The organism is Streptomyces sp. NPDC053541, assembly GCF_044544705.1.
Classification (GTDB): Bacteria; Actinomycetota; Actinomycetes; order Streptomycetales; family Streptomycetaceae; genus Streptomyces.
Map to the genome: position 1 here is coordinate 112,635 of NZ_JBITXM010000008.1, position 112,783 is coordinate 225,417.

The window sequence follows — 112,783 nt, forward strand, 5'->3', positions numbered from 1 at the left end:
CCGGCGAGCGCCCTGCTCGGTCCCGAGGGCAAGGGCTTCTCCGTCGCCATGTCCGCCCTCGCCAAGGGCCGCATGTCGGTCGCCGCCGGCTGCGTCGGCATCGCCCAGGCCGCGCTCGACGCGGCCGTCCGCTACGCCGGGGAGCGCGAGCAGTTCGGCAAGCCCATCGCCTCGTACCAGCTCGTGCAGGAGATGATCAGCGACATCGCCGTCGACGTCGACGCCGCCCGGCTGCTGACCTGGCGGGTCGCCGATCTGATCGACCGCGGCCAGGACTTCGCCACCGCCGCCTCCAAGGCCAAGCTGTACGCCTCCGAGGCCGCCGTCCGCGCGGCGAACAACGCCCTCCAGGTCTTCGGCGGCTACGGCTACATCGACGAGTACCCGGTCGGCAAGCTGCTCCGGGACGCCCGCGTGATGACCCTCTACGAGGGCACCAGCCAGATCCAGAAGCTCATCATCGGCCGCGCGCTCACCGGCGTCTCCGCCTTCTGAGCGGGGACCGCGTACCGGCACCGAACCCGGGACTGAGTACCCGCACTGAGTACCCGCGTTGAGTATCCGGGCGGATGTGGCGCGGGCCACGTCCGCCCGATGCTGTCCGGCATGAGCGACTCACCGGTCAAGCAGCAGAACACCGCCGCCTACTACGCCCAGGCCGTCATCTCCTTCGGCCTCGCCCTCGCCGCCGTGGCCATCGGCGTCTACCAGCTGGACGCCAGCGCCTGGGTGCGGGCCTTCCTCGCCATCTCGGTCCTCTACCTCACCACCTCGGCCTTCACCCTCGCCAAGGTGGTCCGCGACCGCCAGGAGGCGGGCCAGATCGTCAGCCGGGTCGACCAGGCCCGCCTGGAGAAGCTGCTCGCCGAGCACGACCCCTTCCAGAAGCTCTGAGGCCGGGCGCCGGTCGATCCCTAAGCGCTTGCTCAGCTTCGTTGTATGGTGTTCGTCCCTGACGGCCCGAGGAGGAGTGTGCGATGAGCGCGGCGGAGGAGACCCCCGGCGGCGAGGACATGCCGTGGGGCGAGGTCACGCCCGAGGCCGCCCGGCGCCTGCTGGTCGCGGCCGTCGAGGCCTTCGCCGAGCGCGGCTACCACGCCACCACGACCCGGGACATCGCGGGCCGGGCCGGCATGAGCCCGGCCGCCCTCTACATCCACTACAAGACCAAGGAAGAGCTGCTCCACCGGATCAGCCGGATCGGCCACGACAAGGCCCTGGAGATCCTCCGGGCCTCCGCCGACGGCCCCGGCACCGCCGCCGAGCGGCTCGCCGACGCCGTGCGCTCCTTCGTGCGCTGGCACGCCGAGCGGCACACCACCGCGCGGGTCGTGCAGTACGAGCTCGACGCCCTCGGCCCCGAGCACCGCACCGAGATCGTGGCGCTGCGCCGCGAGTCGGACGCCACCGTGCGGCGGATCATCGACGAGGGCGTGGCGGCGGGGGAGTTCGACGTCTCCGACGTGGCCGGCACCGCGGTCGCGATCCTCTCGCTGTGCATCGACGTCTCGCGCTGGTTCAACACCCAGGGCCGGCACACGGCCGACCAGGTCGGCGCGCTCTACGCCGACCTGGTGCTCCGGATGGTCGGCGCTCAGAAGTAGTAGCGGGAGACCGACTCCGCGACGCAGACCGGCTTGTCGCCGCCCTCGCGCTCCACGGTCACCGTCGCCGTCACCTGCACGCCGCCGCCCGCCTCCGTCACCTCGGTGAGCACGGCGGTGGCCCGCAGCCGGGAGCCCACCGGCACCGGGGCGGGGAACCGCACCTTGTTGGTGCCGTAGTTGAGGCCCATCTTCATGCCCTCCACCCGCATGATCTGCGGCACCAGCGTGGGGAGCAGCGAGAGGGTGAGGTAGCCGTGGGCGATGGTCCTCCCGAACGGGCCGTCGGCCGCGCGCTCCGGATCGACGTGGATCCACTGGTGGTCACCGGTGGCCTCGGCGAACTGGTCGATCCGCTTCTGCTCGATCTCCAGCCAGTCGCTGTGCCCCAGCTGCTCGCCGACCCCGGCGCGCAGCTCCTCGGCGGAGGTGAAGATCCTCGGCTCGGCCATGTTCCGCTCCCTCTCCCGCAATGTCTGACCCGCATCATCTAAGCAACTGCTTAGCATGTTGCGGGCAGTCGGCGGCTCCTGTCAACGCACCCGTCTCACGTAGGCTCGGACGGGTGCCGCAGATTCCCGAGAAGATCCACGAACTCACCGTCGGCCAGCTGTCCGCGCGCAGCGGAGCGGCCGTCTCCGCCCTCCACTTCTACGAGGCGAAGGGCCTGATCAGCAGCCGTCGCACCAGCGGCAACCAGCGCCGCTACGGACGGGACATCCTGCGCCGGGTCGCCTTCATCCGGGCGGCCCAGCGGGTCGGCATCCCGCTCGCCACCGTCCGCGACGCACTCGCCCGGCTGCCCGAGGAACGCACCCCGACCCACGAGGACTGGGCCCGGCTCTCGGCGGACTGGCGGGCCGAGCTCGACGAGCGGATCCGCCAGCTCGGCCGGCTCCGCGACCACCTCAGCGACTGCATCGGCTGCGGCTGTCTCTCCCTGGAGAAGTGCGTCCTGTCCAACCCCGACGACGTCTTCGGCGAGCGCCTCACCGGCTCGCGTCTGATGCCGGAGCGCCGGAAGGACTGAGTGCCGGAAGGACTGAGTGCCGGAAGGACTGGCCCCGTGATCGAGACGGGACCGGCGGCATGAGAAGGGCGGGGCCCACCACCCCCGTGGGTGGGCCCCGCCCGGTTTGCGTGGCCGTGCGGCCGGTGTCACTCGTACTCGGTGCCGCCCTTGCGGGTCAGATACGCCGGGCTGACCGCCTTCGCGATGGCCCGCCCGCCGACGACCGGGCTGTGCCGCTCGGCCACCGGGCGGATCACCACCCCCTCGCGCAGGTGCAGTTCGCGCCCGGAGACCGTCTCCCGGCCGGTGGCCAGCGCGAGCACGGTGTCCAGGTCGTACGGGCCGGTGTACAGCCGCGGTACGAGGGGCAGCTCACCCGGCTCCAGGACCTCGGCCGGGTCCAGCCAGCGCACCCGCCCGTCGATCTCGGCGGCCAGGTCGAACAGCGCGAAGCCGACGCCGTCCCGGGCGCGGGCGTCGGCCCCGTACCCCAGGTCCTGCACCCCGGCCCCGTACACCTCGCCGAACAGCCCGACGCGGGACGCCCCGAGGCGCGCGGCGAGCCGGGCCGCGACGGCGGGCAGACCGTGGCCGTGGACCGCGCGCCAGTACAGGTTGCGCGGGTCCTCCTTCAGGGCCAGGCCCTTGGCCCCGAAGCCCTTGGACGAGACCAGGGTCCGGCCCTCCGCCGCGAGGTGGGTGACCAGGCAGGCCGTGCCGTGCAGCTTCTCGGTGAGGACCACCGGCTCGCCGGGCGCGAACACGTCGGGGAAGCGGTGCAGGTTCTCGATCTCCACCCAGGGCAGCAGGTCCGGGGCCGACTCCACCTCGCCGCTCATGGTCGGCGGGACCGGCGGCGACCACTTGACGATCCCGAGCAGCTCCGCGAAGTCCGTGCCCTCCTTCGCCGCCCGCTCCAGGTCCACCCCGTCGAGCGCCTTCGGCCGGCACACGATGCCCTGCGACAGCTCGCCGCGCAGCCGCACCGCCTTGACCCGGTCCGAGGCCTTGCCCGCGAGCCGCCCGGTCAGCCCCAGCTCCTCGACCAACGCGGCGGGCAGCACCGCCTGTTCGGGGATGTAGACCGCCACGTCGCCCGACCGGTAGCTGCCCTTGGCGACGACGGCCCGGTAGAGGCCGACCTGCGCGAGCTCCAGGGCGTCGGCGTCGGGGTGCTCGTGGACGGTCAGGGTCTCGGCGGTGACGCGCAGCGTCGACATGTCAGAACTCCGGTCGTTTCGGGTGATCGGGTGGCGTGGTCATCGCGCTCCACTGTGCCGGTCCGAATTCCCGTGGGCGAACGCTTTGTTGCCTGGTAGCGTCCCTCCCTTTCGCCGGGTGCCGCCCCGGGCGGGGCGTGCGACCGCCTACGCCGGCAGGGGCGCCGCGGCGGGTTCGGCGAGTGCCGCCGCGACGAGCCGGGCGTTCGAGGCGGCCGGGGTGCCGTCCGGGAGCAGCAGGGTGTCCTCCAGGCCGATCCGGGTGCCCAGGCCGAGACGCCGGGCGAGCCGCAGGACCGGCCAGGCCGAGCCGTCCACACCGTGCAGCAGCACCGGCCGGGCGTGCGGGGACCGGGCGAGCGCCGCGAGCAGGGCCCGCGCGGTCTCCTCGGCCCGCACCGGTGAGGGGTCCCGCACCGCGGCCACCACCCGCCGTACCCGGGGCGCCCACGCCGAGCGCAGGAAACGGGCCGGGCCGTCGGTGCCCGAGCACAGCACCGCCTCCACCGCCACGCCCCGGTCGAGCAGGGCCGCGGCGAGGGACTCGGCGCCCGGCTCGTGCCAGTTCACGGAGGCGTGGTCCGGCAGCACGGTCCAGGACCGTACCCGGGCCAGCCGGCGCACCGGGTCGGGCTCCGCCCAGGCCCCGGTCGTCACGCCCACCGGCACGTCCACCACCGCGCGGATCGCGGTCAGCGTCTCGGCGAGCACCCGCGGCGAGAGGGTGTCGCTCCCGCACGGCGTCCTCGGATGCACGTGCACGTCCCCGGCGCCCGCCGCGACGGCCGCCGCCGCGGCCTCGGCCAGCGCCTCCGGGACCGCCGGGACGGCCGCGGACTCCCCGGGTCCGCGGCGGCCGTTGAGGCACACCTGGAGCATCACGCCACCGACGCAAGCCGGGCCGTGCCGGCACCGCGGGTCCGGGCCAGCGCCCGGGGCGTCAGCACCGCCCGCGGTATCAGCACCCCGCAGTCCTCGCAGGCCGGACCGAGCCAGGGCTCGTCCGCCGGCCCGTCGCGCCACTCGATGCGCGGCCCCGCGCACACCGGGCAGTGCTCGCCCGGATCCCGCCGCAGCGCGGCCACCAGGCGCCCCACCACCTCCGGCAGCGGCTCGGCCGGGTGGTGGGCCGGGTCGTCGCAGCGGGCCACCCCGTTGCCGCCCCAGATCCCGCGGTGCCACTCGTCGAGCCCGTCCGGGCGGCGCAGTCCGTCGTGCTTCTCGCGCCGCCGCCGCTCGGCGAACTCCTCCTCGTACGCGAGCCAGATCCGCCGCGCCGCCTCCAGCTCGTCGAGCGCGGCCACCAGCCGGCTCGGATCGGCCTCCCGGTCCTCGGGACCGAAGCCGTGCCTGCGGCACAGATGGTCCCAGGTCGCCCGGTGACCGTACGGCGCGAACCGCTCCAGGCACTTGCGCAGCGAATAGCGGCGCAACGCCGTGTCGCACCCAGGGTCGCGGACCTGTCTCGCGAGACTCCGGAACCCGGCCATCGTCTCCACCTCCGTCGCTAGCACTCCGGTGCTAAGAGAGGGACGAACGAGAGCCGCGTCCTGTTCCATCACCGGCCCGGAACCCGGTCGCGGGCCGGCCGGGCCGGGGCCGCGCTCAGTCGAACCGGCCCGCTCGCGCCACCACCCGGGCCAGCTCGGCGTGGCAGATGTCGCTGTGCTCGGACACCACGGCCGCCGTGTCCACGCTCACGCAGCCGGTCCCGGGCAGCCCGTCGGCCAGGACGGCCGCGAGGGTGCGGGCCGCCGTGCCCGGGACGGCCTGCACGCCGTCGTAGCCGATCGCCCACCAGCGCCGCTCGTCGCCGAGCAGCGACTCGTCGTCCCGGGAGATCCGGGAGGCCAGCGGGTAGAAGACCCGCAGCGCCGTGTCGCGGTGAGAGTGGCAGGCCACCAGCGGCCCGTCGATCCGGTCCTGCAGTCCGGCCAGCGAGCCGCCGTGGCCGCGGTCGTGCGGCAGCCGGGCGGCGAAGGCGTAGTGCGAGAAGGCGCCCTGGAGCAGGGTCACCGACTTCACGTTCCGCGCCCCGGCCGGCAGTCCGCGCAGCGCGTGCGCGACCAGCCGGGCGCCGAAGCTGTGCCCGACCAGGTGCACCCGCAGCCCCGGCGCCGCCCGGCCGAGCTCGCCGAGCAGCGGGCCGAGGCCCCGCTCGCCGACCACGCCCGCCCGGCGCTTCATCGTGAAGTAGGTGGCCTGCCGCAGCGCCTCCCTGGCGCCCTTCCACCAGCGCACCGCCGGGTTCCCGCCGAACAGCGCCTCGGCCCCGGCGCCCTCCGCCCCCTCCAGGGCGTCGGCGAACATCCCGTACACCAGGGCCGGTTCGCCCACCAGGAACTGTGGCACCGAGGCCACGGTCCCGACCGCCGCCCGTCCCTCGGCGCTGGTCCCGGTCAGCTCCCGCAGCAGCCCGGCGAACTCCTCCAGGGCCGCCTCGTTCGCCGGTTCGGCGGCCAGCAGCCCCTCGATCCGGTCCACCGTCGCCGCCCGCTCCGGCAGGACGGCCCGCAGCGCCGGATAGTCCGGCACCCGCTCGTCGGAAAACATGATCGAGGGCCACACCAGCCCCGCGAACCCGAGCCTCCGGCCCGGTCCCGTGACCCCGGGGAAGGGCTCGAAGAAGCGGTCGAAGAGACCGCTCGCCACGGAGGGCGAGTTGTTCCAGCCGTGCGCGAAGAGCACCAGATCCGTGCACCCCTCGCGCGCGAGCCCCGCGAGCGCCGCCGCCTGCCCGCCCGGCCCGTCGCCGTCCTTGTCGAGCACCACCTCGCGGTACGGCTCGACACTCGTCACCGTCATGGGCCCGTCCCTCCGCGTCGAGGAGCGCCGGTCGGCACCGGCATTCTTCCCGCGCGCGGGGGCGGACACGCACGGCGCGCGTCACGGCTGGGGCGGTCTAGTGGTACAGCAGGTACTCCCCCCGCAGTTCCCGGAAGGCCGCCAGGTCCGACGACCAGGCGCCGACGACCTCGTCCGTGTCCGCTCCCGCGTCGATCAGGGTGCGGACGCGGGTCGAGCCGGTGAGCTTGTCGATCCAGTGGTCGGGGCGCCAGGCGAATCCGGGCCAGACGCGGCGGGCGGTGACGAGCAGGGCGACGGCCGTGCGGACCGGGTCGAAGGTCTCGCGGTCGTGGACCATGAGCTGGACGCCGCCGACCGTTTTGCCCTGGAACTTGGAGAAGGTGGGGGCGAAGTACGCCTCGCGGAAGCGCACGCCCGGCAGGCCGGCGGCGTTCGCGGCCTCCGCCCAGCGGCCGTCGATGCCCTCCGCGCCGAGGAGTTCGAAGGGGCGGGTGGTGCCGCGGCCCTCGGAGAGGTTGGTGCCCTCGAAGAGGCAGGTGCCGGAGTAGACGAGTGCCGTGTCGGGCGTCGGCATGTTGGGGCTGGGCGGCACCCAGGGCAGCCCGGTCGCGTCGAAGAAGTCCGCGCGCCGCCAGCCGGTCATGGCGACCGTCTCCAGCGGGACCGGCTTGGGCAGGAACTCCGCGTTGAACAGCCGGGCCAGCTCCGCCACCGTCATGCCGTGCGCCTGCGCGATCGGCTCGCGGCCCACGAAGGTGGCGAAGGCCCGGTCCAGGACCGGGCCGAGCGCGGCCCGCCCGGTCACCGGGTTCGGGCGGTCCAGGACCACGAAACGTTTCCCCGCGAGCGCGGCGGCCGCCATGCAGTCGTACAGCGTCCAGATGTACGTGTAGAAGCGGGCGCCGACGTCCTGGATGTCGAAGACCACCGTGTCCACGCCGGAGGCGGTGAAGATGTCGGCGAGCGGCTGACCGCTCTTCAGATACGTGTCGTAGACGGGCAGTCCGGTCGCCGGGTCCTCGTGGCGCCCCTCGGAGCCGCCGGCCTGGGCGGTGCCGCGGAAGCCGTGCTCGGGGCCGAAGACGGCGACCAGGTCGACGCGTTCGTCGGCGTGCATCACGTCCACCAGGTGCCGGGCCTCGGCGGTGATGCCGGTGGGGTTGGTGACCACGCCCACCCGCTGCCCGGCCAGCGGCGCGTAGCCGTCGTCGGCGAGGCGGTCGAATCCGGTGCGCACCCGGCGGCCCCGGCCGGGCGGCGCGTCGGCGGCGGCCGGGCCGGACCCGGCGAGGACGGCGCCGGTGGTCAGCGCGCCGGTGGCCAGCGCGGCGCCGCCGGCGGTCAGCAGCCCGCGTCGGGACAGGTCGGCACGGCTCATGGGGAAACCTCCTTGATCGCCTTCCCTGACATGGCCCCGCAGGCTAGCGCCGGCACGGCCCGCGCGGAACGAGGCGTACCGCGCCACTCTCTTCCCCCACTCCATACCGACCGGTTAGTCTGCCCGCACGGGGGCCCGGGAACGACGACGGAGAGGTGGGCCGGATGAGTACGGTGCGGGGCCAGGGAGTGGTCGTCACGGGCGCGGCGGGCGGCATCGGAGCCGCACTCGCCCGCCGGTTCGCCGCCGAGGGGGCGCGGGTCGTCGTCAACGACCTCGACCCGGACCGCACCAAGGCGGCGGCCGAGGAGATCGGCGCCCTCGCCGTCCCCGGCGACGCCTCCGCCGTCGTCGAGGAGGCCCGCGCCGCGCTCGGCGGCCGGATCGACGTGTGGTGCGCCAACGCCGGACTCGCCTCGCCCGGCGACGCCTTCGCCGACGAGCGGGTGTGGGCCGCCGCCTGGGACGTCAACGTGATGGCGCACGTCCGCGCCGCCCGCGCCCTGCTGCCCGACTGGCTGGAGCGCGGCCGGGGACGCTTCGTCTCCACCGTGTCCGCCGCCGGACTGCTCACCATGGTCGGCGCCGCCCCGTACAGCGTCTCCAAGCACGGCGCGTACGCCTTCGCCGAATGGCTCTCGCTCACCTACCGCCACCGCGGCCTCAAGGTGCACGCGATCTGCCCGCAGGGCGTGCGCACGGACATGCTGACCGCGGCCGGCTCGGCCGGCGAACTCGTGCTCGCCCCCACCGCCATCGAACCCGAGGACGTCGCCGACGCGCTCTTCGCGGCCATGGCCGAGGACCGCTTCCTGGTCCTCCCGCACCCCGAGGTCGGCGCCTACTACCGCGCCAGGGCCGGCGACCCCGAGCGCTGGCTCGGCAGCATGAACCACATCCAGCGGAAGTGGGAAGGGGAGGACGCATGACCGGCACCACCACCGACGGCACGTCGATCTACGCCGCCAAGCCCTGGCTCGGCCGGCTCAGCGAGGCCCAGCGGGCCCCGATCGACCCGCCGCCCACCCTCCTGCACGCCTTCCGGGCCGCCGCGGCCCGCACCCCGGACCACCCGGCGGTCGTCTACTTCGACGGGCGCCTCGGCTACGCCGAGACCGACGCCCTCTCCGACTCCGTCGCCGGCCACCTCGCCGCCCGCGGCGTCGAGCGCGGCGACCGGGTCGCGGTCATGCTGCAGAACAGCCCGCACTTCGTGCTCGCGCTGCTCGGCGCCTGGAAGGCCGGTGCCACGGTCGTCCCGCTCAACCCCATGTACAAGACGGCCGAGGTCGGCCACGCCCTGCGCGACTCCGGCGCCCGCGCCGTCGTCTGCGCCGACCGCGCCTGGGCCGGCTTCCTCCGCGAGACCGCCGCCGAGGCCGGCGTCACCGTCGCCCTCACCGCCGACGAGCGCCAGCTCCAGACCCGCGACGACCCCCGCGTCCTCGGCTTCGAACCGGTCCCCACCGAGGTCGACGACCTCCTCGCCGTCGCCCGCGCCGGCCACCCCGCGCCCGCCGGGCGCGAACTCACCACCGACGACATCGCCCTGATCAGCTACACCTCCGGCACCAGCGGCACCCCCAAGGGCGCCCTCAACCTGCACCGGGGCATCGTCCACAACGCCGAACGCCAGCGCACCGGCCACCCGGTCCCGCCCGGCGCCGGCTACTTCGCCCTCGCCCCGCTCTTCCACATCACCGGACTGGTCTGCGAGCTCGGCGCCTGCTTCGCCAACGGCGGCACCCTGGTCCTCGCCCACCGCTTCGAGCCCGGAGCGGTCCTCGACGCCTTCCTGGAGCACCGCCCCGCCTACACCGTCGGCCCCTCCACCGCCTTCATGGCGCTCGCCGCGCACCCGGCCGCCACCCCCGACCACTTCTCCTCCTTCCTCGTCATCTCCTCCGGCGGCGCGCCCGTGCCGCCCGCCCTGGTCGAGAAGTTCCGGGCCGGCTTCGGCCCCTACCTGCGCAACGGCTACGGCCTCACCGAGTGCACCGCCCCCTGCGCCTCCGTGCCGCCGGAGCACGAGGCGCCCGTCGACCCGGTCTCCGGCACCCTCTCGGTCGGCGTGCCGGGCCCCGACACGATCGTCCGCATCGTCGACGAGGACGGCGCCGACGTGCCCTTCGGCGAGCACGGCGAGATCGCCGTCCGCGGCCCGCAGGTCGTGCCCGGCTACTGGGGGCTGCCCGAGGCCACCGCCGCCGCCTTCCCCGACGGCGAGCTGCGCACCGGCGACATCGGCTTCATGGACGCCGACGGCTGGCTCTACGTCGTCGACCGCAAGAAGGACATGATCAACGCCTCCGGCTTCAAGGTCTGGCCGCGCGAGGTCGAGGACGTGCTCTACACCCACCCGGCGGTCCGCGAGGCGGCCGTCGTCGGCGTGCCGGACGCCTACCGGGGCGAGACGGTGAAGGCTTACGTGAGCCTGCGCCCGGGCGCCGCCGCCGCACCGGCGGAGCTGTCCGCGTACTGTGCCGAGCGGCTCGCCGCGTACAAGTACCCGCGCGAGGTCGAGATCCTGCCGGAGCTGCCCAAGACGACTAGTGGGAAGATCCTCAGGCGGGACCTGCGGTCCCGGAAGTGAGCACACGCGTGAACGAAAGGCGGCGCAGCATGGCCAGGACGACGGAGGGGAACGGGGCGCCCGTTCCCCAGCGGCTCCTCGCCGCCGCCACCCGGCTCTTCGCCGAGCAGGGCTACGACCGCACCTCCGTGCAGGAGATCGTCGAGGCGGCGGGCGTCACCAAGGGCGCCCTCTACCACTACTTCGGCTCCAAGGAGGACCTGCTCCAGGAGGTCTACGCGCGCGTGCTGCGCCTCCAGCAGGAGCGGCTCGACGCCTTCGCGGAGGCGGACGCGCCGGTGGAGCAGCGCCTGCGGGACGCCGCCGCGGACGTCGTCGTCACCACCATCGAGAACCTCGACGACGCCTCGATCTTCTTCCGCTCGATGCACCACCTGAGCCCGGAGAAGAACAAGCAGGTGCGGACCGAGCGGCGGCGCTACCACGAGCGCTTCCGCGCCCTGATCGAGGAGGGCCAGCGCACCGGGGTGTTCTCCGACGAGACGCCCGCCGACCTGGTGGTGGACTACCACTTCGGTTCGGTCCACCACCTGTCGACCTGGTACCGCCCGGACGGGCCGCTCAGCCCGCAGCAGGTCGCCGACCACCTGGCCGGCCTCCTGCTGCGGGCCCTGCGCCCGTAACGCCGAGGCCTTCGGCCCCGGAGGCTAGAGGTACCTCTTCAGCTCCCGGCGGGCCAGCGAGCGCTGGTGCACCTCGTCCGGCCCGTCGGCCAGCTTCAGCGTGCGGGCCGCGGCCCACAGCTCGGCCAGCGGGAAGTCCTGCGAGACGCCGCCGGCGCCGTGCAGCTGGACCGCCCTGTCGATGATGTCGACGACCGCCCGCGGGGTGGCGATCTTGATCGCCTGGATCTCGGTGTGGGCCCCGCGGTTGCCGACGGTGTCCATCAGCCAGGCCGTCTTCAGGACGAGCAGCCGCAGCTGCTCGATCGTCACCCGGGCGTCCGCGATCCAGTTCTGCACCACGCCCTGCTGCGCGAGGGCCTTGCCGAAGGCGGTACGGGAGACGGCGCGCCGGCACATCAGCTCCACGGCCCGCTCGGCCATGCCGATCAGCCGCATGCAGTGGTGGATGCGGCCCGGCCCGAGCCGGGCCTGCGCGATGGCGAAGCCGCCGCCCTCCTCGCCGATCAGGTTCGACGCCGGGACCCGGACCCCGTCGAAGACCACCTCGGCGTGCCCGCCGTGGTAGTGGTCCTCGTAGCCGTACACCCGCATCGCCCGGCGCACCTCGACGCCGGGGGTGTCGCGGGGGACCAGGACCATCGACTGCTGGCGCCGGATGTCCGGGCCGTCGGGGTCGGTCTTGCCCATCACGATGAAGATCCGGCAGTCGGGGTTCATCGCCCCGGAGATGTACCACTTGCGCCCGTCGATCACGTACGAGTCCCCGTCCCGCCGGATCCGGGTCTCGATGTTGGTCGCGTCGGAGGAGGCCACCTCGGGCTCGGTCATCGCGAAGGCCGAGCGGATCTCGCCGGCCAGCAGCGGCTCCAGCCACTGCTTCTTCTGCGCCTCGTCGCCGAACTGGGCGAGCACCTCCATGTTCCCGGTGTCCGGGGCCGCGCAGTTGAGGGCGGTGGGCGCGAGGTGCGGGCTGCGGCCGGTGATCTCGGCGAGCGGCGCGTACTGGAGGTTGGTCAGCCCGGCACCGTGCTCCGCGTCGGGCAGGAAGAGGTTCCACAGGCCCCGGCGGCGCGCCTCGGCCTTCAGCTCCTCGACGATCGCGGGGGTGTCCCACGGGGAGGCGAGCGCGGCCCGCTGCTCCTCGGCGACCGGCTCGGCGGGGTACACGTGCTCGTCCATGAAGGCGAGGAGGGCCGCCCGCAGCTCCTCGGTGCGGGCGTCGAACGCGAAGTCCATGGCGGATCAGCCTTCCTGGAGGGTGGTGAGGCCGTGCTCGATGAAGACCGGGACCAGCTCGCCGATCCGGTCGAAGCCGGCGCCGACGGTCTGCCCGAGGGTGTAGCGGTAGTGGATGCCCTCCAGGATCACGGCGAGCTTGAACCAGGCGAAGGCCGTGTACCAGGACAGGGCGGAGACGTCGCGGCCCGAGCGGGCGGCGTAGCGCTCGATCAGCTCGGCGGCGGCCGGGTGACCGGCGGCCGTCGCGGTGGTGGACACCGGCGAGTCGGGGACGTCGAGCGGCGTGCTGTACATGACGAGGAGGCCGAGGTCGGTGAGCGGGTCGCCGAGGGTGGACATCTCCCAGTCGAGCACCGCCCTGATCCGGTCGTCGTCCCCGATGAGGACGTTGTCCAGGCGGTAGTCGCCGTGGATCACGGTCGGCGCGGGCGAGGACGGCAGTCCGCGCCCGAGCGCGGCGTGCAGCTCCTCGATGCCGTCCAGCTCGCGGCCCCGCGAGGCGTCCAGCTGCTTGCCCCAGCGGCGCAGCTGCCGGTCGAGGAAGCTCTCCGGGCGCCCGAAGTCGCCGAGCCCGACGGCCGCCGGGTCCACCGCGTGCAGGTCGACCAGGGTGTCGACCAGCCCGAGGACGGCCGAGCGGGTGCGCTCCGGGCCCAGCGGCGCGAGCTGGGCGGCCGAGCGGTACGGCGTGCCCGCCACGTACTCCATCACGTAGAACGGCGCGCCCAGCACCGCGTCGTCCTCGCACAGCAGCACCGTCCCCGGCACCGGCACGGCGGTGGCGGCGAGGGCGCTGATCACCCGGTGCTCGCGCGTCATGTCGTGCGCGGTGGCCAGGACGTGGCCGAGGGGCGGGCGGCGCACGACCCAGCGGGTGGTGCCGTCGGTCACCAGGTACGTGAGGTTGGAGCGCCCGCCCTCGATCAGCCGGGCGGTGAGCGGACCGGCGAGGAGACCGGGCCGCTCCCGGTCGAGGTGGCGGCGCAGCGCCTCGGGGTCGAGGCCGGGTGGGGGAGTGGGACTCATGCGGGGCGTACCTCCGGGATCGGCGTCGGTTCATGATGACCGACCAGTCGGTATGTCGTCCAGGGTCCCCCGGGAAAGGCGCTGCGCGACTCTGGCGTCCGGTCCGCCACCCTGAATAGGGTTCACATATGGATTCCGAGGACTCAGCGCTGCGCATCGACCGTGTCCACCTGACTCCCGTGCTCGTCGCCGACCCGCCGCTCCTCAACACCCAGGGCGTCCACCAGCCCTTCACTCCCCGCCTCGTGGTGGAGGTGGTCACGCGGGGCGGCGTCACCGGCCTCGGCGAGACCTACGGCGACACCCGGTACCTCGACCTGGCCCGCCCGCTCGCCGACGCCCTGCCCGGGCATCCGGTCACGCATGTGAACGAGCTGTTCGTGCTCGCCGCCCGGGTCTGCGACCCGCACCGGTCCGGCGGAGTGGACGCCCGGGCCGACGCCGGCGGACTGCGTGGCGCCCAGAGCGCCGACAAACTGCGCCTCTCCGTCGTCTCCGCCGTCGAGACCGCGTGCCTGGACGCCCTCGGCAGGACCCTCGGCCTGCCCGTGCACGCGCTGCTCGGCGGCCGGGTCCGCGACGAGGTCGAGTACAGCGCGTACCTCTTCCACAAGTGGGCCGGACACCCCGGCCAGGCCCCCGACGCGTGGGGCGAGGCGCTCGACCCGGCCGGCGTCGTCGAGCAGGCCCGCCGCTTCGAGCGCCTCCACGGCTTCCGCTCCTTCAAGCTCAAGGGCGGCGTCCTCCCGCCGGACCAGGAGGTCGCCGGCGTCCGCGCCCTCGCGAAGGAGTTCCCCGGCCGGCCGTTGCGCCTGGACCCCAACGGCGCCTGGACGGTGCGGACCTCGCTCGGCGTCGCCCGCGAACTCGCCGAGGTCCTGGAGTACCTGGAGGACCCGGCGACGGGCGTGGCGGCGATGGCGGAGGTGGCGGCGGCCACGGAGCTGCCGCTCGCCACCAACATGTGCGTGACCTCCCTCGACGAGGTCCCCGAGGCCTTCGCGCGCGGCGCCGTCCGCATCGTGCTCTGCGACCACCACTACTGGGGCGGACTGCACCGCACCCGTGAACTCGCCGCGCTCTGCGGCGCGTACGGCATCGGGCTCTCCATGCACTCCAACACCCACCTGGGCATCAGCCTCGCCGCCATGACCCAGGTCGCCGCGACCCTCCCGGCGCTCCGGCACGCCTGCGACACCCACTACCCGTGGCTCACCGAGGACGTCCTCACCACCACCCCCGTCTTCCGGGACGGCCGGCTCGCCGTCTCCGACGCGCCGGGCCTCGGCGTGGAGCTCGACCGCGACCGGCTCGCCGACCTGCACCGCCGCTGGCTGCGGGACGACGGGCGGTACCGCGACCGCGACGACGCGGCCGCCATGCGCGCGGCGGACCCGGACTGGCGGCCCACCCGCTGGTGAGCCGCCGCCTCCCGGGCCCCGGGGCCCGGACCCCGGGAGGCGTGACGTTTTACGCGTGGCAGGCGACCGGCACGCCGCCGTTCATCGCCGCCATGTCCCCGAACACCGCGGCCGGGTCCAGCGGATGGCCCTCGGGCAGGCCCTCCAGCTCCGCGTAGGCGCGGTGCAGATTGGCGACCAGCCGCTCGCTCTCCTGCCACGCGGCGAACTCGCCCAGGTCCGCCGCCCGGGCCGTCTCCAGCGGCGGGTCCCCCTTCGCGTACCCCTCGGCGGCCAGCTCCCGCACCCAGCGCAGATAGCGCTCGGTCGCGTCGTACGCCGAGGGGTCGGTCACCCGCCCGTGCCCGGGCACCACGGTGGGCGCGTCCAGCGAGCGCAGCAGGTCGAGCGCGCGCAGCGAACCGGCCAGCGACCCCATCGGCAGGAACGGCGTGCCGCCGTGGAACACCAGGTCGCCGGTGAACACCACGCCCTGCGCCGGGAGATGGACGATCGAGTCGCCGGTGGTGTGCGCCGGGCCCGGGTGCAGCACCCGCACCTCGGTCTCCCCGACGTACAGCGTCAGCGCGTCCGTGTACGTGAGGTCCGGCGGCAGGATCTCCACCGCGCCGAAGTCGGTCTGCGGCCACAGCAGGTGCAGCTGCCGCCCCGCGGCCAGCTGCTCGGCCCGGCAGTTGGCGTGCCCGACGATCCGGGCCTCCGGCCGGAACACCCCGTTGCCGTAGGTGTGGTCGCCGTGGTGGTGGGTGGAGACGATGGTGCGCGGCAGCGCGAGCCCGGCATCGAGGACGGCCGCGCGCAGCAGCCGCGCCCGGCGCTCGGTCGCGGCGGTGTCGACGAGCAGCGTCTCGCCGCCGTGGGGATCGCCGACGAAGCCGGCGTTGTTCAGGCACCAGCCCCCGTCGGGCTGGACGAAGGCGTGGACGTGCGGCGCGAGCGCGACGACGTACGGATCGGTGGCAGGCAAAGGGATTCCCCCGGATGAGAGCCCGAATCGGACAGGGGAAGAGTGCCAGCAGCGGTCGGCCCGGGGGAAGTCGGGGGTGCCCCGGCCAGGGGGCGGGTGTGCCGACAGGACGCGGCGCCCGACGCGCGCGGTGCGCGAGCCGGCACCGCGGGCGCCACCGCACCACTGCCCGTGACGTGGCGGGGCCGGTCAGAGCAGCACGGCGACCGCGAACGCGGCGAACGCGACCGTGCACATCGCGGCGAGCAGCGCGCCCCGGTGCGAGAGCGCGCGCGGGCGGCCCACGTCCAGGGACTGGATCCGGCGGTGCGCCACCGCGAGGAAGGCGATCCACACCAGGGCCGAGAGCCCGGCCGCGACCAGGCCGTCGGCCGTCACGTCGTCGTGGATCGCCTGCTTGCCCGCCAGGACGGCCACCACGGTGGCCGACAGGGTGGTCCGCCGCCAGGCGAGCCGGGTGCGCTCGGGCTGCAGCCCGGGGTCGCGGTCCGCGGCGGCGGGCCGGGTCACCGGCCGGCCCAGCCGAAGACCACGACCACCACCATGGCGACGGCGACCACCGCCACCGTGAGGCTCAGCACCGTCGGGAAGCGGGAGGCGGGCAGGTCGGCGCCGCGCCGCATGGCGCGCTCGCAGCGCACCCAGTGGTTCACGGCCCGCAGCGCGCACAGCACGCCCGCGCCGAGCAGCGCGAGCGCGAGCCCGACCCGGACGCCCCAGCGCAGGTCCGGCAGGAACTGGTCCACGGCGAAGCCCCCGCCGATGAGCGCCAGGGCGGTCCGGATCCAGGCGAGGAAGGTCCGCTCGTTGGCCAGGGAGAAGCGGTAGTCCGGGGTCTCGCCCTCCTCCCGGAGGCGCTGCGGCGCGAACCACAGCCGCAGGCTCTGTACGAAGTCGCTCACCCGGGCACCTTACCGATCCGGAGGGCCACCTTCCCGAACGCGCCTGCCGCCGTGGCCGGGCGGGCGCCCCTCCCGGACGCGGCTCCCGCCCTGGCCGGGCCGCGCCCTCAGCCCCGGTGCGCGAGCAGCCGTTCGTAGGCCATCCGCCCGTCGGGCACCCACTCCCAGGTGTCGAGCCGCTGCGCGAGCTCCTCGTCGGTGAGGAAGGCGTGCCAGGCGACCTCCTCCGCCTGCGGGTTCACCGGCAGGTCGCAGCGCACCTCGTAGACCGCCGACCACCAGCGCCCGCCGCCGCCCTCGGAGTCGTAGAGGAAGGTCAGGACGGGCTCGGGACGGGCCAGCCCGCTGACGCCGAGCTCCTCCTCGGCCTCGCGCAGCGCGGCGTCGTCGTACGACTCGCCGGCGCCGACCACCCCGCCCACGAACATGTCGTACAGGGACGGGAAGACCAGCTTGGTCGGGGTCCTGCGGTGGACGAAGGTGCGGCCCCGGGAGTCCCGCACCCGGACGAAGACGCAGCGGTGGATCAGCCCCCGCGCGTAGACCTCGCCGCGCGGGGCCTGCCCGATCACCCGGTCCTGCTCGTCGACGACGTCGAGTACCTCATCAGCGCTCATGCGCCCATGAAAGCACCGGCCCGGGCCGGTGCACCGGGCCCCGCACCGGCCCGTGGTCACTGGCCCATGACGTACTTCACGGTCGGGCCGGTGGTCCAGCCGCCGTCCACCGCGAGCTCCGCGCCCGTCACGTACGAGGCGGCGTCCGAGAGCAGGAAGACCACCGCGCCCGCGATCTCGTGCGGCTCGCCGACCCGGCCCATCGGGGTGTTGGGGTACTTGCCCTCGCCCTTCTCGATGCCGACGGAGGCGGTCATCGGGGTGTACGTCATGCCCGGGTGCACCGAGTTGACGCGGATGCGGGAGGTGCCGAGCTCCACCGCGCCGATCTTGGTGAGCCCGCGCACGCCCCACTTGGAGGCGCCGTAGCCGGCGGTGAGGGCGAGGCCCATCAGTCCGGCGGCCGAGGAGATGTTGACGATCGAGCCGCCGCCGGCCTCCTTCATGGCCGGTATCGCGGCCTTCATGCCGATGAAGACGCCGGTCAGGTTGACGTCGAGCACCTTGCGGAAGTGCTCCACGGACTCGGTCTCCAGGAACGCGCCGGTGGAGATGCCCGCGTTGTTCACCAGGCCGTGCAGCCCGCCGAACTCGGTCACGGCGTGGGCGACGGCCGCCGCCCAGTCCTCCTCGGAGGTCACGTCGTGGTGGCGGAAGCGGGCCCGCTCGCCGAGCTCGGCGGCGGTCGCCCTGCCCTCCCCGTCCAGGACGTCGGTGATCACCACGTTGGCTCCGGCGGCCACCGCCTGGCGGGCCGCCTCGGCGCCCAGGCCGCGGGCGCCGCCGGTGATGAGGACGGTCTTGCCGGTGAGGTCGTGCGGGTGGTTCAGGGGCTGGTTCACGGGGGGTCCCTTCAGGGTTGTCTCAGGGGGCTCAAGGGGCTCAGGGGGCTCAAGGGGGCCAGGGGTCCCAGGGGGTTCAGGTGATCCGGGGCGGTGCCGCCAGGAGCAGAGCGGTGGTCGTCCCGACCAGATCGGCGAGGAACAGCGGCTCGGGGGTGAGCGGATCGCTGCCGTCCAGGTACTGCCGGGCCCGGTCCGCCATCGCCGCGCCCACCACGGTGAGCGCCAGGTCGAGCCGCTCCAGGCGGAGCGGCTCGGGCAGCCCCTCCGTCGTGAGACAGGCCTCGACGCGCTCGATCAGGCGCCAGTAGCAAGTGCCGGCGAGCGTCGGGTGCGGGACCCGGGAGCGGACCCCGCTCTCGTGGCTGAGCTGGGCGGAGATCCGCAGGCAGCGGCGGCCCCGGTCGGTGCGCAGCTCGCTCGCCTCGGCGGTGACGAGCGCCTCGACGAGGGCGCGGGTGGTGTCGGCAGCGGCGTCGAGCAGCGGGGCGAGCACCTGCTCGGTGCGCCGCTGCCGGCCGGCCATGACGGCGTCGAGGAGCCCCGCGCGGGAGCCGAAGTGGTACTGCACGGCGGAGGGGTTGCCCTGCCCGGCCAGCGCCACGACGTCCCGCAGCTGGGCGCCGTCGACGCCCTGGGCGGCGAAGATCTCCTCGGCCGCGCGGATCAGTTTGTCCCGGGTCTCGGGGCCCGACGTTCGTGCCATGCCCCCATGTTAATGCTCGACATTAGAAAACGGGAGGGCCGGAAGCGGGGCCGCGAGCGGGCCCGCGGCGGCGGCGCGAGGGGCCCGCGGCCGGCCCGGAGCCGAGTCCGTGGCCGGGCGCGGCGCCGGGCCGGAATCCTCCCGGGCGTTGACTCGATACACCGGTGTATCGAAGATGCGGTGCATGCCTCATGAGTCGTACGACGCCGACGTGATCGTCATCGGGGCCGGCCTCGCCGGTCTCGTCGCCACCGCCGAACTGGTCGACGCCGGCCGCACGGTGCTGCTGCTCGACCAGGAACCCGAACAGTCCCTCGGCGGCCAGGCGCACTGGTCCTTCGGCGGCCTCTTCCTCGTCGACTCGCCCGAGCAGCGCCGGCTGCGCATCCGCGACAGCCACGCCCTCGCCCTCCAGGACTGGATGGGCACCGCCGGCTTCGACCGGCCCGAGGACGACGCCTGGGGACGACGCTGGGCCGAGGCGTACGTGGACTTCGCGGCCGGCGAGAAGCGCGCCTGGCTGCACGGGCTCGGGGTGCGCTTCTTCCCGGTGGTCGGCTGGGCCGAGCGCGGCGGCTACGACGCCACCGGCCACGGCAACTCCGTACCCCGCTTCCACATCACCTGGGGCACCGGCCCCGGCCTGGTGGCCCCCTTCGAGCGCCGGGTCCGCGAGGGCGTCGCCCGCGGCCTGGTCCGCTTCCGCTTCCGGCACCGGGTGACCGGCCTGGCCCGCACCGCGGGCGCCGTCGACACGGTCACCGGAGAGGTGCTCGCCCCCTCCGGCGCACCGCGCGGCACGGCCAGCGACCGCGAGGTCACGGGCGCCTTCTCGTACCGCGCGCAGGCGGTGATCGTCACCACCGGCGGCATCGGCGGCAACCACGACCTGGTGCGCGCGCAGTGGCCCGAGCGGCTCGGCACCCCGCCCGCCCGGATGCTCTCCGGCGTCCCCGCGCACGTCGACGGCCTCATGCTGGGCATCGCCGAGAAGGCCGGCGCCCACCACGTCAACCGCGACCGGATGTGGCACTACACCGAGGGCATCGAGAACTGGAACCCGATCTGGGCCCGGCACGGCATCCGGATCCTGCCCGGGCCGTCCTCGCTCTGGCTGGACGCCACCGGCAAGCGGCTGCCCGTCCCGCTCTTCCCAGGCTTCGACACCCTCGGCACCCTCGAACACATCATGCGCACCGGCCACGACCACACCTGGTTCGTGCTCGACCGGAAGATCATCGGCAAGGAGTTCGCCCTCTCCGGCTCCGAGCAGAACCCGGACCTGACCGGCAAGTCCGTCCGCGACGTCCTCGGCCGCGCCCGCGCCGACGTCCCCGGACCGGTCCGGGCCTTCATGGACAAGGGCGCGGACTTCGTCGTCGAGGACGACCTCGGCGCCCTCGTCCGCGGCATGAACCGGATCACCGGGCAGGACCTGATCGACGAGACCGCGCTGCGCCGCGAGATCACCGCCCGCGACCGCGAGATCGCCCATCCCTTCACCAAGGACCTCCAGGTCATGGCGATCCGCGGGGCCCGCCGCTATCTGGGCGACAAGCTGATCCGGACGGCACCCCCGCACCGCATCCTGGACCCGAAGGCCGGCCCACTGATCGCCGTGCGCCTCAACATCCTGACCCGCAAGTCCCTCGGCGGCCTCCAGACCGACCTGTCCTCGCGGGTGCTCACCGCGAGCGGCGAGCCGCTGCCCGGCGTGTACGCGGCGGGCGAGGCGGCCGGCTTCGGCGGCGGCGGTGTGCACGGCTACCGCTCCCTGGAGGGCACCTTCCTCGGCGGCTGCCTCTTCTCCGGACGCGCGGCGGGCCGTGCGGCGGCGCGGGCGGTGGGGTAGCCGGCCCACGGCCCGGGGCCGGACAGCACGACGCGGGCCGGTCGTCCGAGGGGACGACCGGCCCGCGTACGGGGGAGGGACTGCGCTAGATCACCAAGGACAGCAGCAGCACGAACCCGATGCCAACCACCGAGATGATGGTCTCCATCACCGACCAGGTCTTGATCGTCTGGCCGACGTTCATGCCGAAGTACTCCTTCACCAGCCAGAAGCCGGCGTCGTTGACGTGGCTGAAGAAGAGCGAACCGGCACCGATCGCCAGGACCAGCAGGGAGACCTCACCGGTCGACATGCCCGCGGCGAGCGGGGCCACCAGGCCGGCGGCCGAGATCGTCGCCACCGTCGCCGAACCGGTCGCGAGCCGGATCGCGACCGCGATCAGCCAGGCGAGCAGCAGGGCCGGGACGGACCAGTCCTTGGAGAAGTCCAGGATCATCTGGCCGACGCCGATGTCGATCAGGGTCTGCTTGAAGCCGCCGCCGGCGCCGACGATCAGCAGGATGCCCGCGATCGGGGCGAGCGACTTGTCGACGGTGGAGGACAGGCGCTCCCGGGTGAAGCCGGCCGCGCGGCCCATCGTGAACATGGCCACGATGACGGCGGCGAGCAGGGCGATCAGCGGCGAGCCGATGACGTCGGTGACCTTCTGCAGGCCGTTCTCCGGGTTGTCGACGACGATGTCGACGAGCGCCTTGACCAGCATCAGGACGACCGGCAGCAGGATGGTCGCGACCGTGACGCCGAAGCCCGGACGCTTGTCCAGGTCCTCGGAGGGACGGCTCGGGATCATCTTCTCGGGCGCCTGGATGTCCACCCAGCGGGCGGCGTAGCGGGAGAAGAGCGGACCGGCGATGATCACGGTCGGGATCGCGACGACCAGGCCGAGGGCGAGCGTGATGCCCAGGTTGGCGCCGACCGCGTCGATCGCGACGAGCGGGCCGGGGTGCGGCGGGATCAGGCCGTGCATCACGGACAGGCCGGCCAGGGCCGGGATGCCGATCCGCATCAGCGAGTAGTTGCCGCGCTTGGCCACCATCAGGACCACCGGGATCAGCAGCACGATGCCGACCTCGAAGAACAGCGGCAGACCGATCACGGAGGCGATCAGGACCATCGCCCACGGCATGGCCCGGCCACTGGCCTTGGCCAGGATCGTGTCGACGATCTGGTCGGCGCCGCCCGAGTCGGCGAGCAGCTTGCCGAGGATCGCGCCGAGCGCGATGAGCACGCCGACACCGGCGACGGTGCTGCCGAGTCCGGTGGTGAAGGACTTGATGGCGTCCGCGAGCGGGGCGCCGGCGAACGCGCCCAGCGCCAGCGACCCGATGGTCAGCGCGAGGAACGCGTGCAGCTTGAACTTGGTGATGAGCAGGACGATGACGGCGATACCGGCGAGCACGGCGATGCCGAGCTGGGCGTTGCCCGCCGAGGTGATCGGCTCGGCGGCGTCCGCTGCCAGGATCTCGACGCTGAGACTGGTCACGGTGGGTCCCTTGGGTCAGGGGGTCGGGGGACAGCGGCCCGGGAGCCCGGGGGGAGGGCTCTGCGGGGCCGGTGGTGGCCGGGGCCGGCGGGCCGGCGGCGGCCGTGGCGGTGCGGGGCGGTGCGGGGGCTCCGCCCGACCGGGAAGGGGGTCCGGTCAGGCGGGAGCGGGGCAGTCGGTGAGCCGGCGCAGCGCGGCGACGGCCCGGGCGGTGATCTCCTCGGGCGTGCCCGAGACGTCGACGGCGACGCCGGCCTCGTCCTCCTGCAGCGGCTGCAGCGTGGCGAACTGGGAGTCGAGGAGCGCGGTCGGCATGAAGTGCCCCTTGCGGGCCCTCATCCGCTGCTCGATCAGCTCCCGGTCCCCGGTCAGGTGCAGGAAGACCACGCCGGGGGCGGCCGCGCGCAGCCGGTCGCGGTAGACCCGCTTGAGCGCGGAGCTGCTCACGACCCCGCCGAGGCCCGCCCGGTCGTGCGCCCACGCGCCGATCGCGTCGAGCCAGGGCTCGCGGTCGCGGTCGTCGAGCGGAACGCCGGCCGACATCTTGGCCACGTTGGCCGCCGGGTGGAAGTCGTCGCCCTCCGCGTACGGGAGGCCGAGCGCCTCGGCGACCAGCGGACCGATCGTCGTCTTGCCGGTTCCTGCGACGCCCATCACGACGACGACCGGGGGACGGCCGGTCGCCGTGCCGGCGTGGGGGGTGGTGCTCATGGGGGGTGCCTCGCTGTCTTCTTCGACATCTTCGACATCGATCCGTCGCGCTCATGAAACCCATTGAGTACGACGTATTCAAGAGTCTGTGACATAAAAGTCGTACTTTTTGTTCCCGGGCTCTGCCCCGGGCTCTGCCCCGGGCTCTGCCCCGGGCTCTGCCCCGGGGTCTGCCCGGGATCCATGCGGGACCGGCGCGGGGTCTGCCCGGGACCCATCCGGGACCCGCCCGGGGGTCGGCCCGGGACCTCTTCGGGGCGCTCCCCACGGCGCCGCGACGGGCTCTCGGGTGTGATCATCGGGCCCCGCCCGCATAGGCTTGCCGCCATGACGACACCGGCCGCTCAGGGGCTCCATCCGCAGGTTCTGTCCACCCTGGGCCTGGCCATCACCGCCGGCGAGTACCCGCCCGGCACCGTGCTGCGCTCCGACGAGCTCGCCGAGCGCTTCGACGTCTCCCGGACCGTGGTGCGCGAGGTCGTCCGCGTCCTCGAGTCCATGCACCTGGTCGAGTCCCGGCGGCGGGTCGGCGTGACCGTGCTGCCCACCGAGCGCTGGAACGTCTACGACCCCCAGGTGATCCGCTGGCGTCTGGCCGGCGCCGACCGGCCCCGCCAGCTGCGCTCGCTCACCGTGCTGCGCTCCGCCGTCGAGCCGGTCGCCGCCGGCCTCGCCGCCCTGAACGCCAGCCCCGAGCAGTGCCGCGAGCTCACCGAGCAGGCCCTCGGCATGGTCGCCACCTCGCGCGGCCGGCAGCTGGAGGCGTACCTGGTGCACGACATCGCGTTCCACCGGGTCGTGCTCAACGCCTCCGGCAACGAGATGTTCGCCCGGCTCGGCGACGTGGTCGCCGAGGTGCTCACCGGCCGCACCCAGCACCAGGTGATGTTCGAGGACCCCGACCCGGCCGCCGTGACCCTGCACGTCCAGGTCGCCGAGGCGGTACGGGAGAAGGACGCGGCCCGCGCCGAGGAGCTGACCCGGCAGATCGCGGTCGGCGCCCTGAAGGAGCTGGACGTCCTCGCCCCGTGAGCGCCCCATGATCGCCCACTGATCGCCCCGTGAGCGCCCCGTGCGGACCGGTCCGGGCGTCGATCGGTGAACCTTCGTTAACTCGTGCGTAACCTCTGAACTACCTCAAATCCGGCTCTTCCGTGATTTCGGCCACAGTCAGTGACCGGGTGTTGCCGTGAGGATGTGCGCTGGCCGTGCCGAGAAGCCCCACAAGGGCACGGCCGGGTACCGCACAGACCCTCCCCCTCACGAAGGCGAACAACTCCATGAGTGACCGCATCACTGCGGCCGACCCGCTGTCCGCCACCCCGGCGGCCTCAGGCACGGCGTCCCCCCACGTCGACGCCGGCGACGCCGGATACCGCAAGGACCTCAAGTCCCGGCACATCAACATGATCGCCATCGGCGGCGCCATCGGCACCGGGCTCTTCCTCGGCGCCGGCGGCCGGATGGCCAACGCCGGACCCTCCCTCTTCATCGCGTACGCGGTGTGCGGCGTCTTCGCCTTCTTCGTGGTCCGTGCCCTCGGCGAGCTCGTGCTCTACCGCCCCTCCTCCGGCGCCTTCGTCTCCTACGCCCGTGAGTTCATGGGCGAGAAGGGCGCCTACACGGCCGGCTGGCTCTACTTCCTCAACTGGTCGACCACCGCCGTCGCCGACATCACCGCCGCCGCGACCTACGCCCACTTCTGGTCGATGTTCAGCGACGTCCCGCAGTGGATCCTCGCGCTGATCGCCCTCGCGGTCGTCCTCGCCGCCAACCTCATCTCCGTGAAGTACTTCGGCGAGATGGAGTTCTGGTTCGCGATCATCAAGGTCGCCGCCCTGGTCGCCTTCATGCTCGTCGGCATCTTCCTCGTCGTCACCCAGCACGACGTCGGCGGCCACACCCCGGGCCTCGCCAACATCACCGACAACGGCGGCATCTTCCCCAACGGCGTCATGCCGATGCTGCTGCTCATCCAGGGCGTCGTCTTCGCCTACGCCTCCGTCGAGCTGTGCGGCGTCGCCGCCGGCGAGACCGAGAACCCCGAGAAGATCATGCCGAAGGCGATCAACTCGATCATGTGGCGGGTCGGCCTCTTCTACGTCGGCTCCGTCGTCCTGCTCGCGCTGATCCTCCCCTTCACCGCGTACTCCGGCGACCAGAGCCCCTTCGTCACCGTCTTCGACAAGCTCGGCATCCCGGGCGCCGCCGGCGTGATGAACCTGGTCGTGCTCACCGCCGCCCTCTCCAGCCTCAACTCGGGCCTCTACTCCACCGGCCGCATCCTGCGCTCCATGTCGCTGGCCGGCTCCGCGCCCAAGTTCACCGGCGTCATGAACAAGGGCGGCGTGCCCTACGGCGGCATCCTGCTCACCGCGGGCTTCGGCGTCGCCGGTGTCGTCCTCAACTACGTCATGCCCGGCGAGGCCTTCGAGCTGGTGCTCAACTTCGCCTCCATCGGCATCATCGGCACCTGGGCCATGATCATGGTGTGCTCGCTGCTCTTCGTCCGCCGCGCCAAGGAGGGCAAGCTCGTCCGGCCGTCCTACCAGCTGCCCTGGGCCCCGTACACCCAGATCGTGACGCTGCTCTTCCTCGGCTCCGTCCTCGTCCTCATGTGGATGGACGGCGGCGTCGGCCGCACCACCGTGGCCTGTCTGCCGCTCATCGCGGCCGCCCTGGTCGGCGGCTGGTTCCTGGTCCGCGGCCGGGTCCGCGCCACCGCGGCCGGCGCCGGGCGCGACTGACCGCCACCCCTCACACCCCCCCACGGGACAAGAGACCCCCGCAGGCACGAACTGCGGGGGTCTCGCGTTGGGCAGGAGAGGGTGGTACGCAAGATCCACACAGCGCACACGAGCTGTCGGAGAAGGGAAGTCCACGATGCCGCAGCAGGTCCAGGGGGTCATCGCCCCCGGAAGGAACGAACCCGTCCGGGTCGAGACGATCGTGATCCCCGATCCCGGCCCCGGCGAGGCCGTGGTGAAGATCCAGGCCTGCGGGGTCTGTCACACCGACCTCCACTACAAGCAGGGCGGGATCAACGACGACTTCCCCTTCCTCCTCGGCCACGAGGCCGCGGGCGTCGTCGAGTCCGTCGGGGCCGGCGTCACCGACGTCGCCCCCGGCGACTTCGTGATCCTCAACTGGCGCGCGGTCTGCGGCCAGTGCCGCGCCTGCCGCCGCGGCCGCCCGTGGTACTGCTTCGCCACCCACAACGCGTCGCAGAGGATGACACTCACCGACGGCACGGAGCTCTCGCCCGCCCTCGGCATCGGCGCCTTCGCCGAGAAGACCCTCGTCCACGCCGGCCAGTGCACCAAGGTCGACCCGGCCGTCGCCCCCGAGATCGCCGGCCTCCTCGGCTGCGGCGTCATGGCCGGCATCGGCGCCGCGATCAACACCGGAAACGTCGGCCGCGGCGACACCGTCGCCGTCATCGGCTGCGGCGGCGTCGGCGACGCGGCCGTCGTCGGCTCCCGGCTCGCCGGAGCCGCCCGGATCATCGCCGTCGACATCGACGACCGCAAGCTCGCCAAGGCCAGGGAGATGGGCGCCACCCACACCGTCAACTCCCGCTCCACCGACCCCGTCGAGGCGGTCCGCGAGCTCACCGGCGGCTTCGGGGCCGACGTCGTCATCGAGGCCGTCGGCCGCCCCGAGACGTACGAGCAGGCCTTCTACGCCCGCGACCTGGCCGGCACCGTCGTCCTCGTCGGCGTCCCCACCCCCGAGATGAGGCTCGAACTGCCCCTGCTCGACGTCTTCGGCCGCGGTGGTGCGCTCAAGTCCTCCTGGTACGGCGACTGCCTGCCCTCCCGCGACTTCCCGATGCTCATCGACCTGCACCAGCAGGGCCGCATCGACCTCGGCGCCTTCGTCACCGAGACCATCGGCCTCGGCGACGTCGAGAAGGCCTTCGCCCGCATGCACGAGGGCGACGTGCTGCGCTCGGTGGTGGTGTTCTGATGGGCGCCCGCATCGACCACCTGGTCACCTCCGGCACCTTCAGCCTCGACGGCGGCACCTGGGAGGTCGACAACAACGTCTGGATCGTCGGCGACGACACCGAGGCGCTCGTCATCGACGCCGCCCACGACGCCGACGCGATCCTCGCCGCCCTGGACGGGCGCGCGCTGCGCGCCATCGTCTGCACCCACGCCCACGACGACCACATCGACGCCGCCCCGGCCCTGGCCGCCGCCACCGGCGCCCGGATCCTGCTCCACCCCGCCGACCAGCCGCTGTGGAAGCTCACCCACCCCGACCACAGCCCGGACGGCGAGCTCGCCGACGGCCAGGTCCTCACCATCGCCGGCACCGACCTGCGGGTCCTGCACACCCCGGGCCACGCCCCCGGCGCGATCAGCCTGCACGCCCCCGAACTGGGCACCGTCTTCACCGGCGACACCCTCTTCCGGGGCGGCCCGGGCGCCACCGGCCGGTCCTACTCGGACTTCCCGACGATCATCGACTCGATCCGTACGAAACTGCTCACCCTGCCGCCGGACACGGTGGTCCGCACCGGCCACGGCGACGCCACCACCATCGGCGAGGAGACCCCGCACCTCGACGAGTGGATCAGCCGAGGCCACTGAGCGCGAGCCGGCTCGTGAAGCTCCGCTCCGCGCCCGTGAGCGGATCGGTGAACTCCAGCCGCCGCGCGAGCAGCTGCAACGGGCGCCCGAAGTCCTCCGGCCCGTCCTCCCGCACCACCGGATAGAACGGGTCGTGCAGGATCGGAAGGCCGAGGGCGTCCATGTGCACCCGCAGCTGATGGGTCCGCCCGGTCACCGGCACCAGCCGGTACCGGGCGAGCCCGCCCCGCCGCTCCACCAGCTCGATCCGGCTCTCGGCGTTCGGCTCGCCCGGCACCTCCCGGGCGGCCATCACCCCGTGCTCCTTCTCGATCCGGCTCCGCGCCGTCACCGGCAGCGCCACCGCCGGGTCGTACGGCGCCACCGCCTCGTACTCCTTGCGCACCCCGCGGTCCCGGAACAGCGTCTGGTACGCCCCCCGGTCCTCCGGCCGCACGACACACAGCACCAGGCCCGCCGTCAGGCGGTCCAGCCGGTGCGCCGGCTGGAGATCCGGCAGGCCGAGCTCCCGCCGCAGCCGTGCGAGCAGCGTCTCGGTCACGTGCCGGCCCCGTGGCATCGTCGCCAGGAAGTGCGGCTTGTCGGCCACCACGATCCGCTCGTCCCGGTGGACCACACCGATCTCGAACGGCACCCGCTCCTCGGCCGGGAAGTCCCGGTGGAACCACAGGTGGCGCCCCGGCTCGCAGGCCTCGCCCCCGTCGACGGCCCGCCCGTCGGCCCCGACGAACCGCCCCTCGCGCAGCATCTCCTCGACCCGCGCGACGCCGACGGCCGCCCCGTACCGCCCGACGAGATACTCGCGCACCGTCTCCGGGAGGGGCTCGGGCCCGTCCGGCAGCCGCACGCGCACGGGGTCGATGCCCTCGCGCTGGGGGAGCGGCGCCGCGGGCGCCTTCGTTCTGCGTCTCACCGGTCCTGCCGCCGTCAACAGAAAAGGCCCCACAGGATGTGGGACCTTTCGTGTGGTGTCCGAGGGGGGACTTGAACCCCCACGCCCGATAAAGGGCACTAGCACCTCAAGCTAGCGCGTCTGCCATTCCGCCACCCGGACGGGGTGCGTCTCCGGGCCGCTGGGCCCTTCCGACGAGGAAAACCATAGCAAACATCTGGGGTGGTCGATCACCACCCCCCGGCCGTCTCGGCATGTGACAGCAGCATGTCGGCCCGTGGTCACCCTTGGGCGCGGGAGGGGGCACGCGGGAGGATGGGGCGATCACACCGGACAGCACGTGGGGCACGTAGTGGGAGGAAGCAGCGTGAGCGAGTCGAACACCGGCCGTGGCGTGACGGGCGAGGACGAGGTCGTCGACCTGTGCCGGGACCTCATCCGCATCGACACCAGCAACTACGGCGACCACTCCGGACCGGGCGAGCGGGCGGCCGCCGAGTACGTCGCGGAGAAGCTCGCCGAGGTCGGGCTCGAACCGAAGATCATCGAGTCGCACCGGGGCCGGGCCTCCACCGTGGCCCGGATCGAGGGCGAGGACCCCTCGCGGCCCGCCCTGCTCATCCACGGGCACACCGACGTCGTGCCGGCCAACGCCGAGGACTGGACCCACCACCCCTTCTCCGGCGAGGTCGCCGACGGCTGCGTGTGGGGCCGCGGCGCGGTCGACATGAAGGACATGGACGCGATGACCCTCGCGGTCGTCCGCGACCGGATGCGCAGCGGCCGCAAGCCCCCGCGCGACGTCGTGCTCGCCTTCCTCGCCGACGAGGAGGCCGGCGGCACCTACGGCGCCCGCCACCTGGTCGACCACCACCGCGACCTGTTCGAGGGCGTGACCGAGGCCATCGGCGAGGTCGGCGGCTTCTCCTTCACGGTCAACGAGAACCTGCGGCTCTACCTGGTGGAGACGGCCCAGAAGGGCATGCACTGGATGCGCCTGACCGTCGAGGGCACCGCCGGGCACGGCTCCATGACCAACGACGACAACGCGATCACCGAGCTGTGCGAGGCCGTCGGCCGGCTCGGCCGCCACCAGTGGCCGGTGCGGGTCACCAAGACCGTGCGGTCCTTCCTGGACGAGCTCTCGGACGCCCTCGGCACCCCGCTGGACCCCGAGGACATGGACGCCACCCTCGCCAAGCTCGGCGGCATCGCCAAGATGGTCGGCGCGACCCTGCGCAACTCCGCCGCCCCGACCATGCTCGGCGCCGGCTACAAGGTCAACGTCATCCCCGGCCAGGCCACCGCGCACGTCGACGGGCGCTTCCTGCCCGGTTACGAGGAGGAGTTCCTGGCCGACCTCGACCGCATCCTCGGCCCGCGCGTGAAGCGCGAGGACGTGCACGGCGACAAGGCCCTGGAGACCAGCTTCGACGGCGCCCTGGTCGACGCCATGCAGCTCGCGCTGCGGGCCGAGGACCCGATCGCGCGCGCCGTGCCGTACATGCTCTCCGGCGGCACCGACGCCAAGTCCTTCGACGACCTCGGCATTCGCTGCTTCGGCTTCGCGCCGCTCCAGCTGCCGCCGGAGCTGGACTTCGCCGGCATGTTCCACGGCGTGGACGAGCGGGTCCCGGTGGACGGCCTCAAGTTCGGCGTGCGCGTCCTGGACCGCTTCCTCGACGCCAGCTGACGGGGCTGCCGGCGAGCACCTGCGGAGACCGGTGAGCTCGGGCGGGCGGCCGGGAAATCGACCGCCCGTCCACGCTCCACCGGAAAGAGTGAATGCCCGAGGAGGCTCGTAGCCCCCCTGAATCCCCCTCGTTACAGGTGGTGCGGTCCGCGGCTGGGACCGCATTGCCAACAAGGAGGAATAATGATCAAGAAGGTCGTCGCTGCTGCGGCTGCCACCGGCGGTCTCGTTCTCGCGGGCGCGGGCATGGCCGTTGCCGACGCGGGTGCCCAGGGTGCGGCCATCGGTTCCCCCGGTGTCCTCTCGGGCAACGTCGTCCAGGTGCCGATCCACGTCCCCGTGAACGTGTGCGGCAACACGGTGTCCATCATCGGGCTGCTGAACCCCGCCTTCGGCAACACCTGCGTCAACGCCTGACGTTCTGTCTCGACCCCTTGAGGGTCCGAGCCCGGACCGGCCCCGGAGTGCGTGCCATGCACTCCGGGGCCGGTGGCCATTTCGTCACGAGCCGAGAAGCAGAGGAACCAGCAATGCGACAGGTCACACGCGTCATCACGCGCAAGAGCATCATCACGGTCGCCGCCGCCGGCGGCATGATCGCCCTCGGCGGGGGGTACGCCCACGCCTCGTCCGGCGCCGCCGGTGCCGCGTCCGACTCGCCGGGCGTCGCGTCCGGCAACACCGTGCAGGCCCCGGTCCACGCGCCGGTCAACGTCTGCGGCAACACGGTCTCCGTCATCGGTCTGCTCAACCCGGTGTCCGGCAACAGCTGCGCCAACCGGAGCGGTTCGAGCACCCCCGGCGGCTACGGGGACGAGGGCTCCCAGGCCGGCGGCCACACCTCCGACTCCCCGGGCGTCGGCTCCGGCAACACCGTCGAGGTGCCGATCGAGGCCCCGGTCAACGTCTGCGGCAACAGCGTCGACGGCGTCGGCGCCGGGAACGCCGCCTACGGCAACGACTGCGGCTACGGCGTCGAGCCGACCACCCCGGGACACCCCGGCACGCCGGAGCAGCCGACCACCCCGGAGACCCCCGGCACCCCGAGCACGCCGCCCGCCGGCGAGAACGAGCACCCCGGCACGCCGACCACCCCCACGACGCCCGAGGGCTCGCACGGGCCGAACACGCCCAGTACCCGCGCGATCACGCCGAACCGGCCCACCGAGGAGCTGGCCAGCACCGGCGCCGGCCCGCTCGGCGTGGCCGTGCCCGCCGCCGCGGGCCTGCTGCTCGCCGGCTCCGTGATCTACCGCCGGGCGAAGCGCGCCGCCTGACCGGCACGCCGCAGGCAGCACGAAGGGGCCCCGCGCTCGCGGGGCCCCTTCCTCGTGCGTCCGGTCCCGGATCCCCGGGACCTCACCAGGTGGCGCGGATCTGACGGATGATGCGGCGCTTCAGGCGCACCCTGCGACTGCCGTCCAGGCGCAGGGTCAGGCGGTCCAACTCCCAGTGTCCGTACTCGGCATGGTCGGTCAGGAGCCGCGTCGTCTCCTTGCGGGAGACACCACGCGGCACGTACACGTCGACAAATTCGTATTCCGGCATCGCATCTATTGTGCGGCCAAGGGCCCGGTACGGATAGCGTCTGTCCTATGTCTGATGCTGCGCAGCCCACCGCTGCCGAGGTACGCGCCGCCGCCGAGGCGGTCAAAGCCGCACTGGACCGTCACCTCGCGGCGGTCGAACGCCGCACCGGGGACGACGACCCGGCCGTCTACGAGGCCTTCAACGCGCTCGCCGCGGCGGCGGAGGCGTACGACGAGGCCCTCTACGACCGGTACGACGAGGTCACGCCCTTCGAGATCCCGGGCGCCGACGACTCCCTGCCGCCCTACGCGGGCCCGGAGGAGCCGCACGCGCTGAGCGTGCTGATCCGCCGCGACTACGCCGTGGTGGAGCCGCAGCGCCTGATCGCCCAGGCCCGCCGGGTCACCGACCTGGACCGGGAGGACGGCGCGGCGACCACGCACGCGGCGCTCGGGATCGTCTTCGGCGAGTACGAACCTGACGAAATCGCGTCCCGGCACAAGGAATTCGGCCTGGAGGAGGGCGACTCCACGCTCTGGGTCGAGGCCGCGGAGGAGCTGCCCGAACCGGGGGACTGGCTGAACGCGCCCTTCGACCACGCCGACCCGGAACGCCTGGTCTGCCGCTTCGACATCAGCGCCGTCTTCGACGACGAGACCGACGAGGACGAGCCGGAGCTCCGGGCCCGCCGGGCCTGAGCCCCCGGCCCGGCCGGGCCGCCGTCACGCGCCGAGGGCGCCCTTCCCGCTCGGCCGCGGGGAGGGCGCCCTCGCGCACGTGCCGGTCAGACCTGCGGCTCGTCCTCGTGCAGCAGCGCCTCCAGGAGGGGGCGCAGCCGGGTGGTGCGCTCCGGGTCGCGGCCCTCGGCCACCGCCCTCGGCAGCTCCTGCTCGACGCCGTGGACGACGGAGAGGTGGTGCTCGGCGCGGCCGAAGGCCGTGTAGACCCAGGCGCGGGTGAGGCCGCCGGCCGCGTCCCCGGGCAGCACCACGACGGCGGCGGGCCAGCGGGCCCCGACGGCCTGGTGGGCGGTGAGCGCCCAGCCGTGCCGCAGTGCGGACTCGACCCGCTCCTTGGGCACCACGACCCGCTCGCCCGCGCAGTCCAGGTGCAGGCCCTCGGCGTCGGCCGAGACGACCGTGCCGGTGACCGTACGTCCCGGGGCGGGGGAGTGGGCGACCCGGTCGCCCGGGTCGAAGCCGCCGAACCGGCCGGGGCCGGGGTTGAGGCGCTGCTTCAGCGCCGCGTTGAGCGCGCGGGTGCCGGCCGAGCCGCCGTGGCCCACCGTGATCACCTGGGTCTGCTCGGCCGGGACGCCGATGGCCCGCGGGATCGAGTCGGCGACCAGCTGCACCGTGCGGTGCACCGCCTCGCCGGCGTCCCGCACCGGGACGATCACGACCTCCTTGCCGGGCGCGTCCACCTGGTTCAGCTCGCCGACGCCGATGCCCGAGACCAGCTCGCCGACCGGGCCGGGGTCGGGCAGGCGCGAGGCGACCCGCGGGACGGCCTTCGTCGCCAGCAGGTCGGCGAAGACCCGGCCGGGGCCCGCCGCCCCCAGCACGTGCGGATCGCCGCTCAGCACCAGACGGCAGCCGTCGGGCAGCGCCTCCACCAGGGTGGCCGCGGTCTCCACGTCCAGCTGCGGCGCGTCCAGGACCACGAGCAGGTCCAGGGCGAGGGCGCCCTCGGCGTCCCGGCCCGGCCCGGCGGCGCCGGAGAGCAGCGCGGCGAGCGGCAGGGCGCCGTCCCTCGCGGTGTGCGCCGCGAGTGCGACCCGCAGCCCGCGCGCCCGGGCGGCCTCGGCCAGGGCGGCCGGCTCGGCGCGGGCGGCCTCGCCGCCGGTGTGCAGCACGAGCCCGTGGGCGCCCGCTGCCCGGGCCGGCTCCGGGCCGTCCCACTCGGCGGGCGTGACGGTACGGATCAGCCGGGCCAGGCCGTCGGCGAGGCTCTCCTCCGCCAGCGCGTACCGCTCCAGGCCCAGCAGCACCGGCACGGCGGCGTCGGCGGCGGGGGCCGGGGCGGCCGCCCCGGCCTCGTCCTCGGCGCCGTCCCCGGGCTCCTCCGGCTCGTCCTCCTCTTCCTGGAAGACCAGGACCGCGGCCTCGGACACCGCGAGGTCGACGGCCTTGTCCGGCTCCGGCACGGACAGCCGGGCGAGGGCGTCCCGCACGGCGCCGATCTCCAGGGCGGTGTGGCCCTTGAGGGCGGCCTGATCGAGCAACCAGGCGGTGAGGGCCACGGCGCGGCGCGGGTCGGCGGGGCCGCACTCCGCGCCGAGCAGTGCCCGGGCGAAGCCGTCGGCCTGCTCGGGGCGCACGCCCGGCACCGCGAGCAGCTGCCAGGGGTCGTCGGCGAGGGCCCGGGCGGCGCCCTCGCCGAGGGCGGCGGCCACCGGGGCGGCCAGCGTGTCGGGGGCCCCGCCGCGCTGGAGCACCTGCCGGACGGCGGCCGTGGTCTCCTCGGTCACCACGGGGGCCTCGGCGGCCCGCGGGCGCACCGTGGTCTCCGGCGCCGCCGGGGCGGTGCGCTCCGGGGCGGGCGCGGGGACCGGCGCCGCCGCGCGGGGCACCGAGACCGGCCGCTCGCCGCTCTCCACCGCCCGGACCGCGGCGAGCAGGTCGGCGGCGGTGCCGGTCAGCTTGCCGCCCGCCTCGACGGGGGCGCCCCGCTCGGCCTTGCGGCGCTCGATCTTCTCCCGCAGCTCCCGCTGCGCGGCCAGCTCGGCCTGGGCCTCGGTCAGCTCGGGCGCGGCCTCCTCGGTGCCGGGCTCCGCCGCGGCCGTCCCGGGCTGCTCCGCCGCGCCCGGCTCCTCGTCGGCCGCGGGCGGCGCGACGGGCGCCTCCGGGGCCTCGGCGGTGGGCTCGGCGGCCTCGGGCGGCGCGGTGTCGCCGGAAGGCTCGGTCACAAGGTGCTCCAGTCGTGATCCGGGTAGCGGTGCACGGGCGCCGACACGTCGTCGAGGGCCCGGCAGATCTCGTCAGGAAGACTAAGGCTCTCCACTGACAGAGCGGCCGCGAGCTGCCGCGCGTTGCGCGCGCCGACGATCGGCGCGGTGACCCCGGGGCGGTCGCGGACCCAGGCGAGGGCGACGTGCAGCGGGGTGGTGGCGAGGCCGTCGGCGGCCGTGCGCACCGCGTCGACGATCCGGCTCGCGGTCTCGTCGAGATAGGGCTCGACGAAGGGTGCCAGGGCCTCCGAGCCGCCGCGCGAGTCGGCCGGGGTGCCGTTCCGGTACTTGCCCGTGAGGACCCCGCGGCCCAGCGGCGAGGAGGGCAGCAGGCCGATGCCGAGGTCCAGGGCGGCGGGCAGGACCTCGCGCTCGACGCCGCGCTGGAGCAGCGAGTACTCCATCTGCGTCCCGGCCAGGCGGGTGCGGTCCCCGGCGAGCTGCCAGGTGCCGGCCTTGGCCAGCTGCCAGCCGCAGAAGCCCGCCACGCCCACATAGCGCGCCCGGCCGGTGCGCACGGCGATGTCCAGGGCCTGGAGGGACTCCTCCAGCGGGGTGTGCGGGTCGTGGGCGTGCAGCTGCCAGAGGTCCACGTGGTCGGTGCCGAGCCGGGCCAGGGAGGCGTCGAGCGCGGCCAGCAGGTGGCCGCGCGAGCCGTCCGTGCGCCGGTCGGGGTCGGGCACGCTGCCCGCCTTGGTGGAGATCACGAGCTCCTGGCGCGGCACCAGGCCGGACCGCTCGTCGATCAGCCGCCCCAGCAGATACTCGGCCTCGCCGCCCCCGTAGACGTCGGCGGTGTCCACGAGCGTGCCGCCCGCGTCCCAGAACGCCTTCAACTGCTCGGCCGCGTCGTGCTCGTCGGTGTCCCGGCCCCAGGTGAGGGTGCCGAGCCCGAGCCGGGACACGCGCAGGCCGGTACGTCCGAGATGCCTCTGCTCCATGGGCGCGAGATTACTGGCCACGGCACCACGCGGAGAGACCCTGTGGACAACCTGTCCACAGCCCACCCGTTCGAGGCGCCACCACCCCGCCGCGCCGGGGCGGCGCCCGGCCCCGGCGGGCTCCTGACGAACGCCCCGGGTGCGCGCTAGAGTCCCCGCACAGGGACGTTACCGATGGGTAAGGGGTACGTGGCATGCGGCTCGGCATCAACCTCGGCTACTGGGGCGCGGGCATGGACGGCGACAACCTGGCCGTGGCCCAGGAGGCGGACCGCCTCGGCTACGACGTGTGCTGGGCGGCGGAGGCCTACGGCTCCGACGCCCCCACCGTGCTGTCCTGGGTCGCCGCCAAGACGGAGCGGATCGACGTCGGCTCGGCGATCATGCAGATCCCGGCCCGCCAGCCCGCCATGACGGCGATGACCGCCGCCACGCTCGACTCGCTCTCCGGCGGCCGCTTCCGGCTCGGCCTCGGCGTCTCGGGCCCGCAGGTCTCCGAGGGCTGGTACGGCGTCAAGTTCGACAAGCCGCTCGCCCGCACGCGCGAGTACGTGGAGATCGTCCGCAAGGCGATGAGCCGCGAGCGCCTCACCCACCAGGGCGAGCACTGGACGCTGCCGCTGCCGGACGGCCCCGGCAAGCCGATCAAGCTCACCGTCCACCCGACCCGCCCGCACATCCCGCTCTACATCGCGGCGATCGGCCCGAAGAACCTGGAGCAGACCGGCGAGATCGCCGACGGCGCGCTGCTCATCTTCCCGGCCGCCGAGCACCTGGAGGAGACCACCCTGCGGCACCTGCGCGCGGGGCGCGAGAAGGCCGGCCTGACCATGGACGGCTTCGACGTCCACCCCACCCTGCCGATCGCCCTCGGCGAGGACGTCGACGCGCTCGCCGACATGTTCCGCCCCTACACCGCGCTGTACGTCGGCGGCATGGGCAGCCGCAAGCAGAACTTCTACAACCAGCTCGCCCAGCGGATGGGGTACGAGAAGGAGGCCGCCGAGATCCAGGACAAGTACCTGGCCGGCGACAAGGACGGCGCCGCGGCGGCCGTGCCGCGCTCGCTGATCGACCAGACCGCGCTGCTCGGCGGCGTCGACCGGATCGCCGACCGGATGCGGGCCTACGCCTCCGCCGGGGTCACCACGCTGACGCTCGCCCCGGCCGGCTTCACGCTCGACGAGCGGATCGCGGCGCTCCGGGCGGGCGTGGAGGCCCTGGAGCGGGCCGGCCTCGCCTCGTAACCCCCGGCCCGCCCCCGTACGGAAGGACCCCGCGGCCGTGGTGGGGGCTCGGGGGTCTTCCCCGCCACGGCCGTCACGCAGCACAACGCGCGAGGGCGCCGGGAGTTACGCGCCCCGCGCGCCCCGGCGGCCCCTCCCGCTTCCCTCGTTCGGCGCAGCCCCCGCCGCCCTCGTGTTGCCCGACCCCGCGCGGCGCACTTGACTCGTACTCCACGGGCGTGCGGCGTGCGGACGTCCGCATGGAGGTGGCAGCCATGCTCACGGCCAAAGGCCTGTTCCAGGAAATCATCGACAACGACGACTCCTTCCGGCTCTTCTGCTCCATCGCCGCCAGCGGCGAGGCCCAGGGCGGCTGGGAGAACGGCCGGATCGCGGCCCTCGTCGCCCCCGGCATGCGCGACCTGGCGCCCAAGATCACCCGGCACGGCGCCGACGAGGACAAGCACGGCCGGATCTTCAACGCCCTGCTCAGGAAGCGCGGCCTCGAACCGGTGCCGGTGCCGCCGGAGACCGACTACACGATGCTCCTGGAGCGGCGCGGCATCGGCCTCGCCCACGACAAGCTGCGCCGCGACGAGCCGCTGACCGAGGAGGACATCGTCGTCTACCTCGCGCACAGCCGGGTCACCGAGCAGCGCGCGGCCGAGCAGATGATCATGCTCGTGCGCTACTTCGGGGACGACCCCGTGCTCGGCAAGGCCATCCGCATGATCGACAACGACGAGACCAACCACCTCTCGTACTGCCACGAGGAGCTGCTCCGCCTCAACTACGAGGGCCACGGGCGGCTCATCCAGCGCACCCTCCGGGAGTCCGCGCTGGCCGAGATCCAGGTCTACCGAGACGTCAGCCTCGCCGTGATGAGCCACATGGGCCGCATCCTGCGCTGGCCGAAGGCCAAGGCGGCCGCGCTCGCCGCCGGCATCCACGGGATGTACGCCTGGGAGCGGGCGGCCGGCTGGCACCGCGCCGTCTCCCTGAGGATGCCCGAGCGCCGCGACGCCCTCGGCGGCCCCGCCGCGCCCATCCCGGCCTTCTGACCCGGACGGGCCGGCCGGGTCCCGCGGCTCACATCCAGCCGCGCCGCTTGAACAGCCGGTACAGACCCGCCACGACCCCCGCCATCAGCAGGATCACCACCGGATAGGACCACACCCAGCGCAGCTCCGGCATGTGCTCGAAGTTCATGCCGTAGATCCCGGCGACCATGGTGGGGACCGCCGCCATGGCGGCCCAGGCCGAGATCTTGCGCATGTCGTCGTTCTGCCGCACGCCCATCTGCGCCAGGTGCGCCGACAGCACGTCCGAGAGCAGCCGGTCCAGACCCTCGACCTGCTCGTTGGCCCGCAGCAGATGGTCCTGCACGTCCCGGAAGAACGGCATCGCCTCCGCGTGCACGAAGGGCACCGAGCCCGTCACGAGCCGGGCCACCGGACCGGCCAGCGGGCCGCTCGCCCGGCGGAACTCCAGGACCTGCCGCTTGGCCGTGTAGATCCGCTCCGCGGTCCGCGCCGGATGGCCGCCGGCCGGCGCGAAGACGTCGGCCTCCAGCTCCTCCAGGTCGACCTGGAGCTCCCCGGCCACCTCTATGTAGTGGTCCACCACCGCGTCGCCGATCGCGTACAGCACCGCGGTCGGCCCGTGCCGCAGCACCTCGGGCTCGGCCTCCAGACGCCTGCGCACCGCCGCCAGCGGCGAGCCCACGCCGTGCCGCACGGTCACGACGAAGGAGTCGCCGATGAACAGCATCAGCTCGCCCGACGAGACCCGGTCGCTCTCCGGCTCGTACACCACCGGCTTCAGCACCACGAACAGCGAGTCGTCGTACACCTCCAGCTTGGGCCGCTGATGCGCCTTCAAGGCGTCCTCCACGGCCAGCGGGTGCAGCGCGAACTCCGCCGACACGTGCTCGAACTCCTCCTCCGTCGGCTCGTGCAGCCCCACCCACAGGAAGGCGTCGCCCGTCGCCCGCGCCTCCGCCAGCGCGTCGGACAGGTCGGCCGGGCCCTTCGTCCTGCGGCCGGCACGGTAAATGGCAGAGTCCACGATCACGCGCCGTATTGTCCCCCGGCCGCCGCCGCCGCGCACCCTCCGCGTGGCCCGGAAGCGCGCCCCGCCGTACCGCACCGCGCCCGCCGGCGGTCCCCACGCGCGCGTGCGGACGCCTACGCTGGCCCCCATGGCCACCCTGATCCTCGTACGGCACGGACGCTCCACCGCCAACACCTCCGGTGTGCTCGCCGGGCGGACGCCCGGGATCGCACTCGACGAGCGGGGCGCCGCCCAGGCCGCCGCCCTGCCCGCCCGGCTCGCCGGAGTGCCGCTCGCCGCCGTCGTCTCCAGCCCGCTCCAGCGCTGCCACGAGACCGTCCGGCCGCTGCTCGACGCCCGCCCCGGACTCCCGCTGCACACCGAGGAGCGGATCAGCGAGTGCGACTACGGCGACTGGTCGGGCCGCAAGCTCGCCGAGCTGATGGACGAGCCGCTGATGGAGGTGGTGCAGGGGCACGCCTCGGCCGCCGCCTTCCCCGGCGGCGAGTCGATGCGCGCCATGCAGGCCCGCGCCGTGGACGCGGTGCGCGACTGGAACGCCCGGATCGAGGCGGAGCACGGCGAGGACGCCGTCTACGCGATGTGCTCCCACGGCGACATCATCAAGGCGCTCGTCGCCGACGCCCTCGGCCTCCACCTCGACCTCTTCCAGCGCATCCAGGTCGACCCCTGCTCGGTCACCGCGATCCGCTACACCCGGCTCCGGCCCTTCCTGCTGCGGCTCGGCGACACCGGCGAACTGTCCGGCCTGGCCCCCCGCGAGACCCCGGGCGACCAGGGGGCGGCGGAGGTCGGGGGCGGTGCGGGCGCACCGTGATCCATCCGCGCAGTAGGGTGGACGCGCCGCGGTAGACCGCTGCGCGCGACCGCCGACGGCAGCGGCACCCGCCCACGGCCGCGGCACCACAGTCGAGACAGTCGAGACCCGAGGGAGTCAGGAACGTGTCCCGTCAGGTGTTCCTCTACGACCCACCGGAGCGTTTCGTGGCCGGCACGGTCGGGCTGCCTGGCCGCCGGACGTTCTTCCTGCAGGCGTCCGCGGCCGGCCGCGTCACCAGCGTCGCCCTGGAGAAGACGCAGGTCGCGGCCCTGGCCGAGCGGATCGACGAGCTGCTCGACGAGGTCGTCCGGCGCACCGGGGGCAACGCCCCGGTGCCCGCCGTCGCCCCCGCCGAGATCGCGGACACCGCGCCCCTGGACACCCCCGTCGAGGAGGAGTTCCGGGTCGGCACCATGGCGCTCGCCTGGGACGGCGAGGAGCAGCGCATGATCGTCGAGGCGCAGGCGCTCGTCGAGCTCGACGCGGACTCCGAGGAGGACCTCGCCGAGGCCGAGGAGCGGCTGCTCCAGGACGAGGAGAACGGCCCGCCGATGCTGCGGGTGCGGCTCACCGGCGCCCAGGCCAGGGCCTTCGCCAAGCGCGCCCTCGACGTGGTCAACGCCGGCCGCCCGCCGTGCCCGCTGTGCAGCCTCCCGCTCGACCCCGAGGGGCACGTCTGCCCCCGCCAGAACGGATACCGTCGCGGCGCATGAGCGGCCACCAGGGGACCCTGAGCACCCTCGACCTGCTCGCCGCGGGGGAGCTGACCGTCGTCGGACAGGTCCGCGAGGCGTCCAACGCGGTGCTGTTCTGCTCCGTCGCCCACGAGGGCGAGCGGGTGGACTGCGTCTACAAGCCGGTGGCCGGTGAGCAACCGCTCTGGGACTTCCCCGACGGCACCCTCGCCCAGCGCGAGGTGGCCGCCTTCGAGCTGTCCGAGGCGACCGGCTGGGGCCTGGTCCCACCGACCGTGCTGCGCGACGGGCCGTACGGCGAGGGCATGGTGCAGCTCTGGGTCGAGCCCGACCCCGCGGCGCGGCTGCTCGCCCTGGTCGAGGACGACGAGGCGGGGGAGGGCTGGAAGGCCGTGGGGCCCGCCCGGATCGCCGAGGACCGCACCGCGCTGCTCGTCCACGCCGACACCCCCGAGCTGCGCCGACTCGCCGTCCTGGACGCCGTCATCAACAACGGCGACCGCAAGGGCGGGCACCTGCTGCCCGCGCCGGACGGGCGCCTGTACGGGATCGACCACGGCGTCTCCTTCCACGTCGAGGACAAGCTGCGCACCCTGCTGTGGGGCTGGGCGGGCGAGGACCTGACGGACGAGGCCGTGACGGTCCTCACCCGTCTGGACGCGCTGCTGGCCCCCGGCACTCCCCTGGCGGAACGGCTCGGGAAGCTGCTGACCGTCGCCGAGGTCGTCGCCCTGCGGAAGCGGGTCGCCGCGCTGCGCGGGACCGGGCGCCATCCCGTACCGTCGGGGCGGTGGCCGGCCATCCCCTGGCCGCCGGTCTGAGGGCCTCTCCGCGCCGCGGCCGATGCTTTTCGGTCAACCTTCCCAGGGCATGGGACACCCCCCGGGGGTATGCGTACCCATGCACGTCCGCCGTGGTCCGCGCAAGACCGCCTCCTCGGCCAAGATCCTGGACGCGGTTCGTATCCGGAACACCTGTCCGGTTACGCTCAGGACATGCATGCCTGGCCCGCTTCTGAGGTCCCCGCCCTGCCCGGCAAGGGCCGCGACCTCCGGATTCACGACACCGCGACCGGTGGACGAGTGACCCTCGCCCCCGGCCCCGTCGCCCGTCTCTACGTCTGCGGCATCACGCCCTACGACGCGACCCACATGGGTCACGCGGCGACCTACAACGCGTTCGACCTCGTGCAGCGCGTGTGGCTCGACACCAAGCGGCAGGTCCAGTACGTCCAGAACGTCACCGACGTCGACGACCCCCTGCTGGAGCGGGCCCAGCGCGACGGCATCGACTGGGTCGGCCTCGCCGAGCGCGAGACCGCCCTCTTCCGTGAGGACATGACCGCCCTGCGGATGCTGCCCCCGCAGCACTACATCGGCGCGGTCGAGGCGATACCCGGCATCGTCCCGCTCGTCGAGCGGCTCCGGGACTCCGGCGCGGCCTACGAGCTCGACGGCGACATCTACTTCTCCGTCGAGGCCGACCCGCACTTCGGCCGGGTGTCGAACTACGACACCGAGCTCATGCGGCACCTGTCCGCCGAGCGCGGCGGCGACCCGGACCGCCCGGGCAAGAAGAACCCGCTCGACCCGATGCTGTGGATGGCCGCCCGCGAGGGCGAGCCCAGCTGGGACGGCGCCAGCCTCGGCCCCGGCCGGCCCGGCTGGCACATCGAGTGCGTCGCCATCGCCCTCGACCACCTCGGCATGGGCTTCGACGTCCAGGGCGGCGGCTCCGACCTGATCTTCCCGCACCACGAGATGGGCGCCTCCCACGCCCAGACCCTCACGGGCGAGTTCCCCATGGCCAAGGCGTACGTGCACGCCGGCATGGTCGCCCTGCACGGCGAGAAGATGTCCAAGTCCAAGGGCAACCTGGTCTTCGTCTCCACCCTCCGCAGGGAGGGCGTCGACCCGGCCGCCATCCGGCTCGCCCTGCTCGCGCACCACTACCGGGCCGACTGGGAGTGGACCGACCAGGTGCTCCAGGACGCCGTGGCCCGCCTGGGCCGCTGGCGCGCCGCCGTCTCGCGCCCCGACGGCCCGTCCGCCGACGCGCTCGTCGAGGAGCTCCGCGAGGCGCTCGCCGACGACCTGGACGCCCCGGCCGCGCTCGCCGCGGTCGACCGCTGGGCCGCCGCCCAGGAGGCGGAGGGCGGCACCGACGAGTCCGCCCCCGGCCTCGTCTCCCGCGCCGTCGACGCCCTCCTCGGCGTCGCGCTGTAGCGATTCCGGCCCGCGCGGGCCGCTCCCGGGAACCCATAAGTCCAGGAGCGGCCCGCGCGAGTCCATGGCCGGGCCCGCCGCCCCGGCGCTACACAGGCCGCATGAGATCACCAACGCGACTGACAACAGCGGCGGTTGGCGCACTCCTCGGCCTGCTCGCCGTCTTCGCCGGACCCGGCGGCAGCACGGCGGCCGGTGCCGCCGCCCTCACGGACACCACCGAAAGCTCCGGCACCACCGGGAACTCCGGGACGCCCGACACCACCGTGGGCGACCTCACCGGGTTCGCCGCCGACGGGGCCGTCTACCGGCTCACCGCCGGCCGCGCAGAGGCCCGGGTCAGCTTCGTCACCGACGAGACCTTCCGCCTCGAACTCGCCCCCGACGGGAAGTTCACCGACCCCACCGGACAGGACATCGTCCGGCCCCAGGGCCCGCCGCCCGTCACCCACTGGACCGACCGCGGCGACCGCTACGAACTCGGCACCGCACGGGTCACCCTGCGCGTCCACAAGTCCCCGCTGCGCTTCTCCGCCCTGCGCGCCGACGGCACCCCGCTGTGGACCGAGACCCGCGGCCTCACCTGGAACCAGGACCGCACCGTCCAGACCCTCGCCCGCGGCGCCGACGAGCAGTTCTACGGCGCCGGCATGCAGAACGGACGCGGCAACACCTCGCACCGCGGAAAGACCGTCGAGGTCGGCGTCGACTACAACTGGAACGACGGCGGCCACCCCAACTCCGTCCCCTTCTACCTCTCCTCCGCCGGCTACGGCGTCTACCGCAACACCTACGCCCCGAACACCTACTCCTTCGGCGAGCCCGTCACCACCAGCGCCCGCGAACAGCGCTTCGACGCCTACTACTTCACCGGCAGCGGCCCGGACGCCGCCAAGGACGTCATCGGCCAGTACACCGCCCTCACCGGCAAGCCCTTCCTGCCGCCGGTCTACGGCCTGGAGATCGGCGACGCCGACTGCTACCTGCACAACGCCAACCGCGGCGAGCGCCACACCCTCGACGCCCTGAAGATCGCCGACGGCTACGTCGACAACGACATGCCCAACGGCTGGATGCTCGTCAACGACGGCTACGGCTGCGGCTACGAGGACCTCGCCGAGACCGCCCAGGGCCTGCGGCAGCGCGGCACCCAGCTCGGCCTGTGGACCGAGGACGGCATCGCGAAGCTGGCCGACCAGGTCAAGGCCGGCCAGCGCGTCGCCAAGCTCGACGTGGCCTGGGTCGGCTCGGGCTACAAGTTCGCCCTCGACGGCTGCAAGGACGCCTACGCCGGCATCGAGGCCCACAGCGACGCCCGCGGCTTCACCTGGGCCCCCGAGAGCTGGTCCGGCGCCCAGGCCTGCGGCGTCCAGTGGTCCGGCGACCAGTCCGGCAGCTGGGAGTACATCCGCTGGCAGATCCCCACCTACGCCGGCGCCTCCATGTCCGGCCTCGCCTACACCACCGGCGACGTCGACGGCATCTTCGGCGGCAGCCCCAAGACGTACGTCCGCGACCTGCAGTGGAAGACCTTCCTGCCGGTCACCATGACCATGGACGGCTGGGCCGCCCAGGACAAGCAGCCCTTCCGCCAGGGCGAGCCCTACGTGTCGATCAACCGGGCCTCCCTCAAGCTCCACGAGGCCCTGCTGCCGTACATCTACTCCCACGCCCACCGCGCCACCCGGACCGGCGTCGGCCTCGCCCGGCCGCTCGCCCTCGAATACCCCGGCGACCCGGTGGCCGCCTCCGACGCCGCGAAGTACGAGTTCCTCAGCGGCGAGGACTTCCTCGTCGCGCCCGTCTACCAGGACGCCACCGAACGCGACGGCATCTACCTGCCCAAGGGCACCTGGATCGACTACTGGAACGGGCGCACCTACGAGGGCCCCGTCACCCTGAACGACTACAGCGCCCCGCTCGACACCCTGCCCCTGTTCGTCCGGGCCGGAGCCGTCGTCCCCATGTGGCCCGGGGACATCCGCTCGTACACCGACCGCGCGCCCGGCGACCCGATCGCCTGGGACGTCTACCCCCAGGGCACCTCCTCCTTCGAGCTGTACGAGGACGACGGCGTCACCCGCGAGCACCGCACCGGCCGCTACGCCCTCCAGCGCGCCGAGGTCACGGCGCCCGAGCGCGGCTCCGGCGACGTCACCGTGCGGATCGGCGCCGGCACCGGCACGTACACCGGCAAGCCGGCCGCCCGGCCGTACCACCTCACCGTGCACACCGGCGACGCCCCCGGCGCCGTGACCCTCGGCGGGCGGGCCCTGCCCCGGTACACCGGCAAGGCCGCCTTCGAGGCCGCCGAGCAGGGCTGGTGGTACGACCGGGACGACCGAGGCGGAGTCGTCCGGATCAAGACCGCGGCCCAGCGCACCGACCGGGCCGTCACCCTGGTCCTCGCCGGCACCAGCGCCGTCGGCGGGGCCGTGCCCGGCGCCACCGCCACCGTCGCCGCACCGGCCGCCCAGGAGCTGGGCGCGGGCGTGCCCGGCACGGTCGCCGTGGACGTCACCGCCGGGACGAAGGACGCCACCGACGTCCAGGTCGGCCTGACCGTCCCGGCCGGCTGGCAGGTCGCCCCGGCCGCGCCGCTCGCCCGTGTCCCGGCCGGCACCACCCGGCGCGTGGAGCTCACCGTGACGCCCGCCGCGGACGCCCGGCCCGGGGAGGCCACGCTCACCGCGAGCGTCCGGCACCGGGCCGCCGGAGCGGACCGCACCGCACAACAGCGGTTCGCGGTCGGCGTGATGCCCCCGCCGCCCACGGCCCCGGCCTGGGCGAGCGACCTGGTCTGGCTGAAGTCGACGAACGGCTGGGGCCCGCCCGAACGCGACCGCTCCAACGGCGAGTCCGGCGCTGCCGACGGTCACACCCTCACCCTGGCCGGCACCACCTACGCGAAGGGCATCGGCGCCCACGCCGACTCCGACATCGAGGTCTACCTCGGCGGTCGCTGCACCCGCTTCACCGCCGACGTCGGCATCGACGACGAGATCAACGGCTACGGCGAGGTCGCCTTCTCCCTGGAGGCGGACGGCAGGGTGCTGTGGACCTCGCCGAAGCTGACCGGTGCCTCGGCCACCGTCCCGGTGGACGTCGACGTGACCGGCGCCCGGCACGCGCACCTGAGGATCACCGACACCAACGGCTCCAAGAGCGGTGACCACGGCGACTGGGCGGGCGCGCGGTTCGACTGCGCCTGAGCCCGGACACGCGTACGGGAGGGGCGGCCCGGCCACCCCTCCCGTACGTGCGCTCAGTCCTCCCCGGACCCCTCACCGGCGTCGCCGGCGTCACCGGACTCGCCCTCCCGGCCGTCCCGGTCGTCCTGGCCGGACGGCGGCTCCGGCGGCTCGGCGCCGGGGATCGCCTCCGGGCCGGGCTGCTGGGGCTTCGGCGGGCGGGTCCGCTCGCTCGGCGTGTCCCGGAGGTACGAGGCGTCCCCGCCCTCCGTCGCCACGCCCGGGCCCTGCCCCGGCTCGCGGCGGCGCAGATAGCGCTCGAACTCACGGGCGATGGCCTCGCCGGAGGCCTCCGGCAGCTCCGCCGTGTCCCGCGCCTCCTCCAGGGTCTGCACGTACTCGGCGACCTCGCTGTCCTCGGCCGCCAGCTGGTCCACGCCCACCTGCCAGGCCCGCGCGTCCTCGGGCAGCTCGCCCAGCGGGATGCGCAGCCCGAGCAGGTCCTCCAGGCGGTTGAGGAGCGCCAGGGTCGCCTTCGGGTTCGGCGGCTGCGACACGTAGTGCGGCACCGCGGCCCACAGGCTCACCGCCGGGACCCCGGCGTGCGTGCAGGCCTCCTGGAGGATGCCGACGATGCCCGTCGGGCCCTCGTAGCGGGTCTCCTCCAGGTCCATGGTGCGCGCCAGGTCCGGGTCGGAGGTGACGCCGCTGACCGGCACCGGCCGGGTGTGCGGGGTGTCGCCGAGCAGCGCGCCCAGGATCACCACCATCTCCACGCCCAGTTCGTGCGCGAAGCCGAGCAGCTCGTTGCAGAACGACCGCCAGCGCATCGACGGCTCGATCCCGCGCACCAGGACCAGGTCGCGGGGACGGTCGCCGCCGATCCGCACCACGGAGAGCCGGGTCGTCGGCCAGGTGATCTTCCGGACCCCGCCGTCCAGCCACACCGTGGGGCGGTTGACCTGGAAGTCGTAGTAGTCCTCGGCGTCGAGCGCCGCGAACACCTCGCCCTTCCACTCCCGGTCCAGATGGGCGACCGCGGCGGAGGCGGCGTCACCGGCGTCGTTCCAGCCCTCGAACGCGGCCACCATGACCGGGTCGATCAGCTCGGGAACCCCCTCGAGCTCGATCACCCAGCGCCTCCTTCGTTGAGTTCCTGTCGTACGGACCAACCTTATGCCTTTCCGGCGGTCCGCCCGCAGTCGTGGGACGGGCCCGAAGGCCCCCGCGGGTCTCGATCGACTACCCAGGAACTCCCGTCGGCACACGGCCGGAACCGGTCCTCCCGATCAGTCCTCCCACAGGGTGCTCGGCGCCTCCCGGCGCACCACGGGCGCGATCTCCTCGGCGAACCGCTCCAGGGTCTCGATCTGCTCGGCCGTGGACTGCCCGAACGCGTCCACGGTGATCGACTGGAGGTCGTGGCCGTAGGCCTCCCGCCAGCCGAGGATCTTCTCGATGATCCGTTCCGGGGAGCCGATCAGCTGCGGCCCGTCCGCGACCGCGTCCTCGATGGTACGGAACGGGGTGTTGTAGCCGGTCTTCCCGGCCAGCTCGGGCCGGAAGGTCTGGCGCACCTTCGCCTCGTACAGCTCCTTGTACCGGGTGATCGCCTGCTCGGTGGTGTCCGCGACGAGCAGCCCGCCCGAGCCGGCCGCCACGCGCGCGTGGCGCGGGTCGTGCCCGTACTCCTCGAACTTCTCCCGGTAGTGGGCGATCAGGCGCGCGTACGCGGCCCGCGGCTGGATGGCGTTGGCGGTGAACAGCGGGTCGCCGTGCCGGGCGGCGAGCTCGGGGGAGTCCAGGCTGGTGGCCGAGCCGTGCCAGATCCGCGGCGGACCGGCGTACGGGCGGGGGAGCGTGGTCACCCCGGTCAGCGGCGGCCGGAACTCGCCCGCCCAGTCCACCCCCTCCTCGGTCCACAGCCGGCGCAGCAGCTCGTACTTCTCCCGCTGGAGGTCCCACTGGCGCTTCTCGTCCAGGCCGAACAGGTCGAAGTGGCCGGCCTCCGCGCCCTTGCCGACGACGAGTTCGATCCGGCCGCCGGAGAGCTGGTCGAGGGTGGCGTAGTCCTCGGCGACCCGGACCGGGTCGAGGATCGCGACCACGGTGACCCCGGTGAGCAGCCGGATCCGCGAGGTGCGGGCGGCCAGCGCGCCGAGCACCACGGAGGGGCTGGAGGAGAGGAAGGGACCGGCGTGCCGCTCGCCGATCGCGTACGCGTCGAAGCCGAGCCGCTCCGCGGCCTCGCCGACCGCGAGGACCTGCTCGAACCGGGCGGCGGCGGTGGGGAGTTCGCCGGTCAGCGGGTGCGGGGCGTGGCCGATGAGGGAGAGCACCTGAAACTTCATGCCTCCACTCTGCGCGCCGAGTGTTGCGGCGGTGTGGCGGCCGTGTGTGCGCTCACGCGCCGGGGGCGGCCGCCACCGAAGGTGGCGACCGCCCCCGACAACCCCCTTGGGGGGCGGGCTACTTGCGCAGCATGTCCTCGACCTTGCGGCGGATCTCGTCGGTGGCGAGACCGCGGATGGTCAGGGTGGTGCGGCGGCGCAGCACGTCGTCCGCCGTCTCGGCCCACTCGTGGTCGCGGGCGTAGGCGACCTGGGCCCAGATCTCCGGGGCGTCGGGGTGGACGCGCTCGGCGAGTTCCGGGTTCTCGTTCGCCATGCGGGCGATGTCGAAGGCGAGCGAGCCGTAGTGGGTGGCCAGGTGCCTGGCGGTGTCGGCGGCCATCCGCGGGCCGGGGGCCGGGCCGTCGACGAGGAGACGGTGGGCGACCGCGTTCGGGTTCGCGATGCCGGGCAGCGGCAGCCGCTTCGGCAGCGTGGCGACCGACTCGTAGTCGTCACCGAGCGGGTGGCCCGGCAGCGACTCCAGCTTCTTCATGATCGTGCGGCCGATGTGCCGGAAGGTGGTCCACTTGCCGCCGGCCACCGACAGCATGCCGCCGCGGCCCTCGGTGACGACCGTCTCGCGCTTGGCCTTGGAGGTGTCGCCGGGACCGCCCGGGAGCACCCGCAGTCCGGCGAAGGCGTAGGTGATCAGGGAGCGGTCGAGCTGCTGGTCGCGGATGGAGAAGGCGGCCTCGTCCAGGATCTGGGCGATGTCCTTGTCGTTGACCGCGACCTCGCCCGGGTCGCCCTCGTACTCCTCGTCGGTGGTGCCGAGCAGGAGCATGTCCTCCCAGGGGAGGGCGAAGGTGATCCGGTACTTGTCGATCGGGGTGGCCAGCGCCGCCTTCCAGGGGGAGGTGCGCTTGAGGACCAGGTGGGCGCCCTTGGAGAGGCGGATGGAGGGGGCCGCGTTCGGGTCCTCCATCTTCCGCAGGTGGTCCACCCAGGGGCCGGTGGCGTTGAGCACCAGGCGGGCGTTCGCGCCGAACTCGTCGCCGGACAGGCGGTCGCGGAGCTCGGCGCCGGTGACCCGGCCGTTGGTGAAGCGGAGCCCGGTGACCTCGGCGTGGTTGAGGACGACCGCGCCGGCGTCGACGGCGGCGCGGACCGTCATCAGCGCCATGCGCGAGTCGTTCATCTGGTCGTCGCCGTAGACGGCGACGGCCTTGAGGTTGTCGGTGCGCAGCTCCGGCACGTCCTGGGCGGCCTTGGCGGGGCTCAGCAGGTGGCCGACGCCGTCGCCGAACGCGGACAGCGCGCTGTAGGCGAAGACGCCGGCGCCCAGCTTGGCCGCGCCGTGCGGGCCGCCCTTGTAGACGGGCAGGTAGAAGGTGAGCGGGTTGGACAGGTGGGGGGCCACCTGGCGGGAGACCGCGCGCCGCTCGAAGTGGTTCTCCGCGACGAGCTTGACCGCGCCGGTCTGCAGGTAGCGCAGACCGCCGTGGAGGAGCTTGGAGGAGGCGGAGGAGGTGGCGCCGGCGAAGTCGCCGGCGTCCACCAGGGCCACCCGCAGTCCGGACTGCGCGGCGTGCCAGGCGGTGGAGATGCCCAGGATGCCGCCGCCGATCACCAGGAGGTCGTACGTCGCCTTGGACAGCTGCTCCCTGGTCTCGGCGCGGGTCGGAAGGGAACCGGCAGCCGGGTGCATCCCCAGGGAGGGGAGGCTCTGCAGGGTGGTCATCGCGAATTGCTCCTCGTCAGTTCTCTTCTTCTTCGATCCAGCCCATGGAGCGCTCTACGGCCTTGAGCCAGTTCTTGTACTCGCTGTCGCGCTTGTCGGCGTCCATGCGAGGGGTCCATTCGGCGGCCCGGCGCCAGTTGGCGCGCAGGGCGTCGGTGTCCGGCCAGAAGCCGACGGCCAGGCCGGCGGCGTAGGCGGCGCCGAGGCAGGTGGTCTCGGCGACCATCGGGCGCACCACGGGCGCGTCCAGGAAGTCCGAGAGGGTCTGCATCAGCAGGTTGTTGGAGGTCATGCCGCCGTCGACCTTGAGGGCGGTCAGCTCGACGCCCGAGTCCTTGGTCATGGCGTCGGTGATCTCGCGGGTCTGCCAGGCGGTGGCCTCCAGGACGGCACGGGCGATGTGCGCCTTGGTGACGTAACGGGTCAGGCCGGCGATCACACCGCGGGCGTCGGAGCGCCAGTACGGGGCGAAGAGGCCGGAGAAGGCCGGCACGAAGTAGGCGCCGCCGTTGTCCTCGACGGAGGAGGCGAGGGTCTCGATCTCGGCCGCGGACTTGATCAGGCCCATCTGGTCGCGCATCCACTGCACCAGGGAGCCGGTGACGGCGATCGAGCCCTCCAGGGCGTAGACCGGCTTCTGGTCGCCGATCTGGTAGCCGACGGTGGTCAGCAGGCCGCTGTAGGAGTTGATGATCTTGTCGCCGGTGTTCATCAGCATGAACGTTCCGGTGCCGTACGTGGACTTGGCCTCGCCCTCGGCGAAACAGGTCTGGCCGAACAGGGCGGCCTGCTGGTCGCCGAGCGCGGAGGCCACCGGGACGCCGTCGAGGACGCCGCCCTTGACCGTGCCGTACACCTCGGCGGAGGAGCGGATCTCGGGGAGCACCGCGGCCGGGATGTCCATCGACTGCAGGATGCGCTCGTCCCAGGCCATCTCGTGCAGGTTCATCAGGAGGGTGCGCGAGGCGTTGGTGACGTCGGTGACGTGGACGCCGCCCTGCGGGCCGCCGGTGAGGTTCCAGATGACCCAGGAGTCCATGGTGCCGAAGAGGATGTCGCCGCGCTCGGCGCGCTCGCGCAGGCCCTCGACGTTGTCGAGCAGCCAGCGGACCTTGGGGCCGGAGAAGTACGAGGCGAGGGGCAGGCCGGTCTCGCGGCGGAAGCGGTCCTGGCCGACGTTGCGGCCGAGCTCCTTGCACAGGGCGTCGGTGCGGGTGTCCTGCCACACGAGCGCGTTGTGCACCGGCTCGCCGGTGGTCCTGTCCCACATCAGGGTGGTCTCGCGCTGGTTGGTGATGCCGATCGCCTTGACGTCGGCGGCGGTGATCCCGGCCTTGGCGATGGCGCCGGCGACGACCTCCTGGACGTTGGTCCAGATCTCGGTGGCGTCGTGCTCGACCCAGCCCGGCTTCGGGAAGATCTGCTCGTGCTCCTTCTGGTCGACGGAGACGATGCGTCCGTCCTTGTCGAAGACGATGCAGCGGGACGAGGTGGTGCCCTGGTCGATGGCGGCGATGAACGGGCCGGCGGTGTGGGCGTCGGTCACGGTGTACTCCAAGGGGGAAGTCTGGAAGAAGGACTGCTCAGGCGAACGCGATGTTGTAGATACCCGCGGCGATGGCGCCACCGATCAGCGGACCGGCGACCGGGATCCACGCGTAGCTCCAGTCGGAGCCGCCCTTGTTCGGCAGCGGGAGCAGCGCGTGCACGATGCGCGGGCCGAGGTCACGGGCCGGGTTGATGGCGTAGCCGGTGGGGCCGCCGAGCGAGAGGCCGATGGAGACCACGACGAACGCGGTGATCAGGGCGCCGATGACGCCGAGGCCCTTGCCGCTGTCGTTGAGGCCCTGGGTGAGCACGGCGAGCACGAGCACCACGGTGCCGATGATCTCGGTGGCCAGGTTCTGCCAGGTGTTCCGGATCTCCGGACCGGTGGAGAAGATGCCGAGCACCGGGCCGGGGCCCTCGACCGGCTTCTCGCCGACCGTCTCGGGGTCGGTGAGGTGCGACCGGAACTGCCCGTAGTAGGCGATCCAGACCAGCGCCGCGCCGATCATGGCACCGAGCATCTGACCGGCGACGTACACCGGCACGTTGCTCCAGTCGCCGTCCTTGATCGCTATGCCGATCGTGACGGCGGGGTTCAGATGGGCGCCGGAGAGGGAAGCGGTCATGTAGACCGCCGTCATGACGGCGAAGCCCCACCCGAAGGTGATCGCGAGCCAGCCCGCGTTGCGGGCCTTCGAGTTCTTGAGCGTCACGGCGGCGCAGACACCGCCGCCGAGCAGGATGAGTACGGCGGTACCGATGGTCTCGCCGATGAAGATGTCGGAGCTGGACACCCGCGACTCCTTTGTCCTTCGTCCAGGGGAAGGCGAACCACGGGTCCTCCGGTGGTTCGCGCCCTCAGGTGAGGGCGTTGCCGGCCCTTGGCACTGTCACACCTTAGCGCGTATTGCCGGTAGCTGTTCGACAATGCCGACCGATGAACGGAAGTTTTGCGCCACGGTTAACAGCGCGTCAAGGGTCGCGGGAACGAAAAACCCGCCGATAACGCGATCGTTACCGACGGGTTCAGCGGGCGGTCCCGGGTGCTCAGAAGCGGCCCGCCCCCAGGTCGCGGGAGACCGCGCGGGCGCAGTCCCGCACGGCGGCCACCAGCTCCGAGCGCAGCTCGCCGTCCGCGCAGACCCGCTCCACGGCCCCGGTGATGGCCACCGCGCCCACCGGCATCCGGCGCCGGTCGTGGATCGGCGCGGCCACCGAGGCCACGCCCTCCCAGGTCTCCTCCACGTCCGCGGCCCAGCCGCGCGCCCGGGTGGTGTCGAGCAGCGTCTCGAAGTCCGCGAGGTCCGTGACCGTACGGGGCGTGAAGGGCTCCCGCTCGACCTCCACCGCCTCGCTGTGCGCCACCGGGTCGTAGGCCGACAGCACCTTGCCCAGGGCCGTGGAGTGCAGCGGCTGCATCGCGCCCACCTCCAGGACCTGCCGGCTGTCGTCGGGGCGGAAGACGTGGTGCACGATGAGGACGCCGCTCTGGTGCAGCACGCCCAGGTGGACGCTCTCGCCGCTGGACCGGGCCAGGTCGTCCGTCCACACCAGGGCGCGGGCGCGCAGCTCGTGCACGTCCAGATAGCTGTTGCCCAGGCGCAGCAGCTCCGCGCCCAGCTGGTAGCGCCCGGAGGCCGGGTCCTGCTCCACGAAGCCCTCGGCCTGGAGGGTGCGCAGGATGCCGTGCGCGGTGCCCTTGGCGAGCCCGAGGGAGGAGGCGATGTCGGACAGGCCCAGCCGGCGCTCGCCGCCCGCGAGCAGTCGCAGCATCGCCGCCGCCCGTTCAAGCGACTGGATGTTCTTCGCCATCGCCCGGCCCTTCTCCTCACATGCTGTTCGACAATGCTGAACACTATCGGTCGATGCCGACCTTGTGTCACACCTGACAGTGTCGGACAAGAACGGGCCGGACCGGGAGTCCCCGGACACAGGATGCCGTCCACCTGCTGGAACCCCATGTCCACCCCGGCCCCCGCACGGTTAGTCTGGGCCCGTGCACCCTCCCCCGAGGGTGCAAAGCCGACAGCCGTCGCATCCCAGGGAGCCTCATCCATGGCCTCGTCGCCGACCCCTTCCACCGCATCCGCGACCGCCGCCCGCCGGGCCGACGCCCTCCGTGAGGCCCTCGCCTCCCGGGTCGTCGTCTCCGACGGCGCGATGGGCACCATGCTCCAGGCCCAGGAGCCCTCCCTGGAGGACTTCCAGCAGCTCGAGGGCTGCAACGAGATCCTGAACGTCTCCCGCCCGGACATCGTCCGCGCGGTCCACGACGCCTATCTCGAGGTCGGCACCGACTGCGTCGGCACCAACACCTTCAACTGCAACTTCTCCGCGCTCGGCGAGTACGACATCGCCCACCGCATCCACGAGCTCTCCGAGGCCGGCGCCCGGATCGCCCGCGAGGCCGCCGACGAGTTCACGGAGCGGACGGGACAGCAGCGGTGGGTGCTCGGCTCCATGGGCCCCGGCACCAAGCTGCCGACCCTCGGCCACGTCGAGTACCGCACCATCCGCGACGCCTACCAGCAGAACGCGGAGGGCCTCCTCGCGGGCGGCGCCGACGCCCTGCTCGTCGAGACCACGCAGGACCTGCTCCAGACCAAGGCCGCGATCATCGCCGCCCACCGCGCCATGGAGATCGCCGGCTACACCGTGCCGCTGATCACCTCCGTCACCGTCGAGACGACCGGCACCATGCTGCTCGGCTCCGAGATCGGCGCCGCACTGACGGCCCTGGAGCCGCTCGGCATCGACATGATCGGCATGAACTGCGCCACCGGCCCGGCCGAGATGAGCGAGCACCTGCGCTACCTCGCCCGCCACGCCGGCATCGCGCTCTCCTGCATGCCGAACGCGGGTCTGCCGGTGCTGACCAAGGACGGCGCGCACTACCCGCTGTCCGCGGAGGAACTCGCGGACGCGCACGAGACCTTCGTGGCGGAGTACGGGCTGTCGCTCGTCGGCGGCTGCTGCGGTACGACCCCGGAGCACCTGCGCCAGGTCGTGGAGCGGGTCCGGGGCGTGGTCCCGCCGGTGCGCGAGCCGCAGCCGGAGCCCGGTGCGGCCTCGCTCTACCAGTCGGTGCCGTTCCGCCAGGACACCTCGTACCTGGCGATCGGTGAGCGGACGAACGCGAACGGGTCGAAGAAGTTCCGTGAGGCCATGCTGGAGGGCCGCTGGGACGACTGCGTGGAGATGGCGCGGGACCAGATCCGCGAGGGCGCGCACATGCTCGACCTGTGCGTGGACTACGTCGGCCGGGACGGCGTCGCGGACATGCGGGAGCTGGCCGGGCGCTTCGCGACCGCGTCCACGCTGCCGATCGTGCTGGACTCCACCGAGGTCGACGTGATCGAGGCGGGTCTGGAGAAGCTGGGCGGCCGGGCCGTCATCAACTCCGTGAACTACGAGGACGGCGACGGCCCCGAGTCGCGGTTCGTGAAGGTGACGCGGCTGGCCAAGCAGCACGGTGCCGCGCTGATCGCGCTGACGATCGACGAGAAGGGCCAGGCCCGGACGGTCGAGGACAAGGTCGCGATCGCCGAGCGGATCATCGCCGATCTGACCGGCAACTGGGGGATCCGCGAGTCGGACATCCTCATCGACACCCTCACCTTCACGATCTGCACCGGCCAGGAAGAGTCCCGCAAGGACGGCGTGGCCACGATCGAGGCGATCCGCGAGCTCAAGCGGCGCCACCCGGACGTGCAGACCACGCTCGGCCTGTCCAACATCTCCTTCGGCCTGAACCCGGCCGCGCGCATCCTGCTGAACTCCGTCTTCCTGGACGAGTGCGTGAAGGCGGGCCTGGACTCGGCGATCGTGCACGCCTCGAAGATCCTGCCGATCGCGCGGTTCGACGAGGAGCAGGTCACCACTGCCCTCGACCTCATCTACGACCGGCGCAGCGAGGGCTACGACCCGCTGCAGAAGCTGATGGCGCTGTTCGAGGGCGCGACGGCGAAGTCGCTGAAGGCCGGCAAGGCCGAGGAGCTGGCCGCGCTGCCGCTGGAGGAGCGCCTGAAGCGGCGGATCATCGACGGCGAGAAGAACGGCCTGGAGGCCGACCTCGACGAGGCCCTGACCACCACGCCGGCCCTCGACATCGTGAACAACACGCTGCTCGACGGGATGAAGGTCGTCGGCGAGCTGTTCGGCTCGGGGCAGATGCAGCTGCCGTTCGTGCTCCAGTCGGCCGAGGTCATGAAGACCGCGGTGGCCTACCTGGAGCCCCACATGGAGAAGGTGGAGGGCGCCGAGGGCAAGGGCACGATCGTGCTCGCCACCGTGCGCGGCGATGTCCACGACATCGGCAAGAACCTCGTCGACATCATCCTGTCCAACAACGGCTACAACGTGGTCAACCTCGGCATCAAGCAGCCGGTCTCCGCGATCCTGGAAGCCGCCGAGGAACACTCCGCCGACGTCATCGGCATGTCCGGTCTGCTCGTCAAGTCGACCGTGATCATGAAGGAGAACCTGGAGGAGCTCAACCAGCGCGAGCTGGCGGCCAAGTACCCGGTGATCCTCGGCGGCGCCGCCCTCACCCGCGCCTACGTCGAGCAGGACCTCCACGAGATCTACCAGGGCGAGGTCCGCTACGCCCGCGACGCCTTCGAGGGCCTGCGCCTGATGGACGCCCTGATCGCCGTCAAGCGCGGGGTGCCGGGCGCGAGCCTGCCCGAGCTGAAGCAGCGGCGCGTCGCCAAGGGCGCCGCCGCCCTCCAGATCGACGAGCCGGAGCCCGGCGGCCGCTCGGACGTCGCCACCGACAACCCCGTGCCCACCCCGCCGTTCTGGGGCACCCGCGTCGTCAAGGGCATCCCGCTGAAGGACTACGCCTCCTGGCTCGACGAGGGCGCGCTCTTCAAGGGCCAGTGGGGCCTGAAGCAGAACCGGGCCGGCGACGGCCCCTCGTACGAGGAGCTCGTCGAGACCGAGGGCCGGCCGCGGCTGCGCGGCTGGCTGGACCGGCTGCACACGGAGAACCTGCTCGAAGCCGCCGTGGTCCACGGCTACTTCCCGTGCGTGTCCAAGGGCGACGACCTGATCATCCTCGACGAGGACGGCAACGAGCGCACCCGCTTCACCTTCCCCCGCCAGCGGCGCGGCCGGCGCCTGTGCCTCGCGGACTTCTTCCGCCCGGAGGAGTCCGGCGAGACCGACGTCGTCGGCCTCCAGGTCGTCACCGTCGGCTCGAAGATCGGCGAGGCCACCGCCAAGCTGTTCGCCTCCGACTCGTACCGCGACTACCTGGAGCTGCACGGCCTGTCCGTGCAGCTGGCGGAGGCCCTGGCCGAGTACTGGCACGCGCGCGTGCGCGCCGAGCTCGGCTTCGGCGGGGAGGACCCGGCGGACGTGGAGGACATGTTCGCGCTCAAGTACCGCGGCGCGCGCTTCTCGCTCGGCTACGGGGCCTGCCCCGACCTGGAGGACCGGGCCAAGATCGCCGAGCTGCTCCAGCCCGAGCGCATCGGCGTCCACCTCTCCGAGGAGTTCCAGCTCCACCCCGAGCAGTCCACCGACGCCATCGTCATCCATCACCCGGAGGCGAAGTACTTCAACGCTCGGTAGTCGGTGCGGGGGTAAATCCCTGCGTCCCATGGGAACCGGACGTACACTGGTCGGTCCAGTGCAGGCCGGTCGCCACCCCCGTACCGGGGAGGGTGACCGGCCTCTTCGTCCCTCCATGGAGGTGTGCCGGATGACCAGTACGGTCCCCGCGTCCCTGATCCGAGCCAACGGCAGCTCCGCGCTGCAGGCGGTCTTCCTCGACATGGACGGCACCCTCGTCGACACCGAGGGCTTCTGGTGGGACGCGGAGGTCGAGGTCTTCGCGGACCTCGGGCACCGGCTGGACGAGGCCTGGCGGGACATCGTGGTCGGCGGCCCCATGACCCGCAGCGCCGGATACCTCATCGAGGCCACCGGGGCCGACATCACCCTGGAGGAGCTCACCGTGCTCCTCAACGAGAAGTTCGAGCAGCGCATCGACCGCGGCGTGCCGCTGATGCCCGGCGCCGACCGGCTGCTCGGCGAGCTGGCCCGGCACAACATCCCCACCGCCCTGGTCTCCGCCTCGCACCGCCGGATCATCGACCGGGTGCTCGGCTCGCTCGGCCGCGACCGCTTCGCGCTGACCGTCGCCGGCGACGAGGTGAGCCAGACCAAGCCGCACCCCGAGCCCTATCTGACCGCCGCCCGCGGCGTGGGCGCCGACCCCGCTCTGTGCGCCGTCGTCGAGGACACCGCGACCGGTGTCGCCGCCGCCGAGGCGGCCGGCTGCCGGGTCGTCGCCGTGCCCTCCGTGGCCCCGATCCCGCCCTCCCAGGGCCGTGTCGTCGTGCGCTCCCTGGAGGAGGTCGACGTGCCCTTCCTGCGCACCCTGATCGCCTCGCCGAGCGCCGCGCCCCGCGGGATCTGAGCCGGCCGGCTTCGCGTCCGGAAACGAACGGGCCATCCGCCGAAAAGAACCCTGCGTGAGCTTGGTCACGCAGAGTGCCGAACGGTGGGTGGCCCATCTGCGTGCGGTGTCCCGAAACCGGCGGTTACACCCTGCCTTTGTGTCCCGATTCGATCGCCCGCGTACGAATCATTCCCCTGCATGGGTATCGAACGCACCGTATTCCTGCGCGCCCCGGGGGTCTTCCCTCCGATTGCTCCCGTCCAGCGGCACCAGCACCGCCGACTACGCTTTCGCGAGTACTCCGCCGCACCCCACCGCGTGCCCCGGCGCCCACCCAAGTCGCCGTGTACACAGGACCGATCGCACCCCCATCCCGGCCCGATCGCCACCGCCCCGACCGGGCGGCCGACGGAGTGACCGAAGCCGCTGTACCAGTGCCGGCCGTCACCCCGTGCCGGATGAGGAGAACGTCCCTGATGAACCGCAAGACCCTGGTGCTGCCCGCCCTGGCCGCACTGCTCACCCCGCTGCTCGCCGGCTGCGGGGGAGGGGACGAGAACCGAGCGATCGTCGTCGGCACCACGGACCGGTTCGTCGCCACGGAGGACGCCCCCGCGCCGCTCGACCCGGCGTTCGCCTACGACACCGGCGCCTGGAACATCCTGCGGCAGACCCTCCAGACCCTGATGCACGTCCCGCGCGGCGGCGGCGCCCCGGTCCCCGAGGCCGCCCGCAGCTGCGGCTTCTCCGACAAGGAGAGCGAGAGCTACCGCTGCACGCTCCGCGAGGGCCTCACCTTCGCCGACGGCACCCCGCTCACCGCCGCCGACGTGAAGTTCTCCGTCGAGCGCGTGCTCGCCATCAAGTCCGACAACGGCACCGCCGCCCTGCTCTCCAACATCGACACCGTCGAGACCCGCGGCGAGCTCGAGGTGGTCTTCCACCTCAAGACGCCCGACGCCACCTTCCCGTACAAGCTCTCCACGCCCGTCGCCGGCATCCTCAGCAAGGCCAAGTACGACGCCAAGGCGCTGCGCGAGGGCTTCGAGGTCGACGGCTCCGGCCCGTACACCATGAAGGCCGAGGTCTCCGGCTCCGCGGTCACCCGCTTCGTCTTCACCAAGAACCCGAAGTACCAGGGCGACGTCAGCATGCGCAACGACAAGGTCGAACTGCGCACCTTCGACGACGCCGCCGGCATGGACAAGGCCCTGCGCGCCGACGACATCGACATGGCCGCCCGCGCCATGTCGCAGCCGCAGATCAAGGAACTCACCGAGAAGCCCCAGGAGGGCATCAACCTCACCGAGGTCCCCGGCCTGGAGATCCGCTACCTCGGCTTCAACACCAAGGCCCCCGCCGTCAAGGAGAAGGCCGTCCGGCAGGCCATGGCCTCCGTGATCGACCGCGGCCGCCTCATCGAGCAGGTCTACGGCCCCACCGCCCAGCCGCTCTACTCCCTGATCCCCTCCAGCATCACCGGCCACGCCACCTCGTTCATCGACACCTACGGCGAGCCCGACCCGACGAAGGCCGCCAAGCTGCTGCGCGAGGCCGGCGTCAAGACCCCCGTCCCGGTCACCCTGCACTACACCACCGACCACTACGGCGCCGAGACGGCCGAGGAGTTCGAGGCGCTGCGCGCCCAGCTCAACGCCTCCAAGCTCTTCGACGCCAAGGTCCAGGGCACCGAGTGGTCCCAGTTCCGACCGGCCCAGAAGCGCGGCGACTACGCCGTCTACGGCCTCGGCTGGTTCCCCGACTACCCGGACCCGGACAACTACGTCGCCCCCTTCCTGGACAGCGACAACTTCCTCAACACCCCGTACGTCAACCAGTCCGTCCGTGACCGGTTGATCCCGCAGTCGCGCCGCGAGGCCGACCGCACCGCCGCGGCCCCGGTCTTCGAGCAGATCCAGAAGATCGTCGCCAAGGACGTTCCGGTGCTGCCGCTGTGGCAGGGCAAGCAGTACGTCGCCGCCCGGAACGACATCACCGGCGTCGAGTGGGCGCTGAACACCTCCTCCGACCTGCTCCTGTGGGAGCTGGGCCGCGGCACCGCCTGACCCCTTCGTTGTACCGGCCGCGCACTGTCCGCGCGGCCGGCCTGGCAAGAGATCACGAGGCAAGTTCTGTGAAGGCACACAACAAGTGGCTGACCGCTCCGCTCGCCGCGGGCCTGGCCGCGACCCTGCTGTCCGGCTGCGGCACCGAAAAGGGCGGCACCGGTGACGCCGGAACCACCGTCCGCGTCGGCATGTCGGACGAGATCGTCGCGACCGACCCGGCCGCCGGCTACGACCCCGGCTCCTGGGTGCTGTTCAACAACGTCTTCCAGTCCCTGCTCGCCTTCCCCAAGGGCGGCTCCGAGCCCGAGCCCGACGCCGCCGACGAGTGCGCCTTCTCCGGCGGCAGCAAGGTCTACACCTGCACCCTGCGCGAGGGCCTGAAGTTCTCCAACGGCAACCCGCTCACCTCCGAGGACGTCAAGTTCTCCTTCGAGCGCGCCCTGAAGATCGCCGACCCCAACGGCCCGGCCCCGCTGCTCTCCTCGATCGCCTCCATCGAGACCCCCGACGAGAAGACCGTCGTCTTCCGGCTCAAGGTCGCCGACGCCACCTTCCCCAGCAAGATCGCCTCCGGCGCCGGCTCCATCGTCGACCACCGCTCCTACCCCGCCGACGCGCTGCGCACCGACGGCAAGGCGGTCGGCTCCGGCCCGTACAAGCTCGACTCCTTCGGCGAGACCGAGGCCGTCTTCTCCGCCAACAGCGGCTACCAGGGCAACGCCAAGCGCAAGAACGGCGGCGTCACCCTCAAGCTCTACGGCGGCGACCGCGAGGCCCTCGCCAAGGCCCTCGCCGGCGGCGAGGTCGACGTCGCCTACCGAGGCCTCTCCGCCGACGACATCGCCGCCCTGGAGAACTCCCAGGACGACGCCAAGGGCATCCAGGTCGTCCAGGGCTCCAGCGCCGAGGTCCAGCACCTGGTCTTCAACGTCAAGGACCCGGTCGTCGGCAAGCTCGGCGTCCGCAAGGCCATCGCCCACCTCGTCGACCGCGAGGCGCTCGTCCAGAACGTCTACAAGTCGACCGCGACGCCGCTGTACTCCATCGTCCCGGCCGGCATCGCCGGCCACGCCACCTCGTTCTTCGACACCTACGGCGCGCCCGACAAGGCCAAGGCCGAGCAGGCGCTGCGCAAGGACGGGATCACCGGCAAGGTCAAGCTCACCCTCTGGTCCACCCCCAGCCGCTTCGGACCCTCCACCGACCAGATGATGGAGGCGATAGCCGGCCAGCTCAACGCCAGCGGCCTGTTCGACGCCAAGGTCCAGTCGGTCGCCGACTACGAGCAGTACGAGAAGGACGTCGACGCCGGCAAGTACGGCGTGTACGTCCGCGGCTGGGTCCCCGACTACCCGGACGCCGACAACTTCACCTCGCCCTTCTTCGGCGACGACAACGTCCTCGGCAACCGCTACAAGAACGCCCTGATCACCGGCGAGCTGCTGCCCGCCGTCGCCGCCTCGCCCGACCGGTCCGCGACCGGCTCCACGTACACCAAGGTCCAGGACCTCGTCGCCGACGAGCTCCCGCTGCTGCCGCTGTGGCAGGGCAAGCAGTACGCCGTCGCCCGCGAGGACGTCACCGGCCTCGAATGGACCCTGGACGCCTCCACCGTCTTCCGCTTCTGGGAGATCAAGAAGGGCTGACCCGCCCCCCGGCACGACGAAGGGCCCGCCGCGCCACCCGCGCGCCGGGCCCTTCCCCGTACCGCCTCCGTACGCAACGGCACCGTCACTGCGCCCCGGGGCGCACCAGACCGCTCTCGTACGCGTACACCGCGGCCTGCACCCGGTCCCGCAGGCCCAGCTTCGTCAGCACGTGCCCGACATGGGTCTTCACCGTCGTCTCGCTGACGAACAGATCCGCCGCGATCTCCGCGTTCGACAGGCCACGGGCCACCAGCTTCAGCACCTCGACCTCGCGGTCCGTCAGCGTGTTCAGCGTGTCCGGCACCTGCTCCTCGCCCGACGGCAGGTGCGCCGAGTACTTGTCGAGCAACCGCCGCGTGATCGACGGGGCCAGCATCGCCTCGCCGGCCGCCACCACCCGGATCGCCTGCACCAGCTCGGTCGCCGGGGCGTCCTTCAGGAGGAAGCCGCTCGCCCCCGCCCGCAGCGCCTCCACCACGTACTCGTCGAGGTCGAAGGTGGTCAGCACCAGCACCTTCGCCGGACCGTCCCGGCCCGGCCCGGTGATCTGCCGGGTCGCCTCCACCCCGTCCATCCGCGGCATCCGGATGTCCATCAGCACCACGTCGGGCTGCAGGGCCCGCACCTGGTCCAGGGCCTGGAGACCGTCACCGGCCTCACCCACCACCGCGATGTCCTGCTCGGCCTCCAGGATCATCCGGAAACCGGTGCGCAGCAGCGGCTGGTCGTCGACCAGTAGGACGCGGATAGCCACGGACAACTCCTTCACGGCACGGGCGGGACGTGATCCATTCTGCCCTGGGGCTACGCGCCGGACTCCGCCGGGCGCGCGGGCACCACCGGCAGCGGATACACCGGGGGAGTGCCGCCGAACTCCGGGCACACCGCCCGGTGGTCGCACCAGCCGCACAGCTTCGTCGGCCGGGGCCGCCAGTCACCCGTCTCCGTCGCCAGCCGGATCGCCTCCCACAGCGCGTGCAGCTTGCGCTCCACCCGCAGCAGATCGGCCTCCACCGGGTCGTACGTCAGCACGTCACCGCTGCCCAGATACACCAGCTGGAGCCGGCGCGGCACCACCTGCCGCAGGCGCCACACCACCAGCGCGTAGAACTTCATCTGGAACAGCGCGCCCTCGCTGTACTCCGGGCGGGGCGCCTTGCCCGTCTTGTAGTCCACGATCCGGACCTCGCCCGTCGGCGCCACGTCCACCCGGTCGATCACCCCGCGCAGCCGCAGCCCCGAAGCCAGCTCCGTCTCCACGAACAGCTCACGCTCGGCCGGCTCCAGACGCGTCGGGTCCTCCAGCGTGAACCACCGCTCGACCAGCGCCTCCGCCTCCGACAGCCACCGCGCGAGGCGCTCCCCCTCGGCGTCCCCCTCGAACAGCTCGCCCAGCTCCGGCCGCGAGGCCAACAGCCGGTCCCACTGCCCCGGCACCAGCGCCTTCGCCCGCGGCGCCGTCCGCTCCACCGCCGGCGCGTCGAACAGGCGCTCAAGCACCGCGTGCACCAGCGTCCCGCGGGTCGCCGCCGCACTCGGCTTCTCCGGCAGCCGGTCGATCACCCGGAACCGGTAGAGCAGGGGGCACTGCATGAAGTCGCTCGCCCGCGACGGCGACAACGACATCGGTGCCCGGGGCTCCACCGCCGCCACCGGCGGCTGCTCGCTCGTACTCATGACACAGACCCTACGGCCCGCCACCGACAGCGAGCACCGCCCCGACCCAGATCCCGCCCGGGGGCACACGCGGAATACCATCGACGCAGGACCCGTCGCACTGCATGATCGAACCGTGACCCAGTGCGCGGGCCCCGCCCGGCGACGAAAGGAACCCGTGAACCAGGACGAGTCCAAGCCGCAGCGGACCGAGGAGCCGGGCGGCGGCATCCTGATGGGCCGCCCCTTCGGCGTGCCCGTCTACGTCGCGCCCAGCTGGTTCCTGGTCGCCGCCCTCATCACCTGGGTCTTCGGCGACCAGATCGAACGCGTCCTGCCCGACCTCGGCGCGGCCCGCTACCTGGTCTCCCTGTTCTTCGCCATCGCCTTCTACGCCTCCGTGCTCGTCCACGAACTGGCCCACACCCTCGCCGCGCTCCGCTTCAAGCTCCCCGTGCGCCGCATCCAGCTCCAGTTCTTCGGCGGCGTCTCCGAGATCGACAAGGAGACCGAGACCCCCGGCCGCGAGTTCGTCCTCGCCTTCGTCGGCCCGCTGCTCTCCCTCGTCCTCGCCGGCGTCTTCTACCTCGCCATGTACGCCGTCGAACCCGGCACCGTCCCCGGCGTGCTGCTCGGCGGGCTGATGATCTCCAACCTCATCGTCGCGATCTTCAACCTGCTCCCCGGCCTGCCCCTCGACGGCGGCCGGATGCTCCGCGCCGTCGTCTGGAAGCTCACCGGCAACGCGATGACCGGCACCGTCGCCGCCGCCTGGGTCGGCCGCGCGCTCGCCGTCACCGTCCTCATCGGACTGCCGCTGCTCACCCGCACCGGCCTGCTCGGCAACTCCACCGAGGACATCAGCGGCTTCACCACCGTCACCGACGCCCTGCTCGCCGCCATCCTCGCCGCGATCATCTGGACCGGCGCCGGCAACAGCCTCCGCATGGCCCGCCTGCGCGAGCACCTCCCCGAACTGCGCGCCCGCACCCTCACCCGCCGCGCCATCCCCGTGGAGACCGCCACCCCGCTCTCCGAGGCGCTGCGCCGCGCCAACGAGGCGGGCGCCCGCGCCCTCGTCGTCGTCGACGGCCAGGGCGCCCCCACCGGCATCGTCCGCGAGACCGCCATCGCCTCCGTCCCCCAGCACCGCCGCCCCTGGGTCGCCGTCAGCGCCCTCTCCCAGGACCTCGCCGACGGCATGCGCGTCCCCGCCGACCTCGCCGGCCAGCCCCTCCTCGACCACCTCCGCGCCAGCCCGGCCACCGAATACCTGGTGATCGAGGAAGGCGGCGAGATCTACGGAGTCCTCTCCACCGCGGACGTGGAGCGCGCCTTCGTGAAGGCCATGGCACGACCCTCGTCGTAACACCGGTACCCTGTTCACATGTCCGAACCGACCGGTGCCGCCCGCCGTCGCGGGCCCTTCAAGGTCGGGGACCAGGTCCAGCTCACCGACCCCAAGGGACGCCACTACACGTTCACGCTCGAGGCCGGGAAGAACTTCCACACCCACAAGGGTTCCTTCCCGCACGACGAGCTGATCGGTGCTCCCGAGGGCAGCGTTGTCCGTACCACGGGAAACGTCGCCTACCTGGCGCTGCGCCCCCTGCTCCCCGACTACGTCCTGTCCATGCCCCGCGGCGCCGCCGTGGTCTACCCCAAGGACGCGGGGCAGATCCTGGCCTTCGCCGACATCTTCCCCGGCGCCCGCGTCGTCGAGGCCGGCGTGGGCTCCGGCTCGCTCAGCTCCTTCCTGCTGCGCGCCATCGGCGACAGCGGCATGCTGCACTCCTACGAGCGCCGCGAGGACTTCGCCGAGATCGCCAAGGGCAACGTCGAGCGCTACTTCGGCGGCCCGCACCCCGCGTGGCAGCTGACCGTCGGCGACCTCCAGGACAACCTCTCCGACACCGACGTCGACCGTGTCATCCTCGACATGCTCGCCCCCTGGGAGTGCCTGGAGGCCGTCTCCAAGGCGCTCGTCCCCGGCGGCATCCTGTGCTGCTACGTGGCCACCACCACGCAGCTCGCGCGCACCGTGGAGTCCATCCGCGAGTTCGGCTGCTACGCCGAGCCGCAGCCCTGGGAGTCCATGATCCGCAACTGGCACGTCGAGGGCCTGGCCGTCCGTCCGGACCACCGCATGATCGGCCACACCGGCTTCCTCGTCACCGCCCGCCGGCTCGCCGACGGCGTGGAGCCCCCGATGCGCCGCCGCCGCCCCGCCAAGGGCGCCTACGGCGAGGACTACGAGGGTCCCAACAAGGGCTGACGCCCACAGGGGGGCTGACGCCCCGACAACGCGCGCGTGCCGCCGCCGAGTTCCCGCCCCCGGGCGGGGAACCGGCGGCGGCACCCTCATGTCCGGCCCCCGGCCGACCCCGAGCCCCGCCCCGTACGGCCCGTCCGCACCCCGCCTGTTCCGCCCTCCTGTGACGTGTGGCACGATGCCCGTTCACCGTACGAACTCCTTCCGCACCACTCACAGGAGACGCCCCGCGTGCAGACCTCCGCCGTCCCGGACCTCGCGCACACCCACGCCCGGCCGGTGCACTGGCTGGCCACCGCGGCCGCCATGGCCGGAGTCGTCGCCCTCGCCGGACTGCTGCAGCCCGACCCGGCCGGCGCCACCGCCGCACCCCCGGTCCCGCTGCCCGCGCCCGACGCCGCCACCGCCCACTACCCGCTGGAGTGCGGGGGAGCCCCCAGCACCGTCGCCCGCAAGGCCGGCGGGGACCTCGACGGGGACGGGAACCCGGAGACCGTCGCAGTCGTGCACTGCGAAGCCGGCTCCGGCACGCCGCCCAGCGGCGTCTACGTGCTCACCCGCGGCAAGGGCGCCGGCACCCCGGCCGCGCGCGTGGTGGCCACGCTGGTCGAACCCTCGCAGCTGAAGAACATCGGCGACCTCGCCGTCCGCGACGGCGCCGTCCACGCCACCCTGCTCGGCTACTCCTCCGCGGACGTCCCCAGCTGCTGCCCCGACCTGCGCGAGCAGGTCACCTGGCGCTGGCGGGGCGGCGCCTTCGTCCGCACCGGCCAGGACCCGGCCCGCGCCGTCTGACCAGGGGGCAACGCTCCCCCGGGACCGGCCCGGCCCCGGGGCGCCCCACCCCCCGGTCACCGCACGGTCACTCCGCGTCCGGGCCGTACACCTCGACACCGTCGCCGACCCGCCGCACGTGGATGCAGTCGCCCGGGCACTCCTTCGCCGAGTCCACCACGTCCCGCAGCAACGGCAGCGGCACCGGCGTCGTCGCGCCCGGCTCCTGGAGCAGCTCGTCGTCCGCGCTCTTCACATATGCGAGCCCGTCGATGTCGAGCTCGAAGACCTCCGGAGCGTACTGCGCGCAGATACCGTCCCCGGTGCACAGGTCCTGGTCGATCCAGACCTCCAGCGCCTCCTCGGCGCCCGTGGCCGGGGTCTCCTGCTGCACGGTCATGTCGCCTGCCGTTTCTGCGTCGATTCTCTAAGTCCGGTCACGCCTGACGGGTGTTGACCACCCACGACGATACAACCGGGCGCTTTTGCAATGACCGCCGGTGGGTATTCCCCTGGCGTGAGGGGAAGCGCAAGGGTGAAGATCGGACACACCCCGCAGTCTTTTTGATCTAGGGGTTTCAATCATCACCCACCCAGGTAGGGTCAGGAAGCGTCCAGCTCCCCTTGGAGGAGGTGAGGACCGTGGCAGCCCACGACGACGACATCAACCGCGGCATCCGGCCCGGTCGGGGGTCTGACGACCCCGCCGGTCAGGTTGCCTATCTCGAGCAGGAAATCGCCGTCCTGCGCCGCAAGCTCGCCGACTCTCCGCGTCACACGAGGATTCTCGAGGAGCGGATCGTCGAGCTGCAGACGAACCTGGCCGGCGTGTCCGCACAGAACGAGCGGCTCGCCAATACCCTCCGTGAGGCCCGCGACCAGATCGTGGCCCTCAAGGAGGAGGTCGACCGGCTCGCCCAGCCGCCGGCCGGCTTCGGTGTCTTCCTGCAGGCCAACGAGGACGACACCTGCGACATCTTCACCGGGGGCCGCAAGCTCCGGGTGAACGTGAGCCCCGGAGTCGAGCTCGACCAGCTCAAGCGGGGCCAGGAAGTCATGCTCAACGAGGCGCTCAACGTGGTCCAGGCCATGGAATTCGAGCGCGCCGGGGACATCGTCACCCTCAAGGAGATCCTCGAGGACGGCGAGCGCGCCCTGGTCATCGGGCACACCGACGAGGAGCGGGTGGTGCGGCTCGCCGAGCCGCTGCTCGACATCACCATCCGCCCCGGCGACGCCCTGCTCCTGGAACCCCGGTCGGGATACGTCTACGAGGTCGTCCCGAAGAGCGAGGTCGAGGAACTCGTCCTCGAAGAGGTCCCGGACGTCGACTACGACAAGATCGGCGGTCTGGGCAACCAGATCGAACTGATCCGCGACGCGGTCGAGCTCCCGTACCTCTACCCGGACCTCTTCAAGGAGCACGAACTGCGGCCGCCGAAGGGCATCCTGCTCTACGGCCCGCCCGGCTGCGGCAAGACGCTCATCGCGAAGGCCGTCGCCAACTCCCTTGCCAAGAAGGTCGCCGAGGTGACCGGCCAGCCCGCGGGGAAGTCCTACTTCCTCAACATCAAGGGCCCCGAGCTCCTCAACAAGTACGTCGGCGAGACCGAGCGGCACATCCGCCTCGTCTTCCAGCGTGCCCGGGAGAAGGCGAGCGAGGGCACCCCCGTCATCGTCTTCTTCGACGAGATGGAATCCCTCTTCCGCACCCGCGGATCCGGAGTCAGCTCGGACGTGGAGAACACCATCGTCCCGCAGCTGCTCGCCGAGATCGACGGCGTGGAAGGCCTGGAGAACGTCATCGTCATCGGCGCCTCCAACCGCGAGGACATGATCGACCCCGCGATCCTGCGGCCCGGCCGGCTCGACGTCAAGATCAAGATCGAGCGCCCGGACGCGGAAGCGGCCAAGGACATCTTCGCCAAGTACCTCACCCCCTCGCTCCCGCTGCACGCCGACGACCTCGCCGAGCACAGCGGATCGAAGGAGGCCGCCGCCCACGCGATGATCCAGTCCGTGGTCGAGCAGATGTACGCGGAATCCGAGGAGAACCGCTTCCTCGAGGTCACGTACGCCAACGGCGACAAGGAAGTCCTCTACTTCAAGGACTTCAACTCCGGCGCGATGATCCAGAACATCGTCGACCGGGCCAAGAAGATGGCCATCAAGGCATTCCTCGACCACGACCAGAAGGGCATCCGCGTCTCCCACCTCCTCCAGGCATGCGTGGACGAGTTCAAGGAGAACGAGGACCTGCCCAACACCACCAACCCGGACGACTGGGCCCGCATCTCCGGAAAGAAGGGCGAGCGGATCGTCTTCATCCGCACCCTCGTCACCGGAAAGCAGGGCGCGGACACCGGACGCTCCATCGACACGGTGGCGAACACCGGTCAGTACCTGTAGGGACGCGCACCGGCTGCGGATGTCCGGAATTCGGGCATCCGCAGCCGTCGTATTCCACTCACCGAACCGCATTCGATCTCCCCGACGACGCGCGGCCGCTCTAGGCTCGTGGGTACCGCCGAATCACGCACCGTGCGGGGAGCGGCGCCGGGCAAGGAGGGCCGCATGACCGTACGGCGAGTAATGGGCATCGAGACGGAGTACGGGATCTCCGTCCCGGGACACCCCAACGCCAATGCCATGCTCACCTCGTCCCAGATCGTCAACGCCTACGCGGCGGCGATGCACCGGGCGCGCCGCGCCCGCTGGGACTTCGAGGAGGAGAACCCGCTGCGGGACGCCCGCGGCTTCGACCTCGCCCGCGAGGCCGCCGACTCCAGCCAGCTCACCGACGAGGACATCGGCCTCGCCAACGTCATCCTGACCAACGGCGCCCGGCTCTACGTGGACCACGCCCACCCCGAGTACAGCGCCCCCGAGGTCACCAACCCGCGCGACGCCGTGCTCTGGGACAAGGCCGGCGAGCGGATCATGGCCGAGGCGGCCGAGCGGGCCGCCCAGCTCCCCGGCGCCCAGCCGATCCACCTCTACAAGAACAACACCGACAACAAGGGCGCCTCCTACGGCACGCACGAGAACTACCTGATGAAGCGGGAGACCCCCTTCTCGGACATCGTGCGCCACCTGACGCCCTTCTTCGTCTCCCGGCAGGTCGTCACCGGCGCCGGCCGCGTCGGCATCGGCCAGGACGGGCGCGAGAACGGCTTCCAGATCAGCCAGCGCGCCGACTACTTCGAGGTCGAGGTCGGCCTGGAGACCACCCTCAAGCGCCCCATCATCAACACCCGCGACGAACCGCACGCGGACGCCGAGAAGTACCGGCGGCTGCACGTGATCATCGGCGACGCCAACCTCTCCGAGATCTCCACCTACCTCAAGCTGGGCACCACCGCCCTGGTGCTGTCCATGATCGAGGACTCCTTCATCACCGTCGACCTCGCCGTCGACCAGCCGGTGCGCACCCTGCACCAGGTCTCCCACGACCCCTCGCTCCAGTACCTGATCACGCTGCGCAGCGGCCGGACGCTCACCGCGGTGCAGCTCCAGATGGAGTACTTCGAGCTGGCCAGGAAGTACGTGGACGAGCGCTACGGCTCCGACGCCGACGAGCAGACCAAGGACGTCCTGGCCCGCTGGGAGGACACCCTCGGGCGCCTGGAGAACGACCCGATGAGCCTGGCCGGCGAGCTGGACTGGGTCGCCAAGCGGGAGCTCATGGAGGGCTACCGCCGCCGCGACGGCCTGGACTGGGACGCCGCCCGGCTGCACCTGGTGGACCTCCAGTACGCGGACGTGCGCCCCGAGAAGGGCCTCTACAACCGCCTGGCGGCCCGCGGGCGCATGAAGCGCCTCCTGGACGAGGACGAGGTCGTACGGGCCGAGACGAGCCCTCCGGAGGACACCAGGGCCTACTTCCGCGGCCGCTGCCTGGAGCAGTACGCGGACGACGTGGCCGCGGCCTCCTGGGACTCGGTCATCTTCGACCTCCCGGGCCGCGACTCGCTCCAGCGGGTGCCGACCCTGGAACCCCTGCGGGGTACCCGGAACCACGTGAAGGAGCTCCTGGACCGCTGCCGCACGGCCGAGGAACTGGTCCGCGTGCTTTCCGGCGGCTCGGGCGGCTGAAATGCCCGGGCGCTGGGAATCATGAGACCAGTGCCCGGTCGTTGTGGAAACTGCGGGCCGATGTCAGTCCCGGCTTGTAGGGTCTGATCTTGTACAGACCCACACGAGCGGGCCGATTCGAGCGGGGTGAGGTTTATGGCGACCAAGGACACCGGCGGCGGACAGCAGAAGGCGACGCGTTCCACCGAGGAGGTCGAGGAGACCACGGCGGAGGCGAGCTCCGACCTCAAGGAACGCCAGGAGAAGCTTTCGGACGACGTGGATTCCGTCCTGGACGAAATCGACGACGTGCTCGAGGAGAACGCAGAGGATTTCGTTCGAAGCTTCGTGCAAAAAGGCGGCGAGTAGCCTTCGAATCGAAGGTGAAGTCGCAGGGGCGGGGAAATGTCAGAGGCTGTCAAGTTGTGCCGCGGTTGCGGGCGGGACGTCCCGCTGACCGGATTCGCGCGGGACTGTAATCGCGGGGACGGACTGCAATCGAGGTGCCGGGAATGCGTTGCCGCGTACGGGGCGACGCGCTACCGGGTCAGACAGGCAGCCAAGGGCAAGGTCGTCCGAAGCAGGGCGGACGTGCCGGTCGGGCACAAGCTGTGCCGGCAGTGCGGTGAGGTCAAGCCGCACAGCGACTGGCATCGCAACGCCACCGCGTCGGACGGCCTTGCCACTCTCTGCAAGGCCTGCAAGAAGGCGCAGGGTCGAGCAGGGCATCTCAAGCGCAAGTACGGCATCACCGAAGCCGAGCGTGATCGGATGATCGCCGCCCAGGGCGGGGTCTGCCTGCTCTGCCAGGAGGGCCCCGCGGAGCATGTGGATCACGATCACCGGACGGGTAAGGTCCGAGGCGTACTGTGCTTCAGCTGCAACGCGGCTCTGGGGCAACTCAAGGATCGGCCGGACGTCATAAGGCGTGCAGCCGCTTACGTGGAAGGAAACCTGTGGAACCCAACACTCGTAGCACAGGGCGTCTACCGGCAGCCTTCCTGACGCCGGGTTCGTCCTCCTTCATCGACTTCCTCGCCGAGCACTCGCCGGAGCTGCTCCCGGGCAACCGGAAGCTCCCCGAGGGCATCGTCGAGGCGCCGCACGGCACGACGATCGTGGCGGCCACGTTCCCCGGCGGCGTGGTGCTCGCCGGTGACCGGCGGGCGACCATGGGGAACATGATCGCGCAGCGGGACATCGAGAAGGTGTTCCCGGCCGACGAGTACTCCGCGGTCGGCATCGCCGGCACCGCCGGCCTGGCCGTGGAGATGGTGAAGCTGTTCCAGCTGGAGCTGGAGCACTTCGAGAAGGTGGAGGGCGCGACGCTCTCCCTGGAGGGCAAGGCGAACCGCCTGTCCACGATGATCCGCAGCAATCTGGGCATGGCCATGCAGGGCCTGGCCGTCGTCCCGCTGTTCGCCGGCTGGGACGAGGGCCGCGAGAAGGGCCGGATCTTCTCCTACGACGTCACCGGCGGCCGCTCCGAGGAGCACGGCTACGCCGCCACCGGCTCGGGCTCGATCTTCGCGCGCGGGTCGATGAAGAAGCTCTACCGGGACGACCTGACCGAGCAGCAGGCCACCACCCTCGTCGTCCAGGCGCTGTACGACGCCGCCGACGACGACTCGGCGACCGGCGGCCCGGACCTGGCCCGCCGGATCTTCCCGATCGTCACCGTCATCACCGAGGAGGGATTCCGCAGGCTCAGCGAGGCGGAGTCCTCGGAGCTGGCCCGCTCGGTCACGGAGCGGCGTCTGGAGCAGCCCGACGGACCGCGCGCGGCCCTGCTCTGAGCACTCCCCGACCGATGCAGCCCTCCAGCGCCCTTCAGACCGGAAGAAAGGGACGGTAGCCGGTGTCCACGCCGTTCTATGTCTCACCCCAGCAGGCCATGGCCGACCGGGCGGAGTACGCCCGCAAGGGCATCGCCCGAGGCCGCAGCCTTGTCGTCCTCCAGTACGCCGACGGCATCGTCTTCGTCGGCGAGAACCCGTCCCGCGCCCTGCACAAGTTCAGCGAGATCTACGACCGGATCGGCTTCGCCGCGGCCGGCAAGTACAACGAGTACGAGAACCTGCGGATCGGCGGCGTGCGCTACGCCGATCTGCGCGGTTACACCTACGACCGGGACGACGTCACGGCCCGTGGGCTGGCCAACGTCTACGCCCAGACCCTGGGCACGATCTTCTCCAGCGCGGGGGAGAAGCCCTACGAGGTGGAGCTGGTCGTCGCCGAGGTGGGCACGGAGCCCGAGGGCGACCAGATCTACCGGCTCCCGCACGACGGCTCGATCGTCGACGAGCACGGCTCGGTCGCGGTCGGGGGCAACGCGGAGCAGATCAGCTCCTTCCTGGACCAGCGGCACCGGGACGGGATGTCGCTCGCCGAGGCCCTGAAGCTGGCCGTGCAGGCGCTGTCCCGGGACACCAACGGCAGTGAGCGGGAGATCCCGGCCGAGCGCTTGGAGGTGGCCGTCCTGGACCGCACGCGTCCGCAGCAGCGCAAGTTCAAGCGGATCGTCGGCCGGCAGTTGAAGCGGCTGCTGGAGGCGGACGACGCGGCCGTGACGAAGACGGACGACCCGTCCGACGAGGCCGCCGAGGAGTAGGCCGCCCGGCCAGGGCGACCGCGGGGCCCCGGAGCCGTACGTACGCGTACGGTGCCGGGGCCTTCGTCATGCCGCGCGCGTGTGCGGAGGCGTACGGGAAGGGGCTCAGGCGGCCGGTGCGGGGCCCGAGGAGCCGCGTACGGTCAGCGTGACCGGCAGGTCGCCGCGCTCGGGCTCGCGGCCGTCCAGGACGGCGAGGAGGGCTGCCATGCCCCGCTCGCCGATGCGCTCGGCGGGCAGGGCGACGGTGGTCAGCTCGGGCTCGACGGCGGTGGCGAGCGCGAGGTCGTCGAAGCCGGTGACGGAGAGGTCCTCGGGGACCCGCAGGCCGAGCCGGCGGGCCGCCTTGCAGGCGCCGGCCGCGAGGATGTCGTCGTCGCAGACGATCGCGGTGGGCCGGGGCCTGGGCCCGGCGAGGGCGCGTTCGACGGCCCCGCGGGCCCCCTGGACGTCCAGGGGTGCCCGTACGGTCGTCACCGAGGCTCCGGCGAGGGCCTCGGCGAGGGCGGCGGCGCGCACGTCGAAGGTCCAGGAGGGCACGGCGGAGGCGAGGTGGAGGAAGCGCCGGTGGCCGAGGGCGAGCAGGTGGCCGGTGACCTGGCGCATGCCGTCGGCGATGTCGAGGTTGACGTGGGCCGCGGCGCCGCCGCCGGCGGGGTCGCTGTCCAGCATGACGAGCGGCAGGTCGGTGCCGCCGAAGGCCTTGAGGGCGTCGGTGGCCATGGAGGAGGCGATGACGCCGTCGAGGGCGGCGCGGGCCGAGGCGAAGGGGTCGCGGGCGGGGCCGACGCCGTCGGGGGAGGGGTAGAGCACCACGCCGAAGCCGTGTCGGGCGGCGACCGTGGCGGCGCCGGTGTAGACGCGGGCGAAGAACTCGTTGGTGAGCGCGGGGACGACCAGGAGCGCGGTGCGGGTGTGGCCGAGGCGGAGGTTGCGGGCGGCGAGGTTGGGGCGGTAGCCGAGGGCGGTGGCGGCTTCGCGGACGGCGCCGGCGGTGCGCTCGGAGACCCGGCCGCGCCACTTGTCGCCGAGCACCAGGGAGACGGTGGCCTGGGAGACGCCGGCGGCCCGGGCGACGTCCCGGCTGGTGGGCCGAGTGGCGGCGGGCTGTTCCGGCGTGTGCACTGGAGCCTCCGGGTCGGGGACGGTCCGGCACGCGGGGTGGACCGGCGTGCTCCCGACATGGTACGTATGACGGACGGAGTTATACGTAAAACCTCGGGTGGATGCCCCGGGAGGGGAGACCAACATGGCCGGCGCTGCCCCGGCGAACGGCGGCTATCTCGACATCCTGCGCGCGCCGCACGCGGCGCGGCTGCTCGTCGGCACGCTCGTCGGACGCCTCCCCAACGGCACCGGGCCGGTCGCCATCACCGTCTTCACCCGCGCCGAGGGCGGCAGCTACAGCCTGGCCGGCGGCCTCATCGCCGCCTACGGCCTCGCCACCGCCGTCGGGCAGCCGCTGCTCGGGCGGGCCGTCGACCTCAAGGGCCAGCCCCGGGTCCAGTTGCCCGCCGCCGTGATCTCCGCCCTCGGCATGGCCGCCCTGGCGGTCACCGGCATCGGCAACCTGCTCCTCGCCTACGCCGCCGTCCTGGTCGCCGGGCTCTTCACCCCGCCCCTGGAGGGCGGGCTGCGCGCCCTGTGGCCGAGCGTCCTGGGCCGCGAGGACCGGGTGCACCGCGCCTACGCCCTGGACGCCGTCGCCCAGGAGGTGATGTTCACCGTCGGCCCGCTGCTGCTGACCCTGCTGGTCGCGCTGTGGTCGCCCGCCGGCGCGCTGCTCGTCATCAACCTGCTCGGCGTCCTCGGCGCCCTGTCCGTGGTGCTCTCGGGGCCCTCCCGGGCCTGGCGCTCCGCGCCCCGCGAGGCGCACTGGCTGGGCGCCCTGCGCTCCCGGGGGCTGCTCGCGCTGCTCGCCTCGTTCTTCTTCGTCGGCCTCGCCCTCGGCTCCATCACGGTCGCCGCCGTCGCCTACGCCGACGACCGCGGCAACGAGGCCGTGTACGGCTGGCTGATGGCCGCCCTCGGCCTCGGTGCCCTCGTCGGCGGCGTCGCCTACGGCGCCCGCCACTGGGCCGGCGCCCCCGAACGGCGGCTTCGGGTCCTGGTCCTGCTGCTCGCGCTCGGCTACCTCCCGCTGGTCCTGGTGCCCGGCCCGGGCGCGATGACCGCCCTCGCCGCCCTGGCCGGCGTCTTCCTGGCCCCCGCCATCGCCTGCGCCTTCATCGTGGTCGACCGGCACGCCCCGGCCGGCACCGTCACCGAGGCCTTCTCCTGGCTCGTCACCACTTTCGGCGTGGGCGCCGCCCTCGGCTCGGCCGTCTCCGGGCCGGCCGTCGAACTGGCCGGGACCCCGGCCGGATTCGCGGTCGCCGGGATCGGCGGACTGGTGGCCTTCCTGGTCCTCCTCGCCACCGGCCGGGTGCTCGGCACCGAGCCCGCCCCGCGCCCGCGACACGCCGTCAGCGGGGGAGTCCCGGACGCCGGCCCCGACGGTGCCCGGGCCGAAAACACCGCGCACTCATCGGAAAATGATCGAAACGGGGCGGCCGAACCCGGTTTCAGCCCAGGGCTTCAGGCGTAATGTTCAGACATGGACCGCCGCATTTTCGGGCTGGAGAACGAGTACGGCGTCACGTGCACGTTCAGGGGACAGCGCCGACTGTCTCCTGACGAAGTGGCGCGCTACCTCTTCCGCCGTGTCGTGTCATGGGGCCGCAGCAGCAATGTCTTCCTGCGGAACGGCGCCCGTCTGTACCTTGACGTGGGTTCGCATCCGGAATACGCAACTCCCGAATGCGACAACGTGGTCGAACTGGTCACCCACGACAAGGCCGGCGAGCGCATTCTCGAAGGACTCCTCGTCGACGCGGAACGCCGCCTGCACGAGGAGGGAATCGCGGGCGACGTCTATCTCTTCAAGAACAACACCGACTCCGCCGGAAACTCCTACGGCTGCCACGAGAACTATCTGGTGGCCCGCCACGGCGAGTTCTCCCGGCTCGCGGACATCCTCATTCCGTTCCTCGTCACCCGCCAGCTGATCTGCGGCGCGGGAAAGGTGCTGCAGACCCCGCGCGGCGCCGTCTACTGCGTCTCCCAGCGCGCCGAGCACATCTGGGAGGGCGTCAGCTCCGCCACCACCCGCTCGCGCCCCATCATCAACACCCGCGACGAGCCGCACGCGGACGCCGAGCGCTACCGCCGGCTCCATGTCATCGTCGGCGACTCCAACATGTCCGAGACGACCATGCTGCTCAAGGTCGGCGCCACCGACCTCGTGCTGCGCATGATCGAGGCGGGCACCGTCATGCGCGACCTCACCCTGGAGAACCCGATCCGGGCCATCCGCGAGGTCAGCCACGACATCACCGGCCAGCGCAAGGTGCGGCTCGCCAGCGGCCGCGAGGCCTCCGCCCTGGAGGTGCAGCGGGAGTACTACGAGAAGGCCGCCGACTTCGTCGACCGCCGCGGCATCCGCACCGGCACCGTCGCCCAGGTCCTGGAGCTCTGGGGCCGTACCCTCGACGCCATCGAGCAGGAGCAGCTCGACCGCATCGAGACCGAGATCGACTGGGTCATGAAGTACAAGCTCATCGAGCGCTACCGGGCCAAGCACAACATGACCATGTCGCACCCGCGGGTCGCCCAGATAGACCTCGCGTACCACGACATCCACCGCCGCCGCGGCCTGTACTACCTGCTCCAGAAGAACGGCCAGGCGGCCCGGGTGTGCAACGACGTGAAGATCTTCGAGGGCAAGTCGGTGCCCCCGCAGACCACCCGCGCCCGGCTCCGCGGCGACTTCATCCGGCGCGCCCAGGAGCAGCGCCGGGACTTCACCGTCGACTGGGTCCACCTCAAGCTCAACGACCAGGCGCAGCGCACCGTGTTGTGCAAGGACCCGTTCCGCTCGGTCGACGACCGCGTGGAAAAGCTGATCGCCGGAATGTAGGACCTCCGGCGCTCGGTGCACCCGGCCCCGCACGCCCCGCGTGCGGGGCCGGGTGCCGCACAGGGCGGTCCCCTAGAGTGTCGGGACAACTACTGTGCCGTCTGAGATCTGAGGAACTAGTGCGCCGACTTGCCGGCCTGCTCGTCGTCCCGCTTCTGCTGCTCACCACAGCGGCCTGCGGCAGCGACGACAAGGGCTCCGATTCCGGTTCGATGAAGAACGGGCTTCCCGCCATCACCGCGGGGGAGAAGTTCGGCGAGAAGCCGACCCTCTCGAAGGGCGTGGGCGACCCGCCCAAGTCCCTCAAGGTCAACGTGATCAGCGAGGGCACCGGCCCGGTCACCAAGAAGGGCGACGCCCTCTCGGTGAACTACCTGGGCCAGGAGTGGGACGAGACCACCCCCTTCGACAACAGCTTCGACCGGAAGCAGCCGTTCCAGCTGACCCTCGGCGCCGGCCAGGTCATCCAGGGCTGGGACCAGGGCCTGGAGGGCCAGAAGGTCGGCAGCCGGGTCGAGATCGGCATCCCGCCACAGCTCGGTTACGGTCCGCAGGGCCAGGGCGACATCAAGCCGAACGCCACGCTCGTCTTCGTGGTCGACATCCTGAAGGCGGTCACCATCCCGAAGTCCGCCACCGGCACCGAGGTGGCCCAGGACAACAAGGACCTGCCGAAGGTCGGCGTCAACACCGACGGCAAGCAGCCCTCGCTGACCGTCCCCAAGACCGACCCGCCGACCAAGCTGGTCTCCAACTACGTCCTGGAGTCCAAGGGCGAGGTCGTCAAGGCCACCGACACGGTGGTCGTGAACTACGTCGCCGCCCTGTGGAAGGACGGCAAGGTCTTCGACTCGACCTACACCACGGGCAAGCCGGCCAACTTCCCGCTCGGCCAGCTGACCCTGAAGGGCCTGAAGGACGGCATCACCGGCAAGAAGGTCGGCAGCCGCGTCCTGATCGTGGCCCCGCCGTCGGAGGCCTTCGGCGACCAGGAGAAGCAGGGCATCCCGAAGAACTCCACGCTGGTCTTCGTCGTCGACATCCTGGCGAAGGTGTGAGCCGGGCGGGGATGTAAGACTGTTCCGTTCGCGCGGGCCATCGTCCGCGTGGTTCATCGGTATGAGGAGCACACTGCAGTGAGCATCGAGAAGCCCGAGGTCGACTTCCCGGGCGGCGAGCCGCCGGCCGATCTGGAGATCAAGGACATCTGGGAGGGCGACGGCGCCGTCGCCGAGGCCGGGGACGACGTCCTGGTCCACTACGTGGGTGTCCTCTTCGAGTCCGGCGAGGAGTTCGACGCGTCCTGGAACCGCGGCGCCCCGCTGCCGTTCACGCTCGGCATCGGCCAGGTCATCGCGGGCTGGGACCGGGGCGTCCAGGGCATGAAGGTCGGCGGCCGCCGCCAGCTGGTCATCCCCGCCCACCTCGCCTACGGCGACCGCGGCGCCGGCGCCAAGATCGGCCCCGGCGACACGCTGATCTTCGTCTGCGACCTCATGGGCGTGAAGAAGAAGGGCTGACCCGGATCCCGGTCACCCCGAGGGCCCCCGCCACCACGGCGGGGGCCCTCCGCGTTCCCCGCTCCCGGCCCGGCTTTCTTCCGGGTGCCGCGGAGCGGTACGGTCGGACGTCCGAGAAGTCAATCCGGCAGAAGAGGGTGCGGGGCGTCGATGGCGATTGCCAAGGCCGAGCGGCTGATGAATCTTGCGCTGTGCCTGCTCGGAACGCGCCGTCCGCTGAGCAAGCGCGAGCTCCGCGGCTCCATCGAGGCGTACGTCGAGGCCTTCGGCCCGGGCTACGGCACCCCCGGCCCGGGCAACGGCGCCGCGACGAGCGGCGAGGACGCCTTCAACCGCATGTTCGAGCGCGACAAGGACGACCTGCGCGAGCTCGGCCTGGTCATCGAGACCGTGGAGAACCTGGACGGCGAGACCGGCTACCTGGCCCGCCGCGACTCCAACCGCCTCCCGCCCATCACCCTGGACGCCGAGGAGGCCGCCGCGCTCGGCCTGGCCGCCAAGGTGTGGCAGCAGGCCCGGCTGGCCGGGGCGGCGAGCGGCGCCCTGCAGAAGCTGCGCGCCGCCGGGATGCCCGAGGCGGAGGACGCGTACGACGCCCACGCCAGCGCCCTGGAGCCGCGCATCCCGGTCCACGAGGCCGCCTTCGAGCCGCTGATGCTGGCCTGCCGCGACCGCCGCCCGGTCGTCTTCGACTACCGCAAGGCCACCGCCGCCCGCCCCGAGACCCGGCACGTCGAGCCGTGGACCCTGGAGTGCTGGCGCGGCCACTGGTACCTGGCGGGCTGGGACCGGGACCGCGGCGCCGAGCGGGTCTTCCGGCTCTCCCGCATCACCGGCAAGGTGCGCTCCCGGGCCGGCGCCTTCACCGCGCCCGTACCGGACGTGGTCACGGTCCGCGAGACCGTGGAGAGCTGGGCCGGGGAGACCGCCACCCGCTCGGCCCGGATCCGGCTGCGGGCCGGCTGCGGCTATCCGCTGCGCTCCCGCGCGCTGTCCGTGACGGAGGGCGCCGACGGCTGGGACGAGCTGGAGATCCCGTACGGGCACGGCCTGGACGCCTGGCTCGTGGAGTTCGGCCCCGACGTGGTGGTGCTGGAGCCCGCCGACCTGCGGGCCGACGTGGTGGACCGGCTGCGCGCCGTGGCCAAGGGCTGAGGGGGAGAGGACGACCGTGGCTGCCAACGCCATCGACCAGACGAGGCGGATGCTCTCCCTCGTCACCTACCTCCGGGAGCGTCCCGGCGCGCACGTCGCCGACGTGGCCCGGGCCTTCGGGATCACCGAGGACGAGCTGATCTCGGACCTCGACGTGCTGCCCATGTGCGGCACCAGCTTCCGGGGCGGCGACCTCCTCGACATCGACACCGACGGCGACCGCATCTGGTGGCACAACCCGGACGACGTGGCCGCGCCGCTGCGGCTCGCCGCCGACGAGGCCACCGCCCTGCTGGTGGCCGCCCGCGCGGTGGCCACCCTGCCCGGGCTCCGCGAGAGCGACCGCGAGGCCCTGCTGCGCGCCACCGCCAAGCTGGAGGCGGCGGCCGGCGAGGCGGCCGGGGCCAGCTCGCGCCTCTCGGTCACCTTCGAGTCCGAGGGCGGGGTCTTCGCCGAGGTCGACCGGGCCATCTCGGAGCGCCGGCGGCTGTGGCTGCGCTACTACTCGCCCGCCCGTGACGAGCTCACCGAGCGCGAGGTGGACCCGATCCGGCTCTTCGCCGTCGGCCACACGTACATGGAGGCGTGGTGCCGGCTCTCCGAGGCGCGCCGCACCTTCCGCCTCGACCGGGTCGCGGAGATCCGGATCCTGGACGACCACGCCGCGCCGCCGGAGATCGAGCTGCGGGACCTCTCGGAGGGGCTGGTGCAGCCCTCCGCCGAGGACCCCGAGGTCGTGGTCGAGGTCGGGCCCGGCGGCCGCTGGGTCGCCGAGTACTACCCGCACGACCGGGCCGAGGAACTCCCCGACGGCGGGCTGCGGATCACGCTGCGCACCCCGGCGCCGGCCTCGCTGCGCCGGCTCGCGCTGCGGCTCGGCAGCGACGGCCGGATCGTCGCCCCGCAGGAGCTCGCGGACAGCGCCCGGCAGGCCGCCGCGGCCGCCCTCGCCGCCTACGGGGAGTGAGGGCGGGCGCCGGGGAGCGCCGCCCAAGGGGGGGGGAACGTGACGTTCCGGGGTCGCGGGACGCAGTTCCTTGTGAGAGTCGTCGAAACCGGTGCGGCCCGCAGGGGCCGCCCAGGGCCGTACCCGTACCGCAGTGGGGAGTATTGAGGCACATGTCCGCGATGCCCGATCTTTCGGCGCCGGCCGCCCCGGTCCTCTTCAAGGCCGCCTGCCCCGACTGCCGTTCCCGCTTCGAACTCTCCCCCGGCGCCCTGCGGCTCGCCATCGGCGCCAGCCGCCGCACCACCTTCTACTCCTTCACCTGCCCTGAGTGCGGCAGCGCCGTCCGCAAGCCGGCCGGCGAGCGCATCGTCGAGCTCCTCACCGGCGGCGGCGTCAACACCCTGCGCCTGCACACCACCGGCTGAGGGCCCGGCCGGGGAGCGCCCGGGGCACGGTCTAGGCTCGGCACATGTTCTGGCCCATGCTCGCCGTCGCCCTCGGCTTCCTCGGCATCGCCGTCCTCGGCGTCCTCGGCATCAAGGTGTTCCTGGAGGCCCAGCGCCTCGGCCGCCACGTGGCCCGCGCCACAGACCGGATCCAGCAGGTCTCCGAGGACCTCGAACGGGCCGCGCTCGATCTCGCGCGAACCGGCGAGACCCTGCGCTGACTTCGCGCCGGGACCGCCCCCGGACGCCCGCGAGCGGCGGTCCTGCGCGCAAGCGGGAGTATGCACGGCCATTGCCGCCCGTTTACTCCTGCGGGTTACGATCGCTAGCAGCGCGGAGGCCGGACGCACGTCCGACCGGCCGGGCACGCACTCCAATGTCGCCTCGGTGAAGAAGGTAGACCACAGCCATGTTCCGTCAGATCGGTCCCCTTGAGATCAGCCTCATCCTTCTGGTCATCGTGCTTCTCTTCGGGGCCAAGAAGCTCCCGGAGATGGCGCGGTCGCTGGGCAAGTCCGCCCGCATCCTGAAGAGCGAGGCGAAGGCTATGAAGTCGGAGGGCGGCGAGGCCGCCGCTCCCGCCGGTCCGCCGGCTGACCAGGAGGTTTCCGCTCAGCGCACGATCAAGGCCGCTCCCGGTGACGTCACCTCGGCCCGGCCGGTCACCGAGACCACGGATACGACTCAGCGCTGATCCGGCTCCACCTGCTCACCCCAAGGCCGCAGCGGAGCGGCCTGCTCGCATGAGATGAGGACGTGGGTTGCCCAAGTCTGCCCGCACACAGAAGAAGAAGGATCCCGAGGGGCGGATGCCGCTCGTGGACCATCTCCGTGAACTGCGCAACCGCGTGGCCAAGGCGATGCTGGCGATCATCGTCGCGTCTGTCGTGGCCGCGTTCTTCAGCCAGCAGTTGATGGACCTTCTGTCCTCACCCGTGCCGAAGTGTCCGCCGAACACATCGGTGTCAGACAACACCGGCGGGCGCTGCGTCATCATCGCTTACCAGACCATGCTCTCGCCCTTCACTTCGACAGTGAAGGTGGTCATGTTGGCAGGTGTCGTCGCCTCCACGCCGATCTGGCTGTACCAACTTTGGGCGTTCGTGGCGCCCGGTCTCCACAAGAGCGAGAAGAAGTACACGTACTATTTCGCCGCCGTGGCCGTGCCTCTCTTCGCCGCAGGCACCTACACCGCGTACCTGATCATGCCGGTCAGCGTAAAGGTCCTCATCAGCATCACGCCTGACGTGGCGTCCAATTTCCTTTCGCTTGATGACCTCCTGGACTTCACCACCCGCATGGTGCTTGTCTTCGGTCTCGCCTTCGAGCTGCCACTTCTGCTGATCATGTTGAACTTCACGGGCGTGGTCACCGGCAAGCGGATGGCCAGCTGGTGGCGGGCCATGATCATGTGCACCCTAGTCTTCGGCGCTGTGGCGACCCCGTCGACCGACCCGCTCGGCATGATGGCCCTCGCCGGGCCGATCATCGTTCTCTACTTCATCGCCGTCGGCGTCGCGCTCCTCAACGACAAGCGGCGGCGGCGCAACAACCCGGACGCCGAGCTCTCCGACGACGAGGCCTCCAGCCTCGACCTGCGGCCCGAGGCGGTCGGCGAGGTCGAGCCGGTCGGCGCCGCCCGGGCCCTGCCCGAGCAGGCCACCGGCGAGTCGGACGGCGCCCGGTCGCACCGCGTGAACGGCTACGACGACATCACGTGACCGCCCCTGTCCGTCCCGTGAGGGTCCCCCCGGGCGCAACCCGGCGGGACCCTCCTGCGTGGGGCCCCTGACCAGCGCAAACGAAGCGCCGCGATAAAGATCGCGTCACTGTCGGAGGGGGCGGGTACGCTCGACAACAAGATGACAGAGGACCTCACACCAGCCGAGGCGTACGCCGCCGCCCGCGCGCGCAACGCGGACCAGGCGACCGCACTGGCCCCCTTCCGCGAGATGTACGACTTCGGTCTGGACCCCTTCCAGATCGAGGCCTGCCAGGCCCTCGAGGCGGGCAAGGGCGTGCTCGTCGCCGCCCCCACCGGCTCCGGCAAGACCATCGTCGGCGAGTTCGCCGTGCACCTCGCGCTGCGCCAGGGCCGCAAGTGCTTCTACACCACGCCGATCAAGGCGCTCTCCAACCAGAAGTACGCCGACCTCGTGAAGCGGTACGGCCACGACAAGGTCGGCCTGCTCACCGGTGACAACAGCGTCAACGGAGACGCGCCCATCGTGGTCATGACCACCGAGGTCCTCCGCAACATGCTCTACGCGGGGTCCCAGGCGCTCTCCGGCCTCGGCTACGTGGTCATGGACGAGGTGCACTACCTCTCCGACCGCTTCCGCGGCGCCGTCTGGGAGGAAGTGATCATCCACCTCCCCGAGTCCGTCACCCTCGTGTCGCTCTCCGCGACCGTGTCGAACGCCGAGGAGTTCGGCGACTGGCTCGACACCGTCCGCGGCGACACCGAGGTCATCGTCTCGGAGAGCCGCCCCGTGCCGCTGTGGCAGCACGTCCTCGCCGGCCGCCGGATGTACGACCTCTTCGAGGAGGAGACCGACCACGGCGGCCGCGGCTCCGCCCGCCGCGAGGTCAACCCCGACCTGCTCCGCCTCGCCCGCACCGAGAACTCGCGCACGTACAACCCGCGCGACCGGCGCCGCGGCAAGATGGTCCGCGAGGCCGACCGCGAGCGCGAGCGGCGCCAGCGCTCCCGCATCTGGACGCCGGGCCGGCCCGAGGTCATCGAGCGCCTGGACGCCGAGGGCCTGCTGCCCGCGATCACCTTCATCTTCAGCCGGGCCGGCTGCGAGTCCGCCGTCCAGCAGTGCCTCTACGCCGGCCTCCGGCTCAACGACGACGAGGGTCGCCGCCGGGTCCGCGAGATCGTCGAGGAGCGCACCGCCGCCATCCCGGACGAGGACCTGCACGTCCTCGGCTACTACGAGTGGCTGGAGGCCCTGGAGCGGGGCATCGCCGCGCACCACGCCGGCATGCTCCCGACCTTCAAGGAGGTCGTCGAGGAGCTCTTCGTCCGCGGCCTGGTCAAGGCCGTCTTCGCCACCGAGACCCTGGCGCTCGGCATCAACATGCCGGCCCGCTCCGTGGTCCTGGAGAAGCTGGTCAAGTGGAACGGCGAGCAGCACGCCGACATCACGCCCGGCGAGTACACCCAGCTCACCGGCCGGGCCGGCCGCCGCGGCATCGACGTCGAGGGCCACGCCGTGGTGCTCTGGCAGCGCGGCATGGACCCCGGCCACCTCGCCGGACTCGCCGGCACCCGCACGTATCCGCTCCGCTCCAGCTTCAAGCCCTCGTACAACATGGCGGTCAACCTGGTCGACCAGTTCGGCCGGCACCGCTCGCGCGAGCTCCTGGAGACCTCCTTCGCGCAGTTCCAGGCCGACCGCTCGGTCGTCGGGATCTCCCGGCAGGTCCAGAAGAACGAGGAGGGACTCCAGGGCTACCGGGAGGGCATGACCTGCCACCTCGGCGACTTCGAGGAGTACGCGCGGCTGCGCCGCGAGCTCAAGGACCGCGAGACCGAACTGGCCCGGCAGGGCGCCGCGCAACGGCGCGCCCAGGCCGCGGCCTCCCTGGAGCGGCTCAAGCCCGGCGACGTCATCCACGTGCCGACCGGCAAGTTCGCGGGCCTCGCCCTCGTCCTCGACCCGGGCGTCCCGGCCGGCCGGACCAACGGACACCGCGGCTTCGAGCACCACGACGGGCCGCGCCCGCTGGTGCTCACCGCCGAGCGGCAGGTCAAGCGGCTCGCCTCGATCGACTTCCCGGTGCCCGTGGAGCCGCTGGAGCGCATGCGCATCCCGCGCTCCTTCAACCCGCGCTCCCCGCAGTCCCGCCGCGACCTCGCCTCGGCGCTGCGCAGCAAGGCCGGGCACATCAACCCGGAGCGGCACCGCAAGCAGCGCTCGGCCGCGGCCGACGACCGCGAGATCAGCCGGCTGCGCACCGCGATCCGGGCCCATCCCTGCCACGGCTGCGACGAGCGCGAGGACCACGCCCGCTGGGCCGAGCGCTACTACCGGCTGCAGCGCGACACCAAGCAGCTGGAGCGGCGCATCGAGGGCCGCACCAACACCATCGCGCGCACCTTCGACCGGATCGTCGCGCTGCTGACCGAGATGGACTACCTGCGGGGCGACGAGGTCACCGAGCACGGCAAGCGGCTGGCCCGGCTCTACGGCGAGCTGGACCTGCTGGCCAGCGAGTGCCTGCGCGAGCGGGTCTGGGAGGGGCTGAGCCCCGCCGAGCTGGCCGCCTGCGTCTCGGCGCTGGTCTTCGAGGCCCGGCAGTCCGACGACGCCGTCGCGCCCAAGGTGCCCGGCGGCCGGGCCAAGGCCGCGCTCGGCGAGATGGTGCGGATCTGGGGCCGGCTGGACGCGCTGGAGGAGGAGTTCAAGCTCCACCAGGCGGAGGGCGTCGGCCAGCGCGAGCCGGACCTCGGCTTCGCCTGGGCCGCCTACCAGTGGGCCTCCGACAAGGGGCTCGACGAGGTGCTCCGGGAGGCGGAGATGCCGGCCGGCGACTTCGTCCGCTGGTGCAAGCAGGTCATCGACGTGCTCGGGCAGATCGCGGCGGCCGCGCCGCGGGAGGACAGCACGGTCGCGAAGAACGCCCGCAAGGCGGTGGATTCCCTGCTGAGGGGCGTCGTGGCCTACAGCTCGGTGGGCTGAACGGCGACGGCCCCACGGCCCCGCCATCGGGCCCCGATGACGGGGCCCGATGGCGAGACGCGGCGGTGGCGACCCGCCGGCCTGACGGTGAACTGACAAGGGTTTTCCACAGGGCTGGCGGAGTGTCACATCCTTCCGATTCCATGGTCTGGCAGCACCGACCCAGACCACTCCTGCGGAAGGAAACGCACGTGACCACGCAAGCCGGTCCGTCCGCCGTCGTGCCCGGCACGACGGCGGACGGACGGAAGACCGTCCCGGGACCCCGCGGCGTCCCGGGGCTGGGCAACCTGCCGGAGTTCGGCAAGGACCCGCTCGCCTTCTTCGAACGGCTGCGTGAGCGGGGCGACTTCGTCCGCTGGCGCTTCGGCCGCACCCCCGCGCTCTTCATCGCCCACCCCGAGGCCATCGGCGAACTCCTCACCGAGGTCGAGCGGACCTTCGACCAGACCGACCTCGGCATCGCCTTCCGCACCCTGCTCGGCGAGGGCGTCGTCGTCTCGAAGGGAGCCGACTGGCGGCGCCGGCGCTCCCTCGTCCAGCCCTCGGTGCGCCCCAAGCAGGTGAAGTCGTACGCGGCGACCATGGCCGAGTGCGCGGTCGACCTCGCGGAGCGCTGGTCCGACGGGCAGCGGATCGACGTCAAGCAGGAGATGGCCGCGCTCACCCAGCTCATCGCGGTCCGCACCATCTTCGGCGTCGACACCGCGGCCGACGCCCGGGCCATCAGCCGCGCCATGGACGTGGCGCAGCGGGAGATCGGCGCCGAGTTCAGCGGCATCGGCGCGATCCTGCCCGACTGGGTGCCCACCCCGGGACGGGCCCGGATCAAGCGCGCCACCGCCGTCATCGACGCCGAGGTCGCCCGGGTCGTCGCCCGGCACCGCGACGGCGATTCGGAGCGCCCGGACCTGCTCAGCCGGCTGCTCGCGGCCCGGGACGAGACCGGCGCGCCGCTCTCCGACAAGGAGATCCGCGACGAGACCGTCACCCTCTACATCGGCGGGCACGAGACCACCAGCTCCACCCTCGTCTGGGCCTGGTATCTCCTCTCCCGCAACGGGCGGGTGGCCGACGCCCTGGCCGCCGAGCTCGACCGGGTGCTCGGCGACCGCGACCCCGGCTTCGAGGACTACGCGGAACTGGCCTACACCCAGGCCGTGGTGAAGGAGACGCTCCGTCTCTACCCCACGGTCTGGCTGATCACCGGCATCGCCAAGGAGGGCGCCACCCTCGGCGGAGCCCCGGTCGCGCCCGGCACCCGCGTCTGGAGCAGCCAGTGGACCACCCACCGGGACTCCCGCTGGTTCCGGGACCCGCTGGAGTTCCGTCCCGAGCGCTGGCTGGACCCCCAGGAGGCCGAGGACATACCGGAGTACGCCTGGTATCCCTTCGGCGGCGGCCCCCGGGTCTGCCTGGGCACCCGCTTCGCCATGGTGGAGGCGGTCCTGATCCTCGCGGTCGTCGCCCGCCGCTTCCGCCTCGCCGTGGACCCCGAGGAGATCCGCCCGGTCCCGAGCCTCACCCTCCAGCCCGACCACGAGGTCCTGGCGACGGTGCGGGCCCGTTAAGGGGCGCGTTCCTTGGCCCCCTCGGCCGCCAGGGCCAGGGCGAGGGCGGTCAGTTCGGGGGCCCGGAGCACCCGGGTGCCGAAGCCCGGGAGCGGGACGTGGAGGGGAGCGGTCCAGCGGGGCGGGATCGCGGCAGGGCCGTGGACGGCGCCGGCGAGCATGCCGGTGACGGCGGCGACGGTGTCGGTGTCTCCGCCGAGGTCGATCGCGGCGGCGAGGGCCTCCTCGAAGCCGGTGGTGGTGCGCAGCGCCCAGAGCGCGGAGCCGAGGCAGGGCCAGACGGCGCCGTTGAACTCGGTGGCGTCCTCGGGCCGCCAGCCGGGCGCCAGGACCGTGGCCCAGCGGTCGCGGTGCGCGGGGGAGACCTCGGCGGGGACGGCGGCGAGCGGGTCCTGGCCGAGCAGGGCGACCCGGACCAGTTCGTGCAGGACCGCGGTGCCCTCCCAGGCGGCGGCGTCGCCGTGGGTGAGGGCGGCGATGCGCCGGCCCGCCGCCATGGTCGCGGCCCGGCCGGCGGCGGCGAAGCGCACGGCCGGGGTGGCGGCCCGCATCAGCGAACCGTTGCCCGCGCCGCGGCCGTTGACCTGGAAGTGCAGCGCGGCGGCGACGTCCCAGGGTTCGCCGCCGAGCAGCACCGCCTCGGTGAGCAGCCCGATGTCCTTGGGTTCGGCGGCCGCCCAGCGCCGGAAGCGGTCGAACACATCGAGCAGGTCGAGCCCGCCGCGCTCCAGCAGCGACTCCCCGACGAGCACGGCCATCTGGGTGTCGTCCGTGGCCTCCCCGGCCTCCCAGCCGCCCCCTCCGCACATCTCGCCGCGCCCGTCGGGAAACCGCTCGCGGAACACCCCGGGCAGCCCGAACTCGAAGGGCGCCCCGAGCGCGTCCCCGACGGCGGAGCCCAGCACGGCGCCGACGGCGCGGTCCTCGTATCGCATGGGGTGAGGCTAACGCCGGGCCGGCTGGGGAGCCCGGGCGTTTCGGGCGGCGCGGAGCGGGAGGAAGAGGAGCAGCGCGAAGGGGGAGAGGAGGATCGTCAGGACGAGGAGGGGGCCGGTGAGGAAGGGGGAGAGGGACAGGCGGCGGGACTCGCGGTAGATCCACTGGCCGAGGAGCAGGTCCCAGGCGATGATCTGGGCCCAGACGGCGCCGGCGCCGTTGGCGAGGGCGGTGAGCTCGCGGAAGGTGTCGATGTCCGGGGAGCTGACCGCGGTCCAGAGTTCCGGGAGCACCGGAGCCACCAGGACCAGGTAGACGGCGAGGACCGGGAGGACGGTCAAGGGCGAGGCGGCCACGCGCTCGGTGAGCCGGTGGCCCGGGGCGAAGATCATCAGCAGCCAGACGGGGGCCGCGAGGAAGAAGGTGAGTTCGAAGAGGAAGCCGGTCATGCCGCGAGCTCCTGGCGGTCGGTGTGGAGGGTGCCGACAGGGGGTGCCGGGGTGCGCAGCGCCCAGACGGTGCCCGCGAGGGTGAGGGCCGCGACGGCGCCGGCCGCGGCGAGGGTGAGGGCGTCGGGGGAGAGCAGCGGCTGGCCGCACAGGGCCTGCCAGGTGACCAGGGCGAAGACGGCGGCGTAGGAGCCGGAGGCGACGAGGACGAGCCGCAGCCGGACCCGGTCGTCCGCGAGCCGGGCGGCGCGCGGGGTGAGCGCGGCGAGCAACAGCAGGACCAGCGGGACGAGTTGCAGCGCGTGCATGCCGAAGAAGTGTGCGATGCGCAGGTCCCCGCCGGTGGTGGACCAGCCGAGCAGCGGGACGCCGGGGCCGCCGTCGGGCACGCCCACGCTGTGCGCGCCGGTGACCGGCGGGTTCTCCTGGGCGAGCTGCTCCGGGGTGGGCCGGACCATCACGAAGCCGACGGCCGCGCCGGCCAGGGCGATGAGGGAGGAGAGCCGGACGGCCCAGGCGGTGGCGCGGTCCAGGATGCGGGCGCGCAGCAGCAGGACCGCGATCACCAGGGCGGCCAGCCAGAGGATGACGACGGTGCCGCCCATGAGCTGGAAGACGGCCGCGTCGAACGGCGTCGCGGCGTTGAAGTGGCTCCGGGTGCCCCGTACCACCTGCATCGTGATCAGAACCATTTCGATCAGGCTGGCGACGGTGAGCACGGTCCCCGCCCACCAGCCGATCCGGCGGGCCCGGGCGCCCGGCAGCAGCGAGAGCATCCAGGCGAGCGTGAGCGCGTAGGCGATGAACGAGAGGGAGAACTTGAAGGGCTTGGCCCAGATCGGCGCGCCGACCAGGACTCGGCCGTCGAGGAGCAGCCCGCCGGCCGAGACCAGGGCGAGCAGGACCATCGAGCCGGCGAACCAGACCAGGGGCCGGTGCAGGGTGCGGAGCTGAGGTGCCGCGGCCGGCGGAGCGGCCGAGGGCGTCGGGGTCACTGAGGACATGGCGAGGAATCCCCCGTGGGACGGATGCGGACGGGCGCGAGCAGCGAATGGATAGTGGCACTCGCCGCTATCTGATAGTGTCACTATCTATGATGGAGGGGCGGTCGGCAAGACCGGAGCGCGACCGGAAAGGTGAACACGCGGTGCGTATCGGAGAGTTGAGTCGCAGGACCGGGGTGTCCGTGGCGACGATCAAGTACTACGTACGGGAGGGGCTGCTGCCCGCCGGGCAGCTGACCAGCCCCAACCAGGCCTCGTACGGGGAGGCGCACGTACGGCGGCTCCGGCTGATCCGCGCCATGATCGATGTCGGCGGGCTGTCCGTCGCCGCCGTCCGCGAGGTCGTCGCCGCCGTCGACGACCCCGAGCAGCCGTTGCACACGATGCTCGGCGCCGCCGCCGACAACGTGGTGCCGCGCTACGAGGGCGCCGGCGACGAGCCGGGTGACGCCCTGGTCGCCGCCCGCGACACCGTCACCGACCTGCTCGCCCGCCGGGGCTGGCTCTCCCACGACGACGCCCCGGCCCGCGAGGCCCTCGCGGTCGCCGTCGCCGCCCTGGAGAACGTCGGCCACGGCGGATTCGCCGAGGCGGTCCTCGACGCCTACGCCGACGCGGCGGAGCGGGTGGCCCAGGTGGACGTCGAGTACGTGGCCAAGAACGTGGCCCGCGAGGAACTCGTCGAGAGCGTGGTCGTCGGCACCGTCCTCGGCGACGCCGTCTTCGCGGCCCTGCGCCGCCTCGCCCACATCGAGGCCTCGCGCCGCGTCTTCGGCATCGAGCGCTGACGGGGCCGTCTCCGGGCCTGACACCAGGCCGGCGGTCCCGACACCGGCCCGCCCGGCCCCGCCGCCAGCCCGGCAGGCGCCCCGCCTCGCCAGGGCGGTGCAACGCCGGAGGGGCGGGAGCCTGTTGGCTCCCGCCCCTCCGGGGGATGACGCGGTGCGGCGCGTCAGTTCTCCTGTTCGCGTTCCGCCTGCTCGTTCCACTCGCGCTTGATCGCGCGCCAGGCCTCGTCCGTCTTGCCCAGGCGCCAGTAGCCCGAGATCGACAGGCGATCGCGCGGGATCTCGCGCTCCAGACGGAGGTGGCGGCGCAGGTCCTTCACGAAGCCGGCCTCGCCGTGGACGAAGGCGTGCACGTCCCCGGCCGGGAAGTCGAGGCCGCGGACCGCCTCGATCAGCGCCTCGCCCACCGGGCGGTCGCCGCGGTGCAGCCAGACCACGTCGATGCCGTCGGCCGTCGCGAACTTCTGCTCCTCGGCGCGGTCGGCCACCTCCAGGAAGGCGTGCACCCGGGCGCCGGCGGGCAGCCGCTCCAAGGCGACGGCGACGGCCGGCAGGGCGCTCTCGTCGCCGACGAGCAGGTGCCAGTCGGCGGCCGCGTCCGGGGCGTAGCCGCCGCCGGGGCCGAGGAAGCGGATCGTGTCGCCCTCGCGTGCCCGCGCCGCCCACGGGCCGGCCAGGCCCTCGTCGCCGTGCACCACGAAGTCCACGGTCAGCTCGCGGTGCACCGGGTCCCAGGCCCGCACCGTGTACGTCCGGGTGGTCGGCCACTGCTCGCGCGGGAACTCCGCCCGGATCCGCTCCATGTCGAACGGCTCCGGATAGCTCACGCCCTCGGGCGCGAACAACAGCTTCACGTAGTGGTCGGTGTACTCGCCGATCTCGAAGGCGTCCAGGCCGGGACCGCCGAGCACCAGGCGCACCATGTGCGGGGTGATGCGCTCCGTGCGCACCACCCGGGCCTCGTGCGCCCTCGGTGCCTTGCGTGCGGGCTGTTCTGCCACGGCGGTCTCCCCGTTTTCCCGGCCGGATTACTTAGGTCTGCCTAAGTTAACACCTCGGGTGGGTGAGGCCCACACCTTCCGGCCCCGGGCCGGCCTCAGCGCGCCAGTACCGGCAGCAGCCGGCCCACCGCTCCGCCGAGCCCCCAGCGCTCCACCAAAGCCGCCAGCGCCTCCGGGTCCCGGGGCGCCGAGGGCAGCTCCGCCGAGAACTCCGGCAGCGGCACGTCCCGCGCGACCCGCACCACCTCCGGGGCCACGTCCAGATAGGCGGCCGCCTCCACGATGCCGCGGCGCTTCGCCGGGGTCAGCCTGGACGTGCGGTCGGCCGCCGCCGCCCGGACGCCCGCCAGGTCCCCGTACTCCGCGATCAGCTGCGCCGCCGTCTTGTCGCCGATGCCCTTCACGCCGGGCAGCCCGTCGCTGGCGTCCCCGCGCAGCGCCGCCATGTCCGCGTACTGGTCGGGGCGCACCCCGTACTTCGCGCGGATCAGCTCGTCGTCCACCAGGTCGCAGTCGCCGACGCCCTTGCGCGGGTACAGCACCCGCACCCCGCGCGCGTCGTCCACCAGCTGGAACAGGTCCCGGTCGCCCGTGACGATGTCCACCGGGCCCGTGGCCCGCGCCGTCAGGGTGCCGATCACGTCGTCCGCCTCGAAGCCCGGCGCGCCGACGCGGGCGATGCCGAGCGCCGCCAGCACGTCCACGATCACCGGCACCTGCGGCGACAGCGTGTCCGGCACCTCCTCCACGTCCGGACGGTCGGACGGGGTCTCCTCGGCCACCCGGTGCGCCTTGTACGAGGGGATCAGGTCCACCCGCCACTGCGGGCGCCAGTCGTCGTCCCAGCAGGCCACCAGCTCGTCCGGCCGGTGGTCCTGGACGAGCCGGGCGATGAAGTCGAGCAGGCCCCGCACGGCGTTCACCGGCGTGCCATCCGGCGCCCGGACCGTGTCCGGCACGCCGAAGTACGCGCGGAAGTAGAGGCTGGCGGTGTCGAGGAGCATCAGGCGTCGCGTCACACCCCGATCATGCCGCACCGCACCGACAACACCGCCCCGTCCGCGTGACACGGGTCACCTTCGCGTTTGCCCCGGAGAACCGGGGGCAGGCGCGAGCCCGGAGCGGACCCGGTACGGGATTCAACGATTCGAAACGAACGCATTCGAAGCGAACGAGTTCGAAGCCCATGGCTTCGAAAGACGTCGAGTGATGTCGAGGGACGTCGAGTGACGTCCAGTGACTTCGAGTGGGTTCGCGGAGAGCGCGGATCTCCGTACGCGACGGGCACGCGGGCAGATCCCGCCCCGCTCCACGGCCCGGCTGCGCGGGGGTGGCGGGCCGTTTTCGTTGCTACCCGTGAGGTGTATGTGTCCAGGCTCCAGGCCGACCACCTGTTCAAGGTGTTCGGCAGACGACCCGACGAAGCCGTCCGCAAACTCGCCGAAGCCGGCGCCGACCGTGACGCCCTGCGCGCCGACGGCACCACGGCGGCCGTGATCGACGCCTCGTTCACGGTCGAATCCGGCCAGATCTTCGTCGTCATGGGTCTCTCGGGGTCCGGCAAGTCCACCCTCCTGCGGATGCTGAACGGCCTGCTCGCCCCCACCGCGGGCCGCGTCCTCTTCGACGGCCGCGACCTCACCGCGCTCTCCCCCCGCGAGCTGCGCGAGGTCCGCTCGAAGAAGATCAGCATGGTCTTCCAGCACTTCGCCCTCTTCCCGCACCGCAGCGTCCTCGAGAACGCCGCCTACGGCCTGGAGGTCCAGGGCGTGCCGCGCGCCGAGCGCGAGAAGCGCGCCGCCGAGGCGCTGGAGCTGTGCGGCCTCGCCGGCTGGGAGAAGTCCTGGCCCGACGAGCTGTCCGGCGGCATGCAGCAGCGCGTCGGCCTCGCCCGCGCGCTCGCCACCGACGCCGACCTGCTCCTCATGGACGAGTCGTTCAGCGCGCTCGACCCGCTGATCCGCCGTGACATGCAGGACCAGTTGCTCGTGCTCCAGCGGAAGCTGAAGAAGACCATCGTCTTCATCACCCACGACCTCAACGAGGCCATGCGCCTCGGCGACCGCATCGCCGTCATGCGCGACGGCCGGATCGTCCAGCTCGGCACCGCCGAGGACATCCTGGTGCGCCCCGCCAACGACTACGTGGCCTCCTTCATCCAGGACGTCGACCGCACCCGGGTGCTCACCGCCGCCGCCGTCATGACCGACGACGCCCTCGCGCCCGGCGACTGCCCGGCCGGCTGCCCCTGCGAGCCCGTCGCCGCCGACACCCCGCTCGCCGAGCTGTGCGCGGTCTCCGCGCGCGCCCCGCACCCGGTGGCCGTCACCGGCGCGGACGGCGCCGTGCTCGGCGTCGTACCGCAGGACAAGCTGCTCGCCGCCATGAGCGGGCTGACCGCCCAGGAGGTGACCGCCGGTGCCTAGGCTCCCCCTCGGCCAGTGGGTCGACAACACCGTCGACTGGCTCCAGGCCCAGTTCTCCTGGCTGTTCGACGCCGTCAGCACCGGCGTCACCGGCCTCTACGACGGCATCGACGCCGTCCTGTCCGCGCCCCAGCCGCTGCTGTTCGCCGGCATCCTCGCCATCGTCGCCTGGTGGCTGCGCGGCCTGACCGCCGGTGCGCTCGCCTTCGCGGGCTTCGCCCTGGTGGACTCCATCGAGCTGTGGGACGACGCCATGTCGACCCTCTCGCTGGTCCTCGTCGCCACCCTCGTCACCCTGGTGATCGCGGTGCCGCTGGGCATCTGGGCGGCCCGCTCCAAGACGGTCAGCGCCGTGCTGCGCCCGGTCCTGGACTTCATGCAGACCATGCCGGCGATGGTCTACCTCATCCCCGGCATCATCTTCTTCGGCGTCGGCGTGGTCCCCGGCATCATCGCCACCATCGTCTTCGCCCTGCCGCCCGGCGTGCGCATGACCGAACTCGGCATCCGCCAGGTCGACGGCGAACTCGTCGAAGCCGCCGAGGCCTTCGGCACCACCCCGCGCAACACCCTGCTGCGCGTCCAGCTGCCGCTCGCGCTGCCCACCATCATGGCCGGCGTCAACCAGGTGATCATGCTCGGCCTGTCCATGGTCGTCATCGCCGGCATGGTCGGCGGCGGCGGACTCGGCGGCGCCGTCTACCGCGCCATCGGCAACGTCGACATCGGCCTCGGCTTCGAGGCGGGCATCTCGATCGTCATCCTCGCCATGTACCTCGACCGGATGACCGGCGCGCTGGGCCGCCAGGTCTCCCCGCTCGGCCGCCGCGCCGCCGCCAAGGCCCGCGCCGCGCGCGCCGCCCGGGCCGGCGCCAAGGTCTGGGGCCACCGCCCGCAGCCCGTCACCGCCCTCGTCGGCGTCGTGATCCTCGCCCTCGTGGCGGGCGGCATGGGCTTCCTCGGCGGCAGCGGCGGCTCCTCCACCACCGCCTCGGGACCGAACTCCGGCCACGGCAAGAAGATCAGCCTCGGCTACATCCCCTGGGACGAGGGCATCGCCTCCACCTTCCTCTGGAAGGAGCTCCTGGAGCGCCGCGGCTACGAGGTCGACGTCAAGCAGCTGGAGGCCGGCGCCCTCTACACCGGTCTCGCCGGCGGCCAGATCGACTTCCAGACGGATTCCTGGCTGCCCGTCACCCACGCCCAGTACTGGGAGAAGTACCGGAACAAGCTGGAGGACCTCGGCTCCTGGTACGGCCCCACCTCGCTGGAGCTCACCGTCCCCTCGTACATGAAGGACGTGAACAGCCTCGCCGACCTCAAGGGCAAGGCCGGGCGGTTCAAGGGCCGGATCGTCGGCATCGAGCCGAGCGCCGGAATGATGGGCATCCTCAAGGACAAGGTCCTCCGGGACTACGGCCTGGAGGGCGAGTACAAGGTCGTCGACGGCTCCACGCCCGGCATGCTCGCCGAGCTCAAGCGCGCCTACGACAAGAAGGAGCCCATCGCGGTCACCCTCTGGTCCCCGCACTGGGCCTACTCGACCTACGACCTGAAGAAGCTGAAGGACCCCGAGGGCAGCTGGGGCAAGGGCGACGGCGTGCACACCCTGGCCCGCAAGGGCTTCGCCGCCGAGAACCCCGAGGTCGGCGGCTGGCTGAAGGACTTCAAGCTGAGCGAGAAGGAGCTCACCGGCCTGGAGGCGGTCATCCAGGAGACCGGCAAGGGCAAGGAGCAGGACGCCGTCCGCACCTGGCTCGACCGGAACCCGGGCATGGCGGAGCGCCTCGCACCGCAGTGATCGGTTCGGACCGATAGGTCCCACTCCGTTCCGAACAGGGGCGGTCGCCGAGCGTGTTCGGCGACCGCCCCTTTTCGCCACGACGCGAAACCCCGCCCCAAAGCTGCGTAAGGTGCAGGTAACCGACCGGTACGAGCACCCGCACCACCACACGCACGAGACACACGAGGGAGGGGTCGACATGGACGACAAGGAGTCGTTGCGCGTGGGCGCGGCCGTCAAGCGGCGCCGCCGCGCGCTCCAGCTCACCCTGGCCGTCGTCGCGCGGCGCAGCGGCCTGTCCGTGCCCTTCCTCAGCCAGGTCGAGAACGAACGGGCCCGCCCCAGCGACCGCTCCCTCCAGCTCGTCGCCGAGGCCCTGGAGACCACCGCCGCCGAACTCCTCGCCGCCGCCGAGGCCGCCCGCACGGTCGACGTGGTCCGCGCCGACGAGGAGCTGTGGGACATGCCCCCGGGCGTGCGGCCCCTGGTCCGCGGCCGGCACCAGCTGCAGGCCCTGGAGTGCACGGGCGAACAGGACGCCGGACGCGAATTCCTGCACCGCAACGACGAGTTGCTGTACGTCGCCGACGGCTCCGCCGAGGTCGAGGCGGAGGGCCGCGCCTACCGCCTGGAGCGCGGCGACACCCTCTACCTGTCCGGTGGCGTCCGGCACCGCTGGCGGGCCACCGCCCCCGCCACGCGCCTGGTCTTCGTCTCCGTCGCCGACCACGTCGAAGCGACCGAGGAATAGGCGCCGGGGCGGACATGCGCGTGCGGGTCGTCTCCCTGGTGCCCTCGCTCACCGAGGCCGTCGCCGTCTCGGCGCCGCCCGGCACCCTCGTCGGCGTCACCGACTGGTGCAGCCACCCGGCGGACCTCGGCGACGCGGTGCGCGTCGGCGGCACCAAGAACCCGGACGTGGCCGCCGTCGCCGCCCTCCGGCCCGACCTGGTCCTCGCCAACGAGGAGGAGAACCGGGCGCCCGACCTGGACGCGCTGCGGGCCGCCGGACTCGACGTCCTCGTCACCGAGGTCCGGGACCTCGCCCAGGCCTTCGGCGAGCTGGAACGGGTGCTCCGGGCCTGCGGCGTACCCGACCGGCCCGGCTGGCTGGACGCCGCCGAAGCCGCCTGGACCGGCCTGCGGCCGTACGGGCCGCCGCGCACCGCCGTCGTCCCCGTCTGGCGCCGGCCCTGGATGGTCCTCGGCCGCGACACCTTCGCCGGCGACCTGCTGCACCGCCTCGGCGTGCGCAACCTCTACGCCGGCCACCCCGAGCGCTACCCGCGGGTGCCGCTCGACGAGCTCGGGGCCGCCGCGCCCGAGCTCGTGGTGCTGCCCGACGAGCCCTACCGCTTCACCCGCGAGGACGGTCCCGAGGCCTTCCCCGGCATCCCGGCCGCGCTCGTCTCCGGACGCCACCTCACCTGGTACGGGCCGTCGCTCGCCGAGGCGCCCCGGGTGCTGCGAGCAGCGCTCCGCTCAGCAGTCCGCGGGCCGTCCTGAACCAGGCGAACAGCCAGGCCGCCACGAGCAGGGCGTACAGCCCGACCGCCAGCCAGCGGAAGACGGCGAGACCGGTGTGCCGGGCCAGGCCCTCCGCGCCCGTCACGCAGGTGCCGACGGGGAACGTGAAGGCCCAGAAGGTCATCGCGAACCCCATGCCCTGCCGCCGGGCCCGCAGCACCAGCGCGCCCGCCAGCGCCAGCCACAGCAGCGCGAAACCCGTCACCGGCACCCCGTACAGCACCGCGAACGCGGTGAAGCCGGAGGCGTACGGGGCGGGCAGCAGGCCCGGCGCGGCGTCGGCGAAGGCGTTCGCGGCGGTCGTGGACTGGCCCAGCGGGCCGAGCACCAGGAACAGCGTCGGGGTCAGGGCGAGGGGCAGCGGGCCGCCGGTCACCAGCCGGCCGAAGACCAGCGGCAGCATCACCAGGGTCGCCAGCAGGCTGATCCCGAACATCGCGTGGCAGGCCAGCAGGAGCGTGGCCCGGGCCTCGACCCCGGGCAGATGGGGGAGCAGCAGCGGGCCGAGCGCGGCCGACACCATCGGGGCCACCACCGGCAGCAGCCACACCGGCGACGCCGCCTCGGTCCGGTGCCGGGCCACCATCAGATACGGCACCGCCACCGCGGCGGCCAGGCCGATCACCGTGCCCGCCGTGAACAGCACCGCGTCCAGGGCGACGGCGGCCGGCGTCCCGATCCAGTCCCGGCCCACCACCAGCGCCCCGCCGCCGACCGCGAGCAGCGCCATGGCCAGACAGCCGTAGAAGGGCGCCACCGCCGGGTCCAGGAGGTGGGCCCGCGCCTGGTCCCGGTGGTGCGTCCAGTGCAGCGCCCGCGCGGCCAGCAGGACGAGCAGCATGGCGAGCGCGAGCGCCCAGACCAGCGTGCAGGCCGTGCGCAGACCGGGCACCGGCACCGGGAGCGCGGCGCCGGCCGTCGCGACGACGGAGGTGCCCATCACCGAGGCGTACCAGTGGGGTCCGAGGTGACGGACCGCGGTCCAGCGGGGCCGGGGGGTGGCGGCGCCGGGGACGGGTCGAGCGGGAGCGAGTGTTGCCATGGCTCCACCCTCGGCCGCGATCACGGCCCCCACCAGGGACGTCGTGACTATGAGGCCATAAGCTGGGTTTATGAGCAGTGTGCCCCCTCCGCCGACCCCGGGTGACGTTCCCCCCGCCCTCCTCTCCCACCGGGTCCCCGACCTCGGTGCGCTGGAGCTCCTGCTCGCCGTCGCCCGGCACGGCAGCCTCGGCCGGGCCGCCCGCGAGGTGGGCATCACCCAGCCCGCGGCGAGCAGCCGGATCCGCTCCATGGAGCGCGTCCTCGGCGTCGCCCTGGTCGACCGCTCGCCCCGCGGCTCCCGGCTCACCGACGCGGGCGCGCTCGTGACCGACTGGGCGCGCCGGATCGTCGAGGCGGCGGAGGCCTTCGACGCGGGCGTGCAGGCGCTGCGCGGCCGGCGGGACTCGCGGCTGCGGGTCGCCGCCTCCATGACCATCGCCGAGTACCTGCTGCCGGGCTGGCTCATCGCGCTGCGCGCGGAGCGCCCCGACACGGCCGTCTCCCTCCAGGCAGGGAACTCCGCGGCCGTTGCCGAACGCCTCCTCGGAGGGGACGCCGACCTCGGCTTCGTGGAGGGCCTCGCCGTGCCCGAGGGCCTGGACGGCGCCGTCGTCGCCCACGACCGGCTCGCCGTCGTCACCGCGCCCTCCCATCCGTGGGCGCGGCGGCGCGCGCCCCTGGACCCGGCGGAGCTGGCGGCGACGCCGCTGGTCCTGCGGGAGCGGGGCTCCGGCACCCGGCAGGTCCTCGACGCGGCCCTGGCCGCGCACGGCGGCCTGGCCCGGCCGCTCCTCGAACTCGCCTCCACGACGGCGGTGAAGGCGGCGGCGGTGAGCGGCGCGGGCCCGGCCGTGCTCAGCGAGCTGGCCGTCGCCGAGGAGCTGGCCTCCCACCGCCTGGTCGCCGTCCCGGTCGCCGGCACCCTGCTGCGCCGCGACCTCCGCGCGGTCTGGCCGTCCGGCCACCGCCCGACGGGCCCGGCGCGCGACCTGCTGTCGCTGACCAGGGCCCGGCCGGCGGGCTGAGGCCGCCGGCGGCCCCAGGCTGCCGCCGGGTCCCGCGCCGCCGAGTGCCGTGTCGCCCTACGAGGCCCCGGCGCTCCGGTGCGTCACCCGGCCGTCCACCGTCGTCAGGACCACGGGCACGTCCGCCAGTTCCGTGGCCGGCGTCGTCAGCGGGTCGGCGCCCAGGGCCGTCAGGTCCGCCCGGTGGCCGACCGCGAGGCGGCCCGCCTCATGCTCCTCGCCGGCCGCGAAGGCCGCGTTGACCGTGACGGCCCGCAGTGCCTCGAGGGCGGTGAGCGCCTGGCCGGGGTTGTGCGGGGGCTGGGTCAGGTCGTGCGTGGGGCGGCGGTGGCGGGCGCCTGCCATGACGCCGAGGGGCGGGAAGGGCGCGATCGGCCAGTCGGAGCCCAGGACGACGGTGGCGCCCGCGTCCCACAGGTCGCGGCAGCGCCACGCGCGCGAGGCGCGTTCCTCGCCGAGCCGGCGGGACCAGTTGTCGGTGTGGTCGGCGCGGGTGAAGTCGCAGCAGTGGGTGGGCTGCATGGAGGCGATCACGCCCAGCTCGGCGAAGCGGCGCAGGGTGTCGTCGGGGACGGTCTCGATGTGCTCGACGCGGTGCCGGACCCGCGGCCCCGCGGCCGCCGCCTTCGCGACGGCGTCGAGCGCGTGCCGTACCGCCGCGTCGCCGATCGCGTGGGTGGCGGTGGGCACGCCCGCGCGGTGCAGTTCGCCGATGATCGCGGTGTACGCCTCGGGGTCGGGCCAGAACGCGTGGCGGGACTCGCCGTGGCAGTCGGGGCGCTCCAGCCACGCCGTGCCGTTGTCGATGGTGCCGTCCATGAAGAGCTTGACGCCGTCCACCCGCCACAGCGCGCCGCCAGTGCCCTGCTGCTCGATCAGGGCGCGCACGCCCTCGGCGTCGGTGCCGGGCTGGCACCAGGGCGCGACGCGCAGCCGCAGCGGCAGCTCGCCGGCCGCGTCGAGTTCGGCGAGCAGGGCGAGGCTGTCGCCGTTGGCGTCCATGACGTGGCCGCCGGTGAGTCCGGCCGCCGCCATGGCGCGCAGCGCGGCGGCGAGCCGGTCGCGCTGCTCGGCGCGGGTGGGGCGGGGCGCGATCCGCTCGACCAGTTCGCAGGCCGCGTCCTCCTGGAGCAGCCCGGTCGGCACGCCGTCGGCGTCGCAGACGATCTCGGCGGAGGCCTGGTCGAAGGCGCGCGGGCCGTCGATCCCGGCCAGTTCGAGCGCGCGGCGGCTGGCGAGGGCGGAGTGGGCGTCGAAGAGCAGGAGGAAGGCGGGGACCCCGTCGAGGACCTCGTCGAAGGGGGCGATGCCGACCGGCTCGTCGCCGAACACGTTCGGGTCCAGGCCCCAGCCGAACAGCCAGTCGCCGCGCCCCTGTTCGCGGACCGCGCCGGCCAGTGCGGCGCGGACACCGGCGACGTCGGCGCAGCGGGACAGGTCGAGGCCGTGGGTGAGTTCGGCGCCGGTGACCGGGTGGAGGTGCCCGTCGACGAACCCGGCGGTGAGCACGGCGCCGCCCAGGTCGATCACCTCGGTGTCCGGGCCCGCGAGCGCCCGGATCTCCCGGTCGTCGCCGAGCGCGGCGATCCGGCCGGTGCCGGCGACGGCGAGCGCGGTCTCCGGCAGGAAGGTGCCGCTGCCGGGGTCGAGCAGCCGGGCGGAGGTCAGGACGAGACGGGTGGGCACACGTGCTCCTGGAAGGGGAGTCGGGGAGGGGACCGCGGAGGACCCGGGGGACGGTTCGGGGGAGGGGTACCGGGGGTCAGCGGGGTGCGAGGGCGGGCGGCAGCGCGGCGGCCGTGCGGTCGAGCAGGCCGGGGGCCAGGCCGAGTTCGCGTTCGGCGGTGGTCACCGCCATCCGGCGCACCGCTTCGGGGCGGTTCTCGACGAGGGTGTTGGCGTGGGCGCCGAGCCCGTCGAGGACGACGAGGATCTGGATCGCCGTGACGTGCGGGTCGGGCGTGGTGAACTCGCCGCGCTCCACGCCGTCCCGCAGGAGTCCTTCGAGGCGCCGGTCGTTGGCCAGCTCCTGCTCGTGGACCCGGTCGCGGAGCAGCGGGCGGTAGCGGCTGAGGTGCCGGGCGTTGATCCAGAGCCGGCTGATGTCGTCGTAGGCCGCGCCGTGGGAGAGCGCGAAGTAGCGCGCCAGGTACTCGGTGGGCGTGCCGTCGGGGCGCTCGGCCGGCAGCAGGGCGTCGAGTTCGCCGGTGGCGGCGGTGCCGAAGGCCTCGGCCACCAGGTTCTCGGCCGAGGGGAAGTAGTGGCTGATCAGACCGGGCCGGACGCCGAGGTCCTCGGCGACCCGGCGCAGGGTGACGCACTCCAGTCCTTCGGACAGGGCGACGGCGGCGGCCGCCTCGACGATCTCGGCCCGGCGGGCCTCGGGGGTCTTGCGGATGCGTTTGCGCGGGACGCTTGACGACATGGGGGCGATGCTATTGAGTGTGCGACCAATAAGCAACCAGGTGTGCACGACCCGCTCCCCGGAGGGCCGTATGGCTTCCAGCACCCCCGTCCCCCAGACCCGGTCGGCCGGCGCGCCGGACCGTGACCGGTCCCCGCGGATCGAATCCCACGGCATCGACCACATCCCCGACGACGAACGGCACGGACACCCGCGCGAGCTCTTCTCGATCTGGGCCGCCGCCAACGTCAACTACCTCAGCCTGGTGGTCGGCGGGGCCCTGGTCCTGATGGGTCTCAGCCTCGCCCAGGCCCTCGCCGTGATCGTGATCGGCAATCTGTTCTGGCTGCTCACCGGCGTGCTCGCGGTCTCCGGCCCCGCCGCCGGCGCCCCCAGCGAGGTCATCACCCGGGCCATGTACGGCGTGCGCGGCAACCGCGTGAACAACGCGGTCACCGGTTGGACCATCTCCGTCTGCTACTTCGCGCTCAACCTCGCGGCGGCGGCCGGCGCGGCCTTCGCCCTGGTGGAGAAGACCGGCCTCGCCGCCTCCACCCCGGTCAAGGTCGTGGTCGTGCTCGTCATCGCGGCGGTCACGCTCACCATCGGCGTGTACGGGCACGGGCTCATCGTCCGGCTCTACCTGCCGATCACCCTCGCCCTCGCCGCGGCCTTCGGCGTCGTCGCCTACGCGGTGCTCCTGAAGGCCGACTTCGGCTACGCCCCGGCCGCCCCGCTCGGCGGCACGGAGCTGTGGGCCACCCTGATCGCGGGCGTCACGCTGATCGCCGCCGGCCCGCTCTCGTACACCACCAGCGCCGACTTCTCGCGCTATCTGCCCCGCACCACCTCGCCGGGGGCCGTCATCGGCTGGACCGCGCTCGGCGGCTTCCTGCCCAGCGTCCTGGTCTGCGCGCTCGGCGCGCTCGCCGCCACCGTCGTCGACATGACCGACCCGCAGACCGCGCTGCAGGCCCTGCTGCCGGGCTGGTTCTCGCCGGTCTTCCTGCTCGCCCTGGTGGTCGGCACCATCGCCATCAACGCGATGACCTCGTACAGCGCGGGCCTCGCCCTCCAGGCCGTGGGCCTGCGCATCCCCCGGGCGCGCAGCGTGCTCGTCGACGGCGCGGTCGCCGTCGCCCTCACCCTCTACGCGCTGCTCGTCTCCGACTTCCTGGACACCGTGAGCAACGTGCTCCAGCTGACCGTCGTCCTGCTCGGCCCGGCCATGACCGTCTACGCCGTCGACATCCTGCTGCGCCGGGGCCGCTACGACGGCGCCGCGCTCATGGACGAGAGCCGGAACAGCCCCTTCTGGTTCGCGGCCGGCTTCAACCCCGCCGGGGCCGTCGCGGTGCTCGGCGGCGGCGGCCTCGCGGCGCTGTGCGTGGACACCGCCTACACCGGGCCGGTGGCCGACGCCCTCGGCGGCGTCGACCTGGCCATGCCCGTCGGCATGGCCGCCTCCGGACTGCTCTACGCCCTGGTGTCGCGCGGGCGGCTCAGCGCCTGACGGCCTGATCCACGAGGGCCCGCATCACCCGCGGGTCCTCGCCCATCTCCGGGTGCCACTGGACCCCCAGCACCCAGCCGGGGCCGGGCAGTTCCACCGCCTCCACGGTGCCGTCGTCCGCGTGGGCCGAGGCGACCAGGCCCTTGCCCAGCACGTCGACGCACTGGTGGTGGTAGGTCGGGACCTCGGTGCGCTCCGGGACCACGGCGGCGTAGCGGGTGCCCGGCACCGGGGTCACCGGGTGGCGGCCCATCACGCCGACCGCCTCCGTGTGCCCGTCCAGGTGCTGCACCAGGGTGCCGCCGAGGGCCACGTTGAGCAGCTGCATGCCCCGGCAGATGCCGAGCAGCGGGGTGCCGGCGGCGAGGGCCGCGTCGATCAGCGCCAGCTCCCAGGAGTCCCGGTCCCGGGCCGGCGGCCCGGTGCGCGGGTCGGCCTCGGCGCCGTAGCGCGCCGGCTCCACGTCCGCGCCGCCCGCGACCACCAGGCCGTCGAGCCGCGCCACCGCCTCCGGCGCGGCCGCGGGCTCGTCCGGCGGCAGCAGCGCCGCGAGCCCGCCGGCCGCCTGGACGAGGCGCGGATAGGCCGCCGGCAGCAGCGCCGCCGGCAGGTCCCACACCCCCCACTGGGCCTGGTTGAGATAGGTCGTCACACCGATGAGCGGCCTGTGCACGGGTCTTCCTCCTCGTGGGTACGGGACCGGGGTCAGCGTTCGAGTTCCGCCTCGGCCGCGGCGAGCGCCGCGAACTCCTCCTCGGGCGCCTTCGCCACCAGGTGGTGGCGACTGTAGAACGCGAAGTACGCCAGCGCGATCACGTACACCGCGAGCGCGATGAGGGCCGCCTCCCGGTCCACCAGGAAGGTCGCCACCAGCGCCGACAGGGCGAGCACGAAGGCGACGGAGGAGGTCAGGACGCCGCCCGGGGTGCGGTACGGCCGGGCGAGGCCCGGCTCGCGGCGGCGCAGCACGATGTGCGAGAGCGCCATCAGGGCGTACGAGATGGTGGCGCCGAAGACGGCGATGTTCAGCATCCGGGCGCCGTTGCCGGTGCCCGCGGCCAGCGCGAAGCCGATCGCGCCGGGGATCAGCAGGCCCAGGTAGGGCGACTTGCGGCGGCTGGTCAGGGACAGGAAGCGGGGCAGGTAACCGGCCCGGGACAGCGCGAACAGCTGGCGCGAGCCCGCGTAGATGAGGGAGAAGAAGGAGGCCACCAGGCCGGCGAGGCCCGCGTAGTTCACGAAGCGGCTGAGCGCCGTCGGCTCCCCGTCCCCCTGGAGGGCCACCACCAGCGGGTTGCCCGCCTCCTGGATCGCGGCCGAGCCGCGCGCCCCGGTCGCCGCGAAGAAGGTGACCACGGCGAGCAGCACCAGGACGCCCATGGACAGGGCGAGCGCCCTGGGCATCGAGCGCACCGGGTCCTTGGCCTCCTCGGCGGCCAGCGGGACGCCCTCGACGCCCAGGAAGAACCACATGCCGAAGGGGAAGGCGGCCCAGATGCCGAGCAGGCCGAAGGGCAGCCAGGAGCTGGAGCCGGTGGCCGTCGGGTCGGCCGGGATGTCGTCGAGGCCGCTCACGTGGAAGTCGCTGAGCGCGCCCAGCGCGAAGACCAGCAGCGCGGCCACCGCGACGGCGGTGACGATCAGGCTGAAGCGCAGCGCCTCGCCGACGCCCCACAGGTGGATGCCGATGAAGAGGGCGAAGCAGACCAGGTAGACCGGCCAGCCGGACTCCAGGCCGAAGAGCCCGAGCGACTCGACGTAGTCGCCGATGAAGATCGAGATCGCGGCGGGCGCCAGCACGTACTCGATGAGGATCGCGGTGCCGGTGAGGAAGCCGCCCCAGGTCCCGAGCGCGCGCCGGGCGAAGCCGTAGCCGCCGCCCGCGGTGGGCAGGATCGCGGACAGCTCGGCGAGCGAGAAGACCAGACAGGCGTACATCGCGCCCATCAGGACCGTCGCGATGGCGAGCCCGCCGAAGCCGCCCTTCGAGAGGCCGATGTTCCAGCCCGAGAAGTCGCCGGAGACGACGTACGCGACGCCGAGCCCGGTCAGGAGCAGCCAGCCCGCGCTGCCGCGGCGCAGGGTCCGGCGCTCCAGATAGTCGTCCTGTGCCTGGGTGGTGCCTGAGGTGTCTTCCAGCGTCATGGCAGCGGTCAGCTCCCCGCAACGGGCCCAATGGATTGGAGCCATACCTTTGCGTCGCCGGGGTGGGCGGCGCAAGACCCGCGCGTTACTTTCCGGTTACGTGCCCGGTGTCCCGTCACGTCAGGAAGCCGCGCAGCAGCGCCGCCGTGCCCGCGCAGTGCTCCCGCATCACCTCGCGGGCCGCGTCCGCGTCGCCGTCCAGGACCGCCTCCACCAGAGCCTCGTGCTGGTGCTGGGAGTGCTCCAGGTTGCGCACGAGCAGCGGGATGCAGTCGAGCAGGTCGTTGACCGTCGCCCGGACCGCCGCGTACTGCGCCGTCAGGGTCGGCGAGCCGGACAGCTCGGCCAGCGTCAGGTGCAGCAGGGTGTCCTGCCGACGGTAGTCGCCGAGCGGCGCGTCATGGGTCGCCGCCAGTGCCGCCCGCAGCCGCCCCGCGCCCTCCTCGTCCAGGCCGTGCACCGCGCACAGCCCGGCCGCCCCGGTCTCCAGGACCTCCCGGAAGCGCAGCGTGTCCTCCACGTCCACGGCCGCGATCCGGCGCCGCAGCTCCGCCTCGTCGGCGGTCTGCGGGCGCTGCAGCACGAACGTCCCGCCGTACCGCCCGCGCCGGCTCTCCACCAGCCCCTGCTCCTGGAGCACCTTCAGGACCTCCCGCAGCGTGACCCGGCTGATCCCCATCCGGTCGGCCAGCTCCCGCTCGGCCGGCAGGCGCTCCCCGCCGGGCACCAGGCCGAGCCGCACCACCTGCAGGATCTGCTCCAGGGCCTCCTCGAACCCGTTGCCCGCCCGCACCGGCCGCAGCACGGGCGTCAGCCGGTCCGCCGATTCACTCGTACTGGCCACCTCGTCGTTTCCCCTTCCCAAGCAATGGTTCTTCGCAATACCTTATGGCTCCCGGCAGGCCGAAGGAGGAGTAATCCCGTGGCAGACCGCACACCCCCGCTCTCCGTCGACGAGCTCCGCGCGCTCGTCGCGAGCGGCGAGATCGACACCGTCGTCCTGGCCTTCCCCGACATGCAGGGCCGGCTCCAGGGCAAGCGGTTCGCCGCACCGTTCTTCCTCGACGAGGTGCTCGACCACGGCACCGAGGGCTGCAACTATCTTCTGGCCGTCGACACCGAGATGAACACCGTCGACGGCTACGAGATGTCCTCCTGGGACCGCGGCTACGGCGACTTCGCCATGCACCCCGACCTCTCCACCCTGCGCCGCCTCCCCTGGAACGAGGCCACCGCCATGGTGACCGCCGACCTCGCCTGGGAGGACGGCACCCCCGTCGTCGCCGCCCCGCGCCAGATCCTGCGCCACCAGCTCGACCGGCTCGCCGCCCACGGCTACACCGCCCACGTCGGCACCGAACTCGAGTTCATCGTCTTCCGCGACACCTACGAACAGGCCTGGGACGCGAACTACCGCGGACTGACCCCCGCCAACCAGTACAACGTCGACTACTCCGTCCTCGGCACCGGCCGCATCGAACCCCTGCTGCGCCGCATCCGCAACGAGATGACCGGCGCCGGACTCACCGTCGAGTCCGCCAAGGGCGAGTGCAACCCCGGCCAGCACGAGATCGCCTTCAAGTACGCCGAGGCCCTGGTCACCTGCGACCGGCACGCCGTCTACAAGACCGGCGCCAAGGAGATCGCCGCCCAGGAGGGCTGCTCGCTCACCTTCATGGCCAAGTACAACGAGCGCGAGGGCAACTCCTGCCACATCCACCTCTCGCTCCAGGACGCCGACGGCGTCAACGCCATGGCCGGCGACGGGCCCGACGGCATGTCCGAGGTCATGCGCCACTTCCTCGCCGGACAGCTCGCCGCCCTCCGCGACTTCTCCCTGCTCTACGCGCCGAACATCAACTCGTACAAGCGCTTCCAGCCCGGCTCCTTCGCCCCCACCGCCGTCGCCTGGGGCCGCGACAACCGCACCTGCGCCCTGCGCACCGTCGGCCACGGGCGCTCCACCCGCTTCGAGAACCGCCTCCCCGGCGGCGACGTCAACCCCTACCTCGCCGTCGCCGGCATGGTCGCCGCCGGCCTGTACGGCATCGAGCAGCGCCTCGAACTCCCGCCCGCCTGCACCGGCAACGCCTACACCGCCGACTACGCGCACGTCCCCACCACCCTGCGCGAGGCCGCCGAACTCTGGGAGAACAGCGAGATCGCCAAGGCCGCCTTCGGCGCCGAGGTCGTCGCCCACTACCGCAACATGGCGCGCGTCGAACTCGACGCCTACGACGCCGCCGTCACCGACTGGGAACTGCGCCGCTCCTTCGAACGCATGTGAGGACCACCCCCTTGGAACGCACCGAGCTCCAGGTACTGAACCCGGCGACCGAGGAGGTCGTCGCCACCGTCCCCGCCGCCACCGCGGCCGACGTCGACGCCGCCGTCGCCCGCGCCACCGCCGCCCAGACCGCCTGGGCCGCCGCCGCACCCGCCGACCGGGCCCGGCTGCTGCGCCGCTTCGCCGCCGTCGTCGACGCCCACACCGAGGAACTCGCCCTCCTGGAGGTCCGCGAGGCCGGCCACACCCTCGGCAACGCCCGCTGGGAGGCCGGCAACGTCCGAGACCTCCTCGACTACGCGGCCGGCGGCGCCGAGCGCCTCAACGGACGCCAGATCCCCGTCCCCGGCGGCATCGACCTCACGATCCTCGAACCGCTCGGCGTGATCGGCGTCATCGCCCCCTGGAACTTCCCCATGCCGATCGCCGCCTGGGCCACCGCACCCGCCCTCGCCGCCGGCAACTCCGTGATCCTCAAGCCCGCCGAGACCACCCCGCTGACCGCGCTGCGGCTCGCCGAGCTCGCCCTGGAGGCCGGACTGCCCGAGCACCTCTTCCAGGTCCTCCCCGGCGAGGGCCCGGTCGCCGGCGCCGCCCTCGTCGACCACCCCGGCGTCGCCAAGGTCGTCTTCACCGGCTCCACCCGGGTCGGCAAGCAGATCATGGCCAGGGCCGCCGACCAGGTGAAGCGCGTCACCCTCGAACTCGGCGGCAAGAGCCCCAACATCGTCTTCGCCGACGCCGACCTGGAGGCCGCCGCGGCCGCCGCGCCGATGTCCTTCCTCGACAACAGCGGACAGGACTGCTGCGCCCGCACCCGCATCCTCGTCCAGCGCAGCGTCCACGAGCGCTTCCTGGAACTGCTCGCCCCCGCCATCCAGGAGATCGTCGTCGGCGACCCCCTCGACGAACGCACCCAGATGGGGCCGCTGATCTCCCGCGCCCAGCTGGACCGGGTCCGCTCCTACGTCCCCGACACCCTGCCCGGCATCCGCGGCAAGGCCCCCGAGGGCCCCGGCTTCTGGTTCCCGCCCACCCTGCTCACCGGCCTCGCCGAGGACGCCCCCTGCGCCGTCGAGGAGGTCTTCGGACCCGTCGCCGTCGTCCTGCCCTTCGAGGACGAGGCCGACGCCATCCGGCTCGCCAACGCCACCCCGTACGGCCTGTCCGGCTCCATCTGGACCCGCGACGTCGGCCGCGCGCTGCGCGCCTCCCGCGCCGTCCGGGCCGGCAACCTCTCCGTCAACTCCCACTCCAGCGTCCGCTACTGGACCCCCTTCGGCGGCTTCGGCCAGTCCGGCCTCGGCCGGGAGCTGGGCCCCGACGCCCTGACCGCCTTCACCGAAACCAAGAACGTCTTCATCAGCACGGAGGCCTGAGCACCATGAGCACCGAAGAGAACATCTGCCGCCGCCTCGTCGGCCGCACCGCCGTCATCACCGGTGCCGGCAGCGGCATCGGCCTCGCCGCCGCCCGCCGGCTCGCCTCCGAGGGCGCCCACGTCGTCTGCGGCGACATCGACGAGCGGGCCGGCAAGGCCGCCGCCGAAGAGGTCGGCGGCACCTTCGTGAAGGTCGACGTCACCGACCCGGAGGAGGTCGAGAACCTCTTCAAGGTCGCCTTCGACACCTACGGCTCCGTCGACATCGCCTTCAACAACGCCGGCATCTCCCCGCCCGACGACGACTCCATCCTGGAGACCGGACTGGAGGCCTGGAAGCGCGTCCAGGACGTCAACCTCACCTCCGTCTACCTGTGCTGCAAGGCCGCCCTGCCCTACATGCGCCGCCAGGGCCGCGGCTCCATCATCAACACCGCCTCCTTCGTCGCCATCATGGGCGCCGCCACCAGCCAGATCTCCTACACCGCCTCCAAGGGCGGCGTCCTCGCCATGTCCCGCGAGCTCGGCGTGCAGTTCGCCCGCGAGGGCATCCGGGTCAACGCGCTCTGCCCCGGCCCGGTCAACACCCCGCTGCTCCAGGAGCTGTTCGCCAAGGACCCCGAGCGGGCCGCCCGCCGCCTGGTGCACATCCCGGTCGGGCGCTTCGCCGAGGCCGAGGAGATCGCCGCCGCGGTCGCCTTCCTCGCCAGCGACGACTCCTCCTTCGTCAACGCCACCGACTTCCTCGTCGACGGCGGCATCTCCGGCGCGTACGTGACCCCCCTCTAGACCTCCGGTCCTCTGACCTCCGGACCTCCGGCCTCCAGACCTCGCCGAAGCCGCCCCCCCATCCCCACCCCCACACCCCCACCCGACAGCCGGGCGTCGCAAGGCGCCCGGCTGTCGCGCGTCCAGCAGACAGGAGAGAACGCCCGTGAAGCTCCGCACCTCCGCCGCGGCCGCCGCCCTCGCCCTCGCCGCAGGCCTCCTCCTCCCCACGGCGCAGGCCGGCGCCCGGCCCGCCGCCTGCCCCACCCTCAAGATTTCCGAGGGCTGGTACGGGGACAACAAGGCCCGCATCGACGCCCTGATCGCCGCCCACTGCCACGACAAGGGCGGCCGCAAGCCCCTCGCGGTCCTCGACTGGGACAACACCGTCATCCGGAACGACGTCGGCGACGCCACCTTCTTCTGGCTGCTGCGCCACGACCGCGTCCGGCCCCCCAAGGACGGCGACTGGTCCACCACCAGCCGCCACCTCACCCCCGCGGCCGCCACCGCCCTCGGCGCGGCCTGCCCCACCGGCGTCCGCACCCTCCCCACCGCCACCGACACCCGCTGCGCCGACGAACTCCTCGCCGTCTACGGCTCGGGCACCACCACCGCCGGACGCACCGCCTTCGCCGGATACGACCACCGGCGCACGGAACCCCAGTACGCCTGGCTCGCCCAGCTCCTGCACGGCTGGTCGGCCCGCGAGGTACGGGCCTTCGCCGCCGCGGCCCGCGCCGAGAACCTCGCCGCCCCGCAGGGCGCCACCCAGCGCGTCGGCTCCGCCGAGGTCACCGGCTGGGTCCGCTACTACCCCCAGCAGCTCGACCTGATCCGCACCCTGAAGACGGCCGGATTCGACGTCTGGATCGTCTCCGCCTCGCCCGAACCGGTCGTCGAGGCCTGGTCCGCGGCCGCCGGCGTCGACGCCGCCCACACCGTCGGCATCCGCAACACCACCACCGCCGACGGCCGCCTCACCAGCCACCTGGAGGGCTGCGGCACCGTCCGCGACGGCGAGGACGAGACGATCCCCTACATCGACGGCAAGCGCTGCTGGATCAACCAGGACGTCCTCGGCGTCCGCGGCCCCGCCGCCGAACGCGTCCAGCCGCCCGCCCGCCGCCAGGTCCTCGCCGCCGGCGACTCCGACACCGACGTGTCCTTCCTCCGCGACGCCACCGGCCTGCGGCTCGTCCTCAACCGCAACAAGAACGAACTGATGTGCAGGGCCTACGACGACGCCGACGGACGCTGGCTGGTGAACCCGCTCTTCATCGAGCCCAGGCAGCGGCGCACCAGCCCCTACCCCTGCGCGAGCACCGGTTACACCGCCCCCGACGGCACGGCCCAGCCGGTGCGCCGCGCCGACGGCAGCGTCATCCCCGACCAGCAGGACACCGTGTACTGAGCACGCGGTACTGAGCGCGCGTCAGAGGAACGTGCGCCCCTCGCCCCGGTACGTCGGGACGGCGGCCGTCACCCGGTCGCCGTCCACCAGGTGCAGCGTGTCGAAGCGCTCGCACAGCTCACCGGCCTTCGCGTGGCGGAACCACACCTTGTCGCCCATGCGCAGATCGTCCGCCGGCGAGCCGAGCAGCGGCGTCTGCACCTCGCCCGGGCCCTCCTGCGGGTCGTACCGCAGCCCCTCCGGGAGGTAGGGCACCGGCAGCCGGTCCTGGCCCGCGACGCCCGACGCCGGATAGCCGCCGCCCAGCACCGTCACCACGCCGACGCCCGGCCGGCGCACCACCGGCTGCGCGAACAGTGCCGCCGGACGCCCGGTGAACGAGGTGTAGTTGTCGAACAGCCGCGGCACGTAGAGCCCCGAGCCCGCCGCGATCTCCGTCACCGCGTCCTCGGCCGCCGTGTGCTGCACGCTGCCCGTGCCGCCGCCGTTCACGAACTCCAGATCCGGCGCCACCGCCCGCACCGCCCGCACCACCGCGGCCCGGCGGGCCGCCAGCTCCTTGCGGGCCGCCGCCTGCATCAGCCGGATCGCCCGCGAGCGCAGCGGCCGGCCCGCGACCGCGTCACCGACCCCCGCCACGTGCCCCTCGTACGCCATCAGCCCCACCAGCCGGAAGCCCGGCCGCCGCACCACCGAGCGGGCCAGCTCCGCCAGCTGGGCGGGCTCGCGCAGCGGCGAACGCCGCGCCCCGACCCGCATCCGGCCGCCGAGCAGCCGCAGCGAGGTGTCCAGCTCCAGACAGACCCGCACCTCCTCCGTGCCGCCCGCCCGCGAGGCCTCGATCAGGTCCAGCTGGGCCACGTCGTCCACCATCACGGTCACCGCCGCGGCCAGCTTCGCGTCCGCCGTGAGCTCCGCGAACCCGGCCCGGTCGGCCGACGGATAGGCCAGCAGCACGTCCTCGAAACCGGCTCGCGCCAGCCACAGCGACTCGGCCAGCGTGAACGACATCACGCCCGCGAACCCGTCCCGCGCCAGCACCCGCTCCAGCAGCGCCCGGCACCGCACGGACTTGCTCGCCACCCGCACCGGCTTCCCGCCGGCCCGGCGGACCAGGTCGTCGGCATTGGCGTCGAAGGCCTCCAGGTCGACGATGGCGACGGGCGCGTCGAGATGGGCGGTGGCCCGGTCGTACCGGGCACGGTCGGCGGCACGGGGAGTCATGGGGGGAGCTTGCCAGACGGGTTTACGCGTGGGTAGCCCCTGCGTTCCCGCACCAGGCGGAACAGCCCGTAGAGTGACGCCCATTGCTTTCGCGGAACGACCAGGGGGACGGGGATGAGCACCGAGCCGCAGCGCCCCGTGTCCCGCATCACCGAAGCCCTCCTCCCACCGGACCAGCCCCGACCCGGCTCTCGCGGAGCCACCGCTCCCGAGCGCGGGACGGACCCGGCGCGCGCCGGCGCCCCCGGGCCCGCCCGGCCGGAGCCCTCCGCCCCGGCCCGCCCCGGCACCCGCGTACCCGCCCCGCAGCAGCCCGAGCCCGCGCCCGCGGGGGGCCCGGCCCGGCCGCGGTCCCTGGGGCGTCCGCTGCCGCCCGAGCGCCCCGCGCCCTCCGCCG

Annotated in this window: 104 protein-coding genes and 1 tRNA gene (2 of these 105 only partly in view); 61 read left to right on the forward strand and 44 right to left on the reverse strand. The window is 72.9% G+C overall.

Annotated features, from left to right (window positions below):
• The 3 genes from ACIGW2_RS21165 to ACIGW2_RS21175 form a co-directional block, all read left to right on the forward strand.
• Window positions 1–495: the 3' end of an acyl-CoA dehydrogenase family protein gene (locus tag ACIGW2_RS21165; protein WP_391653919.1), read on the forward strand. The gene continues 654 nt to the left of window position 1, outside the view; the window shows 495 of its 1,149 coding nt (coding positions 655–1,149); its start codon lies off the left edge, out of view; the stop codon is at window positions 493–495.
• A 111-nt stretch (window positions 496–606) separates the two neighbouring features.
• On the forward strand, window positions 607–894 hold the full coding sequence (locus tag ACIGW2_RS21170; protein ID WP_356073405.1) for a YiaA/YiaB family inner membrane protein: 288 nt from the start codon (window positions 607–609) through the stop codon (window positions 892–894).
• Between the two features lie 83 nt (window positions 895–977).
• Window positions 978–1,604: a TetR/AcrR family transcriptional regulator gene (locus tag ACIGW2_RS21175; RefSeq protein WP_356073402.1), complete on the forward strand. Its 627-nt coding sequence runs from the start codon at window positions 978–980 to the stop codon at window positions 1,602–1,604.
• On the opposite strand, the gene ACIGW2_RS21180 is transcribed toward ACIGW2_RS21175, so the two are convergent.
• Window positions 1,595–2,056, reverse strand: a complete 462-nt coding sequence (locus ACIGW2_RS21180) for a MaoC family dehydratase (protein WP_361580265.1) — start codon at window positions 2,054–2,056, stop codon at window positions 1,595–1,597. The genes ACIGW2_RS21175 and ACIGW2_RS21180 overlap by 10 nt on opposite strands.
• 113 nt (window positions 2,057–2,169) lie before the next feature.
• Between ACIGW2_RS21180 and soxR the strand changes: the two genes are divergently transcribed.
• On the forward strand, window positions 2,170–2,634 hold the full coding sequence (soxR, locus tag ACIGW2_RS21185; protein WP_361580263.1) for a redox-sensitive transcriptional activator SoxR: 465 nt from the start codon (window positions 2,170–2,172) through the stop codon (window positions 2,632–2,634).
• A 128-nt stretch (window positions 2,635–2,762) separates the two neighbouring features.
• Here soxR and ACIGW2_RS21190 read toward each other — a convergent pair whose 3' ends face one another.
• From ACIGW2_RS21190 to ACIGW2_RS21210, 5 genes are all read right to left on the reverse strand, one after another.
• Window positions 2,763–3,836, reverse strand: coding sequence for an RNA ligase (ATP) (locus ACIGW2_RS21190; protein WP_399845077.1), 1,074 nt, complete (start codon window positions 3,834–3,836; stop codon window positions 2,763–2,765).
• A gap of 147 nt (window positions 3,837–3,983) precedes the next feature.
• Window positions 3,984–4,715: a 3-keto-5-aminohexanoate cleavage protein gene (locus tag ACIGW2_RS21195; RefSeq protein ID WP_399845379.1), complete on the reverse strand. Its 732-nt coding sequence runs from the start codon at window positions 4,713–4,715 to the stop codon at window positions 3,984–3,986.
• Window positions 4,715–5,326, reverse strand: a complete 612-nt coding sequence (locus tag ACIGW2_RS21200; protein ID WP_391653915.1) for a hypothetical protein — start codon at window positions 5,324–5,326, stop codon at window positions 4,715–4,717. The genes ACIGW2_RS21195 and ACIGW2_RS21200 overlap by 1 nt, the downstream gene beginning before the upstream one ends.
• A 115-nt stretch (window positions 5,327–5,441) precedes the next feature.
• Window positions 5,442–6,641, reverse strand: a complete 1,200-nt coding sequence (locus ACIGW2_RS21205; protein ID WP_399845079.1) for a serine-threonine protein kinase — start codon at window positions 6,639–6,641, stop codon at window positions 5,442–5,444.
• Window positions 6,642–6,738: 97 nt separating this feature from the next.
• Complete coding sequence (locus ACIGW2_RS21210) at window positions 6,739–8,022, reverse strand: exo-beta-N-acetylmuramidase NamZ domain-containing protein (RefSeq protein WP_399845082.1); 1,284 nt, start codon at window positions 8,020–8,022, stop codon at window positions 6,739–6,741.
• A gap of 164 nt (window positions 8,023–8,186) precedes the next feature.
• Between ACIGW2_RS21210 and ACIGW2_RS21215 the strand changes: the two genes are divergently transcribed.
• The 3 genes from ACIGW2_RS21215 to ACIGW2_RS21225 are packed head-to-tail and all read left to right on the forward strand — an operon-like array spanning window position 8,187 to window position 11,238.
• A complete protein-coding gene (locus ACIGW2_RS21215; RefSeq protein ID WP_391653912.1) occupies window positions 8,187–8,951 on the forward strand; it encodes an SDR family oxidoreductase in 765 nt (254 codons plus the stop codon).
• Window positions 8,948–10,615 (forward strand): class I adenylate-forming enzyme family protein, encoded by a 1,668-nt coding sequence (locus ACIGW2_RS21220; protein WP_391653911.1) that lies wholly within the window; start codon window positions 8,948–8,950, stop codon window positions 10,613–10,615. Before ACIGW2_RS21215 ends, ACIGW2_RS21220 begins: the two co-directional genes overlap by 4 nt.
• Before the next feature lie 29 nt (window positions 10,616–10,644).
• Window positions 10,645–11,238 (forward strand): TetR/AcrR family transcriptional regulator, encoded by a 594-nt coding sequence (locus ACIGW2_RS21225; RefSeq protein ID WP_361580249.1) that lies wholly within the window; start codon window positions 10,645–10,647, stop codon window positions 11,236–11,238.
• Between the two features lie 24 nt (window positions 11,239–11,262).
• On the opposite strand, the gene ACIGW2_RS21230 is transcribed toward ACIGW2_RS21225, so the two are convergent.
• Both ACIGW2_RS21230 and ACIGW2_RS21235 read right to left on the reverse strand, forming a co-directional pair.
• Entirely contained in the window at window positions 11,263–12,477 is a 1,215-nt protein-coding gene (locus tag ACIGW2_RS21230) for an acyl-CoA dehydrogenase family protein (RefSeq protein WP_391653909.1), read from the reverse strand.
• 6 nt (window positions 12,478–12,483) lie between these two features.
• Entirely contained in the window at window positions 12,484–13,506 is a 1,023-nt protein-coding gene (locus ACIGW2_RS21235; RefSeq protein WP_399845087.1) for a phosphotransferase family protein, read from the reverse strand.
• 128 nt (window positions 13,507–13,634) lie between these two features.
• Between ACIGW2_RS21235 and ACIGW2_RS21240 the strand changes: the two genes are divergently transcribed.
• Entirely contained in the window at window positions 13,635–14,927 is a 1,293-nt protein-coding gene (locus ACIGW2_RS21240; protein WP_399845089.1) for an enolase C-terminal domain-like protein, read from the forward strand.
• Window positions 14,928–14,976: 49 nt separating this feature from the next.
• Here ACIGW2_RS21240 and ACIGW2_RS21245 read toward each other — a convergent pair whose 3' ends face one another.
• The 6 genes from ACIGW2_RS21245 to ACIGW2_RS21270 form a co-directional block, all read right to left on the reverse strand.
• Window positions 14,977–15,894: an MBL fold metallo-hydrolase gene (locus ACIGW2_RS21245; RefSeq protein WP_399845090.1), complete on the reverse strand. Its 918-nt coding sequence runs from the start codon at window positions 15,892–15,894 to the stop codon at window positions 14,977–14,979.
• Between the two features lie 189 nt (window positions 15,895–16,083).
• Complete coding sequence (locus ACIGW2_RS21250; RefSeq protein WP_399845092.1) at window positions 16,084–16,404, reverse strand: DUF202 domain-containing protein; 321 nt, start codon at window positions 16,402–16,404, stop codon at window positions 16,084–16,086.
• On the reverse strand, window positions 16,401–16,796 hold the full coding sequence (locus ACIGW2_RS21255) for a DUF202 domain-containing protein (RefSeq protein ID WP_356073357.1): 396 nt from the start codon (window positions 16,794–16,796) through the stop codon (window positions 16,401–16,403). The genes ACIGW2_RS21250 and ACIGW2_RS21255 overlap by 4 nt, the downstream gene beginning before the upstream one ends.
• A 107-nt stretch (window positions 16,797–16,903) precedes the next feature.
• On the reverse strand, window positions 16,904–17,413 hold the full coding sequence (locus ACIGW2_RS21260) for an NUDIX hydrolase (protein ID WP_391653904.1): 510 nt from the start codon (window positions 17,411–17,413) through the stop codon (window positions 16,904–16,906).
• A gap of 56 nt (window positions 17,414–17,469) precedes the next feature.
• A complete protein-coding gene (locus tag ACIGW2_RS21265; protein WP_399845381.1) occupies window positions 17,470–18,243 on the reverse strand; it encodes a glucose 1-dehydrogenase in 774 nt (257 codons plus the stop codon).
• 88 nt (window positions 18,244–18,331) lie between these two features.
• Window positions 18,332–18,961 carry a TetR family transcriptional regulator gene (locus ACIGW2_RS21270; RefSeq protein ID WP_391653902.1) on the reverse strand — a complete coding sequence of 210 codons (630 nt, stop codon included), beginning with the start codon at window positions 18,959–18,961 and terminating at the stop codon, window positions 18,332–18,334.
• A gap of 184 nt (window positions 18,962–19,145) precedes the next feature.
• On the opposite strand from ACIGW2_RS21270, the gene ACIGW2_RS21275 reads away from it, so the two are divergent.
• Window positions 19,146–20,813, forward strand: a complete 1,668-nt coding sequence (locus ACIGW2_RS21275; RefSeq protein WP_391653901.1) for an FAD-binding dehydrogenase — start codon at window positions 19,146–19,148, stop codon at window positions 20,811–20,813.
• Between the two features lie 85 nt (window positions 20,814–20,898).
• Here the strand turns inward: ACIGW2_RS21275 and ACIGW2_RS21280 are convergent, their stop codons facing one another.
• On the reverse strand, window positions 20,899–22,296 hold the full coding sequence (locus ACIGW2_RS21280) for a GntP family permease (protein ID WP_391653899.1): 1,398 nt from the start codon (window positions 22,294–22,296) through the stop codon (window positions 20,899–20,901).
• Window positions 22,297–22,452: 156 nt separating this feature from the next.
• The gene (locus ACIGW2_RS21285) at window positions 22,453–23,007 is read right to left on the reverse strand and encodes a gluconokinase (protein WP_361580232.1); all 555 of its coding nucleotides are present in this window, start codon (window positions 23,005–23,007) and stop codon (window positions 22,453–22,455) included.
• Window positions 23,008–23,334: 327 nt separating this feature from the next.
• On the opposite strand from ACIGW2_RS21285, the gene ACIGW2_RS21290 reads away from it, so the two are divergent.
• The 4 genes from ACIGW2_RS21290 (at window position 23,335) to ACIGW2_RS21305 (ending at window position 27,605) form a co-directional block, all read left to right on the forward strand.
• Window positions 23,335–24,039 (forward strand): FCD domain-containing protein, encoded by a 705-nt coding sequence (locus ACIGW2_RS21290; RefSeq protein ID WP_361580230.1) that lies wholly within the window; start codon window positions 23,335–23,337, stop codon window positions 24,037–24,039.
• Between the two features lie 248 nt (window positions 24,040–24,287).
• Entirely contained in the window at window positions 24,288–25,754 is a 1,467-nt protein-coding gene (locus tag ACIGW2_RS21295; RefSeq protein ID WP_361580228.1) for an amino acid permease, read from the forward strand.
• Window positions 25,755–25,890: 136 nt separating this feature from the next.
• Window positions 25,891–26,976: an S-(hydroxymethyl)mycothiol dehydrogenase gene (locus ACIGW2_RS21300; RefSeq protein ID WP_356076239.1), complete on the forward strand. Its 1,086-nt coding sequence runs from the start codon at window positions 25,891–25,893 to the stop codon at window positions 26,974–26,976.
• Window positions 26,976–27,605 (forward strand): MBL fold metallo-hydrolase, encoded by a 630-nt coding sequence (locus ACIGW2_RS21305; protein WP_399845098.1) that lies wholly within the window; start codon window positions 26,976–26,978, stop codon window positions 27,603–27,605. The genes ACIGW2_RS21300 and ACIGW2_RS21305 overlap by 1 nt, the downstream gene beginning before the upstream one ends.
• Here ACIGW2_RS21305 and ACIGW2_RS21310 read toward each other — a convergent pair.
• Window positions 27,589–28,518: an RluA family pseudouridine synthase gene (locus ACIGW2_RS21310; RefSeq protein WP_399845101.1), complete on the reverse strand. Its 930-nt coding sequence runs from the start codon at window positions 28,516–28,518 to the stop codon at window positions 27,589–27,591. The genes ACIGW2_RS21305 and ACIGW2_RS21310 overlap by 17 nt on opposite strands.
• Before the next feature lie 53 nt (window positions 28,519–28,571).
• Window positions 28,572–28,659 (reverse strand) — tRNA-Leu (locus ACIGW2_RS21315).
• Between the two features lie 205 nt (window positions 28,660–28,864).
• Between ACIGW2_RS21315 and ACIGW2_RS21320 the strand changes: the two genes are divergently transcribed.
• The 3 genes from ACIGW2_RS21320 to ACIGW2_RS21330 all read left to right on the forward strand — a co-directional run bounded on the left by ACIGW2_RS21320 (window position 28,865) and on the right by ACIGW2_RS21330 (window position 31,467).
• Complete coding sequence (locus tag ACIGW2_RS21320) at window positions 28,865–30,190, forward strand: M20/M25/M40 family metallo-hydrolase (RefSeq protein WP_361580220.1); 1,326 nt, start codon at window positions 28,865–28,867, stop codon at window positions 30,188–30,190.
• A 183-nt stretch (window positions 30,191–30,373) separates the two neighbouring features.
• Window positions 30,374–30,607 (forward strand): chaplin ChpH, encoded by a 234-nt coding sequence (gene chpH, locus ACIGW2_RS21325; protein ID WP_356076250.1) that lies wholly within the window; start codon window positions 30,374–30,376, stop codon window positions 30,605–30,607.
• Window positions 30,608–30,720: 113 nt separating this feature from the next.
• Window positions 30,721–31,467 (forward strand): chaplin, encoded by a 747-nt coding sequence (locus ACIGW2_RS21330; RefSeq protein ID WP_391653896.1) that lies wholly within the window; start codon window positions 30,721–30,723, stop codon window positions 31,465–31,467.
• Between the two features lie 82 nt (window positions 31,468–31,549).
• Here ACIGW2_RS21330 and ACIGW2_RS21335 read toward each other — a convergent pair whose 3' ends face one another.
• Window positions 31,550–31,738 (reverse strand): DUF5703 family protein, encoded by a 189-nt coding sequence (locus tag ACIGW2_RS21335; RefSeq protein WP_356076255.1) that lies wholly within the window; start codon window positions 31,736–31,738, stop codon window positions 31,550–31,552.
• Window positions 31,739–31,785: 47 nt separating this feature from the next.
• On the opposite strand from ACIGW2_RS21335, the gene ACIGW2_RS21340 reads away from it, so the two are divergent.
• A complete protein-coding gene (locus ACIGW2_RS21340) occupies window positions 31,786–32,418 on the forward strand; it encodes a hypothetical protein (RefSeq protein ID WP_391653895.1) in 633 nt (210 codons plus the stop codon).
• Between the two features lie 86 nt (window positions 32,419–32,504).
• On the opposite strand, the gene ACIGW2_RS21345 is transcribed toward ACIGW2_RS21340, so the two are convergent.
• Both ACIGW2_RS21345 and ACIGW2_RS21350 read right to left on the reverse strand, forming a co-directional pair.
• On the reverse strand, window positions 32,505–34,628 hold the full coding sequence (locus tag ACIGW2_RS21345; RefSeq protein ID WP_399845106.1) for a helix-hairpin-helix domain-containing protein: 2,124 nt from the start codon (window positions 34,626–34,628) through the stop codon (window positions 32,505–32,507).
• Window positions 34,625–35,611, reverse strand: a complete 987-nt coding sequence (locus tag ACIGW2_RS21350; protein WP_356067290.1) for an aldo/keto reductase — start codon at window positions 35,609–35,611, stop codon at window positions 34,625–34,627. The genes ACIGW2_RS21345 and ACIGW2_RS21350 overlap by 4 nt, the downstream gene beginning before the upstream one ends.
• Before the next feature lie 194 nt (window positions 35,612–35,805).
• Here ACIGW2_RS21350 and ACIGW2_RS21355 point away from each other — a divergent pair, with 194 nt between their 5' ends.
• Complete coding sequence (locus ACIGW2_RS21355) at window positions 35,806–36,858, forward strand: LLM class F420-dependent oxidoreductase (protein ID WP_356067292.1); 1,053 nt, start codon at window positions 35,806–35,808, stop codon at window positions 36,856–36,858.
• 254 nt (window positions 36,859–37,112) lie between these two features.
• Window positions 37,113–37,898 (forward strand): ferritin-like domain-containing protein, encoded by a 786-nt coding sequence (locus ACIGW2_RS21360; protein WP_399845109.1) that lies wholly within the window; start codon window positions 37,113–37,115, stop codon window positions 37,896–37,898.
• Between the two features lie 28 nt (window positions 37,899–37,926).
• Here the strand turns inward: ACIGW2_RS21360 and ACIGW2_RS21365 are convergent, their stop codons facing one another.
• Window positions 37,927–38,919, reverse strand: coding sequence for a magnesium and cobalt transport protein CorA (locus ACIGW2_RS21365; RefSeq protein ID WP_361580429.1), 993 nt, complete (start codon window positions 38,917–38,919; stop codon window positions 37,927–37,929).
• Between the two features lie 118 nt (window positions 38,920–39,037).
• On the opposite strand from ACIGW2_RS21365, the gene ACIGW2_RS21370 reads away from it, so the two are divergent.
• The 5 genes from ACIGW2_RS21370 (at window position 39,038) to ACIGW2_RS21390 (ending at window position 45,862) form a co-directional block, all read left to right on the forward strand.
• The gene (locus tag ACIGW2_RS21370; RefSeq protein ID WP_361580208.1) at window positions 39,038–39,727 is read left to right on the forward strand and encodes a histidine phosphatase family protein; all 690 of its coding nucleotides are present in this window, start codon (window positions 39,038–39,040) and stop codon (window positions 39,725–39,727) included.
• Window positions 39,728–39,852: 125 nt separating this feature from the next.
• Window positions 39,853–40,443, forward strand: a complete 591-nt coding sequence (locus ACIGW2_RS21375) for a DUF3090 domain-containing protein (RefSeq protein ID WP_356067296.1) — start codon at window positions 39,853–39,855, stop codon at window positions 40,441–40,443.
• Entirely contained in the window at window positions 40,407–41,246 is an 840-nt protein-coding gene (locus ACIGW2_RS21380; protein ID WP_391653977.1) for an SCO1664 family protein, read from the forward strand. The genes ACIGW2_RS21375 and ACIGW2_RS21380 overlap by 37 nt, the downstream gene beginning before the upstream one ends.
• Before the next feature lie 174 nt (window positions 41,247–41,420).
• The gene (gene mshC / locus ACIGW2_RS21385) at window positions 41,421–42,650 is read left to right on the forward strand and encodes a cysteine--1-D-myo-inosityl 2-amino-2-deoxy-alpha-D-glucopyranoside ligase (RefSeq protein ID WP_391653890.1); all 1,230 of its coding nucleotides are present in this window, start codon (window positions 41,421–41,423) and stop codon (window positions 42,648–42,650) included.
• Between the two features lie 101 nt (window positions 42,651–42,751).
• Window positions 42,752–45,862 (forward strand): NPCBM/NEW2 domain-containing protein, encoded by a 3,111-nt coding sequence (locus ACIGW2_RS21390; RefSeq protein WP_391653889.1) that lies wholly within the window; start codon window positions 42,752–42,754, stop codon window positions 45,860–45,862.
• A 53-nt stretch (window positions 45,863–45,915) separates the two neighbouring features.
• Here the strand turns inward: ACIGW2_RS21390 and ACIGW2_RS21395 are convergent, their stop codons facing one another.
• The 6 genes from ACIGW2_RS21395 to ACIGW2_RS21420 form a co-directional block, all read right to left on the reverse strand.
• Complete coding sequence (locus ACIGW2_RS21395; RefSeq protein WP_391653888.1) at window positions 45,916–46,974, reverse strand: PAC2 family protein; 1,059 nt, start codon at window positions 46,972–46,974, stop codon at window positions 45,916–45,918.
• Between the two features lie 156 nt (window positions 46,975–47,130).
• On the reverse strand, window positions 47,131–48,192 hold the full coding sequence (locus ACIGW2_RS21400; protein ID WP_391653886.1) for an LLM class flavin-dependent oxidoreductase: 1,062 nt from the start codon (window positions 48,190–48,192) through the stop codon (window positions 47,131–47,133).
• A gap of 118 nt (window positions 48,193–48,310) precedes the next feature.
• Entirely contained in the window at window positions 48,311–49,915 is a 1,605-nt protein-coding gene (locus ACIGW2_RS21405; protein ID WP_391653885.1) for an FAD-dependent oxidoreductase, read from the reverse strand.
• 16 nt (window positions 49,916–49,931) lie between these two features.
• The gene (gene glpK / locus ACIGW2_RS21410; RefSeq protein ID WP_361580427.1) at window positions 49,932–51,461 is read right to left on the reverse strand and encodes a glycerol kinase GlpK; all 1,530 of its coding nucleotides are present in this window, start codon (window positions 51,459–51,461) and stop codon (window positions 49,932–49,934) included.
• A 37-nt stretch (window positions 51,462–51,498) separates the two neighbouring features.
• Window positions 51,499–52,257, reverse strand: a complete 759-nt coding sequence (locus tag ACIGW2_RS21415; protein ID WP_391653884.1) for an MIP/aquaporin family protein — start codon at window positions 52,255–52,257, stop codon at window positions 51,499–51,501.
• A 253-nt stretch (window positions 52,258–52,510) separates the two neighbouring features.
• Window positions 52,511–53,275 (reverse strand): IclR family transcriptional regulator, encoded by a 765-nt coding sequence (locus ACIGW2_RS21420; protein ID WP_361580192.1) that lies wholly within the window; start codon window positions 53,273–53,275, stop codon window positions 52,511–52,513.
• A gap of 243 nt (window positions 53,276–53,518) precedes the next feature.
• Here ACIGW2_RS21420 and metH point away from each other — a divergent pair, with 243 nt between their 5' ends.
• From metH to ACIGW2_RS21440, 4 genes are all read left to right on the forward strand, one after another.
• Window positions 53,519–57,040 (forward strand): methionine synthase, encoded by a 3,522-nt coding sequence (gene metH, locus ACIGW2_RS21425; RefSeq protein WP_399845117.1) that lies wholly within the window; start codon window positions 53,519–53,521, stop codon window positions 57,038–57,040.
• A 130-nt stretch (window positions 57,041–57,170) separates the two neighbouring features.
• Window positions 57,171–57,890: an HAD family hydrolase gene (locus tag ACIGW2_RS21430; protein ID WP_399845120.1), complete on the forward strand. Its 720-nt coding sequence runs from the start codon at window positions 57,171–57,173 to the stop codon at window positions 57,888–57,890.
• A gap of 458 nt (window positions 57,891–58,348) precedes the next feature.
• Complete coding sequence (locus ACIGW2_RS21435; RefSeq protein ID WP_399845122.1) at window positions 58,349–59,938, forward strand: ABC transporter substrate-binding protein; 1,590 nt, start codon at window positions 58,349–58,351, stop codon at window positions 59,936–59,938.
• 68 nt (window positions 59,939–60,006) lie between these two features.
• A complete protein-coding gene (locus ACIGW2_RS21440; RefSeq protein ID WP_391653881.1) occupies window positions 60,007–61,587 on the forward strand; it encodes an ABC transporter substrate-binding protein in 1,581 nt (526 codons plus the stop codon).
• Between the two features lie 85 nt (window positions 61,588–61,672).
• On the opposite strand, the gene ACIGW2_RS21445 is transcribed toward ACIGW2_RS21440, so the two are convergent.
• Together ACIGW2_RS21445 and ACIGW2_RS21450 are read right to left on the reverse strand one after the other, a co-directional pair.
• Entirely contained in the window at window positions 61,673–62,344 is a 672-nt protein-coding gene (locus tag ACIGW2_RS21445; protein WP_132914643.1) for a response regulator transcription factor, read from the reverse strand.
• Between the two features lie 50 nt (window positions 62,345–62,394).
• Window positions 62,395–63,267, reverse strand: coding sequence for a PD-(D/E)XK nuclease family protein (locus tag ACIGW2_RS21450; protein WP_361580182.1), 873 nt, complete (start codon window positions 63,265–63,267; stop codon window positions 62,395–62,397).
• 214 nt (window positions 63,268–63,481) lie between these two features.
• Here ACIGW2_RS21450 and ACIGW2_RS21455 point away from each other — a divergent pair, with 214 nt between their 5' ends.
• The 3 genes from ACIGW2_RS21455 to ACIGW2_RS21465 all read left to right on the forward strand — a co-directional run bounded on the left by ACIGW2_RS21455 (window position 63,482) and on the right by ACIGW2_RS21465 (window position 66,313).
• Entirely contained in the window at window positions 63,482–64,615 is a 1,134-nt protein-coding gene (locus ACIGW2_RS21455) for a site-2 protease family protein (protein ID WP_399845384.1), read from the forward strand.
• An 18-nt stretch (window positions 64,616–64,633) separates the two neighbouring features.
• Window positions 64,634–65,521: a tRNA (adenine-N1)-methyltransferase gene (locus tag ACIGW2_RS21460; RefSeq protein WP_019884997.1), complete on the forward strand. Its 888-nt coding sequence runs from the start codon at window positions 64,634–64,636 to the stop codon at window positions 65,519–65,521.
• 228 nt (window positions 65,522–65,749) lie between these two features.
• On the forward strand, window positions 65,750–66,313 hold the full coding sequence (locus ACIGW2_RS21465) for a hypothetical protein (RefSeq protein WP_399845123.1): 564 nt from the start codon (window positions 65,750–65,752) through the stop codon (window positions 66,311–66,313).
• Between the two features lie 67 nt (window positions 66,314–66,380).
• Here the strand turns inward: ACIGW2_RS21465 and ACIGW2_RS21470 are convergent, their stop codons facing one another.
• A complete protein-coding gene (locus ACIGW2_RS21470) occupies window positions 66,381–66,692 on the reverse strand; it encodes a ferredoxin (RefSeq protein WP_361580177.1) in 312 nt (103 codons plus the stop codon).
• A 242-nt stretch (window positions 66,693–66,934) separates the two neighbouring features.
• On the opposite strand from ACIGW2_RS21470, the gene arc reads away from it, so the two are divergent.
• The 6 genes from arc to prcA all read left to right on the forward strand — a co-directional run bounded on the left by arc (window position 66,935) and on the right by prcA (window position 72,977).
• A complete protein-coding gene (gene arc, locus ACIGW2_RS21475) occupies window positions 66,935–68,701 on the forward strand; it encodes a proteasome ATPase (RefSeq protein ID WP_391653877.1) in 1,767 nt (588 codons plus the stop codon).
• Window positions 68,702–68,866: 165 nt separating this feature from the next.
• Window positions 68,867–70,387, forward strand: coding sequence for a depupylase/deamidase Dop (gene dop, locus ACIGW2_RS21480; protein WP_356067325.1), 1,521 nt, complete (start codon window positions 68,867–68,869; stop codon window positions 70,385–70,387).
• A gap of 135 nt (window positions 70,388–70,522) precedes the next feature.
• On the forward strand, window positions 70,523–70,735 hold the full coding sequence (locus tag ACIGW2_RS21485; protein WP_030759619.1) for a ubiquitin-like protein Pup: 213 nt from the start codon (window positions 70,523–70,525) through the stop codon (window positions 70,733–70,735).
• Window positions 70,736–70,957: 222 nt separating this feature from the next.
• Entirely contained in the window at window positions 70,958–71,371 is a 414-nt protein-coding gene (locus ACIGW2_RS21490; protein WP_399845126.1) for an endonuclease VII domain-containing protein, read from the forward strand.
• Complete coding sequence (gene prcB, locus ACIGW2_RS21495; protein ID WP_361580171.1) at window positions 71,323–72,162, forward strand: proteasome subunit beta; 840 nt, start codon at window positions 71,323–71,325, stop codon at window positions 72,160–72,162. The genes ACIGW2_RS21490 and prcB overlap by 49 nt, the downstream gene beginning before the upstream one ends.
• Before the next feature lie 62 nt (window positions 72,163–72,224).
• A complete protein-coding gene (gene prcA, locus ACIGW2_RS21500) occupies window positions 72,225–72,977 on the forward strand; it encodes a proteasome subunit alpha (protein ID WP_356067330.1) in 753 nt (250 codons plus the stop codon).
• A 105-nt stretch (window positions 72,978–73,082) separates the two neighbouring features.
• Here prcA and ACIGW2_RS21505 read toward each other — a convergent pair whose 3' ends face one another.
• Window positions 73,083–74,102 (reverse strand): LacI family DNA-binding transcriptional regulator, encoded by a 1,020-nt coding sequence (locus ACIGW2_RS21505; RefSeq protein WP_399845129.1) that lies wholly within the window; start codon window positions 74,100–74,102, stop codon window positions 73,083–73,085.
• A 124-nt stretch (window positions 74,103–74,226) separates the two neighbouring features.
• Between ACIGW2_RS21505 and ACIGW2_RS21510 the strand changes: the two genes are divergently transcribed.
• The 12 genes from ACIGW2_RS21510 (at window position 74,227) to ACIGW2_RS21565 (ending at window position 87,267) form a co-directional block, all read left to right on the forward strand.
• Window positions 74,227–75,564: an MFS transporter gene (locus ACIGW2_RS21510; RefSeq protein WP_399845131.1), complete on the forward strand. Its 1,338-nt coding sequence runs from the start codon at window positions 74,227–74,229 to the stop codon at window positions 75,562–75,564.
• Window positions 75,565–75,573: 9 nt separating this feature from the next.
• Window positions 75,574–76,935: a Pup--protein ligase gene (gene pafA, locus ACIGW2_RS21515; protein WP_356067336.1), complete on the forward strand. Its 1,362-nt coding sequence runs from the start codon at window positions 75,574–75,576 to the stop codon at window positions 76,933–76,935.
• A 119-nt stretch (window positions 76,936–77,054) separates the two neighbouring features.
• Entirely contained in the window at window positions 77,055–77,993 is a 939-nt protein-coding gene (locus ACIGW2_RS21520; RefSeq protein WP_391653872.1) for an FKBP-type peptidyl-prolyl cis-trans isomerase, read from the forward strand.
• 78 nt (window positions 77,994–78,071) lie between these two features.
• On the forward strand, window positions 78,072–78,455 hold the full coding sequence (locus tag ACIGW2_RS21525) for an FKBP-type peptidyl-prolyl cis-trans isomerase (RefSeq protein WP_399845135.1): 384 nt from the start codon (window positions 78,072–78,074) through the stop codon (window positions 78,453–78,455).
• 150 nt (window positions 78,456–78,605) lie between these two features.
• The gene (locus ACIGW2_RS21530) at window positions 78,606–79,610 is read left to right on the forward strand and encodes a WYL domain-containing protein (protein ID WP_361580161.1); all 1,005 of its coding nucleotides are present in this window, start codon (window positions 78,606–78,608) and stop codon (window positions 79,608–79,610) included.
• A gap of 16 nt (window positions 79,611–79,626) precedes the next feature.
• Entirely contained in the window at window positions 79,627–80,577 is a 951-nt protein-coding gene (locus ACIGW2_RS21535) for a WYL domain-containing protein (protein WP_356067344.1), read from the forward strand.
• 152 nt (window positions 80,578–80,729) lie between these two features.
• Window positions 80,730–80,984, forward strand: coding sequence for a hypothetical protein (locus tag ACIGW2_RS21540; RefSeq protein ID WP_361580159.1), 255 nt, complete (start codon window positions 80,730–80,732; stop codon window positions 80,982–80,984).
• 44 nt (window positions 80,985–81,028) lie between these two features.
• Entirely contained in the window at window positions 81,029–81,226 is a 198-nt protein-coding gene (locus ACIGW2_RS21545) for a hypothetical protein (RefSeq protein WP_361580157.1), read from the forward strand.
• 188 nt (window positions 81,227–81,414) lie between these two features.
• Window positions 81,415–81,699 (forward strand): Sec-independent protein translocase subunit TatA, encoded by a 285-nt coding sequence (gene tatA / locus ACIGW2_RS21550; protein WP_391653871.1) that lies wholly within the window; start codon window positions 81,415–81,417, stop codon window positions 81,697–81,699.
• Between the two features lie 115 nt (window positions 81,700–81,814).
• Complete coding sequence (gene tatC / locus ACIGW2_RS21555) at window positions 81,815–82,726, forward strand: twin-arginine translocase subunit TatC (protein ID WP_391653870.1); 912 nt, start codon at window positions 81,815–81,817, stop codon at window positions 82,724–82,726.
• Between the two features lie 141 nt (window positions 82,727–82,867).
• On the forward strand, window positions 82,868–85,696 hold the full coding sequence (locus ACIGW2_RS21560; RefSeq protein WP_356067352.1) for a DEAD/DEAH box helicase: 2,829 nt from the start codon (window positions 82,868–82,870) through the stop codon (window positions 85,694–85,696).
• Window positions 85,697–85,887: 191 nt separating this feature from the next.
• The gene (locus ACIGW2_RS21565; RefSeq protein WP_399845140.1) at window positions 85,888–87,267 is read left to right on the forward strand and encodes a cytochrome P450; all 1,380 of its coding nucleotides are present in this window, start codon (window positions 85,888–85,890) and stop codon (window positions 87,265–87,267) included.
• On the opposite strand, the gene ACIGW2_RS21570 is transcribed toward ACIGW2_RS21565, so the two are convergent.
• The 3 genes from ACIGW2_RS21570 to ACIGW2_RS21580 are packed head-to-tail and all read right to left on the reverse strand — an operon-like array spanning window position 87,264 to window position 89,560.
• Window positions 87,264–88,202: an ADP-ribosylglycohydrolase family protein gene (locus tag ACIGW2_RS21570; RefSeq protein ID WP_399845143.1), complete on the reverse strand. Its 939-nt coding sequence runs from the start codon at window positions 88,200–88,202 to the stop codon at window positions 87,264–87,266. The genes ACIGW2_RS21565 and ACIGW2_RS21570 overlap by 4 nt on opposite strands.
• Before the next feature lie 9 nt (window positions 88,203–88,211).
• The gene (locus tag ACIGW2_RS21575; RefSeq protein ID WP_399845146.1) at window positions 88,212–88,652 is read right to left on the reverse strand and encodes an ABA4-like family protein; all 441 of its coding nucleotides are present in this window, start codon (window positions 88,650–88,652) and stop codon (window positions 88,212–88,214) included.
• The gene (locus ACIGW2_RS21580; protein WP_399845387.1) at window positions 88,649–89,560 is read right to left on the reverse strand and encodes a hypothetical protein; all 912 of its coding nucleotides are present in this window, start codon (window positions 89,558–89,560) and stop codon (window positions 88,649–88,651) included. Before ACIGW2_RS21580 ends, ACIGW2_RS21575 begins: the two co-directional genes overlap by 4 nt.
• Window positions 89,561–89,799: 239 nt before the next feature.
• Between ACIGW2_RS21580 and ACIGW2_RS21585 the strand changes: the two genes are divergently transcribed.
• Window positions 89,800–90,444, forward strand: coding sequence for a MerR family transcriptional regulator (locus tag ACIGW2_RS21585; RefSeq protein WP_399845149.1), 645 nt, complete (start codon window positions 89,800–89,802; stop codon window positions 90,442–90,444).
• A 164-nt stretch (window positions 90,445–90,608) separates the two neighbouring features.
• Here ACIGW2_RS21585 and ACIGW2_RS21590 read toward each other — a convergent pair whose 3' ends face one another.
• Window positions 90,609–91,445 carry a siderophore-interacting protein gene (locus ACIGW2_RS21590; protein ID WP_399845151.1) on the reverse strand — a complete coding sequence of 279 codons (837 nt, stop codon included), beginning with the start codon at window positions 91,443–91,445 and terminating at the stop codon, window positions 90,609–90,611.
• A gap of 95 nt (window positions 91,446–91,540) precedes the next feature.
• The gene (locus ACIGW2_RS21595; protein WP_399845390.1) at window positions 91,541–92,449 is read right to left on the reverse strand and encodes a 5'-3' exonuclease H3TH domain-containing protein; all 909 of its coding nucleotides are present in this window, start codon (window positions 92,447–92,449) and stop codon (window positions 91,541–91,543) included.
• Window positions 92,450–92,812: 363 nt separating this feature from the next.
• Between ACIGW2_RS21595 and ACIGW2_RS21600 the strand changes: the two genes are divergently transcribed.
• From ACIGW2_RS21600 to ACIGW2_RS21615, 4 genes are all read left to right on the forward strand, one after another.
• A complete protein-coding gene (locus ACIGW2_RS21600; RefSeq protein ID WP_361580143.1) occupies window positions 92,813–93,871 on the forward strand; it encodes a glycine betaine/L-proline ABC transporter ATP-binding protein in 1,059 nt (352 codons plus the stop codon).
• Window positions 93,864–95,672 carry an ABC transporter permease/substrate binding protein gene (locus ACIGW2_RS21605; RefSeq protein WP_391653864.1) on the forward strand — a complete coding sequence of 603 codons (1,809 nt, stop codon included), beginning with the start codon at window positions 93,864–93,866 and terminating at the stop codon, window positions 95,670–95,672. The genes ACIGW2_RS21600 and ACIGW2_RS21605 overlap by 8 nt, the downstream gene beginning before the upstream one ends.
• 181 nt (window positions 95,673–95,853) lie before the next feature.
• Window positions 95,854–96,405 carry a helix-turn-helix domain-containing protein gene (locus ACIGW2_RS21610; RefSeq protein WP_392174154.1) on the forward strand — a complete coding sequence of 184 codons (552 nt, stop codon included), beginning with the start codon at window positions 95,854–95,856 and terminating at the stop codon, window positions 96,403–96,405.
• A gap of 14 nt (window positions 96,406–96,419) precedes the next feature.
• On the forward strand, window positions 96,420–97,160 hold the full coding sequence (locus tag ACIGW2_RS21615) for a helical backbone metal receptor (RefSeq protein ID WP_399845154.1): 741 nt from the start codon (window positions 96,420–96,422) through the stop codon (window positions 97,158–97,160).
• Here the strand turns inward: ACIGW2_RS21615 and ACIGW2_RS21620 are convergent.
• The gene (locus ACIGW2_RS21620) at window positions 97,078–98,223 is read right to left on the reverse strand and encodes a TDT family transporter (protein ID WP_399845157.1); all 1,146 of its coding nucleotides are present in this window, start codon (window positions 98,221–98,223) and stop codon (window positions 97,078–97,080) included. The two genes, ACIGW2_RS21615 and ACIGW2_RS21620, sit on opposite strands and share 83 nt — an antisense overlap.
• A 70-nt stretch (window positions 98,224–98,293) precedes the next feature.
• On the opposite strand from ACIGW2_RS21620, the gene ACIGW2_RS21625 reads away from it, so the two are divergent.
• The gene (locus ACIGW2_RS21625; RefSeq protein ID WP_391653860.1) at window positions 98,294–99,250 is read left to right on the forward strand and encodes a LysR family transcriptional regulator; all 957 of its coding nucleotides are present in this window, start codon (window positions 98,294–98,296) and stop codon (window positions 99,248–99,250) included.
• A 57-nt stretch (window positions 99,251–99,307) separates the two neighbouring features.
• Here the strand turns inward: ACIGW2_RS21625 and ACIGW2_RS21630 are convergent, their stop codons facing one another.
• Both ACIGW2_RS21630 and ACIGW2_RS21635 read right to left on the reverse strand, forming a co-directional pair.
• A complete protein-coding gene (locus tag ACIGW2_RS21630) occupies window positions 99,308–100,936 on the reverse strand; it encodes an amidohydrolase (RefSeq protein WP_399845161.1) in 1,629 nt (542 codons plus the stop codon).
• Window positions 100,937–101,012: 76 nt separating this feature from the next.
• Window positions 101,013–101,675, reverse strand: coding sequence for a TetR/AcrR family transcriptional regulator (locus ACIGW2_RS21635; protein WP_399845164.1), 663 nt, complete (start codon window positions 101,673–101,675; stop codon window positions 101,013–101,015).
• A gap of 70 nt (window positions 101,676–101,745) precedes the next feature.
• Here ACIGW2_RS21635 and ACIGW2_RS21640 point away from each other — a divergent pair, with 70 nt between their 5' ends.
• Window positions 101,746–103,167, forward strand: coding sequence for a purine-cytosine permease family protein (locus ACIGW2_RS21640; RefSeq protein WP_399845167.1), 1,422 nt, complete (start codon window positions 101,746–101,748; stop codon window positions 103,165–103,167).
• On the opposite strand, the gene ACIGW2_RS21645 is transcribed toward ACIGW2_RS21640, so the two are convergent.
• From ACIGW2_RS21645 to ACIGW2_RS21655, 3 genes are all read right to left on the reverse strand, one after another.
• Window positions 103,157–103,840 carry a gamma-glutamyl-gamma-aminobutyrate hydrolase family protein gene (locus ACIGW2_RS21645; protein WP_399845169.1) on the reverse strand — a complete coding sequence of 228 codons (684 nt, stop codon included), beginning with the start codon at window positions 103,838–103,840 and terminating at the stop codon, window positions 103,157–103,159. The genes ACIGW2_RS21640 and ACIGW2_RS21645 overlap by 11 nt on opposite strands.
• Before the next feature lie 32 nt (window positions 103,841–103,872).
• Window positions 103,873–105,312: an ethanolamine permease gene (gene eat, locus ACIGW2_RS21650; protein ID WP_391653855.1), complete on the reverse strand. Its 1,440-nt coding sequence runs from the start codon at window positions 105,310–105,312 to the stop codon at window positions 103,873–103,875.
• A gap of 115 nt (window positions 105,313–105,427) precedes the next feature.
• Entirely contained in the window at window positions 105,428–106,156 is a 729-nt protein-coding gene (locus tag ACIGW2_RS21655) for an FCD domain-containing protein (protein ID WP_361580121.1), read from the reverse strand.
• Between the two features lie 78 nt (window positions 106,157–106,234).
• On the opposite strand from ACIGW2_RS21655, the gene ACIGW2_RS21660 reads away from it, so the two are divergent.
• The 4 genes from ACIGW2_RS21660 (at window position 106,235) to ACIGW2_RS21675 (ending at window position 111,162) form a co-directional block, all read left to right on the forward strand.
• Window positions 106,235–107,599, forward strand: a complete 1,365-nt coding sequence (locus tag ACIGW2_RS21660; RefSeq protein ID WP_361580119.1) for a glutamine synthetase family protein — start codon at window positions 106,235–106,237, stop codon at window positions 107,597–107,599.
• On the forward strand, window positions 107,566–108,978 hold the full coding sequence (locus tag ACIGW2_RS21665) for an aldehyde dehydrogenase family protein (RefSeq protein WP_399845392.1): 1,413 nt from the start codon (window positions 107,566–107,568) through the stop codon (window positions 108,976–108,978). Before ACIGW2_RS21660 ends, ACIGW2_RS21665 begins: the two co-directional genes overlap by 34 nt.
• Window positions 108,979–108,983: 5 nt before the next feature.
• On the forward strand, window positions 108,984–109,769 hold the full coding sequence (locus ACIGW2_RS21670) for a 3-oxoacyl-ACP reductase (protein ID WP_361580115.1): 786 nt from the start codon (window positions 108,984–108,986) through the stop codon (window positions 109,767–109,769).
• A gap of 145 nt (window positions 109,770–109,914) precedes the next feature.
• Window positions 109,915–111,162 carry a haloacid dehalogenase-like hydrolase gene (locus ACIGW2_RS21675; RefSeq protein WP_391653853.1) on the forward strand — a complete coding sequence of 416 codons (1,248 nt, stop codon included), beginning with the start codon at window positions 109,915–109,917 and terminating at the stop codon, window positions 111,160–111,162.
• 21 nt (window positions 111,163–111,183) lie between these two features.
• On the opposite strand, the gene ACIGW2_RS21680 is transcribed toward ACIGW2_RS21675, so the two are convergent.
• Complete coding sequence (locus tag ACIGW2_RS21680; RefSeq protein WP_391653852.1) at window positions 111,184–112,386, reverse strand: amino acid deaminase/aldolase; 1,203 nt, start codon at window positions 112,384–112,386, stop codon at window positions 111,184–111,186.
• Window positions 112,387–112,500: 114 nt separating this feature from the next.
• On the opposite strand from ACIGW2_RS21680, the gene ACIGW2_RS21685 reads away from it, so the two are divergent.
• Window positions 112,501–112,783 carry the start of a hypothetical protein gene (locus tag ACIGW2_RS21685; protein ID WP_391653851.1) on the forward strand. The gene runs 968 nt beyond the window's last position, so 283 of the gene's 1,251 nt are visible here — the first part of the coding sequence; the start codon lies at window positions 112,501–112,503; its stop codon lies off the right edge, out of view.

Bases quoted from the DNA above. Each gene is read 5' to 3' on its own strand.
- ACIGW2_RS21205 (WP_399845079.1), bottom strand. From the start codon at position 6,641: ATGACGGTGACGAGTGTCGAGCCGTACCGCGAGGTGGTGCTCGACAAG.
- ACIGW2_RS21180 (WP_361580265.1), bottom strand. From the start codon at position 2,056: ATGGCCGAGCCGAGGATCTTCACCTCCGCCGAGGAGCTGCGCGCCGGG.
- ACIGW2_RS21530 (WP_361580161.1), top strand. From the start codon at position 78,606: ATGGCGATTGCCAAGGCCGAGCGGCTGATGAATCTTGCGCTGTGCCTG.
- ACIGW2_RS21485 (WP_030759619.1), top strand. From the start codon at position 70,523: ATGGCGACCAAGGACACCGGCGGCGGACAGCAGAAGGCGACGCGTTCC.
- ACIGW2_RS21175 (WP_356073402.1), top strand. From the start codon at position 978: ATGAGCGCGGCGGAGGAGACCCCCGGCGGCGAGGACATGCCGTGGGGC.
- ACIGW2_RS21195 (WP_399845379.1), bottom strand. From the start codon at position 4,715: ATGCTCCAGGTGTGCCTCAACGGCCGCCGCGGACCCGGGGAGTCCGCG.
- ACIGW2_RS21540 (WP_361580159.1), top strand. From the start codon at position 80,730: ATGTCCGCGATGCCCGATCTTTCGGCGCCGGCCGCCCCGGTCCTCTTC.
- ACIGW2_RS21270 (WP_391653902.1), bottom strand. From the start codon at position 18,961: ATGGCACGAACGTCGGGCCCCGAGACCCGGGACAAACTGATCCGCGCG.
- ACIGW2_RS21275 (WP_391653901.1), top strand. From the start codon at position 19,146: ATGCCTCATGAGTCGTACGACGCCGACGTGATCGTCATCGGGGCCGGC.
- ACIGW2_RS21680 (WP_391653852.1), bottom strand. From the start codon at position 112,386: ATGACTCCCCGTGCCGCCGACCGTGCCCGGTACGACCGGGCCACCGCC.
- ACIGW2_RS21625 (WP_391653860.1), top strand. From the start codon at position 98,294: ATGAGCAGTGTGCCCCCTCCGCCGACCCCGGGTGACGTTCCCCCCGCC.
- ACIGW2_RS21235 (WP_399845087.1), bottom strand. From the start codon at position 13,506: ATGAGTCCCACTCCCCCACCCGGCCTCGACCCCGAGGCGCTGCGCCGC.
- ACIGW2_RS21200 (WP_391653915.1), bottom strand. From the start codon at position 5,326: ATGGCCGGGTTCCGGAGTCTCGCGAGACAGGTCCGCGACCCTGGGTGC.
- mshC (WP_391653890.1), top strand. From the start codon at position 41,421: ATGCATGCCTGGCCCGCTTCTGAGGTCCCCGCCCTGCCCGGCAAGGGC.
- ACIGW2_RS21455 (WP_399845384.1), top strand. From the start codon at position 63,482: ATGGGCCGCCCCTTCGGCGTGCCCGTCTACGTCGCGCCCAGCTGGTTC.
- ACIGW2_RS21615 (WP_399845154.1), top strand. From the start codon at position 96,420: ATGCGCGTGCGGGTCGTCTCCCTGGTGCCCTCGCTCACCGAGGCCGTC.
- ACIGW2_RS21670 (WP_361580115.1), top strand. From the start codon at position 108,984: ATGAGCACCGAAGAGAACATCTGCCGCCGCCTCGTCGGCCGCACCGCC.
- ACIGW2_RS21350 (WP_356067290.1), bottom strand. From the start codon at position 35,611: ATGGAGCAGAGGCATCTCGGACGTACCGGCCTGCGCGTGTCCCGGCTC.
- ACIGW2_RS21190 (WP_399845077.1), bottom strand. From the start codon at position 3,836: ATGTCGACGCTGCGCGTCACCGCCGAGACCCTGACCGTCCACGAGCAC.
- ACIGW2_RS21620 (WP_399845157.1), bottom strand. From the start codon at position 98,223: ATGGCAACACTCGCTCCCGCTCGACCCGTCCCCGGCGCCGCCACCCCC.
- ACIGW2_RS21170 (WP_356073405.1), top strand. From the start codon at position 607: ATGAGCGACTCACCGGTCAAGCAGCAGAACACCGCCGCCTACTACGCC.
- tatC (WP_391653870.1), top strand. From the start codon at position 81,815: ATGCCGCTCGTGGACCATCTCCGTGAACTGCGCAACCGCGTGGCCAAG.
- ACIGW2_RS21595 (WP_399845390.1), bottom strand. From the start codon at position 92,449: ATGCTCCTCGACACCGCCAGCCTCTACTTCCGCGCGTACTTCGGCGTG.
- ACIGW2_RS21260 (WP_391653904.1), bottom strand. From the start codon at position 17,413: ATGAGCGCTGATGAGGTACTCGACGTCGTCGACGAGCAGGACCGGGTG.
- ACIGW2_RS21210 (WP_399845082.1), bottom strand. From the start codon at position 8,022: ATGAGCCGTGCCGACCTGTCCCGACGCGGGCTGCTGACCGCCGGCGGC.
- ACIGW2_RS21460 (WP_019884997.1), top strand. From the start codon at position 64,634: ATGTCCGAACCGACCGGTGCCGCCCGCCGTCGCGGGCCCTTCAAGGTC.
- ACIGW2_RS21355 (WP_356067292.1), top strand. From the start codon at position 35,806: ATGCGGCTCGGCATCAACCTCGGCTACTGGGGCGCGGGCATGGACGGC.
- pafA (WP_356067336.1), top strand. From the start codon at position 75,574: ATGGACCGCCGCATTTTCGGGCTGGAGAACGAGTACGGCGTCACGTGC.
- ACIGW2_RS21610 (WP_392174154.1), top strand. From the start codon at position 95,854: ATGGACGACAAGGAGTCGTTGCGCGTGGGCGCGGCCGTCAAGCGGCGC.
- eat (WP_391653855.1), bottom strand. From the start codon at position 105,312: ATGACGCTGGAAGACACCTCAGGCACCACCCAGGCACAGGACGACTAT.
- ACIGW2_RS21450 (WP_361580182.1), bottom strand. From the start codon at position 63,267: ATGAGTACGAGCGAGCAGCCGCCGGTGGCGGCGGTGGAGCCCCGGGCA.
- ACIGW2_RS21400 (WP_391653886.1), bottom strand. From the start codon at position 48,192: ATGAAGTTTCAGGTGCTCTCCCTCATCGGCCACGCCCCGCACCCGCTG.
- ACIGW2_RS21290 (WP_361580230.1), top strand. From the start codon at position 23,335: ATGACGACACCGGCCGCTCAGGGGCTCCATCCGCAGGTTCTGTCCACC.
- ACIGW2_RS21570 (WP_399845143.1), bottom strand. From the start codon at position 88,202: ATGCGATACGAGGACCGCGCCGTCGGCGCCGTGCTGGGCTCCGCCGTC.
- ACIGW2_RS21300 (WP_356076239.1), top strand. From the start codon at position 25,891: ATGCCGCAGCAGGTCCAGGGGGTCATCGCCCCCGGAAGGAACGAACCC.
- ACIGW2_RS21285 (WP_361580232.1), bottom strand. From the start codon at position 23,007: ATGAGCACCACCCCCCACGCCGGCACGGCGACCGGCCGTCCCCCGGTC.
- ACIGW2_RS21420 (WP_361580192.1), bottom strand. From the start codon at position 53,275: ATGGCGAAGAACATCCAGTCGCTTGAACGGGCGGCGGCGATGCTGCGA.
- tatA (WP_391653871.1), top strand. From the start codon at position 81,415: ATGTTCCGTCAGATCGGTCCCCTTGAGATCAGCCTCATCCTTCTGGTC.
- ACIGW2_RS21240 (WP_399845089.1), top strand. From the start codon at position 13,635: ATGGATTCCGAGGACTCAGCGCTGCGCATCGACCGTGTCCACCTGACT.
- ACIGW2_RS21305 (WP_399845098.1), top strand. From the start codon at position 26,976: ATGGGCGCCCGCATCGACCACCTGGTCACCTCCGGCACCTTCAGCCTC.
- ACIGW2_RS21635 (WP_399845164.1), bottom strand. From the start codon at position 101,675: ATGTCGTCAAGCGTCCCGCGCAAACGCATCCGCAAGACCCCCGAGGCC.
- dop (WP_356067325.1), top strand. From the start codon at position 68,867: ATGACCGTACGGCGAGTAATGGGCATCGAGACGGAGTACGGGATCTCC.
- ACIGW2_RS21580 (WP_399845387.1), bottom strand. From the start codon at position 89,560: ATGGTCCTGCTCGCCCTGGTCTCGGCCGGCGGGCTGCTCCTCGACGGC.
- ACIGW2_RS21230 (WP_391653909.1), bottom strand. From the start codon at position 12,477: ATGGACTTCGCGTTCGACGCCCGCACCGAGGAGCTGCGGGCGGCCCTC.
- ACIGW2_RS21340 (WP_391653895.1), top strand. From the start codon at position 31,786: ATGTCTGATGCTGCGCAGCCCACCGCTGCCGAGGTACGCGCCGCCGCC.
- metH (WP_399845117.1), top strand. From the start codon at position 53,519: ATGGCCTCGTCGCCGACCCCTTCCACCGCATCCGCGACCGCCGCCCGC.
- ACIGW2_RS21370 (WP_361580208.1), top strand. From the start codon at position 39,038: ATGGCCACCCTGATCCTCGTACGGCACGGACGCTCCACCGCCAACACC.
- ACIGW2_RS21435 (WP_399845122.1), top strand. From the start codon at position 58,349: ATGAACCGCAAGACCCTGGTGCTGCCCGCCCTGGCCGCACTGCTCACC.
- ACIGW2_RS21470 (WP_361580177.1), bottom strand. From the start codon at position 66,692: ATGACCGTGCAGCAGGAGACCCCGGCCACGGGCGCCGAGGAGGCGCTG.
- ACIGW2_RS21225 (WP_361580249.1), top strand. From the start codon at position 10,645: ATGGCCAGGACGACGGAGGGGAACGGGGCGCCCGTTCCCCAGCGGCTC.
- ACIGW2_RS21405 (WP_391653885.1), bottom strand. From the start codon at position 49,915: ATGACCACCCTGCAGAGCCTCCCCTCCCTGGGGATGCACCCGGCTGCC.
- ACIGW2_RS21220 (WP_391653911.1), top strand. From the start codon at position 8,948: ATGACCGGCACCACCACCGACGGCACGTCGATCTACGCCGCCAAGCCC.
- ACIGW2_RS21215 (WP_391653912.1), top strand. From the start codon at position 8,187: ATGAGTACGGTGCGGGGCCAGGGAGTGGTCGTCACGGGCGCGGCGGGC.
- ACIGW2_RS21510 (WP_399845131.1), top strand. From the start codon at position 74,227: ATGGCCGGCGCTGCCCCGGCGAACGGCGGCTATCTCGACATCCTGCGC.
- ACIGW2_RS21330 (WP_391653896.1), top strand. From the start codon at position 30,721: ATGCGACAGGTCACACGCGTCATCACGCGCAAGAGCATCATCACGGTC.
- ACIGW2_RS21560 (WP_356067352.1), top strand. From the start codon at position 82,868: ATGACAGAGGACCTCACACCAGCCGAGGCGTACGCCGCCGCCCGCGCG.
- ACIGW2_RS21390 (WP_391653889.1), top strand. From the start codon at position 42,752: ATGAGATCACCAACGCGACTGACAACAGCGGCGGTTGGCGCACTCCTC.
- ACIGW2_RS21360 (WP_399845109.1), top strand. From the start codon at position 37,113: ATGCTCACGGCCAAAGGCCTGTTCCAGGAAATCATCGACAACGACGAC.
- ACIGW2_RS21545 (WP_361580157.1), top strand. From the start codon at position 81,029: ATGTTCTGGCCCATGCTCGCCGTCGCCCTCGGCTTCCTCGGCATCGCC.
- ACIGW2_RS21335 (WP_356076255.1), bottom strand. From the start codon at position 31,738: ATGCCGGAATACGAATTTGTCGACGTGTACGTGCCGCGTGGTGTCTCC.
- ACIGW2_RS21430 (WP_399845120.1), top strand. From the start codon at position 57,171: ATGACCAGTACGGTCCCCGCGTCCCTGATCCGAGCCAACGGCAGCTCC.
- ACIGW2_RS21575 (WP_399845146.1), bottom strand. From the start codon at position 88,652: ATGACCGGCTTCCTCTTCGAACTCACCTTCTTCCTCGCGGCCCCCGTC.
- chpH (WP_356076250.1), top strand. From the start codon at position 30,374: ATGATCAAGAAGGTCGTCGCTGCTGCGGCTGCCACCGGCGGTCTCGTT.
- ACIGW2_RS21640 (WP_399845167.1), top strand. From the start codon at position 101,746: ATGGCTTCCAGCACCCCCGTCCCCCAGACCCGGTCGGCCGGCGCGCCG.
- ACIGW2_RS21295 (WP_361580228.1), top strand. From the start codon at position 24,288: ATGAGTGACCGCATCACTGCGGCCGACCCGCTGTCCGCCACCCCGGCG.